Annotated in this window: 86 protein-coding genes and 1 pseudogene (1 of these 87 only partly in view); 53 read left to right on the forward strand and 34 right to left on the reverse strand. The window is 70.6% G+C overall.

The genetic code is table 11. The annotated features are described in order from the left end of the window. Window positions 1-19, reverse strand: partial view of a hypothetical protein gene (locus tag ACIBVN_RS19720; protein WP_397138226.1) — the 5' end (the start) only. Its footprint begins 479 nt before the window's first position; 19 of the gene's 498 nt are visible here — the first part of the coding sequence; the start codon lies at window positions 17-19; the stop codon falls past the left edge of the window. Between the two features lie 179 nt (window positions 20-198). Next, window positions 199-1290 carry a GNAT family N-acetyltransferase gene (locus ACIBVN_RS19725; RefSeq protein WP_397138228.1) on the reverse strand — a complete coding sequence of 364 codons (1092 nt, stop codon included), beginning with the start codon at window positions 1288-1290 and terminating at the stop codon, window positions 199-201. Window positions 1291-1345: 55 nt separating this feature from the next. On the opposite strand from ACIBVN_RS19725, the gene ACIBVN_RS19730 reads away from it, so the two are divergent. The 5 genes from ACIBVN_RS19730 to dop all read left to right on the forward strand — a co-directional run bounded on the left by ACIBVN_RS19730 (window position 1346) and on the right by dop (window position 9594). Next, window positions 1346-2197, forward strand: a complete 852-nt coding sequence (locus ACIBVN_RS19730) for a tRNA (adenine-N1)-methyltransferase (protein WP_397138230.1) — start codon at window positions 1346-1348, stop codon at window positions 2195-2197. A 204-nt stretch (window positions 2198-2401) separates the two neighbouring features. Further along, window positions 2402-4165 (forward strand): proteasome ATPase, encoded by a 1764-nt coding sequence (arc, locus tag ACIBVN_RS19735; protein WP_397138232.1) that lies wholly within the window; start codon window positions 2402-2404, stop codon window positions 4163-4165. A 212-nt stretch (window positions 4166-4377) separates the two neighbouring features. Continuing rightward, entirely contained in the window at window positions 4378-6618 is a 2241-nt protein-coding gene (gene hypF / locus ACIBVN_RS19740) for a carbamoyltransferase HypF (protein ID WP_397138234.1), read from the forward strand. Window positions 6619-6895: 277 nt separating this feature from the next. After that, a complete protein-coding gene (locus tag ACIBVN_RS19745; protein ID WP_397138236.1) occupies window positions 6896-7993 on the forward strand; it encodes an acyltransferase family protein in 1098 nt (365 codons plus the stop codon). Window positions 7994-8079: 86 nt separating this feature from the next. Further along, on the forward strand, window positions 8080-9594 hold the full coding sequence (dop, locus tag ACIBVN_RS19750) for a depupylase/deamidase Dop (RefSeq protein WP_397138238.1): 1515 nt from the start codon (window positions 8080-8082) through the stop codon (window positions 9592-9594). A gap of 66 nt (window positions 9595-9660) precedes the next feature. On the opposite strand, the gene ACIBVN_RS19755 is transcribed toward dop, so the two are convergent. Then, a complete protein-coding gene (locus ACIBVN_RS19755; RefSeq protein WP_349448796.1) occupies window positions 9661-10065 on the reverse strand; it encodes a hypothetical protein in 405 nt (134 codons plus the stop codon). Window positions 10066-10212: 147 nt separating this feature from the next. Here ACIBVN_RS19755 and ACIBVN_RS19760 point away from each other — a divergent pair, with 147 nt between their 5' ends. Continuing rightward, window positions 10213-10422 (forward strand): ubiquitin-like protein Pup, encoded by a 210-nt coding sequence (locus ACIBVN_RS19760; RefSeq protein ID WP_185076845.1) that lies wholly within the window; start codon window positions 10213-10215, stop codon window positions 10420-10422. Window positions 10423-10859: 437 nt separating this feature from the next. Next, window positions 10860-11453, forward strand: a complete 594-nt coding sequence (locus ACIBVN_RS19765) for an endonuclease VII domain-containing protein (protein WP_397138402.1) — start codon at window positions 10860-10862, stop codon at window positions 11451-11453. On the opposite strand, the gene ACIBVN_RS19770 is transcribed toward ACIBVN_RS19765, so the two are convergent. The 3 genes and pseudogenes from ACIBVN_RS19770 to ACIBVN_RS19780 form a co-directional block, all read right to left on the reverse strand. Continuing rightward, the gene (locus ACIBVN_RS19770) at window positions 11426-11554 is read right to left on the reverse strand and encodes a hypothetical protein (RefSeq protein ID WP_397138404.1); all 129 of its coding nucleotides are present in this window, start codon (window positions 11552-11554) and stop codon (window positions 11426-11428) included. The two genes, ACIBVN_RS19765 and ACIBVN_RS19770, sit on opposite strands and share 28 nt — an antisense overlap. Before the next feature lie 34 nt (window positions 11555-11588). Beyond that, window positions 11589-12491, reverse strand: a pseudogene (locus ACIBVN_RS19775) (DNA polymerase IV); the annotation flags it as partial. Between the two features lie 4 nt (window positions 12492-12495). Further along, the gene (locus ACIBVN_RS19780) at window positions 12496-12765 is read right to left on the reverse strand and encodes a hypothetical protein (protein WP_397138241.1); all 270 of its coding nucleotides are present in this window, start codon (window positions 12763-12765) and stop codon (window positions 12496-12498) included. Between the two features lie 348 nt (window positions 12766-13113). Between ACIBVN_RS19780 and prcB the strand changes: the two genes are divergently transcribed. From prcB to ACIBVN_RS19825, 9 genes are all read left to right on the forward strand, one after another. After that, window positions 13114-13962 (forward strand): proteasome subunit beta, encoded by an 849-nt coding sequence (prcB, locus tag ACIBVN_RS19785; protein ID WP_397138243.1) that lies wholly within the window; start codon window positions 13114-13116, stop codon window positions 13960-13962. A 21-nt stretch (window positions 13963-13983) separates the two neighbouring features. Beyond that, on the forward strand, window positions 13984-14772 hold the full coding sequence (prcA, locus tag ACIBVN_RS19790) for a proteasome subunit alpha (RefSeq protein WP_397138245.1): 789 nt from the start codon (window positions 13984-13986) through the stop codon (window positions 14770-14772). A gap of 388 nt (window positions 14773-15160) precedes the next feature. Further along, window positions 15161-15694 carry a hypothetical protein gene (locus ACIBVN_RS19795; RefSeq protein WP_397138247.1) on the forward strand — a complete coding sequence of 178 codons (534 nt, stop codon included), beginning with the start codon at window positions 15161-15163 and terminating at the stop codon, window positions 15692-15694. Window positions 15695-15808: 114 nt separating this feature from the next. Beyond that, window positions 15809-17167 carry a Pup--protein ligase gene (gene pafA / locus ACIBVN_RS19800; RefSeq protein WP_344995632.1) on the forward strand — a complete coding sequence of 453 codons (1359 nt, stop codon included), beginning with the start codon at window positions 15809-15811 and terminating at the stop codon, window positions 17165-17167. A gap of 74 nt (window positions 17168-17241) precedes the next feature. Further along, window positions 17242-18189 (forward strand): FKBP-type peptidyl-prolyl cis-trans isomerase, encoded by a 948-nt coding sequence (locus ACIBVN_RS19805; RefSeq protein WP_397138249.1) that lies wholly within the window; start codon window positions 17242-17244, stop codon window positions 18187-18189. Window positions 18190-18249: 60 nt separating this feature from the next. Beyond that, entirely contained in the window at window positions 18250-19182 is a 933-nt protein-coding gene (locus ACIBVN_RS19810; RefSeq protein ID WP_397138251.1) for an FKBP-type peptidyl-prolyl cis-trans isomerase, read from the forward strand. Window positions 19183-19196: 14 nt separating this feature from the next. Beyond that, window positions 19197-19547 (forward strand): hypothetical protein, encoded by a 351-nt coding sequence (locus ACIBVN_RS19815; RefSeq protein WP_397138253.1) that lies wholly within the window; start codon window positions 19197-19199, stop codon window positions 19545-19547. Between the two features lie 9 nt (window positions 19548-19556). Then, window positions 19557-20213: a helix-turn-helix transcriptional regulator gene (locus ACIBVN_RS19820; RefSeq protein WP_397138255.1), complete on the forward strand. Its 657-nt coding sequence runs from the start codon at window positions 19557-19559 to the stop codon at window positions 20211-20213. Between the two features lie 16 nt (window positions 20214-20229). Then, entirely contained in the window at window positions 20230-20709 is a 480-nt protein-coding gene (locus ACIBVN_RS19825; protein ID WP_397138257.1) for a DUF3291 domain-containing protein, read from the forward strand. On the opposite strand, the gene ACIBVN_RS19830 is transcribed toward ACIBVN_RS19825, so the two are convergent. Then, window positions 20655-21722, reverse strand: coding sequence for a DUF3866 family protein (locus ACIBVN_RS19830; protein ID WP_397138259.1), 1068 nt, complete (start codon window positions 21720-21722; stop codon window positions 20655-20657). The two genes, ACIBVN_RS19825 and ACIBVN_RS19830, sit on opposite strands and share 55 nt — an antisense overlap. Window positions 21723-21760: 38 nt before the next feature. Here ACIBVN_RS19830 and ACIBVN_RS19835 point away from each other — a divergent pair, with 38 nt between their 5' ends. From ACIBVN_RS19835 to ACIBVN_RS19875, 9 genes are all read left to right on the forward strand, one after another. Next, window positions 21761-22723: a helix-turn-helix transcriptional regulator gene (locus ACIBVN_RS19835; RefSeq protein WP_397138261.1), complete on the forward strand. Its 963-nt coding sequence runs from the start codon at window positions 21761-21763 to the stop codon at window positions 22721-22723. 67 nt (window positions 22724-22790) lie between these two features. Continuing rightward, a complete protein-coding gene (locus ACIBVN_RS19840; RefSeq protein ID WP_397138263.1) occupies window positions 22791-23756 on the forward strand; it encodes a helix-turn-helix transcriptional regulator in 966 nt (321 codons plus the stop codon). Beyond that, complete coding sequence (locus tag ACIBVN_RS19845) at window positions 23753-23953, forward strand: hypothetical protein (protein ID WP_397138265.1); 201 nt, start codon at window positions 23753-23755, stop codon at window positions 23951-23953. Before ACIBVN_RS19840 ends, ACIBVN_RS19845 begins: the two co-directional genes overlap by 4 nt. A gap of 30 nt (window positions 23954-23983) precedes the next feature. Further along, entirely contained in the window at window positions 23984-24310 is a 327-nt protein-coding gene (gene tatA, locus ACIBVN_RS19850) for a Sec-independent protein translocase subunit TatA (RefSeq protein ID WP_397138267.1), read from the forward strand. A gap of 83 nt (window positions 24311-24393) precedes the next feature. Then, window positions 24394-25263, forward strand: coding sequence for a twin-arginine translocase subunit TatC (gene tatC / locus ACIBVN_RS19855; RefSeq protein ID WP_397138269.1), 870 nt, complete (start codon window positions 24394-24396; stop codon window positions 25261-25263). Window positions 25264-25279: 16 nt separating this feature from the next. Continuing rightward, window positions 25280-26167, forward strand: coding sequence for a YegS/Rv2252/BmrU family lipid kinase (locus ACIBVN_RS19860; protein WP_397138271.1), 888 nt, complete (start codon window positions 25280-25282; stop codon window positions 26165-26167). Between the two features lie 98 nt (window positions 26168-26265). Next, window positions 26266-29001: a DEAD/DEAH box helicase gene (locus ACIBVN_RS19865; RefSeq protein WP_397138273.1), complete on the forward strand. Its 2736-nt coding sequence runs from the start codon at window positions 26266-26268 to the stop codon at window positions 28999-29001. Window positions 29002-29113: 112 nt separating this feature from the next. After that, window positions 29114-29551 (forward strand): hypothetical protein, encoded by a 438-nt coding sequence (locus ACIBVN_RS19870; RefSeq protein WP_397138275.1) that lies wholly within the window; start codon window positions 29114-29116, stop codon window positions 29549-29551. Window positions 29552-29588: 37 nt separating this feature from the next. Continuing rightward, a complete protein-coding gene (locus tag ACIBVN_RS19875) occupies window positions 29589-29771 on the forward strand; it encodes a hypothetical protein (RefSeq protein ID WP_397138277.1) in 183 nt (60 codons plus the stop codon). Here ACIBVN_RS19875 and ACIBVN_RS19880 read toward each other — a convergent pair. Next, complete coding sequence (locus ACIBVN_RS19880; protein WP_397138279.1) at window positions 29768-29953, reverse strand: hypothetical protein; 186 nt, start codon at window positions 29951-29953, stop codon at window positions 29768-29770. The two genes, ACIBVN_RS19875 and ACIBVN_RS19880, sit on opposite strands and share 4 nt — an antisense overlap. Window positions 29954-30356: 403 nt before the next feature. Between ACIBVN_RS19880 and ACIBVN_RS19885 the strand changes: the two genes are divergently transcribed. After that, entirely contained in the window at window positions 30357-32162 is a 1806-nt protein-coding gene (locus ACIBVN_RS19885) for an ABC transporter ATP-binding protein (protein WP_397138281.1), read from the forward strand. Between the two features lie 72 nt (window positions 32163-32234). Here the strand turns inward: ACIBVN_RS19885 and ACIBVN_RS19890 are convergent, their stop codons facing one another. Beyond that, on the reverse strand, window positions 32235-32645 hold the full coding sequence (locus tag ACIBVN_RS19890) for a hypothetical protein (RefSeq protein WP_397138283.1): 411 nt from the start codon (window positions 32643-32645) through the stop codon (window positions 32235-32237). A gap of 858 nt (window positions 32646-33503) precedes the next feature. On the opposite strand from ACIBVN_RS19890, the gene ACIBVN_RS19895 reads away from it, so the two are divergent. Further along, entirely contained in the window at window positions 33504-33674 is a 171-nt protein-coding gene (locus tag ACIBVN_RS19895; RefSeq protein WP_397138285.1) for a hypothetical protein, read from the forward strand. A gap of 51 nt (window positions 33675-33725) precedes the next feature. Here ACIBVN_RS19895 and ACIBVN_RS19900 read toward each other — a convergent pair whose 3' ends face one another. Together ACIBVN_RS19900 and ACIBVN_RS19905 are read right to left on the reverse strand one after the other, a co-directional pair. Continuing rightward, window positions 33726-35144, reverse strand: a complete 1419-nt coding sequence (locus ACIBVN_RS19900; RefSeq protein WP_397138287.1) for an RNB domain-containing ribonuclease — start codon at window positions 35142-35144, stop codon at window positions 33726-33728. A gap of 27 nt (window positions 35145-35171) precedes the next feature. Further along, complete coding sequence (locus ACIBVN_RS19905) at window positions 35172-35495, reverse strand: STAS domain-containing protein (RefSeq protein ID WP_397138289.1); 324 nt, start codon at window positions 35493-35495, stop codon at window positions 35172-35174. Window positions 35496-35826: 331 nt separating this feature from the next. Between ACIBVN_RS19905 and ACIBVN_RS19910 the strand changes: the two genes are divergently transcribed. From ACIBVN_RS19910 to ACIBVN_RS19920, 3 genes are all read left to right on the forward strand, one after another. Continuing rightward, a complete protein-coding gene (locus ACIBVN_RS19910; protein ID WP_397138291.1) occupies window positions 35827-36525 on the forward strand; it encodes a hypothetical protein in 699 nt (232 codons plus the stop codon). A gap of 122 nt (window positions 36526-36647) precedes the next feature. Next, window positions 36648-38729 (forward strand): alpha-galactosidase, encoded by a 2082-nt coding sequence (locus tag ACIBVN_RS19915; protein WP_397138293.1) that lies wholly within the window; start codon window positions 36648-36650, stop codon window positions 38727-38729. A 98-nt stretch (window positions 38730-38827) separates the two neighbouring features. After that, the gene (locus ACIBVN_RS19920) at window positions 38828-39646 is read left to right on the forward strand and encodes an ACT domain-containing protein (protein WP_397138295.1); all 819 of its coding nucleotides are present in this window, start codon (window positions 38828-38830) and stop codon (window positions 39644-39646) included. A gap of 164 nt (window positions 39647-39810) precedes the next feature. On the opposite strand, the gene ACIBVN_RS19925 is transcribed toward ACIBVN_RS19920, so the two are convergent. The 8 genes from ACIBVN_RS19925 to ACIBVN_RS19960 are packed head-to-tail and all read right to left on the reverse strand — an operon-like array spanning window position 39811 to window position 49514. Then, window positions 39811-41136 carry an aminopeptidase P family protein gene (locus tag ACIBVN_RS19925; protein WP_397138297.1) on the reverse strand — a complete coding sequence of 442 codons (1326 nt, stop codon included), beginning with the start codon at window positions 41134-41136 and terminating at the stop codon, window positions 39811-39813. Next, entirely contained in the window at window positions 41129-42403 is a 1275-nt protein-coding gene (locus ACIBVN_RS19930) for an alpha/beta fold hydrolase (RefSeq protein ID WP_397138299.1), read from the reverse strand. Before ACIBVN_RS19930 ends, ACIBVN_RS19925 begins: the two co-directional genes overlap by 8 nt. Further along, window positions 42400-43212: an ATP-binding cassette domain-containing protein gene (locus tag ACIBVN_RS19935; protein ID WP_397138301.1), complete on the reverse strand. Its 813-nt coding sequence runs from the start codon at window positions 43210-43212 to the stop codon at window positions 42400-42402. The genes ACIBVN_RS19930 and ACIBVN_RS19935 overlap by 4 nt, the downstream gene beginning before the upstream one ends. Next, window positions 43209-44009 (reverse strand): ABC transporter ATP-binding protein, encoded by an 801-nt coding sequence (locus ACIBVN_RS19940; protein ID WP_397138303.1) that lies wholly within the window; start codon window positions 44007-44009, stop codon window positions 43209-43211. The genes ACIBVN_RS19935 and ACIBVN_RS19940 overlap by 4 nt, the downstream gene beginning before the upstream one ends. Next, complete coding sequence (locus tag ACIBVN_RS19945) at window positions 44006-45001, reverse strand: ABC transporter permease (protein WP_397138305.1); 996 nt, start codon at window positions 44999-45001, stop codon at window positions 44006-44008. Before ACIBVN_RS19945 ends, ACIBVN_RS19940 begins: the two co-directional genes overlap by 4 nt. Continuing rightward, entirely contained in the window at window positions 45001-45915 is a 915-nt protein-coding gene (locus tag ACIBVN_RS19950; protein WP_397138307.1) for an ABC transporter permease, read from the reverse strand. Before ACIBVN_RS19950 ends, ACIBVN_RS19945 begins: the two co-directional genes overlap by 1 nt. Next, complete coding sequence (locus ACIBVN_RS19955) at window positions 45916-47604, reverse strand: ABC transporter substrate-binding protein (RefSeq protein ID WP_397138309.1); 1689 nt, start codon at window positions 47602-47604, stop codon at window positions 45916-45918. A gap of 20 nt (window positions 47605-47624) precedes the next feature. Then, on the reverse strand, window positions 47625-49514 hold the full coding sequence (locus tag ACIBVN_RS19960) for a glycoside hydrolase family 127 protein (protein ID WP_397138311.1): 1890 nt from the start codon (window positions 49512-49514) through the stop codon (window positions 47625-47627). 239 nt (window positions 49515-49753) lie between these two features. Here ACIBVN_RS19960 and ACIBVN_RS19965 point away from each other — a divergent pair, with 239 nt between their 5' ends. Beyond that, a complete protein-coding gene (locus ACIBVN_RS19965; RefSeq protein WP_397138313.1) occupies window positions 49754-50611 on the forward strand; it encodes a hypothetical protein in 858 nt (285 codons plus the stop codon). 65 nt (window positions 50612-50676) lie between these two features. After that, window positions 50677-51324, forward strand: a complete 648-nt coding sequence (locus tag ACIBVN_RS19970) for a DedA family protein (protein WP_397138315.1) — start codon at window positions 50677-50679, stop codon at window positions 51322-51324. Here ACIBVN_RS19970 and ACIBVN_RS19975 read toward each other — a convergent pair. Further along, window positions 51268-52008, reverse strand: coding sequence for a GntR family transcriptional regulator (locus tag ACIBVN_RS19975; protein ID WP_397138317.1), 741 nt, complete (start codon window positions 52006-52008; stop codon window positions 51268-51270). The two genes, ACIBVN_RS19970 and ACIBVN_RS19975, sit on opposite strands and share 57 nt — an antisense overlap. A 58-nt stretch (window positions 52009-52066) precedes the next feature. Continuing rightward, on the reverse strand, window positions 52067-53407 hold the full coding sequence (locus tag ACIBVN_RS19980) for an FAD-binding oxidoreductase (RefSeq protein WP_397138319.1): 1341 nt from the start codon (window positions 53405-53407) through the stop codon (window positions 52067-52069). 134 nt (window positions 53408-53541) lie between these two features. Here ACIBVN_RS19980 and ACIBVN_RS19985 point away from each other — a divergent pair, with 134 nt between their 5' ends. Beyond that, on the forward strand, window positions 53542-54471 hold the full coding sequence (locus ACIBVN_RS19985) for an RNA polymerase sigma-70 factor (RefSeq protein ID WP_397138321.1): 930 nt from the start codon (window positions 53542-53544) through the stop codon (window positions 54469-54471). A 130-nt stretch (window positions 54472-54601) separates the two neighbouring features. After that, window positions 54602-55375, forward strand: coding sequence for an inositol monophosphatase family protein (locus ACIBVN_RS19990; protein ID WP_397138323.1), 774 nt, complete (start codon window positions 54602-54604; stop codon window positions 55373-55375). 18 nt (window positions 55376-55393) lie between these two features. Here ACIBVN_RS19990 and ACIBVN_RS19995 read toward each other — a convergent pair whose 3' ends face one another. From ACIBVN_RS19995 to ACIBVN_RS20005, 3 genes are all read right to left on the reverse strand, one after another. Next, complete coding sequence (locus tag ACIBVN_RS19995; protein WP_397138325.1) at window positions 55394-56104, reverse strand: HAD family hydrolase; 711 nt, start codon at window positions 56102-56104, stop codon at window positions 55394-55396. 91 nt (window positions 56105-56195) lie between these two features. Beyond that, window positions 56196-56975, reverse strand: a complete 780-nt coding sequence (locus tag ACIBVN_RS20000; RefSeq protein ID WP_397138327.1) for a hypothetical protein — start codon at window positions 56973-56975, stop codon at window positions 56196-56198. A gap of 66 nt (window positions 56976-57041) precedes the next feature. Further along, window positions 57042-57695 (reverse strand): GntR family transcriptional regulator, encoded by a 654-nt coding sequence (locus ACIBVN_RS20005; protein ID WP_397138329.1) that lies wholly within the window; start codon window positions 57693-57695, stop codon window positions 57042-57044. A 68-nt stretch (window positions 57696-57763) separates the two neighbouring features. On the opposite strand from ACIBVN_RS20005, the gene ACIBVN_RS20010 reads away from it, so the two are divergent. Genes ACIBVN_RS20010 through ACIBVN_RS20020 form a run of 3 tightly spaced genes read left to right on the forward strand, consistent with a single transcriptional unit; the run spans window position 57764 to window position 60084 of the window. Then, window positions 57764-58951, forward strand: coding sequence for a CaiB/BaiF CoA transferase family protein (locus ACIBVN_RS20010; RefSeq protein WP_397138331.1), 1188 nt, complete (start codon window positions 57764-57766; stop codon window positions 58949-58951). Further along, complete coding sequence (locus tag ACIBVN_RS20015; protein WP_397138333.1) at window positions 58948-59901, forward strand: HpcH/HpaI aldolase/citrate lyase family protein; 954 nt, start codon at window positions 58948-58950, stop codon at window positions 59899-59901. Before ACIBVN_RS20010 ends, ACIBVN_RS20015 begins: the two co-directional genes overlap by 4 nt. A 24-nt stretch (window positions 59902-59925) precedes the next feature. After that, window positions 59926-60084 (forward strand): hypothetical protein, encoded by a 159-nt coding sequence (locus tag ACIBVN_RS20020; protein WP_397138335.1) that lies wholly within the window; start codon window positions 59926-59928, stop codon window positions 60082-60084. Here ACIBVN_RS20020 and ACIBVN_RS20025 read toward each other — a convergent pair. Next, the gene (locus ACIBVN_RS20025) at window positions 60081-60716 is read right to left on the reverse strand and encodes a TetR/AcrR family transcriptional regulator (RefSeq protein ID WP_397138337.1); all 636 of its coding nucleotides are present in this window, start codon (window positions 60714-60716) and stop codon (window positions 60081-60083) included. The genes ACIBVN_RS20020 and ACIBVN_RS20025 overlap by 4 nt on opposite strands. A 117-nt stretch (window positions 60717-60833) precedes the next feature. On the opposite strand from ACIBVN_RS20025, the gene ACIBVN_RS20030 reads away from it, so the two are divergent. From ACIBVN_RS20030 to ACIBVN_RS20045, 4 genes are all read left to right on the forward strand, one after another. Beyond that, a complete protein-coding gene (locus tag ACIBVN_RS20030; RefSeq protein ID WP_397138339.1) occupies window positions 60834-61814 on the forward strand; it encodes a sugar ABC transporter substrate-binding protein in 981 nt (326 codons plus the stop codon). Beyond that, entirely contained in the window at window positions 61811-62842 is a 1032-nt protein-coding gene (locus ACIBVN_RS20035; protein ID WP_397138341.1) for an ABC transporter permease, read from the forward strand. Before ACIBVN_RS20030 ends, ACIBVN_RS20035 begins: the two co-directional genes overlap by 4 nt. Next, entirely contained in the window at window positions 62839-63594 is a 756-nt protein-coding gene (locus tag ACIBVN_RS20040) for an ATP-binding cassette domain-containing protein (protein ID WP_397138343.1), read from the forward strand. The genes ACIBVN_RS20035 and ACIBVN_RS20040 overlap by 4 nt, the downstream gene beginning before the upstream one ends. A gap of 252 nt (window positions 63595-63846) precedes the next feature. After that, entirely contained in the window at window positions 63847-63990 is a 144-nt protein-coding gene (locus ACIBVN_RS20045; protein WP_397138346.1) for a hypothetical protein, read from the forward strand. Here the strand turns inward: ACIBVN_RS20045 and ACIBVN_RS20050 are convergent. Further along, window positions 63980-65278: an MFS transporter gene (locus ACIBVN_RS20050; protein ID WP_397138348.1), complete on the reverse strand. Its 1299-nt coding sequence runs from the start codon at window positions 65276-65278 to the stop codon at window positions 63980-63982. The two genes, ACIBVN_RS20045 and ACIBVN_RS20050, sit on opposite strands and share 11 nt — an antisense overlap. Further along, window positions 65278-65862: an ArsR/SmtB family transcription factor gene (locus tag ACIBVN_RS20055; protein ID WP_397138350.1), complete on the reverse strand. Its 585-nt coding sequence runs from the start codon at window positions 65860-65862 to the stop codon at window positions 65278-65280. Before ACIBVN_RS20055 ends, ACIBVN_RS20050 begins: the two co-directional genes overlap by 1 nt. Window positions 65863-66040: 178 nt before the next feature. Here ACIBVN_RS20055 and ACIBVN_RS20060 point away from each other — a divergent pair, with 178 nt between their 5' ends. Continuing rightward, on the forward strand, window positions 66041-67279 hold the full coding sequence (locus ACIBVN_RS20060; protein ID WP_397138352.1) for a hypothetical protein: 1239 nt from the start codon (window positions 66041-66043) through the stop codon (window positions 67277-67279). On the opposite strand, the gene ACIBVN_RS20065 is transcribed toward ACIBVN_RS20060, so the two are convergent. Continuing rightward, the gene (locus tag ACIBVN_RS20065; protein WP_397138354.1) at window positions 67273-68121 is read right to left on the reverse strand and encodes a metallophosphoesterase family protein; all 849 of its coding nucleotides are present in this window, start codon (window positions 68119-68121) and stop codon (window positions 67273-67275) included. The two genes, ACIBVN_RS20060 and ACIBVN_RS20065, sit on opposite strands and share 7 nt — an antisense overlap. Window positions 68122-68229: 108 nt before the next feature. Between ACIBVN_RS20065 and ACIBVN_RS20070 the strand changes: the two genes are divergently transcribed. Beyond that, window positions 68230-68850 carry a YigZ family protein gene (locus tag ACIBVN_RS20070; RefSeq protein ID WP_397138356.1) on the forward strand — a complete coding sequence of 207 codons (621 nt, stop codon included), beginning with the start codon at window positions 68230-68232 and terminating at the stop codon, window positions 68848-68850. On the opposite strand, the gene ACIBVN_RS20075 is transcribed toward ACIBVN_RS20070, so the two are convergent. After that, complete coding sequence (locus ACIBVN_RS20075) at window positions 68851-70080, reverse strand: isochorismate synthase MenF (RefSeq protein WP_397138358.1); 1230 nt, start codon at window positions 70078-70080, stop codon at window positions 68851-68853. It lies immediately after the preceding gene. A 217-nt stretch (window positions 70081-70297) separates the two neighbouring features. Between ACIBVN_RS20075 and ACIBVN_RS20080 the strand changes: the two genes are divergently transcribed. Next, window positions 70298-71134, forward strand: coding sequence for a GDSL-type esterase/lipase family protein (locus tag ACIBVN_RS20080; protein WP_397138360.1), 837 nt, complete (start codon window positions 70298-70300; stop codon window positions 71132-71134). Window positions 71135-71179: 45 nt separating this feature from the next. Here ACIBVN_RS20080 and ACIBVN_RS20085 read toward each other — a convergent pair whose 3' ends face one another. Then, window positions 71180-71893 (reverse strand): HNH endonuclease family protein, encoded by a 714-nt coding sequence (locus tag ACIBVN_RS20085; RefSeq protein ID WP_397138362.1) that lies wholly within the window; start codon window positions 71891-71893, stop codon window positions 71180-71182. A gap of 72 nt (window positions 71894-71965) precedes the next feature. On the opposite strand from ACIBVN_RS20085, the gene ACIBVN_RS20090 reads away from it, so the two are divergent. Beyond that, the gene (locus ACIBVN_RS20090) at window positions 71966-72427 is read left to right on the forward strand and encodes a fluoride efflux transporter FluC (protein WP_397138364.1); all 462 of its coding nucleotides are present in this window, start codon (window positions 71966-71968) and stop codon (window positions 72425-72427) included. Continuing rightward, the gene (gene crcB, locus ACIBVN_RS20095; RefSeq protein WP_397138366.1) at window positions 72424-72780 is read left to right on the forward strand and encodes a fluoride efflux transporter CrcB; all 357 of its coding nucleotides are present in this window, start codon (window positions 72424-72426) and stop codon (window positions 72778-72780) included. Before ACIBVN_RS20090 ends, crcB begins: the two co-directional genes overlap by 4 nt. A gap of 219 nt (window positions 72781-72999) precedes the next feature. On the opposite strand, the gene ACIBVN_RS20100 is transcribed toward crcB, so the two are convergent. Then, window positions 73000-73158 (reverse strand): Arc family DNA-binding protein, encoded by a 159-nt coding sequence (locus tag ACIBVN_RS20100; protein ID WP_397138368.1) that lies wholly within the window; start codon window positions 73156-73158, stop codon window positions 73000-73002. Window positions 73159-73190: 32 nt separating this feature from the next. On the opposite strand from ACIBVN_RS20100, the gene ACIBVN_RS20105 reads away from it, so the two are divergent. From ACIBVN_RS20105 to ACIBVN_RS20125, 5 genes are all read left to right on the forward strand, one after another. Continuing rightward, complete coding sequence (locus ACIBVN_RS20105; RefSeq protein ID WP_397138406.1) at window positions 73191-74414, forward strand: RNA-guided endonuclease InsQ/TnpB family protein; 1224 nt, start codon at window positions 73191-73193, stop codon at window positions 74412-74414. Between the two features lie 18 nt (window positions 74415-74432). Further along, on the forward strand, window positions 74433-74684 hold the full coding sequence (locus ACIBVN_RS20110) for a GTP-binding protein (RefSeq protein WP_397138370.1): 252 nt from the start codon (window positions 74433-74435) through the stop codon (window positions 74682-74684). Window positions 74685-74770: 86 nt separating this feature from the next. After that, window positions 74771-74896 (forward strand): hypothetical protein, encoded by a 126-nt coding sequence (locus tag ACIBVN_RS20115; RefSeq protein ID WP_349448736.1) that lies wholly within the window; start codon window positions 74771-74773, stop codon window positions 74894-74896. Window positions 74897-75019: 123 nt separating this feature from the next. Beyond that, window positions 75020-78124, forward strand: a complete 3105-nt coding sequence (locus ACIBVN_RS20120) for a PDZ domain-containing protein (protein ID WP_397138372.1) — start codon at window positions 75020-75022, stop codon at window positions 78122-78124. Between the two features lie 156 nt (window positions 78125-78280). After that, window positions 78281-79789: a glycosyltransferase gene (locus ACIBVN_RS20125; RefSeq protein WP_397138374.1), complete on the forward strand. Its 1509-nt coding sequence runs from the start codon at window positions 78281-78283 to the stop codon at window positions 79787-79789. 24 nt (window positions 79790-79813) lie between these two features. On the opposite strand, the gene ACIBVN_RS20130 is transcribed toward ACIBVN_RS20125, so the two are convergent. Further along, on the reverse strand, window positions 79814-80734 hold the full coding sequence (locus tag ACIBVN_RS20130) for a S1C family serine protease (RefSeq protein WP_397138408.1): 921 nt from the start codon (window positions 80732-80734) through the stop codon (window positions 79814-79816). A 96-nt stretch (window positions 80735-80830) separates the two neighbouring features. Next, window positions 80831-81697, reverse strand: a complete 867-nt coding sequence (locus tag ACIBVN_RS20135) for an alpha/beta fold hydrolase (RefSeq protein ID WP_397138376.1) — start codon at window positions 81695-81697, stop codon at window positions 80831-80833. Window positions 81698-81782: 85 nt separating this feature from the next. Between ACIBVN_RS20135 and ACIBVN_RS20140 the strand changes: the two genes are divergently transcribed. Next, complete coding sequence (locus ACIBVN_RS20140) at window positions 81783-82349, forward strand: CGNR zinc finger domain-containing protein (RefSeq protein ID WP_397138378.1); 567 nt, start codon at window positions 81783-81785, stop codon at window positions 82347-82349. A gap of 167 nt (window positions 82350-82516) precedes the next feature. Here ACIBVN_RS20140 and ACIBVN_RS20145 read toward each other — a convergent pair whose 3' ends face one another. Then, a complete protein-coding gene (locus ACIBVN_RS20145; protein WP_397138380.1) occupies window positions 82517-83176 on the reverse strand; it encodes a fibronectin type III-like domain-contianing protein in 660 nt (219 codons plus the stop codon). Here ACIBVN_RS20145 and ACIBVN_RS20150 point away from each other — a divergent pair. Then, a partial coding sequence (locus ACIBVN_RS20150; protein ID WP_397138410.1) for a cellulase family glycosylhydrolase occupies window positions 83168-83448 on the forward strand: 281 nt, incomplete at its 3' end. The two genes, ACIBVN_RS20145 and ACIBVN_RS20150, sit on opposite strands and share 9 nt — an antisense overlap.

Genomic DNA, 83448 nt, shown 5'->3' on the forward strand with positions numbered 1-83448 from the left:
TGACATGGTTGTATGGCATCGCGGTGATCCCTCCGGGGAGGGTGGAGGATCGCGCGGCCCGATCGCGCGATCTCAAGGGGCGGGTGACCTGACTATCGCCCCCGACGCGCCCCTTGACTAGCCCTCAACCGGAAATCTGGATTTTTTACCCAGAACCGCCTCAGGTTCCGCCGCGGCCACCGAATCCCCACGCGGCCGTCACGACGGCCGCAGGCGCGACCACGCCACGTCGTCCACCCGCGTCCCGTCCGCCCTGACGAACAGGGCCCGATGCACGCCCTCCCTGCTGAACCCGGCCCGCTCCAGCACCCCGTGCGAGGCCGCGTTCCCCGCCTCGGTGCCGGCCACGATGCGGTGCAGGCCGGTGTTGGCGAACGCCCAGTCCACCAGCATGCTGACCGCCCGCGTCATGAACCCCTTCCCCCGGTACTCGGGCACCAGGGAGTACCCCACCATGGCCTGCCCCAGCGACTGCACGACCTCCATCAGCTGCAGGTGTCCCGCGAACGCCCCGGAGACGGCGTCCCTGATCGCCAGCTCGATCCGCTGCCCCGACACCCACCAGTAGCCGGTGTACCGGCAGCGGCGCTCGTCGTCCTCCAGCGTGCCCGGCGGCCCGAAGTGGTACTGCGCCACGGTCGGATCGGCCAGCATCCGGTGGTAGTCGGCCGCGTCCTCCACGGCCATCGGCACCAGCCGCACCACCCCGTCGCACAGCTCCCCGCCCTCGAAGAACGGCAGGTACGGCTCCGCCGCCGGCGCCGCGTCGCCCTCGAGGCGGGCGAAGGAGACCATGTCGACGTACCGTCCGTCCCGCAGCCGCTTGGCGTCCCGCCGCCGCCCCTCCTCGCGAAAGCCCGTCTTGTACGCCACACGCAGGCTCGCGACGTTCTCCACCGAGGTCTCCAGCTCCACCCGGCGCACGCCGTGGTCGAACACCCAGTCGGTGACCGCCCTGACCGCTGTTGCCGCCACGTTCTTGCCCCGCGCCCACGGCGCCACCATGTAGCCGATCGCGGCCACACCCCAGTGGTCCGGCGGCCGGACGCCGACGGAGCCGACGTACTGGCCGTTGTCCGTGATCGCGAACTCCGCGCCGCCGCCCTCCCACCTCTCCGCAGCCAGATCGAAGTAGCCGCGCGCGTGCTCTGGTCCGAACGGCGACGGCAGCCTCGGCAGGAACCAGGCGGTCATCGGATCATCGCACGTCTTGACGATCGCCTCGGTGTCACCGTCCACGGGAGGCCGCAGAATCAGGGGACCGGTCGAGATCACATCACGCGGAAGCATCCCCCATAGATACCGTGCGTCCGGAGCCGCCCGAAAGCCCTATAACCTTGCGGCCATGGGTTTCCGCAGGCATGGGCCTTTCCGGGCGGGGGATCAGGTGCAGCTCACCGACCCCAAGAACAAACGCCACACGATCACGCTCAAAGAGGACGGCGTCTTCCACACCCACAAGGGCGCCATCCCGCACAGCGACCTGATCGGGCAGCCTGAAGGCTCCGTCGTGCGCTCCTCGGGAGGCACCCAATACCTCGCCTTCCGCCACCTGCTGCAGGACTACACGCTTGCCATGCCGCGCGGCGCGGCCGTCATCTACCCCAAGGACGCCTCGATGATCGTCGGCATGGCCGACATCTTCCCGGGCGCGCGGGTGATCGAGGCAGGGGTCGGCTCCGGCGCGCTGACGTGCTTCCTGCTGCGCGCCGTCGGCCCCGACGGGCACGTCACCTCGTACGAGCGGCGCCAGGAGTTCGCGGACGTGGCGCGCAAGAACGTCGAGAAGTTCTACGCCGACCCCATGGAGGCCAACTGGCGCCTGGTCGTCGGCGACCTGGTCGCCTCCATCGACGAGATCGACGTCGACCGGGTGATCCTCGACATGCTGGCCCCGTGGGAGTGCGTCGACGCCGCCGCCAAGGCGCTCACGCCCGGCGGTGTGATCTGCTGTTACGTCGCCACGACCACGCAGATGTCCAAAACGGTCGAGACGATTCGCGATCACGGGTGTTTCACCGAGCCGCATGCGTGGGAGACCCTGGTTCGCGACTGGCACGTCGAAGGACTCGCGGTGAGACCGGATCATCGGATGATCGGCCACACGGGGTTCCTCGTCACCGCCCGCCGCATGGCGGACGGAGTGACACCCCCGCCGAGACGCCGACGACCGAAGGGGACCACCGAAGAACTATGACAATTTGGCCACGAGGGTGCGTTGGTGCGTGACACGGGAACAGATTGCCCTGTTCATGTGCTGGGAGTATTAAACGCACGATTGAGGATTATTCACCGAATACTGAATGTCACTCTACGAACACTGCCCGGCCAGGTTACGGAGGGGCCCGAGATAGGTAAGGTCCTTAGTAGTCGCCCTCGACTGGGAAGGAGGTGACGGGGCGTGGCAGCTCGCGATGATGCTGAGGCTCGAGCCGCGCAGCGCGAACGGGAGGTCGCTGATCTTTCAACACAGGTCTCCTTCCTCCAGGAGGAGATCACCGCGCTGAGGCGGAAGCTGGCCGAGTCACCCCGTCAGGCCAGGGTCCTCGAAGAGCGTCTCCATGAGGCACAGGCGAATCTCGCGGCCGTGACCGGCCAGAACGAGCGCCTGGTGGCCACACTCAAGGAGGCCAGGGACCAAATCGTAGCTCTCAAGGAGGAGGTCGACCGGCTGGCGCAACCGCCATCCGGCTTCGGCACCTTCCTCGAGGCCAGAGAAGACGGCACCATCGAGGTGTTCACCGGCGGCCGCAAGCTCCGCGTGAACGTCAGCCCTGCCGTCGACGTCGACTCGCTGCGGCGTGGCCAGGAGGTCATGCTCAACGAGGCCCTCAACGTGGTCGAAGCGCTCGGCTACGAAGAGGTCGGCGAGATCGTGATGCTCAAAGAACTGCTCGACGAGGGCAAGCGGGCCCTGGTCATCTCGCACGCCGACGAAGAGCGCGTCGTGCGACTGGCCGAGTCGCTGATCGGCCAGCCCATCAGGGCCGGCGACTCGCTCCTGCTCGAGCCCCGATCCGGCTACGTCTACGAGCGCATACCCAAGTCCGAGGTCGAAGAGCTCGTGCTGGAGGAGGTCCCCGACATCTCCTACGAGGAGATCGGCGGCCTCGGCAGGCAGATCGAGCAGATCAGGGACGCCATCGAGCTGCCCTACCTGCACGCCGACCTGTTCCGCGAGCACAAGCTCCGGCCTCCCAAGGGCGTGCTGCTGTACGGCCCGCCCGGTTGCGGCAAGACGCTCATCGCCAAGGCCGTCGCCAACTCCCTGGCCAAGCAGGTCGCGGAGAAGACCGGCCAGTCAGGCAAGAGCTTCTTCCTCAACATCAAGGGCCCCGAGCTGCTCAACAAGTACGTCGGCGAGACCGAGCGGCACATCCGCCTGGTCTTCCAGCGGGCCCGGGAGAAGGCCTCCGAGGGCACCCCGGTGATCGTGTTCTTCGACGAGATGGACTCGATCTTCCGCACCCGAGGCTCCGGCGTGTCCTCCGACGTGGAGAACACCATCGTCCCTCAGCTGCTGTCGGAGATCGACGGCGTCGAGGGCCTGGAGAACGTCATCGTCATCGGCGCCTCCAACCGCGAAGACATGATCGACCCGGCGATCCTGCGGCCCGGCCGCCTGGACGTCAAGATCAAGATCGAGCGGCCGGACGCCGAGGCGGCCAAGGACATCTTCTCCAAGTACCTCATCGCCGACCTGCCGCTGCACCCGGACGACCTGACGGAGCACTCCGGCTCCCGCGAGGGCACCATCCAGGGCATGATCCAGAGCGTCGTCGAGCGGATGTACACCGAGAGCGAGGAAAACCGCTTCCTCGAGGTGACCTACGCCAACGGCGACAAGGAAGTCCTCTACTTCAAGGACTTCAACTCCGGCGCGATGATCCAGAACATCGTCGACCGGGGCAAGAAGATGGCCATCAAGCAGTTCCTCGAAACCGGCCAGAAGGGCCTGCGGGTGCAGCACCTGCTCACGGCCTGCGTGGACGAGTTCTCCGAGAACGAGGACCTGCCCAACACCACCAACCCCGACGACTGGGCCCGCATCTCCGGCAAGAAGGGTGAGCGGATCGTCTACATCCGCACGCTCGTCTCCGGCAAGCAGGGCACCGAAGCCGGCCGGTCCATCGACACCGTCGCCAACACCGGCCAGTACCTGTAACACCCCGGACGGGAGGGCCCACGGCGGCCCTCCCGTCCGCGTGTCCCGGCACCCCGGGCGGGACGGTTTCCCGGTCCCCGGCCCAGCGGGGAAGCACATCGCCGCGTGGAAGTCGCGGTGGCACGCCGGATACGCATGCACGCCGGCGCGGAAGTCGCGGTGGCACGCCGGATACGCATGCACGTCACCCCGATGAGGCGCACACTGGGCACGTGACCACGCTCAAACGAGTAGACGTGCGCGTGGAAGGCATCGTCCACGGCGTCGGCTTCCGCCCCTTCGTCTGCTCGCTGGCCCGCCGCCTGGGCCTGGCCGGGCGCGTGCGCAACGACGTTGATGGGGTGCACATCGAAGTCGAAGGAGCCCTCGCCGGCGTCGAGGAGTTCCTTACCGCCCTCGAACGCGACGCGCCGGCCCTGTCCGAAATCCAGCACGTCACCGTCGTCAGCGGCGAGCCGGCCGGCCACAGCGGCTTCACCATCGCCGCCGGCCACCCCTCAGGCCCGCTGCGCGCCCTCGTCTCCGCCGACACCGCCACCTGCGACGAGTGCCTGCGCGAGCTGGCCGACCCCGCCGACCGCCGCCACGGCCACCCGTTCATCGGCTGCGCCGGCTGCGGCCCCCGCTTCACGATCGTGCGCGGCATGCCGTACGACCGGAGGCTGACCACCATGGCCGGCTTCGGCATGTGCCAGGACTGCGCCGCCGAATACCACGACCCCGGCAACCGCCGCTTCCACGCCGAGCCCATCTCCTGCCCCGCCTGCGGACCCCGGCTGCGGCTGCACGACGCCCGCGGCGCCGAACTGTGCGGCGACCCCATCGCCGGGGCCGTCACCCTGCTGCGCGCCGGGCGCGTCGTCGCCGTCAAGGGCCCCGGCGGCTTCCACCTCGCCGTGCCCGCCGCCGACGAGCCGGCCACCGCCGCGCTCAGGAGCCGCAAGCACCGCGAGGAGAAACCATTCCCGATCATGGTCGCCGACCTGGCACAGGCGCGGCGGCTGTGCGAGATCGACGACCTCGCCGCCGAGCTGCTCACCAGCCGCGCCCGCCCCGTCGTGCTGCTGCCCCGCCTGCCCGGCGCCCCCGTCGCCGCCTCCGCCGCGCCCGGGCAGCGCAGCCTCGGCCTCATGCTGCCCTGCACGGCACTCCACCACCTCCTGCTCGCCCAGCTCGCCGAACCCCTTGTGCTCGCCAGTGGGAACGTCTCCGACGAGCCCGCCGCCCACAAGGACGCCGACGCGCTCACCCGGCTCAGCGGCATCGCCGACGCCTTCCTCATCCACGATCGCCCGATCCACGTACGCGCCGACGACTCGCTCGTACGGCCCATGGCAGGCGAGGTGACCGTGCTGCGCCGCGCCCGCGGGTACGCGCCAGAGCCGCTCGCCCTCCGCCGGCCCGCGACCCGGCCCGTCCTCGCCTGCGGCGCCGACCTGGACAGCACCTTCTGCCTGGCCCAAGGCCAGCGCGCGTTCGTCTCCCAGCACCTCGGCGACCTGGAGAACCGCGAGACGCTCAGGTCGTTCGCCGAGGGCATCGAACACCTCTGCCAGCTGTTCGGCGTCCGGCCCGAGATCGTGGCGCACGACCCGCACCCCGGCTACCTGTCGACCAGGCACGCCATGGCGATCCCAGGCGTCGAACGCGTCGCCGTCCAGCACCACCACGCCCACATCGCCTCCTGCCTGGCCGACAACGGCGAGCTCGGGCCCGTGCTGGGAGTCGTACTCGACGGGCCCGGCCACGGCCCCGACGGCACCCTCTGGGGCGGCGAGTTCCTCCGCGCCGACCTCGCCTCCTTCGAACGCCTCGGCCACCTCGCCCAGGTGCCCATGCCGGGCGGGAGCGCCGCCGCCCGGCAGCCCTGGCGCATGACCGCCGCCTACCTCGGCGACGAGCACCCCGGACTGGCCGTCGCCCGCCGCAGCCCCTGGGCCGAGGCGCTCCGGCCCGCCCCCGGCTCCCCGCTGACCTCCAGCGCGGGCCGCCTCTTCGACGCCCTCGCCGCGCTGCTCGGGGTCCGGGACAAGATCACGTACGAGGGGCAGTCGGCGGTCGAGCTCGAACAGCACGCCGACCCGGCCGAGCGCGGCACGTACGAGGCCGCCGTCCGCGGCGGCGACCTGCTCGTCGTGGAAGGCGCCGACCTCGTCCGCGCCGCCGCCGCCGACCTGGCGGCAGGGGCGGACACGCGCGTGATCGCCGGCCGCTTCCACAACGGCCTGGCCGGCGCCGTCGCCCGCGCCTGCGACACGCTCAGGCAGGCCACGGGACTGTCGGCCGTGGCGCTGTCGGGCGGGGTCTTCCAGAACGCGCTGCTGCTCGAACGCACGGTGACACTGCTGCGCGCGGCCGGGTTCCGCGTGCTCAGGCACGTCCGGGTGCCACCCGGCGACGGCGGCGTCAGCCTGGGCCAGGCCGCCGTCGCGGCTGCTCGCGACTGCCCCTGAGTCCTCGGCCGCGGGGCGTTCTCCGCGGGACGCCACGCGGTCTCTGAGGGCGCATCACCGCGGGTGCGCACCTGCGGTAGTCGCGACGGCTCATCGCGTGCGACCGACGGCCACAGCCGATTCCAGGCCACACCGTACGAGCCCGCCTGCGTGATCGTGGCGGCGGGCATGTCACTGGTGTGAATAAAGAGACTAAGCGGAACCAAAGTGATCGATGTGACGTCAAAAGGGCGTGCACGCACCCAACCGGCCCAAGCATGCTCGGGGGGACGGCCGGTTGGCCGAGCTCGACCTCCTGCGCTTCCTCGCCGCCCTGGCCGTCGTCGCCTTCCACTACCTGGTCGCGTACGCATCCGTCTGGGGAGACCGGCCCGCCGAGCTGTTCCCGGCGCTGGCGCCCATCGCGGGGCTGGGCATCCTCGGCGTCGAGCTGTTCTTCATCATCAGCGGGTTCGTCATCCTCATGACTGTCTGGGGGCGGGGGCTCGGCGGGTTCGCCCGGTCCCGGCTCGTCCGCCTCTACCCCGCGTACTGGCTCAGCCTCGGCGCCGTCGCGGCCCTGTACGGGCTCACCGGCGCCAAGGCGCTCGACCCAAAACTTTCACCAGGCGAATACCTGCTGAACGCCACCATGTTCCAGCGGTTGTTCAAGGTCACCGACGCCAGCGGTGTCTACTGGTCGCTGTGGGCAGAGCTCCGCTTCTACCTGCTGATGGCCATCCTCGTGATCGTCGGGGTCACGTACGGGCGCGTGCTCGCGTTCACGGGCATCTGGCTGGTCGCCGCGCTCGCCGTCAAGCTGCTGGCGCATGCCCAGCTCTTCGACAACGAGGTCGTCCGCGAGATCGTCATGCCGGACTACGCGCCCTACTTCGCCGCCGGCATGGCCCTGTATCTCATACACAAGCACGGCAGCGCCGTGCTTCCCTGGCTCTACGTCGCCGCCGGGTACGCCATGTCGATCGACTCCGCGCTCGGCCGCGTCCACCGGCGCATCGACGGCGCCGGGTTCAAGAACATGCCCGTCACCGACGTCAGCGTCATCATCACCATCACGTTGATCTTCGTGCTGATGTCGCTCGTCGCGCTCGGACTGCTCAGGCTCAAACCCTCCAAAACGCTCACCGCGCTCGGCGGCACCACATACCCGCTTTACCTCCTCCATAGCGTGCTCGCGGTGGCCCTCATCCCCCTGCTCACCGGCCACCTGCCCCCCTGGGCCACCGCCACGGTGACCGTGCTGGCGGCCGTGCTGGTGTCCTATCTCGTGTACTCCTTTGCCGAACGGCCCATCCAGCGGCTACTCAAGCCCCGCAGACGCACACAAACCCCATCAGCTCCCGCCGTACAGGTGGAAAAGGCGTCGGTGCCATAACTCTGTGACCCTGGGGCACTGTGAAGGGCATAGGCTCGGGCATATAAACGGCGGATAGGCAGATCCGGACGAACAGAGGGTGTTGGATGACGGTGCGTCGGGTGATGGGCATCGAGACCGAGTACGGCATCTCCGTACCCGGCCAGCCAGGCGCCAACGCGATGGTGACCTCCTCCCAGGTAGTGAACGCCTACCTGGCCGCCTCGGCGGCCCGCGCGCGCAGGGCACGGTGGGACTTCGAAGAGGAGAACCCACTGCGCGACGCGCGCGGCTTCGACCTCGCCAGAGAGGTCGCCGACCCCACCCAGCTCACCGACGAGGACCTCGGCCTCGCCAACGTCATCCTCACCAACGGCGCCAGGCTCTACGTCGACCACGCCCACCCCGAATACAGCTCGCCCGAGTGCACCAACCCACGGGCAGCCGTCATCTGGGACAAGGCGGGCGAACGAGTCATGTACGACGCCGCCACGCGCGCCTCCGCCATCCCCTCCAACGCGCCCATCCAGCTCTACAAGAACAACACCGACGCCAAGGGCGCCTCCTACGGCTGCCACGAGAACTACCTCATGCGGCGCGCCACCCCGTTCGCCGACATCGTCAGGCACCTCACCCCCTTCTTCGTCTCCCGGCAGGTCGTCGTCGGCGCCGGCAAGGTCGGCATCGGCCAGGACTCGCGCGGCGAGGGCTTCCAGATCAGCCAGCGCGCCGACTTCTTCGAGGTCGAAGTCGGCCTCGAGACCACGCTGAAGCGGCCCATCATCAACACCCGCGACGAGCCGCACGCCGACCCCGAGAAGTACCGGCGGCTCCACGTGATCATCGGCGACGCCAACATGTCGGAAATCTCGACATACCTGAAGCTGGGCTCCACCGCCCTCGTCCTCGCCATGATCGAAGAGGGCTTCCTCACCCGCGACCTCGCCGTCGACAACCCCGTACAAGCCCTCAGGGCCGTCTCACACGACCCCACCTGCCGCTACGAGATCTCCATGCGCGACGGCCGCAAGCTCACCGCCGTCCAGCTCCAGATGGAATACCTCGAGCAAGCTCGCAAATACGTCGAAGAGCGCGGCACCGCCCAAGAGGAGATGAACAAGGACATCCTCGACCGCTGGGAGTCCGTGCTCACCCGCCTCGCCGAAGACCCCATGCAGCTCTCCCGCGAACTCGACTGGGTCGCCAAACTCGAACTCCTCGAGGGCTACCGCTCCCGCGACGGCCTCAACTGGTCCCACCCCCGCCTCCAGCTCGTCGACCTGCAATACTCCGACATCCGGCCCGACCGCGGCCTCTACAACCGCCTCGTCGCCCGCGGACGCATGCAACGCCTCGTCACCGAGGAAGAAGTCCAGCGCGCCGTCGAAAGCCCGCCCACCGACACCCGCGCCTACTTCCGCGGCCGCTGCCTGAGCCAATACAGCGAATCCGTCGCCGCCGCCTCCTGGGACTCCGTCATCTTCGACATCCCCGGCAGGGAATCCCTGCAACGAGTGCCGACACTCGAACCCCTGCGCGGCACCAAGGCCCACGTCGGCGAACTCTTCGACCGCTGCCGCACCGCCGCCGACCTCGTCGCCGCCCTCACCGGCGGCGACTGACCGCCCTCACCGGCGGCGACTGACCGCCCTCACCGGCGGCGATGACCGCCGTCCCGGGGCGGGCCGTCACAACAGGCCCACACCCAGCGTCAGCGTGCCCACCGCCAGGCACACCCCACCCGCCACCGTCAGCCAGATCAGCCTGCTCGGCTTCGTGTCACTCGGCCGCACCACCGACAGGAAGAAACCCAGCGGCATGAGAATCGGCGCGGCCACGATCAACGCCCGCGTCAGAGCCTTCACGCCCTCCGGCAGGCTCGCCTGGTCCACGTAGAGCATCGCCACCAGGGAGAACAGCACCAGCACGCCCGCATGGGCGTGCCCGGCGCGCCACAGGCCCCGCCGGACGGGGTTGTCCAGGTAGCCCGGGACGTTCCGCATCAGGAACTTCAGCAGTGTGACGCCGCCGAAGGCCACACCCGGGACTGTGATGAGGAGCACACCTGCCGTGCTCAGAGACTGGGGGGACATTCCGAACCTCCTTGTGCGTACGGCATCCAGTATTGGATAGTTCGGCTATCTAGTCAAGACGACAAGATCGCTGGGCGATCGGCGCGAAATGTCGCCCGGTTCGGGGAAGATATGCCTAGAGGCACGTCCCCCAAGTGGAGGTAGGACATGGCAACCAAGGACACCGGCGGCCAGAAGCAGGCCGGGCGGCGCGAGAGCGAAGTCGAGGAGACCGAGGCCTCGGCGACGCCGGACGTTCAGGAGCGGCAGGAGAAGCTCACGGACGATGTCGACGCAATTCTGGACGAAATCGACGAAGTTCTCGAAGAGAACGCAGAGGAGTTCGTGCGCAGCTACGTCCAAAAAGGCGGAGAGTAGGGCAAAACGGACATTTAAAAGGGGTAAATCGGGTGGAAACGCCGGACGAAACCAAGCGGTGCCCGGACTGCGGCGAGACCAAGCCGGTCTCCGAGTTCGGGCTCAATAAACGCATGGCCGATGGGCGTGCGCTGTATTGCAAGCTCTGCTTCCGGCGGCGCTCCACTCAGAGTTATCGCAAGCGCATGGCCGAGCAAGGCAAGACCGTGCGCGAGCGGGTTGAAGCTCCTGACGGGCACAAATATTGTCCGCGCTGCGAGGAAGTGAAGCCTGTCACGGAATTCGGACGCAACCGAGCGGAGAAGTCAGGGTTCACCGCTTACTGCAAGCCATGCCACCACGAAGCGATGCGCGAAAACCGCGTTAAGCACCATGGCAGCACTCGCAATTACCACCTGAAACGCCGCTACGGCATCACCGAGGACGACTTTGAGCGCATGCTCGCCCGTCAGGGCGGGCTCTGCGCCATCTGTCAGGTCGTGCCGGGCACGTTCGTCGACCACAGCCACGAGACCGGCCAGGTCCGGGGCGTTCTCTGTTTCAACTGCAACAACGGGCTCGGCCACTTCGGCGACAACCTCGTGTTGCTGGAGTTGGCGGCCCTTTATCTGGACGGGGAGATTCTCTGGCCGGAGTTCGTGATCCTCCCGGAGCAGCGCGCCGCTGGTGAAGTTGCGCACACGAGGACTTATCACCTCACGCAGCGCTATCAGGTGCGGCATGAGGATGTCGAGCGGATGATCTCGGCCCAGCATGGTTTGTGCGTGGTGTGCTGGGGTCGGCCGCCCGAGCACGTGGATCATTGTCATCGCACGGGTGATGTGCGGTACGCGTTGTGTTTGCCGTGCAATACCGGGATCGGGCAGTTCAGGGACGATCCGGGTGTGGTGTGGCGGGCGCTTTCTTATGTCGAGGCGTCTCTCGGGGAATTCGACGAGGTCGAGGTTTCGGAGGAGGAGTTGCAGGAGTTGATCCGGGCCGAGGAGGAGCTTCGGGCGGATTTCTATTCCAGGGCCTCGAGGGTGGGCTGATCGTCTCTCGGCGGGAGGGTGTAGTCGACGGCGACGCCGAGGAGGCGGACGGGGCGGGTGAGGTCGTAGCGGTCGAGGATGGTGAGGGCCGCTTGTTCGATGGTGGCCGGGTCCGTGGTGGGTGCGGGGAGTTTTGAACTGGCGGGTGCGGGTCAGGAACGGGGTGAAGCGGACCTTGACCGATACCCGGGTGACTTGGCGGCCTGCTTCGTTGGCGTCGTGGGCGACCCGGGTGGCGAGGGCGGCCACGTGGTGGGCGATGTCGGCCTTGTCGGTGAGGTCGTGCTGGAAGGTGGTTTCGCGGCTGTGGCCGCGGGCGATCCAGGGGGTGGTGACGACTTCGGCTTCGCCTTTGCCGAGGGCGAGGTAGCGGTACCAGGGGCCGTTGGTGGGGCCGAAGTGGCGGGCCAGGTGTGCGGGGTCGGCGGCGGCGAGCTGGGCGACGGTGTGGAGGCCGAGGGCGGCGAGTTTTTTGGCGGTTCTGGCGCCGATGCCCCAGAGGGCGTGGGTGGGCCGGTCGTTCATGGTCTCGGCCCAGTTGTCGCTGGTGAGGCGGTGGATTCCGGCGGGTTTGGCGAGGCCGGAGGCTAGTTTGGCCTGGTGTTTGTTGTCGCCGATGCCGACGGAGCAGGTCAGCTGGGTGCGGGCGTGCACGGCTTGCTGGATGGCGGCGGCGAGGGTTTCGGGGTCGTCGGTGGTGGCGCCGAGGAAGGCTTCGTCCCAGCCCCAGATTTCGACGAGGACGGGGAATTCGCGCAGGACGGCCATGACGCGTGCGGAGGCGGCTTCGTAGGCGGGCGGGTCGCTGGGCAGGAAGATCGCGTCGGGGCAGCGTTTGAGGGCGGTGCGGAGCGGCATGCCGGAGTGGATGCCGTATTCGCGGGCTTCGTAGGTGGCGGTGGCGGCGACTGTGCGGGGCTGGGTGGGGTCTCCTGACCCGCCGACGACGACGGGTTTGCCGCGGAGCTCGGGGTGGCGGAGGAGCTCGACGGCGGCGATGAACTGGTCGAGGTCGACGTGGAGGATCCAGTCCCTCATGGTCCTAAGTATGTCGTGATGTGGTGAGCAGCTCGTCGTCGCGGTAGATGAGGGCGCGGAGCGGTACGGCCCAGGCGGGGGTTTGGGGGTCGCCGAGGCCCGCACGGCCTGCGGGGTCCGCGACCACCCCTCCCGTTGCTCGACGGTCGCCGCCCACTTCGGACAGCGGCTTGATGTCGCCGGCCCAGACGCCGTCGACGCCGCTGGGCTGGAACAGCGCCTTGACGCCAGGGTGGGTCTTCTCGAACTCGGGGATCACCACTGCTCGATCCACAGGGCCGACTCGGAGTTCCTGCCGCCGATGATGGAGTTGGCCGCGATCGTCAGGGTGATGCCGCCCCCGCCGGCCTCCGTGCCGGTGCCGCAGGGCGTGAGCGCCAGGAGGATGGTGGCCCCGAACTCACCGCAGGTCAGCTGGCTGATCTTGTGTCGGCCTCCCGTTCAGGAGGTGCAGACATACCGACGGTCGCATGGCGGTGGCGTCCGTAAGGAAACGATCTGGGCACGGAACGTGGTGGCGCGTGATCAGGTGGGTTCGCCGTGAGCTGATCGTGGGAAGTGCAGACAGCAACGCAACATGAGTAGGGTCGCCCTAGGAACATTGACGTTTGGAGGGAGTCGCGTGGCATCGCACAGGGATCTGCCCGTCGGCTTGGTCAACCAGCTTTTCCAGAACACCGGAAGTTCCTCGTTCACGGAGTTTGTCAGCTCGTATGCGCCTGATTTGTTGCCGCAGCGGGATGAGGTGCTGGCCACCCCGATCGGCGACCAGGTTCCGCACGCGACCACGATCGTGGCCGCCACCTTCTCCGGTGGCGTGGTCATGGCGGGTGACCGGCGGGCCACGTCGGGCAACATCATCTCGCAGCGCGACGTGGAGAAGGTGTTCCGCACCGACGACTACTCGTGCATGGGCATCGCGGGCACGGCCAGCACCGGCATCGAGTTCGCCCGGCTGTTCCGCGTGGAGCTGGAGCACTACGAGAAGCTCGAGGGCCGCACGATGTCGGTGGCGGGCAAGGCCAACCGCCTGGCCACCATGATCAGGGGCAACCTCGCCATGGCGATGCAGGGGCTGGTGGTGGTGCCCCTGTTCTCCGCGTACGACCCTGACAAGGATGAAGGGCGCATCTTCAGCTACGACGTGGCGGGCGGCCCCTACGAGCGCGAGAGATTCGACGCCATCGGCTCCGGCTCGATCTTCGCGCGCGGGTCGCTGAAGAAGCTCTACCGCGACGGCGCCTCGGCCGACGACATGGCGATGATCCTCATCCAGGCCCTCTACGACGCGGCCGACGACGACTCGGCGACCGGCGGGCCCGACGTCACGAGGAAGATCTGGCCGATCGTGTCGGTGATCGACGCCGATGGTTTCCGCAGGTTGACCGAGGAGCAGGTCTCCGCCTACGTCGAGCAGATGCTCGAGGCGCGGCTGATCTCGCCCGACGGCCCCATCGCCCCGCTGCGCTAGAAAGGGATCACCACCGTGTCCATGCCTTTCGGATATGCGTCCCCTGAGCAGATCATGCGGGACAAGGCCGACTACGCGCGCAAGGGCATCGCGCGGGGCCGCTCCGTCGTCGTGCTCCAGTACGTCGACGGCATCCTGTTCGTCGCGCCCAACCCGTCGCGGGCGCTGCACAAGATCAGCGAGATCTACGACCGCATCGGGTTCGCGGCCGTGGGCCGCTACAACGAGTTCGAGGAGCTGCGGCTCGGCGGCATCCGCTACGCCGACATCAACGGCTACACCTACGACCGCTCCGACGTGACCGGTCGTGGCCTGGCCAACCTGTACGCCTCCAACCTCGGCCGCATCTTCACCGAGTCGATCAAGTCGCTGGAGGTGGAGGTCGTCGTCGCAGAGGTGGGCGAGACCAAGGACGGCGACGCGATCTACCGGCTCACCTTCGACGGCTCGGTCTTCGACGAGCACGGCTTCGCCGCCATGGGCGGCCAGGCCGAGGCGGTGGCCACGCGGCTCAAGGAGCGCTACCGCGAGTCGATGTCGCTGGCCGACGCGCTGGAGGTGGCGCTGACGGCGCTCACCGAGCCCGGCGGCGAGCGGCCGCCGGTGGCGCAGCTGGAGGTCGCGGTGCTCGACCGCAACCGTGAGCACCGCAAGTTCCTCCGTCTCACGGGCGCCCGCCTGGAGCGTCTCCTGGCCCAGACCTCCACCCCGGCCGCCACCCCACCCCTGGCTGCCCCCTCTTCCTCGGGGGACACGCCGCCCCCGACTGGCCCTGAGGGTGACGTGGACGACGGGTCCTCGCCGCTGTAGGGCCGCGCGCTTCACACCCGTCAGGGGCCGCCACGGCGGCCCCTGACGGCGTTTCCGGAGACCCGCCACGCGATGTGGCGGGTCTCCGGGTTTCCGTGGCCCGCCGTCACAAGGCCGGCCCACGATGCCATGGGCGGCGTGGGGCGGTGTTGCGCTGTGCCGGGGTGCGGGGTGGCGCGGGGCGGTGTTGCGTTGGGGCGGGGTGGGGCGTGAGGCGGTGTTGCGTTGCGACGGGATGCGGGATGCGGCGTGGTGTCGCGTTGCGCCGGGGTGTAGCGCGGGGCCGGTTGGGCGCCGGTGCGGTGAGGTTCGGCGCGACGCGTGCGATGTGACCTGTTTCACTATGGTTCGGGCGAACTTCACAGGTTGATCGAGAATCTCAGAATCCGTGAACACTCCCAAACGTGGTCTCCTGGTGGCCGGTGCCGCCGTGGCCGTGGTGCTGAGCTCAGGTGTGGCGGCCCAGGCGGCGACGGCTGCCGCCGCGGTCCCCGACTACAAGGCGCCCAAGATCTTCGGCACGACCTTCCAGAAGGACCCGAAGCACGACTTCACCAAGGGCATCCACTCCCGCCACAACGGCATCCTGCGCGGCTGGATCACCCACATCCGGGGCGGTGTGGCCGAGTACGAGCCGATCAGGTGGAAGAAGGGCACCGAGACCGAGGGCCTCTTCGTGGGCCCGCCCAAGGGCGACGTCACGGCGTACGCCTCGCCCATCGCCAAGGACGTGGTCTTCCTGTCCGCCTACGGCTGCAAGTCGTCGATGAGCGGCATGACGGTCGACAGGAACACGGGACTCGGCGCCAAGCGGTGCTCCAGGAGCGTGCTGATCAAGCGCCACGGTGACCAGGGCCATCCCTCGCTCATCACCGTCTACAAGGGAAAAATCGTCAAAGTTCAGGAGATCTATACCCCCTGATCGCGAGCGCCAGCGCCCCGCGCCCCGTGGGGGCGGGCGCGGGCACGGCGCGCCGAGCGAAAACACCTGGGAAGATCTCTCCCGCTCGCCGATCCATGGGCATAGTGTGAGGTGATGGATCGTCGCATCTTCGGGCTGGAGAACGAGTACGGCGTGACCTGCACGTTCAGGGGGCAGCGCAGGCTGTCGCCCGACGAGGTCGCGCGCTACTTGTTCCGGCGGGTCGTGTCCTGGGGCCGATCGAGCAACGTCTTCCTCCGCAACGGCGCACGTCTCTATCTCGACGTGGGCAGCCATCCTGAATACGCAACACCCGAGTGTGACAACGTCATCGAGCTCGTCACCCACGACAAGGCGGGTGAGCGCATTCTCGAGGGCCTCCTGGTCGACGCCGAGAAACGGCTTCGCGAGGAGGGCATCGCCGGTGACATCTATCTGTTCAAGAACAACACGGACTCAGCCGGAAACTCCTACGGCTGCCACGAAAACTACCTGGTCGGCAGGCACGGGGAGTTCGGGCGGCTGGCGGACGTGCTGATCCCGTTCCTGGTGACGCGCCAGATCGTGTGCGGGGCCGGCAAGGTCCTGCAGACGCCGCGCGGCGCCGTCTATTGCGTCTCACAGCGGGCCGAGCACATCTGGGAGGGCGTCTCCAGCGCCACCACCCGCTCCAGGCCCATCATCAACACGCGGGACGAGCCGCACGCCGACGCCGAGCGGTTCCGCCGCCTGCACGTCATCGTGGGCGACTCCAACATGAGCGAGACCACCATGCTGCTCAAGGTCGGCGCCACCGACCTGGTGCTGCGCATGATCGAGTCGGGCACCGTGATGCGCGACCTGTCGCTGGAGAACCCGATCAGGGCCATCCGCGAGGTCTCCCACGACATGACGGGCCGGCGCAGGGTGCGCCTGGCCAACGGGCGTGAGGCGTCCAGCCTGGAGATCCAGCAGGAATACCTGTCCAAGGCGAAGGACTTCGTCGACCGCCGCGGCGGCGACGCCATCGCCCACCGGGTGCTGGAGCTGTGGGAGCGCACGCTGAACGCCGTCGACACCGGCAACCTCGACCTGGTCTCCCGGGAGATCGACTGGGTGACGAAATACCAGCTCATCGAGCGCTACCGGAAGAAGTACGACCTGCCGCTGTCCTCGCCGCGGGTGGCCCAGCTCGACCTGGCCTACCATGACGTGCACCGCAAGCGGGGCCTGTACTACCTGCTGCAGAAGCGCGGCTCGGTGGAGCGGGTGGCGTCCGACCTGAAGATCTTCGAGGCCAAGTCGGTGCCGCCGCAGACCACGAGGGCGCGGCTGCGCGGCGAGTTCATCCGCAAGGCGCAGGAGAAGCGGCGCGACTTCACCGTCGACTGGGTGCATCTCAAGCTGAACGACCAGGCGCAGCGCACGGTGCTGTGCAAGGACCCGTTCCGCAGCGTGGACGAACGGGTGGACAAGCTCATAGCCGGGATGTAGCGCGGGGTTTACCTCGGCCCTACCTTCAAGTCGGGTAGGGTGACGCGAATCTGCCGTCTTTCCGAGGGAAACCCATGCGCCGCGCTCTGGCCGTACTGGCCGCCGTGCCTTTGATCTTGTTCGCCGCAGCCTGCGGCTCCGACAACAGCGCGAGCACCGGCGCGTCCAGCGCGCCGGGAGCGGGAGCGGGAGCGTCGGGGTTCAAGGTCACCGGGAACGTGGGCGCCAAGCCCACGGTGGCCTTCCCGTCCGGATCACCCGCCACGACGTCCTCGTACTCGGTGGTCCAGCCGGGCACCGGAGGCGGGGTCAAGGCGGGCGACCGGGTGATCGTCAACCTGACCGTCTACAACTGGGACGGCAAGGGCAACGCCGCCCAGGGCTCCTCCTACGACACCAAGCAGCCCGAGACGATCGCGGTCAACGAGCAGATCCCGCGGGTGCTGCAGGAGGGCTTCACCAAGGTCAAGCACGGCGGCCGGCTGCTGGCCGTGCTGGCCAACGACTCCGCCGCCCAGCAGCAGGCGACCGCGCCTGCCGAGCCGACCAAGGTGTTCGTGTTCGACGTCGTCGGCACCGCGCCGACGCCGCTGAAGGCCGCCACCGGCAAGGACACCGGCCAGAGCCTCAAGGGCGTCAAGGTCGAGAGCCCCGGCGGCGAGAAGGCGCCCACGCTGTCCACGAAGACGAAGGACAAGCCGTCGGACAAGCTGGTCGTCAAGACCCTGATCGAGGGCACCGGCGCGAAGGTGCAGCCCGGCCAGACGCTCACCGTCAACTACACGGGCAAGATCTGGGGCACCGACAAGCAGTTCGACTCCAGCTGGGAGCGGGGCCAGCCGGCCGAGTTCCCGCTCGGGAACGTCATCAAGGGCTGGCAGCAGGGCCTGGCCGGGGTGCCGGTCGGCAGCCGGGTCGTGATGAGCATCCCGCCGGACATGGGCTACGGCGACCAGGAGCAGCAGGGCATTCCCGCCAAGAGCACCCTGGTGTTCGTGGTGGACGTCCTGGCGGCCTACTGACGCGGGTCCGGGCGAGGCGGTAGCATCGCCAGCCCCAGCCCCGGCCGCCTGGAAGGACCGATGCGCCGCCACCGCACCGCCGCGCTGCTGCCGGCACTCGTGCTGCTCGCCGGCTGCGCGGGCGGCCCGGATATGGCAGCGGGCGGCCCTGGCCTGACGGCGGGCGGCTCAGGCATGGCGGCAGGCCTCGATGTGACGGTGGGCGGCCTCGACATGAGGGTGGCCGGCCCGTTCGGCGCCAGGCCGACGATCACCTTCCCCGGCGGCAAGCCCGCCGCCGGGCTCCAGGTGGTCGAGCCGGCCACCGGCGCCGGCCCGCCCCTGGCGGCGGACGACGTGGCGATCGTCCAGTACACCGCGCACGTCTGGGACGGCAAGGACAACCGCGTGGTCGACTCCACCTTCGACCGCGGCGTCCCCGCCGCCTTCCCCGTGAGTGAGGGGCTCGGCGGGGCGCTGCGGGGCCACCGGGTGGGCAGCAGGGTCGTCGCCGCCGTCCCCTCCGAACCGCGCGGCCCGGGGGAGGAGCTCCTCTACGTCGTCGACATCCTCGGCGCCCACTCCAGGGGCGCCTCGGCGGGGCCGGGCGGCGGCACGCTGGCGGGCGTGCGCGTCACCGGCGACAGCAGGCCCGCCCTGAAGGTGCCCGCGACCGCGCCGCCGGCCGCCTTCGCGGTAAAGGTGCTGGCCAGGGGCGAGGGGCGCGCGACGCAGGCGGGGCAGCTCGTGGTCGCCCAGTACGAGGGCGCGAGCTGGAGCCGCCGCCGCGTCTTCGACACCACCTGGACGACCGGCCGGCCGAAGGCGTTCAGGATCGGCGACGGCGGCGTCATCAAGGGCTGGGACCGCGCCCTGGTGGGCGTGCCCGCCGGCAGCCGCGTCCTGATGATCGTGCCGCCCTCCTACGGGTACGGAGCCGCCGGCGATCCCGCCCACGGCGTCATGGGCTCCGACACGCTGGTGTTCGTCGTGGACGTGCTGGCCGCGTACTGAGCACCATGGACCGCATGATCCGTACATTCCTCGTCATATCGTCCGCCTTAGCCGTTCTGCTCGGCGTGGCCCCCGCCGCCTCCGCCAGCGCCGGCCCGCCCTTCTGCAAGGGCGTCAAGCACTGCGTCTTCGGCGGGGACGCCGGCCAGACGTGGGTGCACGTCTCCGCCTCGAAGGCCGACGCGGGCCGCGTGGCCGCCCGGCTGCTGCGCAACGCCAAGGACGTGCACCGGCGCTACCACGCCCCCGAGTGGATCGACATCTGGGTGATCAAGAAGGGCGCGTGCTGGCGGAAGTACAGCGGCGCCGAGATCAAGCCCAGCCGCGGGTGCACCCACAAGCATGTCGAGCGGAAGCTTTCATAGACTCCCGCTGTGAGTAGCGATGACCTGGACGCGCTGGCCCTCCTGCACGACCCCGTCCGCCGCAGCCTGTACGCGGTCGTCGCGGCCCGCGGCGGCGACGTGGGCAGGGGAGAGGCAGCCGAGGCCGCCGGCGTGTCCAGAACCCTCGCGGGCCACCACCTCGACAAGCTCGTCGAGGCCGGGCTGCTGGAGAGCGGTTTCCGTCCGCAGGACAAGAAGGGGCCGGGCAGCGGCCGGCCCGCCAAGGTCTACCGCCGGGCCAGGGGCGAGCGGTCGGTGAGCCTGCCGCCGCGCGACTACGCCACCCTCGCCTCCGTCCTGGCCGGCGTCGTGGACGCCCTGGGGGCCGAGGAGCAGGCCGAGCGGTCCGCGCGCGAGGCGGGCGCGAAGATGGCCGGGAGGCACGCGGGGAAGCCGGTCGAGCAGGTGCTCGAGGCGCGTGGCTACGAGCCGTACGAGGAGGGCGGCGCGCTGCGGCTGCGTAACTGCCCGTTCCACGTGCTCGCCCAGGAGCAGCCGCTGCTGGTGTGCTCCATGAACCTGGCCCTGTGCCAGGGCCTGCTCGAGGGGCTCGGCGACGATCCGGCCAGGGCCGCGCTCGACCCGAGGCCGGGAGAATGCTGCGTCACTCTAAAACAAACGGATATTGACATAGAAGGCGGGTGATGGTGTGCTGAGCGGCATGCATCTCGCCGAGCTGAACATCGCCCACCTGCGCGCCCCCATCGACAGCCCCGAACTCGCCGAGTTCGTCGCACTCCTGGAGCCCATCAACGCCATCGCCGACGAAGCCCCCGGGTTCGTGTGGCGGCTGCAGGAGAGCGAGGACGACCCCACCGCCACCGTCATCCACGAGTACGGCGACCACCTGCTGATCAACTTCTCGGTGTGGGAGTCGCTGGACTCCCTGTGGAACTACGTCTACCGCAGCCCCCACCTGGAGGTGCTGCGCCGGCGCAGGGAGTGGTTCCTGCGCATGGCGGAGCCGTACATCGTGATGTGGTGGATCCCCGAGGGTCACATCCCGTCGCTGGCGGAGGGCATGCGGCGGCTGGAACGCCTCAAGGCCGAGGGCCCGAGCCCCGAGGCGTTCACGTTCAAGGACTCCTACGACAGCAGCGAGGCCGTCAGCCTGCCCGCCGCCGCCGAGGCCAGGAAGTAGGCCAGGTCCTCCTCCAGCCCCCTGCCCATCGTCGACAGGCGCACCGGGGACTCGCGCAGCGCCTCGTGCAGGCCGTCCACCGGCACCGGCACCAGGCGGTGCCGTACGGCCAGCAGCTCGGCCTGGTCCCTGACCCGCTCGCCGAACTCCCCGGGCAGCACGGGCACCGGCACGTCGGCGGGGGAGAGGGCGACCCGGCCGTAGGCGGTCAGCGAGTGGTGCGAGACCCCGTAGTGGCGCTCGCGCTTGTCGCCCTCGCTGACCCGCAGCGCCGCCACCGGACGGCCGAGCAGCACGCCCGCCGCGTTCACCGCCTCGCCCGCCGACACCCCCGAGAAGCCCCACCTGGTGCCCGTGCCCAGATTGCCGGGGCCCTGGGCGACGACCGCCACGTCGGCCTCCAGCACGTGCCTGGCCGCCAGCAGCCCGGTGTGGACGGTGACCGCCTCCACGTCGCCGCCGAACGACTGCCCGACCGTCACCACGCCCGCCAGCCAGCCGATCTCCCGCAGCCGGGCCGCCGCCATCGAGAACCACGCCGGCAGTGCCCCGCCGTCCTGCATCACGTACGCCACCCGCGTGCCGGGCCGCTCCGCGTACAGGCCGCACAGGATGGGCGGCAGCGCCGAGTGCAGGTCGGCCACGACCACGGGCATGCCGTCGACCGAGTCGGCCTCGCGCAACCGCCCGTGATGCGGCGAGTCCTGCTCGTCGGCGCCCAGCACGGTGGCCTGCAGCGGTGTGTACCGCGCCTTCACCAGGTGCCCCGGACCCTCAGGATCTTGCGGCAAACGGTTAGGGACGGCCACCACCATGGCGTAACCTCCCGTACCGAGACCCATCGCGAGCGCGGTCGTGTTGAGCAGCACCTCGTCGCCGGGTTCCGGGCGGCCCACCAACGGCGGATACGCCAGCGCCCGGCACTCCCCCTCGGGGACGGCGACGTCCAGCTCCACCGCTCCCGGCCACTCGCGTCGGATCCGTACAACCTCGCCCTTGCGCCATCTGATCACGGGGGCAGGGTAGCGTCGATGGAAGAGGAGTGAGGCAGATGTCGCGCCGGAAGACAGAACGGTTGCTCAATCTGGTGATCTGCCTGCTCGCCACCCGCAGGCCGCTGTCGGCCGAGCAGATCCGCCAGGCCGTCCCCGGTTACGACCGCGACGGCGACGAGGCGTTCCAGCGCATGTTCGAGCGCGACAAGAACGAGCTGCGCGAGATCGGCATCCCCATCGACGTGGTGCGCGACCCCTGGGAGGACGAGCCGGGCTACCGGATCGAGCGCCAGTCCTACGAGTTGCCCGAGATCACCCTGGAGCCCGACGAGGCCGCCGTGCTGGGCCTGGCCGCGCAGGTCTGGCAGCGGGCCAGCCTGGCCGAGGCCGCCTCCGGGGCGCTGCTGAAGCTGCGTGCCGGCGGCGTGGCCACCGACCAGCCCGTGGGCGGGTCCATCGGCGGGAGTGCGCTGGAGCTGCGGGTCGACACCCGCGACCCGGCCTTCCCCGCGCTGTGGGAGGCCGTGCGCGACCGGCGCGTGGTGCGCTTCGACTACCGCGGCGCCGGCAGCGAGAACGTGCGCTCCCGCACCGTGGAGCCCTGGGGCGTGGTCAGCAGGAACGGCCGCTGGTATCTCGCCGGGTTCGACCATGACAGGGGCGCGCCGCGCGTCTTCCGGCTCAGCCGGATCACCGGGCAGGTCACCGTCGTCGGCAAGGCGGGGGCGTTCGAGGTGCCAGAAGGGGTCGATCTACGGGGTATGGTCGGCTTTCCCGACGACTCGACGGACGAGCGCGTGGCCGTCGTCCGCGTACGCCGGGGGACGTGCGAGGGGCTGCGCCAGCTGGCCACGGCCGTACGCGAGGGCGACGGCGAGTGGGACGAGGCCGAGCTGCCCTTCTCCGACCCGGAACGCCTGGCCGGCTGGATGGCCAGCCTCGGCGCCGACGTGCAGGTCGCCGAGCCGCCGGACGCCCGCGAGGCCGTCATCCGCCGGCTGAAAGGGGCAATGGCGTGAGAGAGCGGAGCGGACGAACCAATAGACACAGCAGCGGTCCGCTCATGCGACCGACGAAGGAGGGCGCATGAGCGGCTCTGCCGACAGGCTGCCGAGGTTGCTGGCGCTGGTGCCGTACCTGATGTCCCACCCGGGGGCGCAGGTCGGCGAGGTGGCCGGCGTGTTCGGGCTGAGCGAGAAGCAGCTCATCGACGACCTGCAGCTCGTGTGGATGTGCGGCCTGCCCGGGCACACCCCGGGCGACCTCATCGACGTGTCCTGGGACGGCGGCGAGATCATCATCGACAACGCCGACACCATCGCCAGGCCGCTGCGGCTCGGCATCGACGAGGCCAGCGCGCTGCTGGTGGCCCTGCGCATGCTGGCCGCCACCCCCGAGCTCGCCGAGGTGCCGGGCGACGCGCTCCCGCGGGTGGTGGCCAAGCTGGAGCGGGCCGCGGGCGAGGGCGCCGCCACCGTCAGCAGCCAGCTCGCGGTCGACGTGGACGCCGCTCCCGACGCCCTGCCGCGCGTGCGCGAGGGCCTCACCAGGGGCCGGCGGCTGTCGCTGCGCTACTACGTGCCAGGGCGCGACGAGGTGACGCCGCGCGAGGTCGACCCCACGCGGATCGTGGTCGTGGACGGCCGCACCTACCTCGAGGGGTGGTGCTACCGGGCCGAGGCGATGCGGCTGTTCAGGCTCGACCGGATGCTCGGCGTGGACGTGCTCGACGTGCCCGCCGACCCGCCGGAGGAGGCCGAGCCCATCGACGTCACCCGGGGCGTCTTCCGGCCCTCGCCGACCGACGAGCTGGTCGAGCTGGAGCTCAGCGCCGCCGGGCGGTGGGTGGCCGAGTACTACCCGTGCGAGCAGGTCACCGAGCTGGGCGAGGGGCGGCTGCGGGTGGCGCTGCGGGCCCGCGACGAGGACTGGATTCTCAAGCTGGCGCTGCGCCTGGGCGACACCGGCAGGGTCGTCTCGCCGCCCGAGATGGCCGAGACCGTACGGCAGGAGGCCGAGCGCGCCCTGGCCCTGTACGCTCACCAGTCATGACGTGGATCTACGTGGCGGTCGGGCTGTGCGTGGGCGGGCTGGCGGTGCTCGGGTTCGCGGGTGCCCGTGTCGTTGTGGCGGCACGTACTCTGAAGGGGGAAATCGCCGAGGCGACGGCGCAGCTGGAGCCGAGGCTGTCCAGATTGTCGCACCAGGGGGATGAGACCACGGCCCTGGCAGCGTACGATCGGGGCTGAAAAAAGGCACTCGCTAGAAAAGGGCGTTTCATGTCGCAACTCGGAGTCGGCGAACTTCTGATCATCGCACTGGTGCTCGTCCTGCTGTTCGGCGCAAAGAAGCTGCCCGAGATGGCCCGCGGCGTCGGCAGGTCGCTGCGCATCTTCAAGTCCGAGACGGCCAAGCTCCGCGAGGACGACGACGACACTCACACCGTCCAGGCGCAGCCCGCCGCCCAGCCGCAGCCTGCGCCCGCGCCCGCGCCGCAGATCCAGGCCGCGCCCGCGCTTTCCGCCGAGGAGCAGGCCAGGCAGCTGGAGGAGCAGGCCGCCAAGCTGCGCGCCAGCGCCGCCTCCCAGGCCGACAAGCGCGCCTGACCCCCATCCCTCCTTCTCACCTGGACTGTTAGATGGCGCTGCTCAAACGGTCGAGTCAGCCCGCGCCTGATCCTGAGGGCCGCATGCCCCTCATGGAGCACCTGCGCGAGCTGCGCAACCGGCTGCTCATCGCGACGATCGCCGTCGTCGTGGGCATCATCATCGGGTGGATCGTCTTCGATCCGGTCTGGGCGTTCATCAAGGAGCCGTTCTGCGAGACGCCGCAGGCCCAGCAGCTGCGTGTCGGCGAGTGCACGCTGACCTACGGCGGCATCTTCCAGTCCTTCTTCCTGACGCTGAAGGTCTCGGCGATGGTCGGCGTCGTCGTGTCCTCACCCGTCTGGCTCTACCAGATCTGGGCCTTCGTCACCCCGGCCCTCTACCGCAACGAGAAGCGCTACTCGATCGCCTTCCTCGGGCTGGCGATCCCGCTGTTCATGGTCGGCGCCGCGCTGGCATACGTGATCATGGACACCAGCCTGGCCATCCTGCTCGGGTTCGCGCCGAGCGACGCCGTGGCCATCATCCAGATCGATGAGTACGTCAACTACGTGCTGATCATGATCATCATCTTCGGCGTCTCGTTCGAGCTGCCGCTGCTGCTGGTGTTCCTCAACATCATCGGCGTGCTCTCCCACGCCACGGTCAAGAAGAACCGCCGCTGGGTGGTCTTCGCCATGTTCGTCTTCGGCGCGGTCATCACGCCCGGCGGCGATCCGCTGACGATGATGGCGCTGGCCGCGCCCATGGTCGTGCTGTACTTCCTGGCCGAGTTCTTCATGTTCATGCGCGAGAAGCGCATGCCCGCCACGGAGGACTTCTCCCACCTGTCCGACGACGAGGCCTCGCCGCTGGTGGAGGACTCCGCCCCGCTCGACGACGAGCGGCCCGGGGATGATTCCGTCCCGCTCGACGACGAGCGACGCGGGGAGGATTCCGGTTCCACGCGATAGGCGATAAGTTCCGGGCGTGGCCCCTCGACTCGCCCTGTTCGTCAACCCCAGCGCCCGCGGCGGCCGTACGCTGCGCATGCTCGAGCCCGTGGCGCGCCGGCTGCGCGCCGGAGGGGCCGAGCTGTCGGTGATCGTCGGCGACGACGCCGCCGACGCGCTGGAACGCGCCCGCACCGCCGTGGCCGGACGCCCCGACGCGCTCGTGGCCTTCGGCGGCGACGGGCTGGTCCACCTGGCCGTGCAGGCCGTGGCCGGCACCGGCGTGCCGCTCGGCATCATCCCGGCCGGCACCGGCAACGACATCGCGGCCGCGCTCGGGCTGCCCTGCAAGGACCCCGTCGCCGCGGCCCGCACGGTGCTGCGCATGAAGTCGCGCGCTGTCGACGCCGCCCGGATCGTGGCGGGGTCCGCCGATGAGCTCTTCGCCGGGGTGGTGTGCTGCGGGTTCGACTCCCGGGTGAACGAGCGGGCCAACCGGCGGACCTGGCCGCCCGGGATGGGGCGGTACGTGGTGGCGATGGTGGAGGAGCTGCGCTCCTTCCGGCCCATCCCGTTCCGGGTGACCCTGGACGAGGAGGAGGTCGTCGAGCGGGACGTCATGCTGGTCGCCGTGGGCAACACGCGCTCCTACGGGGCGGGGATGCGGGTGTGCCCGGACGCGCGGCCCGACGACGGGCTGCTGGACGTGATGATGCTGGACGCCGTGTCCAAGGCCGAGTTCCTGCGGGTCTTCCCGAGCGTCTACCGGGGGACGCACGTGGGGCACCCTGCGGTGTCGGTGCGGCGGGTGCGCAGCGTGCGGCTGGAGGCTTCCGACGTGATCGCCTACGCCGACGGTGAACGCGTCGGGCCGGCGCCGGTGCACTGTGCGGTCCGACCTGGGGCGCTGCGGGTCCTCGTTTGAAATCTACATTGTAAAGGCGCCGGGTCGGCGCGGCTGGAAGGGCCTTGGCGTACTCCGGTGGGACGGACCGGAATGGCGATTTCGGTAGGCTGGCGGGTATGACAACGCCAGCGGAACGCTATGCGGCCTTCCGTCAGAGACACGGGGACGACGGGGGCGCGCTGAGATCGTTCCGAGGTCTCTACGACTTCGAGCTGGACGACTTCCAGCTGGACGCCTGCCGTGCCCTGGAGGCCGGCGACGGGGTGCTGGTGGCGGCGCCCACGGGGTCGGGCAAGACGGTCGTCGGCGAGTTCGCCGTCCACCTGGCCTTGGAGCAGGGCCGCAAATGCTTCTACACCACCCCCATCAAGGCGTTGTCCAACCAGAAGTACAACGACCTGGTCAAACGCTATGGCACCGCCAAGGTCGGCCTGCTGACCGGCGACAACAGCGTGAACGGCGACGCCCCCATCGTGGTCATGACCACCGAGGTGCTGCGCAACATGCTGTACGCCGGGTCCGCGACGCTGGGCGGTCTCGGGTTCGCGGTCATGGACGAGGTCCACTACCTGGCCGACCGGTTCCGCGGCGCGGTCTGGGAAGAGGTGATCATCCACCTGCCGGAGTCGGTGCGCCTGGTGGCGTTGTCGGCGACGGTGAGCAACGCCGAGGAGTTCGGCGAGTGGCTGGGCGAGGTGCGCGGCGACACCACGGTGATCGTCGACGAGCACCGTCCGGTGCCGCTGTGGCAGCACATGATGGTCGGCAACCGCGTCTATGACATGTTCATGAACGACGACCTGACGCTGCGCATCAACCCCACGCTGATGCGGGTGACGCGCGACGCCGAGCGGTTGATGGCGGGTCGCGGCAGGCGCGGCTACGGCAGACCGCAGCGCTCGCGCCCGCCGGACCGGGTGCAGGTGATCGAGAAGCTCGACGCCGAGGGGCTGCTGCCGGCGATCACGTTCATCTTCTCCCGCGCCGGGTGCGACGCCGCCGTCAAGCAGTGCCTGTACGCCGGGATCCGGCTCACCTCCGACCGCGAGCGGCACGAGATCAGGCAGCTCGTGGACGAGCGCACCGCGCATCTGCCCGATGAGGACCTGGCCGTCCTGGGCTACCTGGAGTGGCGTGACTGCCTGGAGCGCGGGCTGGCCGCGCATCACGCGGGGATGCTGCCGGCGTTCAAGGAGGTCGTGGAGGAGCTGTTCACGCGCGGCCTGGTCAAGGCCGTCTTCGCGACCGAGACGCTCGCCCTGGGCATCAACATGCCGGCCCGCAGCGTGGTGATCGAGAAGCTCGACAAGTGGAACGGCGAGACCCACGCCGACCTGACGCCCGGCGAATACACCCAGCTCACCGGGCGGGCCGGGCGGCGGGGGATCGACGTCGAGGGCCACGCGGTGGTGCTGTGGCAGCCGGGCATGGACCCGCTGTCGGTGGCGGGCCTGGCCGGGACGCGCACCTACCCGCTGCGCTCCAGCTTCCAGCCCTCCTACAACATGGCGGTCAACCTCGTCGGCCAGTTCGGCAGGGAGCGGGCCAGGACGCTGCTGGAGGAGTCGTTCGCGCAGTTCCAGGCGGACCGGGCGGTCGTGGGGCTGGCCAAGCAGCTGCGCAAGCACGAGGAGGCACTGGAGGGCTACCAGGAGGCGATGACGTGCCACCTGGGCGACTTCCCCGAATACGCGGAGCTGCGCCGCAGGCTCTCCGACCGGGAGGCGGAGCTGGCCAGGCAGCGCGGCGCGGCCCGCCGGGCGGCCGCCGTGCGGTCGCTGGAGGCGCTGGAGCCGGGCGACGTCATCCGGGTGCCCGGCGGGCGCCGGGCGGGGCTGGCGATCGTGCTCGACCCCGGCCGCAACCCGCGCGGCCGTGCCGCCGGCACCGGGCCGAGCCCGCTCGTGCTGACCATCGGCAAGCAGGTGAAGAAGCTCGACGCGGCCGACTTCCCGGTCCCGGTCGAGCCCATCGAGAAGCTGCGCATCCCGAAGAACTTCAACGGCCGCTCGCCCAAGGAGCGTGCCAACCTCGTCTCCACGCTGCTCGCCAAGATCGGCGACCGCGACCTGGGCAAGCCGGTCAGGGCGCGCGACCACACGGTGGAGGACGAGGAGGTCAACGAGCTGCGCCGGCGCATACGCCAGCACGCGTGCCACGGCTGCGACGAGCGCGAGGACCACGCCCGCTGGGCCGAGCGCTACTACAAGCTGCTGCGTGAGACCGAGGGGCTGCGCCGCCGCGTCGAGAGCCGCTCGTACGTCATCTCGCGTACGTTCGACCGCATCTGCTCGGTGCTGGAGCAGCTGGGTTACCTGGAGGGCGAGACCGTCACCGACGAGGGCCGCCGCCTGGGCCGCATCTACACCGAGCTCGACCTGCTGACCGCCGAGTGCCTGCGCAACGGCCTGTGGGAGGAGCTCGACCCGGCCGAGCTGGCGGCGTGCGTGTCGGCGCTGGTGTTCGAGTCGCGGGCGTCCGACGACGCGCGCCGCCCCAAGGTCCCCGCAGGAAGCACGAAGGACGCGCTGACGGCGATGATCCGGCTGTGGGGCGAGCTGGAGGGCATCGAGTCCGACCACGGGCTGTCCACGATCAGGGAGCCCGATCTGGGGTTCGCCTGGGCGGCGTTCCGCTGGACGAAGGGGCACAGCCTCGACGCCGTGCTCATGGACGGCATCAACGGCAACGAGCTGGCGGCCGGCGACTTCGTGCGGTGGATCAAGCAGCTCATGGACCTGCTCAGCCAGCTCGGCAACGCGGCTCCGGACGGCAGCAAGATCAAGCAGACGGCGGGCAAGGCGATCGACGCGATGCGCCGCGGCGTGGTGGCCTACTCTTCGCTCACCTGAGTAGATCTTACCCAGGCCCAGGCAACAAGCACTATAAGTACTTCGTAGCATTCGATTACCGGCGTACCGTTTATTTCTAGGACGAAAGGGCTTCACTCCGGAAGTAAAGTCAATGCTTGGCAAGCAACGAACTCCATTGCTTGCCTCGACGCTCGTTGTCGGCCTGGCCGGCGGGTCGATGGCGACTGCCGGGACAGCCGCATCCGCCTCGGCCGCGGTCATTTCCGCTGCTCAGGAGCCCATCGCGATGGACCACGCGGCTCCCTGCAAAAAGAGGGTGGAGAAGAAGCCGAAGCGCTGCCTTCGTCAGAAGGGGCCAGGCAAGAGACGTGCCGAGCAGCGGCGTAGAGCTTCCCTTTTCAAATGGACGGAGAAGCCGCCCGAGGTGCTCAGCCCCACCATCAAATGGCCGAACCGGCCACCGGAGGTGGTCGCGCCGAGCACCGGCATCAAGGGGCCGGACCAGCCATCCGATGTGATCGCGCCCAACCCCGGCATCAAGTGGCCGAAGCGACCCGACCTGGTCCCGCCCGAAAGGGAGCCCGACTGAGGCGAGTGCCACGCCCGCAGTCCTCCGTCGATGAGCCTTGGCGCCCTTCGACCTTGCCGTGCAGAGCGTCGTGGCCGCACTGGAGGGCGCCCAGGTGAGCGCCGCCCGGATGGCCGACCGGCACCGGCATCGCCACCCGCGCCGGGGCGGGCGCCACGGGTCCGGCATCCTGTGCTGGTCAGCCCGGCGCCGCCGTCATCAGGCCGGAGCCCGGCACTAGGACTCCTTGCGGACGCCGGAGATCGTCAGTGCCAGGCCCGCGATGCCCACCATGACGCTCACGGTGGTCAGTGCGGTGCCCTGGAGCCAGTGGTGGAGCAGGCCGAAGTTGCGGCCGAAGACGTGCTCGGCGATGAGGCCGCCGAAGCCCTGGATCATGAGAATGACGCCGATGAATGCCATGCGTCAATGATCCCGGCCGGAGCCCTCCGATCCATCGGACCAAAGTATCGAGTGAAATACATCCTTGGAACCAGTTCTTAGTAGCATCCTTGGCATTTCCGTGACTCCGATCAGCGGTTGTGTTCGTTTGCAAGTGATTTAACGGCCGCGCCGAATGGCCGTTGCCTTCTGGTTTTACCGGTCAAGTCTCTTTTGAATTGTCGAACTCTGCTGCTTTATCGCAAATCTGGTGATAACGTGCGATTTGTGCAAGTCACCAAACGGGGGAGGAATCATGGCTGGCACTCAGCTCGCACGCATCGACTACAAGCAGGGTTGGGGCTGTCACCGCCGCCGGCGTTGCTGTCGCCGTAAGTGGTCGGACGGGTGCCGCCGCAGATGGTGGTGGGGGTGCTAGGTGAGGGTGTCGAACACCCGTGAGGGCCGGCGGCACAGCCGCCGGCTCTCATTGACTGTCTCCGGCCGCGAACTCGCACCGGCGATTTCCATTCGCCGGACTTTCCGCGAGTTCTGGCCGGACACCCGCGGTTTGCGGCGGCTGTTCGCGGCCGGTGTCGTGTTCGCCGTCCTGGCCGCGCTCTGCGAGGTCGCCGCCATCCGCCTGTTCGGTCACATCACCGACCGGGTGCTCGCCACCCGGCAACTGGACGAGTTCTGGGTTCCGGCGTTCGCCTGGCTCGGGCTCGCCGCGGTCGCCGGGGTGACGTCCTTCGCGGCGACGTACGCCACCGCCCTGGGCGCGGAGCGGTTCCTGCTGGCCCTGCGCGACCGGGTGTACGCGCACCTGCAGACGCTGGCGCCGGACTTCTCGGAGAACCGGCGCCTCGGCGACCTGATGGCACGGCTGACCGACGACATCGAGGCCATCGAGGAGCTCGTCGGGTCCGGGCTGGTCAAGGCGCTCACCACCGGTGCCAGCGTGGTGTTCTTCGCCGGGGCGGCCTTCTTCATCCGCTGGGACCTCGCCCTCGTCACGATGGCGCTGATCCCGCTGTTCCTGGTGGTCTCCAAGGTGTTCGCGGCCAGGTTCAGGACCGCGGCGGCGCGTGAGCGCCACAGCAACGGGGCCATGAACAGCGTCCTGGAGGAAGGGCTGGCCAACCAGCCACTTGTGCAGGCCTACAACCGGCAGCCGACCGAGTCGCGGCGCCTGCACAGGGAGGGCCGCACGTGGCTGCGCGCCAACATGGCGCAGGCCTGGCTGTCCAGCCTGTACGGCCCCGCCGTCCAGATCATCGAGACCGTCTGCCTGATCGTCATCCTCGGGTTCGGCGCCTGGGAGATCGCCGCCGGCCGGTTGACCCTGGGCGGCCTGCTGGCCTTCGCGGCGTACCTGGCACTGCTGTACCCGGCGGTGCAGGCGCTGGGCGAGCTGGCGCTGACGGTGTCCGAGGCGGCCGCGGGGTCCGACCGGGTCATCGAGATCCTGCGCGCCAGGCCGGCCGTCACCGACGCCCCCGACGCCGTGTCCCTGGGCAGGAGCCGGGGCCTGGTCGAGTTCGACCGGGTCGGGTTCACGTACCCGAGGCGGGGGCGGCAGGTGCTGCGGGACCTGACGTTCACCGCCTCGCCCGGCGAGGTCGTCGTCCTGGCCGGGCCCAGCGGGGCCGGCAAGTCCACACTGGTCAAGCTGCTGCTGCGGTTCTACGACCCGGACGCCGGCCGCATCCTGCTGGACGGGGCCGACATCCGGGGACTGACGCGGGAGTCGCTGCGCGAGAACATCACGATCCTGCACCAGGAGACGCTGCTGTTCTCGGGATCGGTACGCGACAACATCGCCTACGGGCGGCCTGACGCCTCGCTGGACGAGGTCATCAGGGCGGCGCGGGCGGCCGGCGTGCACGAGTTCGTCAAGGCACTGCCCCAGGGGTACGACACCCCGGTGGGACAGCGCGGCCGGCTGCTGTCCGGCGGGCAGCGGCAGCGGATCGCGATCGCCAGGGCCATTCTGCGCGACACGCCGGTGCTCGTGCTCGACGAGCCCATGACCGGGCTGGACGAGGCCACGGCCGCGCAGGTCATGCAGCCGCTGTGGGGGCTCATGGCCGGCCGGACCACGCTCCTGATCACGCACGACCTGCGGCACGTGCCGGAGGGCGCGCGGGTGGTGGAGCTGTCGCCCGTGCCCCGGCCGCCGGACCGCATCCGCCTGAAGCGCGTCGCACGTGCCCGGTCGCACCCGCTGACCCACTCCCGTGCCACGTGACCGACCCGGCGCGCATCGTGAGAGGGCCGCACCGAGACTCGGTGCGGCCCCCTTTATTCTACGGGTGATGGGTCAGTCACCGACGCCCACCGCCACCGCCACCGCCGCCGCCACCGCCGCCGCCGCCGCCGCCTCCGCCGCCTCCGCCGCCGCCTCCGCCGCCGCCGCCACCGCCGCCACCGCCGCCACCGCGCTTCTTCTTCTTCTTCTTGATCTGACCGCCGCCGCCTCCGCCGCCTCCGCCGCCGCCGCCATCGCGGATACCGCCGCCGCCTCCGCCACCGCCGCCGCCACCGTTGCCGCCTCCGCCGCCTCCGCCGCCTCCGCCGTTACGTCCGCCGCCTCCGCCGCCTCCGCCACCGTTGCCGCCTCCGCCGCCTCCGCCGCCTCCGCCGCCGTTATCGTTGTTGCCGCCGCCGCCGCCGCCTCCGCCGCCGCCGTTACGTCCGCCGCCTCCGCCACCGCCGCCTCCATTGCCTCCACCGCCGCCGCCTCCGCCTCCGTTACCGGGATCGATGATGTGCTGGGTCGCGGTGGCAGCTTGAGCCGATGCCGCCGAAGGGACGACAACGGCCTCAGGGGCGACGACAGCCGTGGCCGTCATCGCGCAAGCGGCGAGAAGGGTGCGGGTCTTGCTCATGAGACCACCTCTTGCGATGAACTCCGGGCGGTGCCCGGACTCGGAAGGCCGTATCGGTCGCATGCAGACCATCGATATGGCCCGGGGATCACTTTCAAGCTAATTGCGGGGGTGGTCGGAGTCATCCGGCAGAGGCAAAAGTCTCGGCAGCCAGAGATTGCGCTGAAGCGCGTTTCAAGAATGGCTGGAGGGTATTCAACTACGCTCTGCTATGCCCCTGACATGCACGGTCATATTGCGGAACGGCCCTCCCCGCGGGCGGCGGAGTTTTCTGCCGTCTCCTCTGTCTGGCAACCGGTTCTCCCGGTCAAAAGCCGAATGCGGGTAAAGCGGCCCGGCCGTCCCGCGAACGCCGGAGGAAAAGGCCGCGTCGAATTATCCGCGCCGTTCCGATCCCCAGGCCGGCCCGTCAGGTGATGCGGAGGTAGACCATGCCCCCGCCCTATGGTGGCGGGCGTGACCTGAGGCGACGGCAAACCTTTACCGTCATGACGGCTCGCCCGCGCCAGGTCCACCACGGATGTGAACTGACCGGTCGGTCAAGATCTTGTTGTCATACGCTCACACATCGTCACCTTCGGGACAGTTTTTCGGCCCATGACGATGGAAATCCCCATGTCAGAGACATCCTCGGACGCACCCGCCGAGGCCAGTCCCCTCGGATGTCGCGGCGTCCGGGCCGGCCCTGTTCGGAGGTAGCCATGTTCGCCCTCGTCGCCGCTCTGCTGTTCGTGCTCGCGCTCATCTTCGCGATCGCCGGCCTCGCCGTTGGCAGCGTGATCACGGTCACCACGCTCGGCACCGCCGGGCTGCTCTGCGTCGCGCTGCACCTGATGGGTGTGGGCGCGGGGTGGACCCCGCTGAAGAAGTGACGCCTGGCCAGGAGCCGCGCGCGGGGCGTCCGCGCGCGGCTTCTCCACGGGTCAGGTCGCCAGCGTGAAGCGGACCTCGCGGGTCGCCGGGTCCGCCTGCGTCAGGCGTACCGTGACCTGCTCTCCCAGGGGGAGCGGGCCGTCGCAGCGGGCGATCACCGCCGGGTCGGCCAGTTGCACCTGCCCGCCCCCGCGCCGCTCGTCCACGTCGATCACCACCGCCTCGAACGCCTGCCCGATCCGCTCCCGCAGCAGGAACGCCTCCACCAGGTCCACGCACGCCCGCTCCACCGCCCCGGCCCGCCGCCCGGTCGTGGTCATGATGCCGGGCAGGCCCGGGAGCGCCGCACGGATGTCGGACGGCACCGGCTCGCCGGCCGCGACGGCCAGGCACACCTCCGTCGCGTACCGGTCGGCCAGTCGCCGCAGCGGCGCCGTGACGTGCGTGTACGGCGCCGCCACCGCCGCGTGCTCGGCCAGCTTGGGCGGCGCGCCGTCGAAGGCCACATAGCCCGCGCCGCGCAGCAGCAACTTCGACTCATGCAGGAACGCCGCCTGCTGTGCGTTCTTCGGGTCCAGGTCGTGCACCAGGGCGCCGTAGGAGGCCCCGTCGGGCCACGGCACGTCCAGCGCACGGGCCACCCTGCGGACCTTCGCCAGGTCGTCGACGTGCGGCCGGGGCAGCACGCGCAGGATGCCGATCTCGGCGTCGAGCATCATCGCGGCCGCGGCCATGCCGGTCAGCAGCGAGATCTGCGCGTTCCACGCCTCGGCGGGCAGCGGCAGCCGGAACTCCAGCCGGTAGGCGCCGTCGGAGTCGGGGACCACCTCCTGCTCGGGGGTGGGCAGTGTGACGCCGCCGCGTTCGCGCTCGAGGGCCAGCCGGAGGCGGCCGATCTCGGCCAGCAGCCCCAGCACGCCGTCGGCGGTGCCCGTGTCGACGGCCGCCTGCACGTAGGCGTAGTCGAGGCGCTCGCGGCTGCGGACGAGCGCGCGCTGCACGTCGGCGCCGATCGTGCGGCCGTCGGCGTCGAGGTCGATCCGCCACACCGCGGCCGGGCGCAGCGCGCCGGGCAGCAGGCTGGCCGCGTCCTCCGACAGGACCCTCGGGTGCAGCGGCACCTTGCCCGCGGGCAGGTAGACGGTCTCGCCCCTGGCGCGGGCCTCGGCGTCGATGACGCCGCCGGGCCGCACGAACGCGCCGACGTCGGCGATCGCGTACCAGACGCGATAGCCGCCGCGCAGCCGTTCCAGGTGGACGGCCTGGTCGAGGTCCATCGAGCCGGGCGGGTCGATGGTGACGAACGGAACGTCGGACAGGTCCTTGGCGTCGAGCCGGGGCACTCGCGCCACCCATGCGGCCTCGTCGAGCACGGCGCGTGGGAAGTCGCCCGGCAGGCCGAGCTCCCGCCTGACGCGCTCGAACCCGTCTTCCAGCTTCAGGGGTATCTGATCAGGAACCTGAATCACGCCTGACAACCTACAGGTGAAGGGCGGTCAGGTGAGATGGCCCTCAAGGCCGGTGATCCGCAGCAGCCGCCGCATCGTCGGCGGGACGCCCGCGAGGCGCATCGGCATGCGCTGGCGCACGGCGTGGTTGCGGACCGAGACCAGGGCGCCGATCCCGGCGGCGTCGATGAAGGTGAGCCCGCTCACCTCGACGACGAGCGTGGCTTGCCTGCGCCGGGCGCTCGCCGCCTCCCGCAGCAGTCCGAGCAGGTAGCCGCGCAGTTGCTCGGTGGTGGCGATGTCGAGCTCTCCGGACACGCTGACGGTCAGGGTCCCGTTGCGGTGGCTGGTGGTCAGGTGAAGTGGCTCCATTGAGGCTCCGCGCTCTGTCAGGGCCGGGAACCTCCTGCCGGTTGCGCGGGCCAGCCCTTGCCTTGGGCACCAGATGCCATGACTCGTCACTTAGTGCGACGGTGGTTGACTCCCAGTGTACATGTCCGGTCAGGCGTGAACGGTGATGCAGGAGGACAAGAGGAATCCTCGGGAACACAATTCTGGTCACCCAGATGTAGAAACATCACACTGGCGTGACGCCGGGCGCCCGTGCGACGTCGCGGATCTTATGCGGATAAATGCCCCTTAATCGTGGCCGGTGACACTACGCTGCTACCGCTGTCAGGTACGAGGGGAAAGCAACGACATCGTGTGGATCGCAGTCGCGGTGCTGGCCGCCGTCGTGGTGGGCGTGGTGGTCTGGTGGCTCCGCCGTGACCCGGTCGGCGGGGGCGCCGACGAGACGTTCGAGATGGACGTGGACCTCGGCATCCCAGCCGAGGCCGAGCCCGCGTTCATGGAGGGCCTGCGGGCCTACCCGCTGCGGGCAGGGGTGTGGCGCGGGGTGCTCATGACGTACGAGCCGCCCCGGCTGATCTCCCTGCACCGGCTCGCCGACGCCTTCGCGGCCAGAGGGGACGCGGCCCTGCACGATCCGCAGGGCGCGGTCGCCACCCTGGTCGCCCAGCTCGCGGCGGTGGAGCGGCCCGGCGTGCTGCACCTGCGCCAGGACTGGCTGGACGGCGAGGTGGACGGCATGGACCGGGCCCGCTTCGCCGAGGCGGTGCGCGAGGTCGTCTGCCCCGAGGGCGCCTGGTCCGCCGCCGAGGCGGTTGGAGCGTTGCAGGTCGCCACCGGCGAGGCCAACACCATGATGCTGGACCTGGCCAGGCTGCTCGGCCTCTACCGGGAGGCCCGTGAGAAGCAGCCGGACGCCACGGCGGAGGCGTTGCTGCGCGACGTCGCGCCGCGCCTGATCGCCGCCGGCGGTCCCGGGCTCACGTGGACGAAACCGCCCACCCAGGACGACCTGCGCGCCGTCCTGGGCGGCGCGCACGACCTCGGTTGACCTCCGGCTACGGCAAGCCGCCAGACGCCCCTCCAGAGGGGTGGCCCCGCGATCAGGGCAAGTGCCTCATTCCTGTAGGTTCGCGTCGTATCGATCAGCGGTTGCTGAGTGAGGAGCCCGACTTGACACCCCTCATCCTTTCCGCCGCAGGCAGTGCCCTCGTCCTCGACGGGTCCGGGCTGCCGCGGGTGCGCCACTTCGGCGCCGACCTCGGGCCCGCCACCGGGTCCGACCTCTCGCCCGCGCTCGCGTCCCTGACCCCGGCGCTGCCGCTGCTGCCCGCCCAGGGAGACAGCTGGTACGGCCGGCCAGGCCTGTCGGGAGGCCGGGCGGGCGAGCACTGGCCGGTGCGGTGGACGCTGGACCGGCTCGACGTGGACGCCACGCCCGGCCGGGGAGGCACGGTGACCGTCGTGGCCTCCGACGCCAGGGCGGGCCTTGAGCTGGTGAGCGAGCTGGCCATGGACGCCGGCGGGCTGGTGACGTTGCGGCACACGGTCACGAACACCGCCGCGACGCCGTACCGGCTGGAGGGGCTGACCTGCGCCCTGCCGGTGCCGGCGCGCGCCGGCGAGCTGCTGGACTTCACCGGGCGGTGGGCGCTGGAGAAGGTGCCCCAGCGCACGGCGTTCGCCCAGGGCGTGTGGTCCAGGGAGAACCGGCGCGGCCGGACCGGGCACGACGGCACGGGGCTGCTGGTGGCCGGGACCGCCGGGTTCGGGTTCGGCGGCGGTGAGGTATGGGCGGTGCACGCGGGCTGGAGCGGCAACCACATCCACTACGCCGAGCGGGTGCCCGAGGGCCCGGCGCTGCTGGCGGCGGGCGAGCTGCTCGAGCCCGGCGAGATCGTGCTGGGCGAGGGGGAGAGCTACCGCACGCCGCTGGTGTACTTCACCTGGTCGGGCCGCGGCCTGGACGAGGCGAGCGCCCGGCTCCACGACCACCTGCGCGCCGCCCTGCCGTTGCCGGTCCGGCCCGTCACGCTGAACAACTGGGAGGCCACCTACTTCGACCACGGTCTCGACCGGCTGCTGGAGCTGGCCGACAAGGCCGCGGCGGCGGGCATCGAGCGGTTCGTGCTCGACGACGGCTGGTTCCGCCACCGCCGCGACGACCGGGCCGGGCTCGGCGACTGGTACGTCGACGAGGGCGTGTGGCCGAACGGCCTGCACCCGCTGGCCGAGCATGTGCGCAAGCTCGGCATGCAGTTCGGGCTGTGGTTCGAGCCTGAGATGGTCAACCCGGACTCCGACCTGCTGCGCGCGCACCCCGACTGGGTACTCGGCCAGGCTGGGCGCATGCCGCCGCCGCAGCGCAACCAGCAGGTGCTCGACCTGGCCAGGCCCGAGGCGTACGACTATCTGCTCGAGCGCCTGGACAGCCTGGTCGGCGAGTACGAGCTCGACTACATCAAGTGGGACCACAACCGCGACATCGCCGAGCCCGTCCACGACGGGGTGCCAGGGGTGCACGCGCAGACGCAGGCCGCGTACCGGCTGCTGGACGAGCTGCGCGCCCGCCACCCCAAGCTGGAGATCGAGTCCTGCTCCTCGGGCGGCGCGCGCATCGACTACGGGGTGCTCGCCCGCACCGACCGGGTGTGGACGTCCGACAGCAACGACGCGCTCGACCGGCAGGCGATCCAGCGCTGGACCGGGCTGCTCGTGCCGCCGGAGCGGATGGGCAGCCACGTCGGCGCCCCGCAGGACCACATCACGGGGCGCTCGCTGCCGCTGGCCTTCCGCGCCGCGACCGCGCTGTTCGGGCACATGGGCGTGGAATGGGACCTGACCTCGGCGAGCGAGGCGGAGCTGGAGGAGCTGGCCGAGTGGATCGCGCTGCACAAGCGGCTGCGGCCGGTGCTGCACGCGGGCCGGGTGGTGCGGGCAGACCATCCCGACCCGACGGCGCTGTTGCACGGGGTGGTGCTGCCCGAGCGCGGCGTGTTCGCCTACGCCCAGCTCACCTCGAGGGTGACCATCGGCCCCGCGCCGCTGCGCCTGCCGGGGCTCGACCCGGCCGGCACGTACGAGGTGCGCGTCGCCGTGCCCAAGACCCCCGCGTCGAACATGCCGCAGTGGACGACACCGCAGTGGATGGCCGGCCCAGTGCGGCTGTCCGGCGCGGTCCTGGGCGAGCTGGGACTGCCCGCCCCGGCTCTGCGGCCCGCCACGGCGCTCGTCATCGAGGTCGAGAAGGTCTGAAGCCGGGTCACGTACGGGTCATGCGGTGAAGGCGGTTTAATGCCGCCGCAACCGCGCCGTTCGTGATCGGGTAACAAGCCGCGGACACACTGGGCGGCATGAGCGATGCACCCAAGGAGTTGGACGGAAACCGGCGCTCCTGGCGGCGGGAGGTCGCCGAGCTGGCCGCGCTGTTCCTCGCGGTCGGCCTGGCGCACCTGCTCGCGACCCTGCTCGGCCACCACGAACCGGGACCGGTCGTGCTGGTCGGGCTGGGGGCGGCGTTGATCGCCGGAGCCGCGCTGCACAGGCGGCTGGGCCGCAGGACGGTACGGAAGCCGGCCCCGCTGCCCGTGGAGGGCGGCGCGGGCTCGCCCATGGTGTTGTGGCGCATCCGCATGCGGGTGGTGGAGCGGCCGGGCCGGCTCGCCACCGTGGCGGGGGCGTTCGGGCGGCTGGGCTGCAACATCCTGGCGCTGCACATCGCCCCGACCGGCAGCAGCGCCATCACGCCCGCCGGGTGTGACGCGCTGGACGAGTTCGTCATCGAGGCGCCGCCGGGGCTGGCGCTCGACGCGCTGGCAGGGGCGCTGACCGAGGCGGGCGGGCACGACGTGGTGATCGTGCCCGCCCAGGTCAAGGACCTCACCGACCCCGGCGTGCAGGCCCTCGTCCTGGCGCAGCGGGTGAGCGCGGATCCGGACCGGTTGCCTGAGGCGATGGCGGAGCTGCTGCGGGTGTCGCAGGTCGAGTGGCGGCGGCCCGGCGACACGGTGGACGAGGGGGCCGAGCTCAACACCACCATGGTGATCTCCGTCAACCCGGACCGCGCCCTGCTGATCCGGCGGCCGGAACTGCCGTTCACACCGACCGAGGCCGCCCGCGCCGCCGCTCTCACGGCAGCCGCCCGCCAGGCCCGCTACAGCGCCTCTGAGTGAGCGCGTGCCGCCTCCTCGCTCCCCGGACGCGCGGGTTGCGCCGAGCTCGGCCGCATCACACCCCGCCGGAGCGGCGCCCGCACCGCTCGCCCCGTCATCGGCGGGTGCGGTGCTGGAGGCGCCGTCCGGTCATCGGTGGGTGGGCCTCTGGAAGGGCCGAAAGGTCACGTGGTTGCCTCCTTGGCCCAGCGTTCCAGGCCGCTCGCGTCGATGGGCAGGGCGTCGGAAAGGATCTCCGTGCCGGACGCGGTGACCAGCAGGTCGTCCTCGATCCGCACGCCGAGCCCGCGCAGCTCCGGCGGGACCGTGCGGTCGTGGGCGTGGAAGTACAGCCCGGGCTCCACGGTGAGCACCATCCCGGGCTCCATGACGGCCCCCTGGTACGCCTCCGGGCGGGACTGGGCGCAGTCGTGCACGTCCAGGCCCAGGTGGTGGCCGATGCCGCAGATCAGGTAGCGGCGGTGGTGCTGGCCGTGGTCCGACAGGGCCTCGTCCACCGAGACCGGCAGCAGCCCCCAGTCGTCCAGCCCGCGCGCGATGACCTCCATGGCCGCGTGGTGGAAGTCGGTGAAGCGGCGGCCGGGGCCGACCTGCGCCATGCCCGCCCGGTGCGCCTTCTCCACCAGGTCGTGCACCTGCCGCTGGGCGGGGGAGAAGGCGCCCGAGACGGGGAAGGTCCGGGTGACGTCGGCGGTGTAGTGGCTGCGTACCTCCACGCCCATGTCGAGCAGCAGCAGGTCGCCGGGCAGCACGGGGCCGTCGCAGCGCACCCAGTGCAGGGTGGGGGCGTGCGGGCCGCTGCCGACGATGGTGGGGTAGCCGGGGCCGTTGCCGTACGCCCTGGCGTAACGGTCGAACGTGCCCTGCAGCCACCGCTCGCCCGCCCCCTCGACGGCCGCAGGGACCTCGGCCAGCACCGCCGCGAAGCCCTCGACCGTCCGGTCCACGGCCTCGCGGAGCCGGCCGATCTCCCACTCGTCCTTGATCATGCGGAGCTCGGCCAGCACGCGTGGAAGGTCGTCCTGCGGCTCGGAGGAGTCCGTGAAGTCGCTCAGCGGCCGCACGTCGACGCCGAGCGCCGCCGACCACTCGGCGAGTGACGGGGACGGGCCCACCCACAGCTCCCCGTACGCCGCGTCGGCGAAGAAGCCGGTCTCTCCGGGGCGGGCGGGCGGCGGCAGGTAGAGGGTGGCGGCGCCGTCGGCGATCACGGCCACGGCGTTCTCCACGGCGCAGCCGGTGAGCCAGTAGAAGTCGCTGTCCACGCGGAAGTCGTAGGCGGTGTCGTTGCTGCGTACGGGCGCCCGGCCGGCCTTCACCACCACGGTCCTGCCGGGCAGCGCGGCGGCCAGCCGCTCCCGGTGGGCGGCGGCGGCCTCGGCGGCGCCGGGCACCAGCGCCGGGGTGCGGGCGGGGGCGTCCCAGCCCTGGGAGATGTAGTCGACGAACGCGGGGATCTCGGTCAGTTTGGGGGGCTTGCCGTCACTCACCGGTGATTCCTCCTCCTATGTCGCGCACGAGGCCGGTCAGCCGGGCGAAGACCCGTTCCTCGCCGATGCCGTCGTGCTCGTACTCGTTGGTGACCCAGGCCTGCGTGTTGCCGACCCGGGAGGCGGTGTCCAGCTGCAGGCCGGAGTCGACGTACATGTCGTCGAAGTAGACGGCCGCCGCCACCGGCACCTCGTTGGCCGCCAGGCGGTCCAGGTCGTACAGCACGGGCCAGTCGGCGCGCGCGGCGAGGAGCTCGACGGCGGGGCGGAAGGGGCGCAGCGCGCGGATCTCCTCGAACATCCAGGGATAGATCATCTCGCCGGTGAACAGCAGCGGCCTGGCGTCCTCGGCGAAGGCGGGGTGCCGGGGGCGCTCTACCTGCGCCGCCCAGGCCGTCGCGCCGGGCCCGGACCCGTAGATGCTCTCCTGCAGCGCGGCGAACAGCGGGTTGTCGGCGTAGGAGGAGCGGGCCAGCACCTGGTGGAGGAACGTCTCGGGCAGCTCGGCGGATTCGTCGAGCAGCCAGTGCATGCGCTCGTAGCCCGGCTTCATGCCGAAGTCGATCCCCAGCGACTGCAGCCGCCGCACGGTCAGCACGTCGCCGTCGGGCAGCAGCACGTCGCCGTAGGCCAGCCGGTCGGCCAGGCGGGCCACCGTCTCCACGTGATGCGGGTAGCGGCGGTAGAACTCGGCGTTCTTGGCCGCGACCCGCGGATAGGTGCGCCGGTAGACCTCCGCGGCGTCGGGGTCCAGGGAGGGCAGCCCGCCCGCCACGTAGCAGGCGCTCAGGCCCTCGGGCGCCTTCGACAGGTACGTCAGCGTCAGGAAGCCGCCGTAGCTCTGCCCGAGCGTCGACCAGCGCCGGCCGCCGAAGACGGTCTTGCGCAGGTGCTCGGCGTCGGCCACGATCGAGTCCGCGCGGAAGCGGGCCAGGTAGTCGGCGCCCTCCTGCGGGTCGAGCGCGCTCATCACCCGCCCGTCGATCCGCGAGCTGCGGCCCGTGCCCCGCTGGTCGAGCAGGATCACCCGGTACGTCTCCAGCGCCTTGCCGAGCCAGCCCGACGTGCCGACCGGCCGCGGCCCCTTGCCGCCGGGGCCGCCCTGCAGGTAGAGCAGGCACGGCAGGTCGTCGGCGTCCCGCGTGGGATCCACCAGCTCCCTGGCGAACACCCTGATCGTGGCCTCCGGGTCGGACCAGTCGAGCGGCACCTCCACGACGTGGTCGCGTACCCGCATCCCGGGAATCGTGTAGGTCGCGGTGATCACAGCCTCTCCCTCCTGCGGCGGTCCCACTCCGGGTTGATGCGGGGGATGGCCGCCAGCAGCGTCCGCGTGTACTCGTGCTGGGGATCGCCGAACACCTGCTCGGTGTCCCCCAGCTCGACGATCTTCCCCTTGCTCATCACCGCGACCCGCTGGGCGATCTGCCGGACGACGGCCAGGTCGTGGGCGATGAACACGTAGCTGAAGCCGCTCTCGCGCTGCAGCCGCCGCAGCAGCTCCAGCACCTGCGCCTGCACCGACACGTCCAGCGCCGAGACGGCCTCGTCGCAGATCACCAGCTTGGGGTTGACGGCCAGCGCGCGGGCGATGCCGATGCGCTGCGCCTGCCCGCCGGAGAACTGCCCGGGGTAGCGCAGGGAGTGGTCGGGGTTCAGCCCGACGCGCTCCATCAGCTCCTTGGCGTGCGCCCGGCGGCTGCCGTTGGGCGCGATGCCCTGGTAGACCAGCGGCGCCATCAGGATCCGCTCCACCGTGTGGCGGGGGTTGAGCGAGGAGAACGGGTCCTGGAAGACGACCTGGACGTCGGCGCGGAAGCGGGCCAGGTCGGCCCCCTTGGCGTGGGTGACGTCCGCGCCGTCGAACTCCAGCGTGCCCTCGCTCGGGTCCATCAGTTTGGCGATCATGCGGGCGGTCGTCGACTTGCCGCTGCCGGACTCGCCGACCACCGCCAGCGTCTCGCCGAGGCGTACGTCGAAGCTGACCTGGTCTACCGCCGTGAACTCGGCCTTGGCGCCCAGCGGCCCACGCGAGACGAACCGCTTGGTCAGGTCCTTGGCCCGCAGCAGCGTCATGCGATCACCTCATCGTCGATGCGCGGAATGCTCTCCAGCAGCATCCGGGTGTAGTCGTGGGCGGGCTCGGCGAACACCTGCTCGGCCGTGCCGTACTCGACCTGCTCGCCCTGGCGCATCACCAGCACGCGGGTGGCGATCGAGCTGATCACGGCCAGGTCGTGCGTGATGAACACCATGCCCATGCCGCTCTCCTGCCGAAGGCCCGCCAGCAGCTTCAGGATCTGCGCCTGCACGGTCACGTCCAGCGCCGTGGTCGGCTCGTCGGCGATCAGCAGCGCGGGGGAGCAGACCAGAGCCATGGCGATCATGATGCGCTGCCGCTGCCCGCCGGAGAACTGGTGCGGGTAGTAGTCCACCCGCCGCTCCGCGTCCGGCAGGCCCACCTGTTCGAGCGCCTCGATCGCGATCTTCCTGGCCGCCTTCCTGGAGCCGCCGCGGTGGGCGCGGTACATCTCCTCGATCTGCAGGCCGACCGTGTAGTACGGGTTCAGGGACGACAGCGGGTCCTGGAAGATCATCGACATCCGTTCGCCGCGCAGCCGCCGCAGGTCCCGATCGGGGCGGCCGAGCAGCTCCTCGCCGTCCAGCCGGATGCTCCCGCTGGTGCGGGCGCCCTTGGGCAGCAGCCCCATGACCGCCAGGCTGGTCATGGACTTGCCGGAGCCCGACTCGCCGACGATGCCGACCGTCTCGTCCCCTCCGACCGTGAAGGACACGCCCTTGACCACGTCCACCGGGCCGCGCGTGGTCGGGAAGGTGACGGTGAGGTCCTCCACGACAAGCAGTTCGCTCATTTCGCCGTGATCCTCACTCTCGGGTCCAGCCTCGTGTAGACGAGGTCCACCACCAGGTTCCCGACCACCACGAAGAACGCCGCCAGCAGCGTCACCGCCATGATCACCGGCTGGTCGTTCTTGGCGATGGAGTCGGCGGCCATCTTGCCGACCCCGTTCAGCCCGAAGACCGTCTCGGTGATCAGCGCGCCGCCCAGCAGCCCGGCGAAGTCCATGCCGAAGATCGTGGCGATCGGCGTCAGCGCCGGGCGCAGGGCGTGCCTGCGCATGGTCAGCGCCGGGCTCAGCCCCTTGGACCTGGCCGTGCGCATGAAGTTCTCGGCCAGCGTGTCGATCACGTTCGCCCTGGTGAGCCGTGCGTACAGGCAGGCGTAGACGGTGGCCAGCACGACCCATGGCATCAGGTACGACTGGAACCACACCACCGGATCGTCGCCGAACGCCACCGCCTGGGGGAACGGCAGCACCTGCAACTGCACCACCAGAACGTACTGCAGCGCCAGGGCCAGCACGTAGTTGGGGATGCTGGAGCCGCCCAGCGCCAGCCCCATGGCCGTGCGGTCCCACCAGGTGCCCTCCTTGACCGCGCTGAGCAGGCCCGCGGCTATCCCGATGAGCAGCCACAGCACCGCGGCACCGATCGCGACCGTGGCGCTCACGGGCAGCCGCTCCACCACCATGTCCCACACGGACTGGTTGGTCTGGAAGCTGTAGCCCAGGCACGGGGCGGCGCAGTGCACCAGGTTCGCGCCCTGGCCGTAGTCGCGCCCGGCGAAGATCCCGACGAGGAAGGTGAAGAACTGCGTCAGGAACGGCTTGTCCAGCCCCAGCACGGCGCGGATCTGGTCGATCCGCTCGGGCGTGCACGTCTTCCCGCAGATCATCACCGCCGGGTCGGGCGAGAGCGTGAAGAAGATGATGAACGTGAACAGGCACACCAGGAAGAGGATCAGCGCCACCCCGGCGAGCCGTCCGGCCAGGTAACGCGCCATCAGGAGGCCTCCCCGGCGTCGAGGGCGGCCCGCAGCCGGTCGCCGAGCACCGTCAGCGACAGCACCGTGAGGAACAGGAACGCGCCGGGGATCGCGAAGTACATCGGATCGACGGCGTACCAGCCGACCGAGCTGGCGATCATCTGACCCCACGACGGCGTCGGCGGCGTCACGCCGACGCCGAGGAACGACAGCCCCGCCTCGGTGCCGACGTAGCCGGGCACGGCCAGGGTGGTCATCACGATCAGCGAGCTGCGCAGGTTCGGCAGGATCTCCTTGAACACCAGCGCGCCCGTGGAGGCGCCCGACGCGCGGGCGGCCTCCACGAACTCCCTGTTCACCAGCGTCATCGTCTGCCCGCGCACCACCCGCGCCAGGTACGGCCAGCCGAACACGCTGATCACCACGACCAGCAGCACCGACCGGTTGCCCTGCGGCAGGGACGACAGGATCGCGATCATGAAGATGAGCGCAGGGAAGGCCATGAGGAAGTCCATGACCCGGCAGATCGCCTGGTCCACCCAGCCCTGGTAGAACCCGGCCAGCATGCCGAGCACCACGCCCAGCAGGGTCGTCAGCGCCGTGGCGGAGGCCGCGATCAGCAGCGAGACGCGCGCGCCGTAGGCGATGCGGGCCAGGATGTCGCGGCCGTTCTGCGGCTCGACGCCCAGCAGGTGGTCGGCGCTGATGCCGCCGAGAGACCCGTGCGGCACCCCGCCCAGGTCGGTGTTGACGGCGGCGGTGTCGAAGTCGTTCGGCCCGTGACCGGTGATCGCGCTGATCAGCGGCGCGCAGATCGCCATCAGCACGATCAGCGTGAGGAACGCGGTGCTCAGCACCGCGCCCCGATCACGCAGCAGCGCGCCCGCGACCCGCCGGCCCGACGTGGCAGGGGAAAGAGCTGCGACGGTCATCTACTTCGACGGCTTCGCCAGTCCGACGGAGATCAGGTCGATGCCGCCGGAGAACGAGTTGGACTGGTAGGCGCCCGCGATGTTCGAGCCGACGAGGAGGATGAGCTTCTCGTACGCCAGCGGCACCACCGGCGCCAGCTTCATGATCTCCTTGTCCAGCTCGCCGTAGGCCGCGTTGGCCTGGTTGACGTCCGTCATCGCGGCGATCTCGTCGATCCGCTGGTTGATCCCCTTGTCGTTGATCTGCGCGAGGTTCGAGTTGCCCTTGGCGGTGATGTTGCGGCCGTCGAACAGCGGCGGCAGGAACGTCGCGCCGGAGGCCCAGTCGGGGCACCAGCCGGTGACGGCGGCGTCGTGCTGCTGCGCCGGCGTGCCGATGACCTCGTAGAACGTCGAGGTGTCGATGTTGTTGATCTTGACGTCGATCTTCACCTGCTTGAGCGCGTCCTGGATCGCCACCGCCACCGCCGCCATCTTCGGATCCGGGCGGGTGTCGAGCGTCAGGGAGAACCCGTCCGCCAGGCCGGCCTCGGCCAGCAGCTTCTTGGCCTGCTCGGGGTTGTGCGGGTACAGGTCGTAGTCGACCCGGCCCGCGATCGTGGGCGGCTGGATCGAGGTGCCCTTGGCCGCCAGGGCGCCGCCGCCCATCCCGGCGACCACGGTGTCCTTGTTGATCGCGTAGTTGATCGCCTGGCGCACCCGCACGTCGTTCAGGGGCTTCTTGGTGGTGTTCAGGCCCATGTACGTGGTGCAGCCGTTGAGGCCGGACAGCGTGCGCTGCTTGATCTGCGGCTGCTGCACCCGCGCCACGGTCGCCGCCTGGATCGACGGGCCGAGGGCGTCGGTGTCGGTGCCCTGCCCGGCCAGCATGCGCTCGTCGATCGTGGCCGGGTCCAGGCCGAACGTCCACTCGAACGCGTCCGGCTTGGCCGCCCGCACGCTGTCGGTCTCACGCTTCCACTGCGGGTTGCGCACCAGCTTCAGCGAGGCGCCGCGCTGGTAGCTCGCCACCTTGTACGGCCCGCTCGCGATCGGCTTGGTGTCGAACGCCGCGCCCGCCCCCGTGCCCTTGGGGAAAGGCGTGAAGTTGACCATCGCCAGCGCGCTCGGGAAGTCGGCGAAGGGCTTCTTCAGGTGGAAGACGACCGTCTTGTCATCGGGCGTCTCGATGGTCTTCAGGTCGCCGTCCAGGTACGGGCCCTTGTAGTCCTTCGGCGCGTCGAGCAGCAGTTTCCCGTACGGGGAGCCGATCCCGGCCTCCGGGTCGAACGTGCGGGAGAAGCCGAACTTCACGGCCTCGCTGTTGATCGGCGTGCCGTCCTCGAAGAACAGGTTGTCCTTCAGTTTGAACGTCCAGGTCTTGCCGCCGTCGGACGGGGTGCCCGTGTCGGTGGCCAGGTCGGGCACGACCTTCGTGCCCTCGGCGCCCGGACCCGCGCCGAACATCGTCAGCCCTCGGTAGATGAGCCGGTAGAAGTTGTTGACGCCGCCGTCCCAGCCGCGCACCGGGTCCAGGTGGGAGAAGTCCGCCTTGGCCAGGATGCGCACGGTGCCGCCGGTCGCCGCGGGCGCGCCCGGCCCGCTCGAGGTGCTCGTGCCCGCGCCCGCCGTGCCGCCGCCCCCGCCACATGCGGTGAGCGCCAGCACGGCGGTCATGGTGACGCTCGCGAGCGCCGCAGATCTCCTCATGTTGCCTTCTTTCCGTTGGTTCAGGGGGTCCTGACCCAGACCCGCATGGCTTGGGGTCCGCGGTTGCCCCACAGGAAGTAGGGGACGAAGGTCGCCGCGACCCTCGTCTCCGGGTACGTCTCGTCCAGGGGGAGCTCGGGGTAGAGCTCGGTGGCGGGCGGGGGCGCCGCGCTCGCGTCCACGCGCAGCACGACGGCCTCCTCCCGCCGCTCGATGTCCGCGCCGACGGCGTCGTGGGCCCCGACCACCAGGTCGTCGACCGCGGCCTGCGGGCTGTCGTGCTGCTCGACGCAGTACACGAGCGGCCCCCGGGCCAGGCTGACCGCGCCTCTGGTGGCGTCGAGGTAGGGGTGCGAGCCGTGCGCCCTGACCGGCATGGGCAGGGTGAGGCGCACCTCGTCGCCCGCCGACCAGGCGCGGTGCAGGGTGGCCCAGCCGCCGGACTCCGGCGCCTCGCAGGGCTCGCCGTTGACGGTGATTGTCACGTTCCTGGCCCAGCTGGGGATCCGCAGCACCAGCCCGTAGGGCCCGTCGGGGGCCCGCTCGACGGCGATGCGCACGTCGCCGTCCCACGGGTACGCGCTCTGCATCGCCAGCTCCAGCTCGGCCGTCTGGATCCTGGCCTGCGTGTAGGCGGCGACCAGCACGGCGCCGTCCCGCTCGGCCGCCACATAGTCGGCGAGCTGGGCCATCCAGCGCACGATGTTCGGCGGGCAGCACGGGCAGCCGAACCAGGCGCGGCGCAGCGGCTCGCCGTCCGGCTCCGAGCCGCTGCGCTGCTCGTGGTCGGGGCGGCGCTGGAGCGGGTTGTCGTAGAAGAACGCCCTGCCGTCCGCTGACAGGCCCACGGCGTAGGCGTTGTAGAGCACGCGCTCGAACACGTCGAGGTATTTCGCGCCGCCGGTGGCCAGGAACATGCGCCAGGCCCACTGCATGACGGCGATGGCCGCGCACGTCTCGCTGTAGGCGCGCTCGGACGGCAGCTCGTACCTGTCGCCGATGGCCTCGTCGGAGTGCCGGCTGCCCAGGCCGCCCGTGACGTACAGCTTGGTCGCCACCATGTCGTCCCAGAGCCGCTCCAGCGCCTCGAACAGCGACCGGTCACCGGTCTCCAGGAAGACGTCGGCCGCGCCCGCCGCCAGGTACGCCATGCGCACGGCGTGCCCGGTCACCGACGGCAGCTCGCGCAAGGGCACGTGGTCCTGGAAGTAGTCGCCGGCGAAGATCTTGTGCTCGAGCTGCCCCGTGCCCCTGCGGTCGACGAACGCCGCCGCCATGTCCAGGTAGCCGCGCTCGCCCGTCTCCCTGAACAGCTCGACCAGCGCCATCTCGACCTCGGGATGGCCGCAGATGCCCCTGTCCCGGAACCTGCCCAGCACCAGATCGGCGAAGCGCACCGCCACGCGCAGCAGCCGGTCGTCGCCCATCCTCCGGTTGGCGGCGACGGCGGCCTGGATCAGGTGGCCCAGGTTGTACAGCTCGTGCCCCCAGGTCAGGTCCTCCCACGGCTTCTTGGCCGCCGCCGGGTCCTGGAAGAAGGAGTTGAGGTAGCCGTCCTCGGCCTGGACCCGCTCCAGCAGGCCGACGACCTCGTCGAAGAACTCCCCGGTGGCCGTGTCGCCGTCGCCCAGCTCGTACGCCAGGCCCTCGAGGGTCTTGTACAGGTCGGTGTCCAGGAACGGGTAGCGGCCCTGATACGGGGCAGGGTCCTTCTCCAGCAGGCGGCTCAGGTTGGCCACGTTGCCCGCGGCGCGGAGCTGCTCGATGGTGTGCGGGATCGTGTCCGTGCTGTTGCGGCGCTGCCAGTGGTGGAGCAGACCGCCGGTGATGCGCACCCCGGACACCGGCCGCACGGCCCCGGACGCGGTGCGCACGGCGCCGGCCAGGGGCTTGACCTGCTTAGACGTCATGAACCATCCCAGTAATGTGTGGCATTGCACTGCACCTTAGGTCTCCGGGAGCCGTGTTGCCAAGGGTTACGGATGGGGCGTCTACGAACGTAACAGGACCGAAACCATCGGATGCCCGTGGACCCGGACGTGGGGGAGTGACCTACATATAGATGGAAAATCGCATTTTCGAGCCCGTTGAGTTGGCTGCGTTCTATGGTGTGCGACGTCCCCATTACCGGCCTTCACCGGAGCCGATCATGCCGTTCGACCCGCGCGCTGCCGCCGCGCTGCTGCTGATCATTTCCACGACACATCTGGGCACCACCGGAAACGCACAGGCCGCCCCGCCGAATACGGGCACACGGCCGGTCAATTGCGCGCTGAAACCCAGCCAGTGCGGCTATCCCGACGCCACGAACACCGGGGTTCCGGCCGGGACGAAATTAAAGGTGGTGAACGGCGATCTCACCGTCACCAAGGCGGGCGCGGTGATCGAGGGCAAGGACATCCGGGGCTGCGTCCTCGTCAAAGCGCCGAACGTGACCATCCGCCGCTCCAAGGTCACCTGCACCGGCCACTACGCCATCGGCAGCTTCATCGAGACGTACAAGGGCGGCGGTCTGCTGCTGGAGGACGTCGAGGTGGACTGCCGCAACCACAACACCACCGGCGTCGGCTCGTACGGGACGACCGCCAGGCGGCTCAACGTCCACGGCTGCGAGAACGGCTTCGACATCGACGACACCACCAGCGTGCTCGACTCCTACATCCACGACCTTTATGAGGGCGCCACGGGGCACGCCGACGGCATCCAGCTCGCCGGCGGCTCCAACATCCGGATCATGCGCAACACGATTTACGCGCCCGGCGGCACCTCCGCGATCATCAGCCATCCCACGAACAACGCCAATGTGCTCGTCGAGAACAACCTGCTCGCCGGCGGCGCGTACACGCTCTATTGCCCGCGCGACCGCAGCCGCGCCTACCGCGTGATCGGAAATCGTTTCGGCCGTAATTTCTCCGGGAAAAGCGGCGCGTACGGGGCATGGACCGACTGCCGCAAAGCCGCCGTCGTGCGCGACAACTTCTGGGACAACACCCTGAGGCCGCTGTGACGCCGTCCGGGGCCACCTCTCAACGGCGGTCCTTGTGGTGATGCGGCGGCGCTAGGGTGGCGCGCGTGCATATCGACGTGTGGTTGGAGGCCATCCCGGCCGGATGGCTCTACGCCATGGTCGCGCTCGTGATCGGGTTCGAGAGCCTCGGCATCCCGCTGCCGGGCGAGATCGTGCTGGTCAGCTCCGCGATCCTGGCCGCCAAGGGCGTGGTGGACCCGGTCTGGGTGGGCGTGTGCGCGAGCGCCGGAGCCATCGTGGGGGACTCCGCCGGTTACGCGATCGGTCGCAAGGGCGGCGCGCCCCTGTTCGAGCGGCTCGGGCGGCGCTTCCCCAAGCACTTCGGCCCGCGGCACGTGGCCAGGGCCGAGCAGTACTTCCAGCGGTTCGGCGTGTGGGCGGTCTTCGTCGGCCGCTTCATCGCGCTGCTGCGCATCCTCGCCGGGCCGCTGGCGGGGGCGTTGCGCATGCCGTACTGGAAGTTCGCCGTCGCCAACGTGCTCGGCGGGATCGTGTGGGCGGGCGGCACCACCACGGTGATCTACTATCTCGGGCTCGTCGCCGAGAAATGGCTGAAGGGCTTCTCCTGGGTGGGGCTCGGGGTGGCCGTGGTGTTCGGGATCTGCACCACGCTCTACCTCAAGCGGCGGGCCGCCTCAGCGCTCGATGAGGGTGACCTCGAGGGAGTAGTGCGAGGCCCGGTAGATGTGTGAGCCGTGCTCGACGGCCCGGCCCTGGTCGTCGTACGTGGTGCGGAGCATGGTGAGCAGCGGCGCGCCGCGGCGCTCCTCCAGGAGCCTGGCCTCCGCCTGGGTCGCGGCCCGCGCGCCGATGCGCTGGTTGGCCACCCGCATCCGCACGCCCGCGGCGCGCAGCAGCTCGTACAGGCCGCGGCTCTCCAGATCGGCGGCGGTGAGCTGGGCCAGGCCGAGCGGCAGCCAGTTGTGCAGGACCGCCAGCGGCTCCCCGGCCGCGAACCGCAGGCGCTCGAGATAGAGGACCTCGGTGCCCGGCTCCACGCCCAGGATGGGGGCGACCTCCTCCGCGACCTGGCGCGGCTCGAGGGCCAGCACCTGCGTGGCCGGCTCCTGGCCGGCCCTGCGCAGGTCGTCGTAGAGGCTCGTCAGCTCGACCGAGCGCTTGACCTGCCCGTGCACGACCTGTGTGCCCACGCCGCGCTTGCGCACCAGCAGGCCCTTGTCCACGAGATACTGGATGGCCTGGCGGATCGTCGGCCGCGACAGGCCCAGCTTGTCGGCCAGCAGGATCTCGTTGTCGAGCCGGGAGCCGGGCGCCAGGTCCCCTCGCCGGATCGCCTCGGCGATCTGCTCGGCGACCTGGAAATAGAGCGGCACGGGGCTGGATCGATCCAGGTCGATGGCCAGGTTCGCGGTCATGCTGATCAGCTTAGCCCAGGTCAGAATGTCCTGACAAATGATCCGAGCGCCGCAAGGACTACCGAGGCCGGACGTTGTGGTTGCGGGCGAACAGATTGCCGGGGTCGTACTGACGCTTGATCGCCGCGAGCCGCTCATAGGTCTCCGCCGGATAGATCGCGGCGACGTCCTCCGCGGTGGCGGAAGCGAGGAAGTTCGCGTAGGCGCCGTCGACGTGCGGCGCCAGTCTTCGCCAGATCGCTTCCAGAGCTGGACGAGCGGCCTCGACGACCGGCGGCGGACCCGCGGTGGTCGTCACGAACATCAGCTCCGCCCGGCGATGCGCGTAGGCGGTGGCGTCGCCGGGGACTCGGGACACCGCACCGCCGACGCTGCGAACCGATATGAACGGCGACCCCTCCGACGCCCCGGCCTCGGCAAGGATCCGAAGGACCGCCGGCACCGACTCCTTGTGGACGAACGCGCTGCGGGTGACCAGCCGGATGCCGGGCGGCGGGACCGCGCCGTCCACGAGCGTGTCCGCATAGGGCTTCAGCGCGACGTCGTCGGCGATCACCGTGCCGAGGCGGCGGATCGGGTCGATCGCCTCGGCAGCGAGCTCCGGGTCGTCGCCGTCGAAGGCGACCTGGATCTCGACCGGCGCCTCAGGTCCGCCGGCGAACGGATTGGCGAAGTACGCGATGGAGGTGAGCTCCTCGGGAGCGGTGCGGAGATGGTCCGCCCATCCCTGGAGCACGGCGGCCGCCTCCGAGGCCGGGAAGGCGATCTTGCCGTAGAAGACGTCTGTCGTCGGGTGTGCCGCGAACTCGAAGGCGGTCACGATCCCGAAATTGCCGCCGCCACCGCGGATGGCCCAGAACAGCTCCGGGTTCTCCTCCGCGTCCGCACGGACGACCTCTCCGCCGGCCGTGACCACCTCCGCGGCGACCACGTTGTCCAGGGCCAGGCCGTACTTCCTGACCTTCCAGCCGATGCCGCCGGTCAACGTCAGCCCGCCGACGCCGACGCTCTTGGTGTCGCCCGAGGAGATCGCCAGGCCGTGCGGGGCCAGGGCGGCCGCGACCTGCCCCCAGGTGGCGCCGCCACCGATCCGCACGAGGTGACGTTCCTTGTCGATGATCTCGACGTTCGCGAGCAGGCTGAGGTCGATCACGACGCCGCCGTCGTTGGTGCCGAAGCCCGCGAAGGCATGGCCGCCGCCTCGCACGGACAGCACAAGCCCTGCGCGGGCCGCGAATCTGACACCCGCCTGCACGTCCCCGGCGCTTTTGGGCCGCAGAACACAGACCGGACTGCCCGAGGCGAATACCGAGCGGCCGGCCGATGCGTACTCCGCCGCTTCCGGTTCGATGATGTCGCCGCCGAAGTCGCGGCGAAGGGTTTCAAGCGCTGAACTCATGACCACTAGATGCCGACGACCCGATCCCTGTGACAGGGCGGTGATGTGACGTGCGCCACCGATCGTGGGTGTCACAAAACGGCGCGGTCCGGCGTCTGGTGGGTGACACAGTCGAGAGTGAAGTGGAGTCGCCCATGGCCGGTACGTCGCAGACCACGCCCGGAGATCGCGGCGGGGGCATGGGCCGGGACGACCGCGTGGACTCCGCCACCGAGGCTTTCGTCGCCCACCGCAACCTGCTGTTCACCGTCGCCTACGAGATGCTCGGCTCGGCCGCCGACGCCGAGGACGTCCTGCAGGAGGCCTGGCTGCGGTGGGCGGGCGTCGATCTCGGCACCGTGCGGGATCAGCGTGCGTACCTGGTCCGGATCGTCACCCGGGAGGCGCTGGGCCGGCTGCGCACGCTCGGCCGGCGCAAGGAGTCCTACGTCGGCCCCTGGTTGCCCGAGCCGCTGCTGACCGCGCCCGACGTGGCCGAGGACGTCGAGCTGGCCGACAGCGTCTCGATGGCCATGCTGCTGGTGCTGGAGACTCTCGCGCCGACCGAGCGCGCGGTGTTCGTCCTGCGCGAGGTGTTCGACCTGGACTACGACGAGATCGCTGAAGCCGTCGACAAGAGCCCGGCTGCGGTCCGCCAGATCGCCCACCGGGCACGGGCGCACGTCGCCGCCCGCCGGCCACGCGAAGTCGTCTCCCCGGCCGAGTCCCGGGACGTGCTCACGGCGTTCCAGCGGGCGATCGAAACGGGCGATCTGCAACGCCTGCTCGACGTCCTCGCACCGGATGTCGTCCTGCTGACCGACGGTGGCGGGATCAAGCGGGCCGCGCTGGCGCCCGTCCTGGGAGCCGACCGGGTGGCCGAGGTGCTGGGCAGGATCGCCGACGTGGCGTCGCTGCTGCCGGCACAGGTCAACGGCCACCCGGCGCTGATCGTCCGGCTCGACGGCGAGCTCGACTCCGTCGTGGCGATGCGCGTCGACGACGGCCTCATCACCGGGCTCTACGCCGTACGCAACCCCGAGAAGCTGTCGCGCATGGAGCGGGAGACCGCCCTGCGCCGCTGAGCCCGGGACGGTGCTTCGGGGGCGGACGGCGACGGGGCGGGGGGAGGGCGGCGGCTGGTGCGCGGGCGTGAAGTGGGCATAGAGGGTCCTGATGACTTTACGACCTGCCGGACCCCGCGCTGGAGAAGACATGGACGTGACACACCTGCTCGGCATCGCCGTCGAGGCGGCCAGAGCCGCCGGGCCGCGGCTGCGCAAGGCGTTCAGATCCCGGCCCGACGTGGCCACCAAACACGACTTCCACGACCCCGTGACCGAGCACGACCACGCCGCCGAGGAGATCATCCGCGCGGTCATCACCTCCCACCTGCCCGAGAGCGCGATCGTCGGCGAGGAGGGCGGCTCCACCGGCTCCGGCGACCTCGTCTGGTACGTCGACCCCATCGACGGCACCGCGAACTTCGCCACCGGGCTGCCGTTCTTCTGCGTGTCCGTCGCCGCCGCCGTGCGCGGGGAGCTGGTGGCGGGCGTGGTGTACGACCCGGTGCGCGAGGACGAGTTCAGCGCCTCGACCGAGGGCGCCTGGTGCAACGGCGCGCCCCTGCGGAGCGTGGGAGCCTCGAACGACCGGGAGGCGATGCTGCTGACGAGCTATCCGACGGCCCTCGACATGGAGGTGGACATGGAGGCGGCGTTGCGGCGTTACGGGCGGTTCCTGAAGTCGTTCTCCGCCGTGCGCCGGCCCGGCAGCGCCGCGCTCAAGCTCGCGCACGTGGCCGCAGGCTGGTCGGACGCCGCGTACGGCACCAAAGCCAATCCCTGGGACGTGGCGGCGGGGGCGCTGCTGGTGCGCCAGGCCGGCGGCGTGTACCTCGGCGACCCGCTGGCCAAGGGCGACTATCTGGCGCATGTGGGCGGGTTCGACCTGGACCACTCGGCGCTGGCCGAGGTGGCGCCCAGGTAGCCGGGCGGTTCTGCGTGGTCAGCGGATGAGCGGCGCCAGCTCGGCCAGAGAGGTGATGCGCGGGAACCCGGCGGGTGGCGACTCGACGCCGAGCCGGTCGAGCCAGACCGACCGCATCCCGGTCGCCGCCGGTCCCGTCACGTCGTTGCCCACGTCGTCGCCCACCAGCAGCACCTCTTCCGGCGCCAGCCCGAGCGCCGCCGCGGCGCCCGTGTAGGCGGCGGGCGACGGCTTGAAGTGGCCGCCCAGCACCTCGCCCGTCAGCACCGGCCCGACCTGGCCGGCCAGCCCGATCGCGCGGACCTTCGCCTCCTGCATCCGCTGCGCCCCGTTGGTCAGCACCCCGAGCGCGAGCCCGTCCAGCTCCGCCACCGCCCGCGCCGCGTCGTGGAAGGCCGTCCACTGCTGCCGGTAGCGTTCGGCGAAATCGGCGTAGGCCGCGTCCAGATCGCCGGGCTCCGGCACGGACAGCTCCTGGCACAGCGCGCGCAGCCGCCGCCGGCGCTGCTCCTCCAACGAGCACTCGCCCGCCTGCCACATCGCCAGGTACGGTCCTTCGAACGCGGCCCACAGCAGGGCGACCTCGGCCAGCCGCGGATGGCCGGGCGAGTGCGCCGACACCCAGGCGACGATCGCGGCGTCGGCGGCGCCCCGATGGTCGAACAGCGTGCCGTCCAGGTCGAACAGCACACCCTTGATGCCCGGCAGGGCCGTTCCGGTCGCGGTCACAGCGGGCCTCCGGGGTGGAAGGGATATTCCCCTCATCCTAGGACGAAGCGGTCCACGCCTCTTTCCGTCACGGACGTCAGCGGGGATGCGGTCAGGGCACGCCCGCGGCGGCGATGCGGGCGGCGGTCTCGCGGGGCGGGTAGCCGAGGGTGAGGCCCCGGATCGACAGCGGGGCCTGGGCGAAGCAGGCCTCGCCGTGCTCCACCAGGATGTAGCGCAGGGCGGGGGAGTGGCCGCGGTGCGCCTCCAGCGCCGCCACCTCCCGCTCGGCCAGCTCCGGCGGCAGCGCGTCACGGTAGTCGGCGATCAGCGCGTCCAGGTCGAACAGCTGCGCGTACCGCTCCGCCGTGCCCGCCACCACCCTGATCAGCCGGCCCGCCGGCTCCGCGTGGTACACTAGCCCGGTCCCGCCGCTCTTGGCGAACCAGCGCAGCGCCTCGTCCGCCGGCAGCGTGAACGTCCCGTACGGCTTGCGCCCGTACAGCAGGGCGTCGGCGATCCACCGGTCGCACCACAGCTCGTCCCGGTACGGCGCGGGGGAGCCGGGGGTGACGGCCAGTCCCTGGGCCAGCACCGGGTTCCAGGCCGACACCAGCGGGCTGCTGAAGCGCGGCATGCGGGGACCGCGCCAGTGGCTGAGCGCGTGGCCGTACCAGACGGTGACGACCTCGACCTGGCGTCCGGGCAGCGTCCGCTCGTAGGTGCCGTTCATGATCTGGCCGTCGGGGTGCCGCCAGGGACCCGCGTCGATGCCTGCGCCTGTGGGGACCGGAGGAGTCCGATAGTCGGGATGCAATATCCACGCGTCCGCCACAGTCGTTGCCTCCCAGGTGCCAGACCGCTTGAGCCGCCATCGTGCAACAGTCGCCATCGCGTGGCAATAGAGCGGCGGCGAACGCTGATGTTTGTCACGGGAGGCCGTGACGTACGTATGCGGTCAGTGCTCTTTGCGGTGCTCCCCGGCGCGGCGCACGTGGTCGATCATGACGCGTTCCGCGGTGGCGGCGTCGCCGGACTCCAGGGCGGCCAGGATGCCCTCGTGCGCCTCTAGCTGGGCCTTGACCTGCGTCTCGTCCAGCCACAGGGACGCCTCGGCGGGCACGGGGAAGCTGTTGCGCACCGCCCTGGCGTGCGCGCCCAGGAACGCGGGGCCGCCGATGTCCACGATGCGCAGGTGGAAGCGCGCGCTCTGCTCCCCGAGCCGGTCGTACCTGCCGTGCGCGGCGTCGCCGGCCATCGAGGCGTGCAGGTCGCGCAGCCCGGCCAGCTCCTCGGGGGTGATCTTCTCCGCGGCCAGGCGCGCTCCCAGCCCCTCGACCACCGCGCGCAGGCCGTAGTACTCGGCCAGGGCCTCGTCGCCCAGGTCCACCACGGTCGCGCCGTGATGCGCCTCGTAGCTGATCAGCCGGTCCTTCTCCAGCCTGCGCAGCGCCTCGCGCACGGGCGTCACCGAGACGCCCAGCCGGCGGGCCACCTCCCCGGCGCGCACCGCCGTGCCGCCCCGGATCCGCGCGGTACGGATCTCCTCGAGCAGCACGCTGTAGACGTAGTCGGCCTTGCTCATGGGCGGCCGCGGCTCCGTGGGCGACATGTCCCCAAGTGTCTCGCAAATCGGTCATCTGGTTGACCTATGACATATTTCTTATAAGTTACATACCCATGACGAGCCTCGCCGACCTGCGGGTCATCGACGCGGCGACCCTGTTCGCCGGTCCCTCCGCCGCGATGATGCTGGGCGACTTCGGCGCCGACGTGATCAAAATCGAGCACCCCCGGCGCGGCGACCCCTCGCGCGGGCACGGCGCTTCCGTGGACGGGGTGGGCCTGTGGTGGAAGACGCTCTCGCGCAACAAGCGCACCGCGGCAGTGGACCTGTCGCACGCCGAGGGCCAGGAGATCCTGCGCCACCTGGCCGGACGCTCCGATGTGCTGATCGAGAACTTCCGTCCGGGCACCCTGGAGCGGTGGAACCTGGCCCCCGAAGACCTGCTCAAGCTCAACCCGCGGCTGATCGTGGCGAGGATGACCGGGTTCGGGCAGTTCGGGCCGATGGCCAAGCGGCCAGGGTTCGGGACGCTGGCCGAGGCCATGAGCGGGTTCGCGGCCATGACCGGGCAGCCCGACGGGCCGCCCACGCTGCCGCCGCTGGCCCTGGCCGACGGCATCGCGGGGCTCGCCATGTCGTACGCGATCATGGTGGCTCTGCGCGCGCGTGAGCAGACCGGGCGCGGGCAGGTCATCGACCTGGCGATCATCGAGCCCATCCTGGGCCTGCTCGGGCCGCAGATGAGCGCGTACCAGGCGCTCGGGGTCGTGCCCCGGCGGACCGGCAACCGGTCCAGCAGCAACGCGCCGCGCAACACGTACCGGACCCGCGACGGGCGGTGGCTGGCCATCTCCACCAGCGCCCAGCCCATCGCCGAGCGCGTGGTCACCCTGGTGGGACGGCCTGACCTGGTCGAGCAGCCGTGGTTCGCCAGCGGGCACGGGCGCGTGCAGCACGTGGACGAGCTGGACGAGGCCGTCGCCACCTGGATCGCCGAGCGGGACGCCGAGGAGGTCATCGCGCGCTTCGAGGAGGTGCAGGCCGCCGTCGCGCCCATCTACGACGTCAGCGACATCGCCGAGGACCCGCAGTACGCGGCGCTCGGGACGTTCGTGGAGGTGCCCGACGAGGAGCTCGGCTCGCTCACCATGCAGAACGTGCTCTTCCGCCTGTCGGACACGCCCGGCGAGATCCGCTGGCCGGGGCGGTCGCTCGGGCATGACACCGACGAGGTGCTCGGCGAGCTCGACTACTCCGGCGAGCGGATCGCCGCCCTGCGCGAGGCCGGGGTGATCGCGTGAACGTACCCCTCGCCTGGCCCCTCACCTGGCCCGTCACCTGGCTGTACGTGCCCGGCGACCGGCCCGAGCGCTTCGACAAGGCCGTCGCCTCCGGGGCGGACGTGGTCATCATCGACCTGGAGGACGCGGTCGCGCCCGCCCGCAAGGACGAGTCCCGCGCCAACGCCGCCGCCTACCTGCGCGCCCGCTGGACCGCCGCCGGCCGCCCCGGTGCGCGTCCTCAGAGCGCCGGTGACGCTCCTCCTGGGCCGGGCGCGGAGCGTTCTGGCGATGCGTGGGCCGGTGGTGCGGTGGTGCAGGTGCACGTGCGGGTCAACGACCTGGCGACCGAGCGCGGGCAGGCCGACCTCGAAGCCGTCGGGGACCTCGCCGACGCCGTGCGGCTGCCCAAGGTGGAGTCGGCCGCCGTGCTCGACGCGATCACCGGCGCTCCCGCGTACGCGCTGCTGGAGTCGGCGGCCGGGATCGTCGCGGCCAGGGAGATCGCGGCACACCCGAAGGTGGCCGGCGTCGCGCTCGGCGAGCAGGACCTCGCCGCCGAGCTGGCCCTCGCCGACGAGCGGGCCATGGACCACCTCAGGCTCCAGGTGATCCTCGCCGCCGCCGCGGCGGGCCGGCCGCCGGTGCCCATGTCCGTCTACCCGAACGTCAAGGACGAGGCCGGGCTCCTCGCCTCCTGCCTCGCGGGCCGCGCGCTCGGCCTGTTCGGCAGGACCGCGATCCACCCGCGCCAGATCCCCGTGATCAGGCGCGCGTTCCGCCCCTCCGAGGAGGAGGCGGCCAGAGCGGCCGAGATCGTCGAGGCGGCCGAGCAGGCCGAGCGGTCGGGCGCCGGCGCGGTCGCCCTGCCCGACGGCCGTTTCGTGGACGCCCCCATCGTCGCCAGAGCCCGCCGCACGCTGGCCCTCGCCCACCACCTCGCCGACCCGCCTCCGGAGGACCGGCCTTAGAGCCATCGGGAGCGTGTCGTCGTCGTGCCGGCCCAGGCCATCGGCCTCCTCATCGGGAACCCCGGCCTGGTCTCCGGCGCCGTGTCCGCACTCGGCATGGCGATGACCGTGTCGGCCGGGGTGACCGGGCTGCTCGGCTTCGTGATGTCGTACCTGTTCCGCTGGAAGGCCGGTGAGGACTAGGACGGGCGCCAGCGCACCGACAGCTCCTCGTCCACCGGAGGGGGACCAGGCAGCTCCCGATGGGCCGGCGGCACCCGCAGCGAGTCCATCACGAGCGCCAGGTAACGGTGACGCAGCTGCGCGGTGCGCTCCTCGTCGCCCAGCTTGATCGAGGCCATCTGCTCGAACAGCAGGGCGATGTCCACGACCGTCACGTCGGGCCGGAGCACGCCCGCCTCCACCGCCCGGCGGTGGATCTCGGTGGCCAGGGCCGAGGCCCGGGCGGCGTCGCGGCCGAGCTCCTCCGTCGGCGTGAACGTGCCCGCCAGGTTGATCGTCAGCGAGTGCGTGTCGCCGTCCACGATGCCGCGCAGGTATCCGGCGAACGCCTCCCACGCATCGCCCTCCTCGGCCAGCGCCCGCTCGGTGATCTCGATGTAGAGCTTGAGTCCGTCGCCGCAGAGCTTCTGCAGCAGCGCCTCCTTGCTGGGGTAGCGGCGGTAGAGTGCGCTGATCCCGACGCCCGCCTTCTCGGCCACGGCGGCGATGGGCGCGCCGGGATCGGCGGTGAAGACCGCCCGCGCCGCCTGCAGGATCAACTCGTCGTTGCGGGCCGCCTGTGCCTTGCGGCCACTCATGGGTGCGCTCGTCATACCTCACAGTATAGGGAACGTATGATTCCGTTCTACTCGCTATAAGTCAGCATGTCTATACATAGAGATGATATTGGGATACAACCAGGGCGAGCCTGTTGGTCTTGGAGGTGTCCTATGAGACGTACCCCGATCGTGCTGGCCCTGCTGGGCGCGCTCACCGTCGCCGGCTGCTCCTCCTCGGGAGGCCAGAGCGCGCAGAGCGCACCCGCGAGTTCCGCCGCCGGCGCGGCCACGGCGGGCGCGAGCTACGCCGTCATCACCCACGGAGCCCCCGGCGACTCCTTCTGGGACGTGGTCAAGAACGGCGCCGAGGCCGCGGGCAAGCAGTACGGCGTGAAGGTCACCTACCAGGGCGACGGCGACCCCGCCAAGCAGTCGCAGCTCATCGACCAGGCCGTCTCGGAGAAGGCGGACGGCATCGTGGTCTCCATGGCCAACCCCGACGCGCTGAGGGAGGCCATCGGCAAGGCCGTCGCGGCGAAGATCCCGGTCATCACCATCAACTCGGGCGCCGACTCCTCCAAGGCGTTCGGCGCCGTCACGCACGTCGGCCAGTCGGAGGACGTGGCCGGGCGCGGCGCGGGCGAGCAGCTCAAGGCGGCCGGGATCACCAAGCTGCTGTGCGTCATCCACGAGGCCGGCAACGTCGGCCTCGACCAGCGCTGCAAGGGCGCCGAGCAGACGCTGGGCGGCACGGTCGAGCGGCTGCAGGTGGACGTGAGCAACCTGGCCGACGTCACCTCCAAGGTCACCGCCAAGCTCCAGTCGGACAAGCAGGTCAACGGCGTGCTCGCGCTCAACCCCGCCGTCGCGATCGCCGCCAGGGACGCCGTCAAGGACTCGGGGTCGCAGGCGAAGCTCGCCACGTTCGACCTGTCGGGCGACGTGGTGTCCGCGATCAAGGACGGGGAGGTGCTGTTCGCCGTGGACCAGCAGCAGTACCTGCAGGGCTACCTGCCGATCACGTTCCTCCACCTGTACAAGAACAACCTCAACACTGTCGGCGGCGGGCTGCCCGTCAACACCGGGCCGGGCTTCGTGACCAAGGACAACGCCGACCAGGTGGCCAAGCTGGCCGCGGCGGGCACGCGATGACGATCACGGCCGACGAGCGGGTCGCCGACGTCGGCCTGGCCCGCCGTCTGCTGATCAGGCCCGAGCTGGGCGCGGTGGTCGGCCTGGTCGTGGTGTTCGTGTTCTTCGCCGTCCAGTCGCCGGTGTTCCGGTCGCCGGCCGGCATCGCGAACTGGCTCGACCCGGCCGCCACGCTCGGCATCATGGCGGTCGCGGTCGCGCTGCTGATGATCGGCGGCGAGTTCGACCTGTCGGCGGGCGTGCTGACGGGCACGAGCGGGCTGATCCTCGTCACGCTGGCCACCCGCTTCGGGTTCGGCGTGTGGCCGGCCATGCTCGTCGGGCTGGTCGTGGCGCTGGGTGTCGGGTTCGCCAACGGGCTGATCGTCACCAGGACCAAGCTGCCCAGCTTCATCGTCACGCTGGGCACGTTCCTCATGCTCCAGGGCGTCAACCTCGGCGTCACCAAGGCCATCACCGGCACCGTGCAGGTCAGCGGCCTGCGCCGGGCCCCGGGCTTCGACAGCGCGAACGCGATCTTCGCGGGGACCGTGGAGATCGGCGGGACCTCCTTCCGGGTGGCGATCCTGTGGTGGATCCTGGTCACCGCCGGGGCCACCTGGGTGCTCATGCGCTCCACGGCCGGAAACTGGATCTTCGCGGTGGGCGGCAACGAGCAGGCCGCCCGCGCGGTCGGCGTGCCCGCCGCCCGCACGAAGATCGCGCTGTTCATGACCACGGCGTTCGCCGCCTGGCTGGTCGGCTCGATCCTCGCGCTGCGGTACACGTCCGTGCAGGCCAACATCGGCATCGGGCAGGAGTTCATCTACATCATCGCCGCCGTCATCGGCGGCTGCCTGCTCACCGGCGGGTACGGCTCCGCCATCGGGGCGGCCATCGGCGCGGTCATATTCGGCATGGCCGACAAGGGCATCGTGTTCCTGGGCTGGGACGCCGACTGGTTCAAGTTCTTCCTGGGCGCGATGCTGCTGCTGGCGACGCTGGCCAACCGCCTGGTCCGGCGGTACGCCGAGGAGGTGCGGCATTGATCCTCGAGACCAGGGGCATCGGCAAGACGTTCGGCTCGGTGCTGGCGCTGCGCGACGTGTCGATGGGCGTGCGGGCCGGCGAGGTCACCTGCGTGCTCGGCGACAACGGCGCGGGCAAGTCCACGCTCATCAAGATCCTCGCCGGGGTGCACCAGCACGACGCGGGCACGCTCCTGGTGGACGGGCAGGAGGTGCGCTTCGCCGGCCCCCGCGACGCGCTCGAGCGCGGCATCGCCACCGTCTACCAGGACCTGGCGATGATCCCCCTCATGTCGGTCTGGCGCAACTTCTTCCTCGGCTCCGAGCCGAGGAAGGGCCTGGCCTTCGACGTGGCCAAGGCGCGCCGCGTGGCGCGGGAGGAACTGCGGGCCATGGGCATCGACATCCGCGACGTGGACCAGCCGGTCGGCACGCTGTCCGGCGGCGAGCGGCAGTCGGTGGCCATCGCCAGGGCCGTCCACTTCGGCGCCCGCGTCCTCATCCTCGACGAGCCCACCTCGGCGCTCGGCGTCAAGCAGGCCGGAGTCGTGCTGCGCTACATCGCCAGGGCCCGCGACCGCGGGCTCGGCGTCGTCTTCATCACCCACAACCCCCACCACGCCTACCCGGTGGGCGACCGGTTCCTGCTGCTCAACCGGGGTACCAGCCTGGGCGAGTACGGCAAGGCGGACATCACCCCGCAGGAGCTGACCGCGCTCATGGCCGGCGGGGCGGAGCTGGAGGAGCTGGCGCACGAACTGGAGCGGGAGTGAACCGCTTGGCGGGAATTTGACCAGTTCGGGCGGTGGCCTGGAGGAACAAAAAGGCACAAACCCCTCGGCGTGACTTTCATCCGGGGGGTTCACGTGACCACGATGATCAGCAGGCGGGCGCCGCGGCGGTGGATGGAGCCTTGATCTACACGCTCGCGGCAGTGCCCCCGGGGCCCTTATTACGCCTGGGCCGCAGGGCGGGCCGCACAGACGGTGCGGCCCGTCCAGTGCGGCGTGCACAGGCTGCGCGAGATGCTCAAGGCGAACGCGCTGCCGGTCACGGCGGGGGACGTGCTGCGCTGCGAGTCGGGCGGTGGCGGCGGCTACGGCCCCGCCGAGCGCCGCTCCCACAGGGCCACGGCCGCCGACCTGACGCAGGGCATGATCACCGGCTGAGCCGGTCACCCACCGTACCGGTGCTCTCCTCCGGCGCCGGTACGGCTGGAGGCCCCTGCCCTCGCAGCCGGTCCATCTCCCGCCATTCGCGACGCAGCCCGGTCAGGCTCGTGGTGAGCCCGTAGGCGACCCCGGACACCAGCAGCACGGGCAACAGGCCCACCGCCGTCACGGCGGCCCCGCCCAGCAGCCCGCCCAGCGGGATGCCGGCCCAGGCCAGCGAGCTCTGCAGGGCGTTCACCCGGCCCAGGAGATGGCGGGGCACCCGCTCGTACGAGATCGCGCCCAGGATCGGGTTCAGGAAACCGCTGGCGAACCCGCACACCGCGAACACGGACACCAGCGCCCACACCGGTACATCCGTGGCCAGGATGAGGAAGTGCGGTGGCCCGGCGAACAGGAACGCCACGAAGAACACCGGCCTGCGCCGCATCCGGTGCGCGATCACGGCGGCCACCAGGCTGCCCCCGATCGCGGTCAGCCCCATCACGCTGCTGTTCAGCCCGAGGACTGCGGGGCCGTGGCCGGACTCCTTCGCCCACACGGGCGCGAGCACCTGGTTGAAGGCCGCGTCCAGCAGGTTCGTGACGCCGACCATCACGATGATCGCGAGCAGCAGCGGCTCGCCGCGCAGGAACGCGAAGCCCTGGCCGAACCGCCGCCAGTACCCCTCCTGCTGCTCTCCCGTTCCGGGTGCGCGGTGCCCCATGCCGCGCGGCAGCGCCGCGGCCACGACCACCGAACCGAGCGCGAAACAGACCGCGCTGATGGCCAGGCTGGCCAGCGGGCCGAGCAGCGCCACCATCGCGCCGCCCAGCCCAGGACCCACCGTCGAGGCCAGCCGCTCCGTCACGCCCATCAGCCCGGTGGCCCGCTCCAGCGGCACCCGCCCGCGCTCGGCCGCCTCCGGGACCATGATCTCCTTGGCCAGGTCTCCGGGCCCGCGGGCCGCGCCGATCAACGCGACCAGTGCGATGAGCGCGCCCAGCGGCAGCAGATGAGTCGCGTGCAGCAGGACCACCGCGGCGGCGGCCGAGGCGCTCACGACGTCGCAGACCCATGAGATCCGGCGCGGCCCCGCCCGGTCGACGAGTGGCCCGGTCAGCGCCTTGACCAGCACGTACGGGGCCATCTCCGCGAACGCCACCACCCCCGTCAACGCGGCGCTCCCGGTGCTCGTCAGCACGAACCAGGGCAGCGCGATGGCCGACACGCGGGTCGCGGTCATCGACACGGTCATCGCCGCGAGCACCCCGGCCATCGGCCGCAAGGACCGGCGCGGCTCCATCACGGCTCCTCCGGATCGTCCAGTTCGGGCAGCACGTGCGGCATCAGGTAGACCCGGACCGCGTCCGGCGGCGCCTCCTCGCCGTCACGCCGGTAGCGTTCGACGAGCTCGACCAGGTCCTCCCGCAGCTGTTCCGCCTCCTCCAGGGTGAGGCGGAACGCGTGGGAGCTGAGGTCGAGCACGCGCCGCCACGGCTTCGGCATGGTCTGCAGCTCGTTGAGCGCCTTCTGGACGCGCAGGTTGTAGAGGGCGGCGACGGACTGCATGTAGGCCAGCACCGCCTCGGGCTCGCGCTCGGTCAGCCCGTCCTCGTCCGTGAGACGCGTCGACCGGTGGACCGAGCGCCACCACCGCTCCCGCGCGTTGCCCCGCTCGGTGTCCTCCTCGACGAACCCGGCCGCCGCCAGCCTGCGCAGGTGGTAGCTGGCCGTTCCCGAGTTCGCCCCCAGGCGCTCGGCCAGCCGGGTGGCGGTGGACGGGCCGTGCTTGCGCAGCAGGTCCACGAGCTGCACCCGTACGGGGTGGGCGAGGGCCCGCAGGCCCTTGGCGTCGAGGACGACCACGCCCTCAGGGGATCGAGTCATGCTTAGAAGGTAAACCGCAAACACTTCTTCGCAAAGAGTTCTTCGCGAAGAAGTGTTTGCGGTTTTTCGCGCCCGAAAAGAGATCACGAACCGCGCCCGGCCCGGTGAGAATGATCGACACGGAGGCGCTCGGGGGTGCCGCGTCTCCGGGGACATCGTTCTGACGGAAGGACCGACAGTGCGTCATTCACCGACCCGCCTGCTCGCCGGCGGCGCCGCTCTCGCCATGGCCGTGACGGGGGCCGCCATCCTCATGCCGGTGCCGCCCGCCGCGGCCTCAAGGGTGGAGGCGGCCTGCGCCAACACCACCGGCGACGCCAAGACGCTGCAGGCCGCGATCGACTCCTCCAAGGAGGGCGACGAGATCGTCATCAAGGGCACGTGCCTGATCGACGCCACGATCAGCCTGGAGGACCGGCGCACGTACCGGGGCGACGCCAAGGCCGGGGCGGTGCTCAGGCAGGCCGACGGCGCCAACCTGCCCGCGGTGCTCGCCTCCGAGGGGTGGGTGAAGAACACCGATTACAGCGGCAGCACGATCCGCGTCGAGAAGCTCACGATCGACGGCAACCGGGACAACAACACCGGCACCGTGGGGCTGCTGCTGCGCTCGTGGAACACCCGCGTGTACGACGTGGACATCTACGGCACGCCGTCCGACGGCATCCGCATCAGCAACCCGTCACAGAACGGCACGCTGCTGAAGAACACCATGGTCAACAGCGTCATCAGCGACGTCTACATCGAGGGCGCCGCCGAGGCCGGGCTGCGGGTCGTCGACCCCGGCAACTCCGTCACCGACTGGACGCTGCAGCGCTCCTGGATCGGCTTCAGCGGCACGCACGCCATCCAGAGCGACAACGCGGCCGGCTGGACGTTCAGCGACCTGCACCTGTACGCGACGCCGAAGAACGCCATCGACGCCCACCGCTGCTTCGGCACCTCGATCCAGAACAACTACATCGAGGACTTCGGCGCCGAGAGCACGGCGAACCAGACGTACTACGGCATCCGCTGCGACCTGCAGGGCGAGGCGAACACGACGATCAACGCCAACCGGATCCACAAGTTCCTGCCGCCGCCGGACGGGCTGGCGGCACTGCGCAAGGCGCTGGGCAAGGCCAGGCAGGAGGGCGCGGCGCCGCCGGAGCGCACGTTCACCGACTCCGGGTCGCTGCCCCCCGACGTGAACTTCGTCTACCTCGCCCTGGACGCGGTCAACTACGGCACCGGCCACGCGGCGCTCACCGGCAACACGATCCTGGGCCACGGCACCAAGCGTGAGACGGGCATCCTGCTGGCCAAGGGCGACGGGGAAGGCAAGTCGATGTCCGTCGCCTCCAGCGGCAACCTGATCGACGGCATCGGGGTGCCGCGCAAGATCGGGCCAGGAGTGAAGGTCACCAGAGGCTACTGACGGCCTTCCTCGACGATCACGTCGCGCAGCAGCATGGGGCCATCCGGCCGCCGGCGCCACTCCCTCGGGTAGCCGAGCGACACCTCCTCGAAACGCACGCCGTCGTACCAGGTGACGCGGGGGATGTGGAGGTGGCCGTAGATCATGGCGGCGGTCGGGTGGCGCGTGTGCCACTCCCGGGTGGCCGTCGTGCCGCACCACTGGGCGAACTGGGGGTAACGCAGGATGTCGGTCGGCTCGCGCACCAGGGGATAGTGGTTCACGAAGACCAGCGGCACGTCGTCGAGCCCGGCCAGCCGCCGCTCGGTCAGCTCCACCCGGGCCTCGCACCACGCCTCACGGCTCGGGTAGGGGTCCGGGTGCAGGAGGTATTCGTCGGTGCAGACCACCCCGGTGCTGTGGGCGTACGCGAGCGCGCTCTCCTTGGTGTGGTGGCCGGCCGGCCGGAACGTGTAGTCGTAGAGCAGGAAGAGAGGCACGATCCTGACCGGTCCGCCCGCCCCCTCCCAAACGGGGTACGCGTCTTCGGGGGTCAGGACGCCGAGGTCCCTGCACATGCCGACCAGATGCTCGTAGCGGGCCGTTCCGCGCAGGTCCGGCGACTCGTCCGGCGGGCTCCACAGCTCGTGATTGCCCGGCACCCAGACGACCCGCTCGAACCGGCCCGCCAGCAGCTCCAGCGCCCAGGCGATGTCCGCCAGCCGCTCGCCGACGTCGCCCGCGACCAGCAGCCAGTCACCGGGGGTGGCCGGTTTCAGCTCCTGCACGATGGCCCGGTTCTCCGCGTAACCGACGTGCAGGTCGCTGATGGCCAGCAACTTGCTCTCGCCTTGTCTGGGCAACGGGCGTACCTCCTTCGCGCGTGACTACGAGCATGCCACGCGGCAGGCGGGCCTCACAGGGCGCGGGCGGTGCCCGCGCCGCCGCAGCAGCCGAATACGCTGTCGAATGTGCCCGCCCCGTACCTCACCCTCGCCACCGTCGTCGAGCACGAGACGGAGGCCAAGCGTTCGCGCTTCATCTGCGCCCTGGCTCCCGCGCGCAGCGTCGAGGAGGCGGTCGCGTTCATCGGCGAGCGGCGCCGGCAGCATCCCGGCGCGACCCACAACTGCACCGCCTACGTCATCGGCGAGCGCATCCAGAAGGGCGACGACGACGGCGAGCCGGGCGGCACCGCGGGCACGCCGATGGTGCAGGCCCTGGTGGGCAGGGGGTTCAGCGACGTGGTCGCGGTGGTGACCCGCTACTTCGGCGGCACCCTGCTGGGGGCGGGCGGCCTGGTGCGCGCGTACGGCTCCGCCGTGACCGAGACCCTCGACCGGGCCGAGCCGGTGCGGATGGTGCCGGCCAGGCTCGTGCGCGTCGCGGTGGCGCACGACCAGGCCGGGCGGGTGGAGAACGACCTGCGGGCCTCCCGCCACCCGGTGCGTGACGTGACGTACGCGGGCGAGGTCACCTTCGCCGTCGCCGTGGGCGAGGACGAGGTGGCGCCGTTCGTCGACTGGATGGCCACGCTGACCGCCGGGCGGGCGCGCGTGGACGTGGGCGACGACCTCCACGTCCCCGCCTGATCACCCCTCCAGGGCGTACTGCATGACGCGGAACTTGGCCTGGGCCTCCGCCAGCTCGGCGGCCGGGTCGGAGTCGCCCATGATGCCGCCGCCCGCGAACAGGCGGGCGCGGCGGCCCTGAACGAGCCCCGAGCGCAGCGCGATGCCCCACTCGCCGTCGCCGTGGGCGTCGATCCACCCGACGGGCCCGGCGTAGCCGGCCCTGTCCATGCCCTCCAGCTCCCGGATGACCTCGATCGCGGTGCGGGTCGGGGTGCCGCCGACGGCGGCCGTGGGGTGCATGGCCGCGACCACGTCCAGCACCGACGCCCCGTCGGCCAGCCGCCCGCTGACGTGGCTGGCCAGGTGCTGCACGTTGGGCAGCACCAGCAGCTCGGGCTCGTCGGGCGTCGCCAGGAAGGAGCAGAGCGGGGCGAGGGCCTGGCGGACCGAGGCGATCGCGCACTCGTGCTCGTGGCGGTCCTTCGGCGAGGCGAACAGCGCGGCCCCGCGCGCGAAGTCGTCGGCCGGGCCGGTGCCGCGGGCGGTGGTGCCGGCCAGCACGAGCGACTCGATCTCCTGGCCCGTACGCCGGATCAGCAGCTCGGGCGTCGCCCCGACCAGCCCCGCGACGGAGAACGTGTAGCACTCCGGATAGCGCCGGGCCAGCCGGGTGAGCAGCAGCCGCACGTCGATGGGCCGCTCGGCGGTGGCGACCAGGTCGCGCGCCAGCACGACCTTCTCCAGCTCCCCGTCACGGATGCGCTTGGCGGCCCTGGCCACGACCTCCTCCCACTGCGGAGCGGTCAGGCTGCCGTCGCCGTAGCGGATGCGGCCGGGGTCGCGGACGGGGGAGAACCTCTCCAGCGGCGCGTCGCCGATCGTGGTGAGCCAGGCGTGGCCGTCGCGGCGGGCCAGCACGGCGCGCGGGACGACGAGGACGGAGCCGTGGGCGTCCTCGTCGAAGGTGAAGCTGCCGAAGGCGACCGGACCGGAGCCGGGCGTGCGCACGGCGTCGTCGACATGGGCGTCGCCGAACACGGTGGCCAGCCACTGGCGGGCCCAGGCGAACCGGCCAGGGCCAGGGGGCACGGCCACCCGTGCGGCCTCACCCCAGCCGACGAGCCCTTCGCCGTTCCTGACCCAGGCGTAGGGCGCCGTCCTGGGCAGGGATGCCAGCAGATCGCCCGGGTCACCGACGGGGGTGGTGCGAACCGGCAGCGGGCGGGTTGTTCCGAGCGCGACACTCACCCAAGACACTCTATGCGGGAACTGAACACGTTCGACTCGGACCCCCGTCAATGCAAGGTTACGGACAATGAACCCGGAAAAACCCGGACGGTGAGCCGTATTCGCCCCGACCTGATCGCGTCCGGCCTGTCAAGCGGCGATATGAAGTCGGTCCTGAAATCACAGACCTTGCCGGAACGCCATAGCCGGTCGATGATCCACTTCCTACCTTGGGTCCATGATCGGTCGCCTGGGCCCCGTGCTCGCTCCAGTGATTCTCGCCTCATTCGCCGCGCCGGCCCAGGCCGCCCCCGAGGCCCAGCCGGTGCCCGCGGTCATGGCCGCGCTCGGCGACTCGATCTCCAGCGGCTTCAACGCCTGCGGCTGGTACGTCCGCTGCGGCGCGCGCTCGTGGTCGGTCGGCGACAACCCGCAGGTGTCCAGCCATTACCTGCGCCTGTCGCAGATGTCTGGAACGCTCCACAAGCACAACCTCAACTTCGCCGCCCCCGGAGCGACCAGCGCCGACCTGCTCGGCCAGGTGCGCAAGGCGGTCGAGGCCAAGGCCGACTACGTGACGATCCTGGTGGGCGCCCAGGACGCGTGCACCCGTTCCGAGCAGTCCATGACGCCCGTCGAGACGTACCGGCAGCGGCTGGACGCGGCCCTGGCCGAGCTGCGCGCCGGCATGCCCACGGCCAGGGTGCTCATCGCCAGCATCCCCGACCTGCGGCGGCTGTGGCAGGTCGGCAAGGCCAGCGCGCTCGCGCGCACGTTCTGGACAGTGGGGCGGATCTGCCAGACCATGCTCGCCAAGCCCGACTCCACCGCGCGGGCCGACACCGAGCGCCGCGACCGGGTGCGGGCGCGGGTCGCGGCCTACAACAAGGCGGCGGCCGAGGCGTGCGCCGCCTTCGGCCCGGCCTGCCACACCGACGGGGGCGCGGTGTTCTCCTACCGCTTCACGCTCGACCACCTCAGCCGGTGGGACTACTTCCACCCGAACACGGCCGGGCAGCGGATCCTGGCGCAGCTGACGTTCGAGCACGGCTTCACCTGGCTCGACCCCCGCTGACGACCTCAGCCCAGACCCCTACCCCAAGAGACGCCGGCCGAATGGTCAGCGGCACTGGGTGAGCATCATCTTCTTGTCGGCCGCACGCACGGGCACGTCGTACTTGAGCGCGACCTGCGCGAAGCGGGTGACGTACGCGCACCGGATGCGCCGCTGCGGCGGCAGCCAGCTCGCCGGCCCCGAGGCGTCCTTCTGCTCGTTGGCGTCGCCGTCCACGGGCAGCAGGTTGAGCGGGTCGTTGGCGAAGTCCAGCCGCTTGGACATCGCCCAGCGCGGCGCGCCCATGCGCCAGGCGTAGTTCAGCGGCACCACATGATCGACCTGCACCTCGTCGGCATTGTCCTTGTGCCAGTGGATGGTCCTGCCGGTGTAGGGGTCGGTCAGCTCCATCGAGACGACCTCGCAGCTGGAGCCCGCCCGGTACGTCACGTTCTGGCCGTCGCGCGCCAGCAGGTCGTCGCGGGTGCGGCAGCCGTTGCGCGCGTACGGCACGCCGATCGCGTTGTCGGCCCAGTTCTCGCCGTACCGGGTGCGCTCGTAACCGGTGTTGGGGCCCAGGCCCTGGACGCGCAGGCGCTTGATGAGGCCGCGTGCTCTGGCCTTGTCGGCGTCGGAGATGATGGGTGCCAGGCCGGGCAGCGTGCCGCTCGCGTTGCCGAGCGGGCTCGCCGCGGTGGCCGGATGGGTCTTGGTGCTGCCGACGAAGGAAGCGACGATGATGGCTCCCGCCAGAAGGGCGATGGCGTCCTTCGCGCTCAAGCAGGCCTCCGAACATCCAAGGTTGTCTAGAGAAATTCCCGTCATCGGGTGTTTTGACACGGGGAGGGTTATGTGACTGACCGCCCGATCGACCCGGACGTCGACCTCCACGTCCCGGCGCAGCGCACAGAGCTGCACTGGCCCGTGCTCGCGGCCATCGCCGCCGGCGGCGCGCTGGGCGCTCTGGGGCGTTACGGCCTGCAGTCGGCGCTGCCCGGCGGGCCGGCGGACTTCCCGTGGGCGACCTTCCTGGTCAACGTGTCGGGCTGCCTGCTGATCGGGGTGCTCATGGTGCTGATCACGGAGGTGCGGCAGGCGCACCGGCTCGTGCGGCCGTTCCTGGGGGTGGGGGTGCTGGGCGGGTTCACGACCTTCTCGACGTATGTGGTGGACGTGCGGCGGGCGGTCGAGGCGGGAGCGCCGCTGACGGGGCTGGTCTACCTGGCGGGCACGATGGCGGCGGCGCTCGCGGCCGTGGCCGCGGGCATGTGGCTGACCAGGCGGATCGCCGGGAGGACGGCGGGCGTGCGATGACGGTGGTGCTGATCATACTGGGGGCGGCGGTCGGAGCGCCGCTGCGCTATCTGGCGGACCGGGCGGTGCAGGCGCGGCACGACACGGTGTTCCCGTGGGGGACGCTGACGGTGAACGTGGCCGGGTCGGCGCTGCTGGGCTTCCTGGCCGCGCTGCCCGCGGGAGGCGGGGTCATGGCGCTGGCGGGCACCGGGTTCTGCGGGGCGCTGACGACGTACTCCACGTTCGGGTACGAGACGGTGCGCCTGATGGAGGAGGGTGCGCGCTTCCACGCGGTGGCCAACGCCGCCGCCAGCGTGGTGGCCGGGCTCGGCGCGGCCTACTGCGGCGCGGCCCTGGCCCAGGCCCTGTGAAAATCGCTGGCCTCCGCCCGGTGAGCGGTGGCACCATGGGCGCGCATTCGCCCGCCGACGATCAGGAGCATGAGATGCGGTGCCTCGGAATCTCCCAGCGCCCCATCGACACGAGAGTTCCCGAGGGCTCCATCACCGGACTTCTCCGAGGATGCCCCGGCCTTGAGGCTGGGGAGGATTCGGATTCTGTGGAGTAGGGCAGGAAGAGACGGATCGCCGTCAGGGCGGTTCGTCGTCTGCCGTGGGAGTTGCGAGGCCGGTCTCGATCAGGTGCAGGATCTCGGAGTTGAGGGAGCGCCGGTCGGTGTGGGCTTTGGCGGTCAGGTGCTGGTGCAGGTCGGCGGGAAGCCGGAGGGTGATGCAGACTTCTTGATCCATATTACCGGGTGTAGTGGTACGGTTGCGCCGTGATGGCGCTGGAGGAGGGTGGGGAGGGGGCCGGGAACGCCCGGTACACCTACCGGCTTCGCGTGTCGTCCACCGCCCGCACGGCGCTGTTAGCTGAGTGGGACCGCTGCCGGTGGATCTGGAACGAGTGCGTCGCCAAGTCCCAGCAGACCTACCTGCACAACAAGACCGACCCCGGCAACAAGCGGACCTGCGGCCCGGCCCAGCTCGACAAGATGCTGACCGAGGCCCGCCGGATCACGCCGTGGCTGCGCGCGGGCTCCTGCGTCCCGCAGCAGCAGATCATCCGGGACTTCGGCAAGTCCCGCGCCAAGGCGTTGAAGGACATCATCGAACGCCTGCCGATACGGCAACGGGCCGGGATGCCCCGCTTCAAGAAGAAAGACCAGGCCGACCCGACCCTCAACTACACCAAGCGTGGCTTCCGCCTCAAGGACGGCCGCCTGCACCTGGCCGGCGGGATCGTGGTGACCGTGGTGTGGTCGCGGGGCCTGCCCGCCGAGCCGTCGTCGGTGCGTGTGTACCGCGACAGCCTCGGCCACTGGTACGCCTCCTTCGTCGTTCCCGCCCGATCCGAGCCGTTGCCTGGCACGGGCCGGGTGATCGGTATCGACTGGGGCGTGAAGGAGACCGCGACCACCACCAGCAGCACGCACGATCTTCCCCACGCCGAGCATGGCAGGAAAGCCGCTGTGAGGCTGGCTCGCTACCAGCGGATGATGGCCCGCCGAAAGCCTCAGCGCGGGCAGGCCGCTTCCAATGGCTACCGCCAAGCGAAGCGGCAGGCCGCCAAGCTGCACAAGAAGGTGGCCCGGCAGCGTCAGGACACCGGCCGCAAGTGGGCCAAAGCGGTGGTCCGCGACCATGACGCGCTCGCGGTGGAGGACTTCCAGCCGAAGTTCCTGGCCAAGTCCACCATGGCACGCAAAGCCGCCGACGCCGCCATCGGCGCCACCAAGAAGGCCCTGCTCGAGATGGGCCGCAAGCACGGGCGAGACGTCCGCCTGGTACACCCCGCGCACACCACGATGGACTGCGCCATGTGCGGAGCGAGAGCCAAGCACGCACTGCCGCTGGGTGAGCGCACCTACACCTGCACCGCGTGCGGAGCCGAATCCCCCAGGGACAAGAACTCCGCCCGCGTGATGCTCGTCCGGGCTGGTCTGACCCCGGCTGGTGCCGATCGCGTAAGACCCGACTGTCCGCCGGACAGCCAGGCAGCGTGAGCCAGAAATCCCCCTGCCTTGACAGGGGGAGCAGTCAATGAGCGGCTGCTGTTCGAGACCGGCGTCATCGACCGGCTTGGCAGCATCGACGAGGGCAGCACGCAGACCGACACCGCTGAGATAGAGCGCCGTCGCGTCATCACCATCCGCGCGGCCGTCGCCTCCTTCACCCTGTGCGACCTGCGGGTCAACCTGGTCGACACGCCCGTCCATAGCGACTTCGTGGCCGAGGTGGAGCGCGCGTCCGCCGGAGACCGCCCCACTCGATAGGCGGTATGTCGGGTTTCGCCGTGAGATGGGTATTAAGGGGCACAGTGCACCATTCCGGGGCACACGTCCGTACAGGGGGGATTCCCATGGCAGACACGAAGAAGAAACCCGCCGCCAAGTCCGGCAAGTCGAAGAAGCAGTCGATCAAGACCAGCAGGCAGGCCAAGGAGACCAAGAGGGAGACGCGGAAGTCGTCCACGGACGAGGAGTGACCCCTCCCGGTTGCCCGGCCGGACGGCTGGGCAGCAGCGGCAACTCGTCTGACCCGAGAGACGTGATCTGACAGCCGGGGGCCTCGCGCTCCCGGCTGTCGGTTCGATCGTGGAGCTACCCTCATGTCGGCCTACCTGCGCTTTCCGGCTGTCTTCCAGGACGTGGTCGTCTTCGCCGCCGAGGACGACCTGTGGATGGTGTCCGCCCAGGGCGGGCGGGCCTTCCGGCTGACCACCGGGCTCGCCGAGGCGGGCTACCCGCGCATCTCGCCGCGCGGCGACCAGCTCGCGTTCGTCGGGCGCGAGGAAGGGCCGGAAGAGGTGTACGTCATGCCGTCCAACGGCGGCGCGGCCCGCCGGGTCACCTTCCACGGCGCCCGCTGCACGGTCACCGGCTGGGACCCCGAAGGGCGCATCCTCTATGCCAGCGACGCGGCCCAGCCGTTCGAGGGCCGCAAATGGCTGCACCGCGTCGCGCCCGGCGGGGTCCCGGAGCGGCTCCCGTACGGACCGGCCAACTCGATCGCGTACGGGCCGGAAGGCATGATCGTGCTCGGCCGCAACACCGCCGACCCCGCGCGGTGGAAGCGCTACCGCGGCGGCACGGTCGGCGACCTGTGGATCGACCCGCGCGGCGACGGCGAGTTCCGGCGGCTGATCAGGCTGCCGGGAAACCTGGCCTCGCCCTGCTGGAGCGGCGGCCGGGTGTGCTTCATCTCCGACCACGAGGGCGTCGGCAACGTCTACTCGTGCACCCCCGGCGGCCAGGACCTGCGCAAGCACACCCACCACGACGACTACTACGCGCGCAACCTGTCCGGCGACGGGCACCGGCTGGTCTACCACGCGGGCGCCGACCTCTACCTGCTCGAGCCCGGCGAGCCGGCCCGCAAGCTGGACGTGCTGCTGGCCAGCTCCAGGACGCAGCGCAACCGCAGGTTCGTCGATCCCGCCGACTACCTCGACAGCGCCACGCTCAGCCCCGACGGCAGCGCGCTGGCCGTCACGGCGCGCGGCAAGGCGTACGCGATGGCCGACTGGGAGGGGCCCGTGCAGCAGTACGGCTCGCCCGACGGCATCCGCTACCGGTTCCTGACCTGGCTCAACGACGGTGCCCGGCTGATCGCGGCGGCCAGCGACGACGGCGACGAGGAGCGCCTGGTCATCCTGGAGGGTCATGAGGGCGGCGGCGGCACGGAGGTGGCCAGGCTGGGGCGGATCAACGCCCTCGTCCCCGACCCGGCGCACGACCGGGTGGCCGTCGTCAACCACCGCCACGAGCTGCACCTGCTCGATCTCGGCACGGGCCAGGCGGACCTGGTCGAGGCCAACCCGCACGGCGCGCCGGAGGACCCGGCGTGGTCGCACGACGGGCGGTGGCTGGCGTACACGAGCCCGCTCAACTCCCGCTCCAGCGCGATCAAGCTGCACCACCCCGAGACGGGGCGGACGGTGCAGGCCACGGAGCCGGTGCTGGAGGACTCGATGCCGGCGTTCGACCCGCAGGGCCGCTACCTCTACTTCATCGGCCAGCGGATCTTCTCGCCCGTCTACGACCAGCTCCAGTTCGACCTGGGCTTCCCGCTCGGCACCCGCCCGTACGCGGTGGCGCTGCGCGCCGACGTGCCCGACCCGTTCGTGCCCGTGCAGCGGCCACTGGGGGAGAAGGACGAGGACGACTCCGAGCCGGAGCCGTTGCGCGTGGACCTGGAGGGGCTGGCCCGGCGTGTCACCGCGTTCCCGCTGCCCGAGGGCCGCTACGAGCGGGTGGCCGGGCTCAAGGACAAGGTGCTGATCCTCACCAGCCCGCTCGAGGGCGAGAACTCCCTGCATCTGTACGACTTCGCCAAGGGCAAGAACGAGCCGTTCGCGGACGGCGTCACCGACTTCGAGCTGGGCCGCGACCACAAGACGCTGCTCTACCGCGCGGGCTCCAGGCTGCGGGTGGTCAAGGCGGGGGAGGCGCCAGGCGAGGAGGAGACGCCGGGGCGCGAGAGCGGCTGGATCGACCTGTCGCGGATCAAGGTGTCGGTCGGCCCTGAGGCGGAGTGGCGGCAGATGTTCCGCGAGGCGTGGCGGTTGCAGCTGGAGAACTTCTGGACCGAGGACATGGCGGGCGTCGACTGGCCGGCCGTCTACGACCGCTACCGGCCGCTGGTGGAGCGGGTCACGACCCGCGGGGAGTTCTCCGACCTGCTGTGGGAGCTGCACGGCGAGCTGGCCACGAGCCACGCCTACGAGAGCGGCGGCGAATACCGCCCCGGCCCCGAGTACACCCAGGGCAAGCTGGGCGTCGACTGGGACTACCGCGACGGCGTCTACCACATCCGCTCCATCGTGACCGGTGACCCGTGGGATCCCCAGGCGACCTCGCCGCTGAACCGGCTGGGTCTCGACGTACGTGCGGGCGACGCGGTCCTGGCCATCAACGGCGCACCCATCGGCACGGCGGCGACCCCGAACGAGCGCCTGGTCAACCAGGCTGGCGAGGAGGTCGAGCTGACGCTGCGCCGGGAGGAACGGGTCTTCACGGTCACCGTGCGCGCCCTCGCCGACGAGCAGCCGGCCCGCTACCGCGACTGGGTGAACCTCAACCGCGCCGAGTGCCACCAGCGCTCCGGCGGGCGCGTGGGTTACCTGCACATTCCCGACATGGGGGCAGAGGGGTTCGGGGAGTTCCACCGGGGCTACCTGGCCGAGTACGGCCGCCAGGCGCTCATCGTGGACGTGCGCTTCAACGGCGGCGGCCACGTCTCGGCGCTGCTGCTGGAGAAGCTGGCCCGGCGGCGGCTCGGCTACGACTATCCGCGGTGGGGCGACCCGGAGCCGTACCCGCCGGAGTCGCCGCGGGGGCCGCTGGTGGCGATCACCAACGAGTGGGCGGGCTCCGACGGCGACATCTTCAGCCACACCTTCAAGCTGCTGAAGCTGGGCCCGCTGGTCGGCAAGCGCACCTGGGGCGGCGTCATCGGCATCTGGCCGCGCCACCAGCTCGCCGACGGCACGGTGACGACGCAGCCGGAGTTCTCCTTCGCCTTCGACGACGTCGGCTGGCAGGTCGAGAACTACGGCACCGATCCCGACATCGAGGTCGACATCACCCCGCAGGATTACGCCAGAGGCATGGACACGCAGCTCGAGCGGGCCATCGACGTCGCGCTCGACCTGCTGGCCGAGCGACCGCCGCACACTCCCGATCTCCGGCATAGGCCGCGCATGCAACCTTAGGTGCGTAACGGGCGTCTAAAGATCATAGGTGGGGTTAGCTCATAGGGGATGAACACCTGCACTCCGCCGAAGCGGGACAATAGGCCGGTGGTGAGGCTCCTTGCCATCGGCCATGTGTGTTGGGACTTCTTCCAGCGATAAAAGGGGATTTGTCAGGTGCGCGCACTGGCACGCAAGGGAAAGTCGGCTGCGGTCCGGCTGTATCGGGGGTACAACCGGCGCAAGGCACGGAACGCGCCCCCGCCGTCGACCGGGCAGGTCCGCATTCTGCTCCTGCACGCCTACGGGATGGGCGGGACGATCAGGACCGTGTTCAACCTGGCGAGCTATCTGGCCAAGGAGCACGACGTCGAGATCGTGAGCATCCTGAAGGAGGCCGAGGAGCCGTTCTTCCCCATCGACCCGCGGGTGAAGTTCCGCTTCCTGGACGACCGGCTCCATCCCAGCCCCGACCCGGTGCGCGCGATGCTGTCGAAGATGCCGAGCCGGCTCATCCCCAAGGACGAGTCGGCGTACCACCGCTTCAACCTGTGGACCGACCTCAAGCTGGCCCGCTACATCCGCTCGCTCGACACCGGCGTGCTGATGGCCACCCGCCCGGGGCTCAACCTGGCGGTGGCCCAGCTGGCGCAGCCCGGCGTCATCACGATCGGGCAGGAGCACGTGGCGCTGCGCACCCAGGCCGAGTCGATGCAGGAGCTCATCAAGTGGCGCTACCGCCGCCTCGACGCCCTGGTCACGCTCACCAAGGCCGACCTGCGCGACTACCGTGAGACGCTGCCGAAGAAGCCGCGCAAGCTGGCCCGCATCCCCAACGCGGTCCCGCCGATGTCCGGCGGCGTGTCCAAGCTGGACGCCAAGGTCGCCGTCGCGGTCGGCAGGCTGACCCGCATCAAGGGCTTCCACCGGCTCATCACCGCCTGGGAGACGGTCGCCGCCGCCCACCCCGACTGGAAGCTGCGCATCTACGGCGCCGGGCCGCAGGAGGAGAACCTCGCGCAGCAGATCAGGGAGGCGGGGCTGGAGGACAAGGTCGAGCTGCCCGGGCCCACCTCCGACGTGGGGGCCGAGCTGGAGAAGGCGTCGATCTTCGTGCTGAGCTCCCGGCACGAGGGCTTCCCGATGACGATCCTGGAGGCCATGGCCAAGGGGCTGGGGATCGTCAGCTTCAACAGCCCGCACGGGCCCAAGGAGATGATCACGCACGGGGTCGACGGGCTGCTGGTCAAGCCGCGTACCAATGCCAATCTGGCGGAATCGATCATCCGGGTGATCGAGGACGAGCCGCTGCGGCGCAGCCTGGCGGCGGGGGCGCTGGAGACGGCGCGCACGTACGACGTGGACGCGATCGGGGAGAAGTGGGACGCGCTGCTGGCGGAGCTGCTGGCCCGCCGCAACGGCACCTACGTCCGGCCCCAGCGCCCGCCCACCGAGACGCCACCCCCGTCGCCGGACGCCGCCGCCCCACAGCCGGAAGCGTCACCCGCGCTGTCGGAGGCCGCCGCCTCACAGTTAGAGGCGTCGCCCACGCGGTCGGACGCCGCTGCCCCACAGTCAGATGCGTCGCCCACGCGGTCGGACGCCGCCGCCCCACAGCCAGAAGCGCCGTCCAGCGGCACGCCTCACGTCAGCAAGGTCGGCGGGGTCAGCGGCGAGCGGCTATGATCTTCGCCGGAAGTGATCGCGCGCTCAGACGCCGGACCCGGTGAGCTCCACCGGCTCGGCGATGACATCGACGAGCGCGCCGTTCCGGTAGACGGTGATCGGCAGCGGCCGTCCGATCGCTTCGGCGAACATCAGCCGCTGCAGGCTCTGCGCGTCGCCCACCGGGCTGCGGCCCGCGCTCAGCACCAGGTCGCCGGCGCGCAGCCCGGCCCGGTGAGCGGGCGAGCCCGGCACGACCTCCACTACGCGCAGCGCCCCCGCCTGCCCGGTACGCCGCCGTAACGGCTCGGGCAGCGGCGCCGGCGAGGTGACCAACCCGAGGAACGCCCGCCTGACCCGCCCGTCCCGGATCAAGGCGGCGATGATGGAGCGGGTCGTGCCGTTCATCGGCACGGCGAGCCCCACACCCACTCCGGCCACTGCCGTGTTGATCCCGACCACCCGCGCCTGCGAGTCGGCCAGCGCGCCGCCGGAGTTGCCCGGGTTGAGCGCGGCGTCGGTCTGGATCACGTCCTCGATGAGCCGTACGGCCGAGCCGCTGCGCGCGGGCAACGACCGCCCCAGCCCAGAGACCACGCCGGCCGTCACCGACCCGGCCAGCCCGAGCGGGTTGCCCACGGCCACCACGAGCTGGCCCACGACCAGCTCGTCACTGTCGCCGAGCGTGGCGGGCTCGGGCGTGGCCGCCTGCGCCCTGATCACCGCCAGATCCGACAGCGGATCCCGCCCGACCACCGTGAAGTCACCCGAACTCCCGTCGGCGAACGCGATGGTGCCGTCCCGCGAGGACCCGACCACGTGCGCGTTGGTCAGCAGGAACCCGTCGGCAGTGAACACCACCGCGGACCCGCTGCCCCGGCCCGCCCGCACGCTGGCCACTTTCGGCAGCAACTCGGCCGCCACGGAAGAGACGACGCGCGAGTAGGCGTCGAGGGGATCCGCCATCACGTGCCCTCCTTTGCTTACAGGATTACACGTTAACTCCCGAGCTGCGGACCTGAGAGAACGCCGGCCGCTTCTCCTCCGAACGCAGATCGTCGGCTAGGTCCGGACGCGGTCGAGGAAGCCGGCGACGAGCGGGGCGATCTGCGGGAGGTGGGTCTCCAGGGCGAAGTGGCCGGTGTCGAAGAGGTGGAGTTCGGCGTCGGGCACGTCGCGCAGGTACGCGCGGGCTCCCTGCTCAAGGAAGAACGGGTCGCCGGTGCCCCAGGCGATGAGGGTGGGTGGGGTGTGCCGGCGCAGCCACGCCTGCCAGCGGTCGTAGCGCTGGACGTTGGTGTGGTAGTCGAACGCGAGCGCCACCTGGGCCTCCTTGCGGCCGGGCAGGTCGAGGAAGTGCTGGTCGAGGGTCCACCCGTCGGGGGCGAGCAGACCGGGGTCGGCGACGCCGGTCTCGTACTGGGCGCGGGTGCCGGACAAGGTGAGCAGGTCGCGGACGGCCTTGTCGGAGCCGGGGGTCTCGGGGCGCAGCGCGATGAAGTCACGGGCGCCCTGCGACAGGCCCTCCGAGTAGGCGTTGCCGTTCTGGACGACCAGGCCCGCGATCCACTCGGGGTGCCGCTCGGCGAGGCGGAACCCGATCGGGGCGCCGAAGTCGAAGACGTACATGACGAACCTGGCCAGTCCGAGCCGCTGGACGAAGCCCTCCATGACGTCGGCGAGACGGTCGAAGGAGTAGGTGAAATCGCCGGGCGCCTGGGTGTGGCCGAAGCCGGGGTAGTCGGGGGCGATCAGCCGGTAGCGGTCGCCGAGGGCGTCGATGAGGCGGCGGAACTGGTGTGACGCCGAGGGGAAGCCGTGCAGGAGCAGCAGCACGGGCGCGTCGTCCCGGTCGGGGAGTGACTCGCGGTAGAAGACGCGGACGCCGTCGACGTCGAGGTGGCGGTGGGCGGTACGGGAGATGGCCACTGCTAATGCCTTTCAACGAGAGAGATGCATTAGGTATAGCCACCAGTGGCCTAATGCGTCAATTCGGTCAGATACCATTAGGCGCATGAGTGATCTCGTCCCGCTGACGGGGGAGCCGCTGGCGCTGGATCTGGTCAACACCCGTCCGGCACTCGGCGACCTCCTGGCCACGCCCGACGACCTGCGGGCATGGCTGGTCCTGCAGGCCGACCGGTTCCCGGAGGCGCGCGAGCTCGCCGCCGCCACGTTCACGGACGCCGACCTGGTCGCCGTGCGCGCCGTCCGCGAGCACGTGACGCGCGTCGTCGAGCACGCCCGCCATGCCACCCCGCCGCCGGCGAGCGACCTGGAAGCCCTCAACCAGGCCCAGCGCGACGCGCCCGCCGTCAGCGAGCTGGCCTGGAACGGCGCCGCCGTCACGGCGACCCGCCGCCGCACCGGCTCCCCCGCGGCGCGGTTGGGGGCGTGGCTGGCCGAGGCCGCGGCCGGCCTCCTGGCCGACCCGGCGGTCGTCAAGGTCCGCCGGTGCGAGGCCGACGACTGCGTGCTGCTGTTCCTGCCCGCCCACCCGCGCCGCCGCTGGTGCTCGGCCACGCGCTGTGGCAACCGCACCCGCGTCGCCCGGCACTACCAGCGCCACAAGACCCCCTGACCGCCACCGCACCCGCTACGGCTCGCCGGCCTCATCGGCGGACTCCACCAGACCACCCGTCCCGGCAGCCGTCGCGGTAGGTGTAGGTGGAGGGCGCGGTGTTCGTGCCGGGACGTGAAGAGGCCCCGGTCCCCGTGCCAGGCATGGGACCGGGGCCGATCGCTCGTTCAGGCGGTGGTCGCAGGAGTCGAACTGAAGCGGAACGCAGCGAGCCGGATGTCGCCGTGCAGGTTCACCTGCAGGTCGTGGCGGCCTTCTGGCGATGTCGTCAGGTCGCCGGCGACGGTCGTCCATGCGTAGCGGCTTCCGGTGACCGGCACCGGGATCTCCGCCAGCAGCCGGTCACCTGCCAGGAACTCCAGCCGTCCCGGACCCACACCGGCGACCTCGGCATGGACGCGGATCGCGCCGGACAGGTCGACGGAGCGGAACAGCAGAGTCGCGGGCTGGTCCTGGTGCGCCGGAGCAACCGCGTCGCCGGTGGTGCGGGTGGCGTCGACCAAGGTGATGACCGTGTGGTCGTCGAAGTCCACGGCCGAGGTGCGCCTGTCGACGACGACGCGTGGCGCGGGGGCGGGGCCGGTCACCGTGACCGGGGCCGTCAGGGCGATGTCACCGGCGGAGCGGCCCACCAGCACCTCGTAGCCGCCGGGGTCGACGGTGAAGGCCCCGCCGGCCACGTCCCAGTGGGCGAGGTGCTCGGCTGACAGCCGGAAGGTGAGCTCCAGGCGGTCGCCCGGAGACAGCGCGGCCTTGCGGAAGTCGGCGAGCCGCAGCCGAGGGGCCTCGTAGCGGGCGTTCAACGCCCGGACGTAGAGCTGCACCACACGCGGAAGTACGCCGGAGGAGGTGACACATCGGCCAACCGCGACGAGGTGGTGGCCCGCTTCAACGCCTCGTGGACCCAGATCGCCGGAGCGTTCCGTGACGCGCCGAGCAAGGTGCTCTTCGAGAGCGTCAACGAGCCGCAGTTCGACAACGCCACCGACGAGGAGAAGATGAGACTCCTCGCCGAGCTCAACCGCTCCTTCCACGGCATCGTCCGCGGCTCGGGCGGCCGCAACGCCGATCGGATCCTGGTCCTGCCCACCGTTCACAC

Source organism: Nonomuraea sp. NPDC049400, assembly GCF_044466425.1.
Classification (GTDB): Bacteria; Actinomycetota; Actinomycetes; order Streptosporangiales; family Streptosporangiaceae; genus Nonomuraea.

Bases quoted from the DNA above. Each gene is read 5' to 3' on its own strand.
- ACIBVN_RS19725 (WP_397138228.1), bottom strand. From the start codon at position 1,290: ATGCTTCCGCGTGATGTGATCTCGACCGGTCCCCTGATTCTGCGGCCT.
- ACIBVN_RS19730 (WP_397138230.1), top strand. From the start codon at position 1,346: ATGGGTTTCCGCAGGCATGGGCCTTTCCGGGCGGGGGATCAGGTGCAG.
- dop (WP_397138238.1), top strand. From the start codon at position 8,080: ATGACGGTGCGTCGGGTGATGGGCATCGAGACCGAGTACGGCATCTCC.
- ACIBVN_RS19755 (WP_349448796.1), bottom strand. From the start codon at position 10,065: ATGTCCCCCCAGTCTCTGAGCACGGCAGGTGTGCTCCTCATCACAGTC.
- ACIBVN_RS19760 (WP_185076845.1), top strand. From the start codon at position 10,213: ATGGCAACCAAGGACACCGGCGGCCAGAAGCAGGCCGGGCGGCGCGAG.
- ACIBVN_RS19765 (WP_397138402.1), top strand. From the start codon at position 10,860: ATGCTCGCCCGTCAGGGCGGGCTCTGCGCCATCTGTCAGGTCGTGCCG.
- prcA (WP_397138245.1), top strand. From the start codon at position 13,984: ATGCCTTTCGGATATGCGTCCCCTGAGCAGATCATGCGGGACAAGGCC.
- pafA (WP_344995632.1), top strand. From the start codon at position 15,809: ATGGATCGTCGCATCTTCGGGCTGGAGAACGAGTACGGCGTGACCTGC.
- ACIBVN_RS19805 (WP_397138249.1), top strand. From the start codon at position 17,242: ATGCGCCGCGCTCTGGCCGTACTGGCCGCCGTGCCTTTGATCTTGTTC.
- ACIBVN_RS19810 (WP_397138251.1), top strand. From the start codon at position 18,250: ATGCGCCGCCACCGCACCGCCGCGCTGCTGCCGGCACTCGTGCTGCTC.
- ACIBVN_RS19815 (WP_397138253.1), top strand. From the start codon at position 19,197: ATGATCCGTACATTCCTCGTCATATCGTCCGCCTTAGCCGTTCTGCTC.
- ACIBVN_RS19825 (WP_397138257.1), top strand. From the start codon at position 20,230: ATGCATCTCGCCGAGCTGAACATCGCCCACCTGCGCGCCCCCATCGAC.
- ACIBVN_RS19835 (WP_397138261.1), top strand. From the start codon at position 21,761: ATGTCGCGCCGGAAGACAGAACGGTTGCTCAATCTGGTGATCTGCCTG.
- ACIBVN_RS19840 (WP_397138263.1), top strand. From the start codon at position 22,791: ATGAGCGGCTCTGCCGACAGGCTGCCGAGGTTGCTGGCGCTGGTGCCG.
- ACIBVN_RS19845 (WP_397138265.1), top strand. From the start codon at position 23,753: ATGACGTGGATCTACGTGGCGGTCGGGCTGTGCGTGGGCGGGCTGGCG.
- tatA (WP_397138267.1), top strand. From the start codon at position 23,984: ATGTCGCAACTCGGAGTCGGCGAACTTCTGATCATCGCACTGGTGCTC.
- tatC (WP_397138269.1), top strand. From the start codon at position 24,394: ATGCCCCTCATGGAGCACCTGCGCGAGCTGCGCAACCGGCTGCTCATC.
- ACIBVN_RS19865 (WP_397138273.1), top strand. From the start codon at position 26,266: ATGACAACGCCAGCGGAACGCTATGCGGCCTTCCGTCAGAGACACGGG.
- ACIBVN_RS19870 (WP_397138275.1), top strand. From the start codon at position 29,114: ATGCTTGGCAAGCAACGAACTCCATTGCTTGCCTCGACGCTCGTTGTC.
- ACIBVN_RS19880 (WP_397138279.1), bottom strand. From the start codon at position 29,953: ATGGCATTCATCGGCGTCATTCTCATGATCCAGGGCTTCGGCGGCCTC.
- ACIBVN_RS19895 (WP_397138285.1), top strand. From the start codon at position 33,504: ATGTTCGCCCTCGTCGCCGCTCTGCTGTTCGTGCTCGCGCTCATCTTC.
- ACIBVN_RS19905 (WP_397138289.1), bottom strand. From the start codon at position 35,495: ATGGAGCCACTTCACCTGACCACCAGCCACCGCAACGGGACCCTGACC.
- ACIBVN_RS19920 (WP_397138295.1), top strand. From the start codon at position 38,828: ATGAGCGATGCACCCAAGGAGTTGGACGGAAACCGGCGCTCCTGGCGG.
- ACIBVN_RS19935 (WP_397138301.1), bottom strand. From the start codon at position 43,212: ATGACGCTGCTGCGGGCCAAGGACCTGACCAAGCGGTTCGTCTCGCGT.
- ACIBVN_RS19940 (WP_397138303.1), bottom strand. From the start codon at position 44,009: ATGAGCGAACTGCTTGTCGTGGAGGACCTCACCGTCACCTTCCCGACC.
- ACIBVN_RS19945 (WP_397138305.1), bottom strand. From the start codon at position 45,001: ATGGCGCGTTACCTGGCCGGACGGCTCGCCGGGGTGGCGCTGATCCTC.
- ACIBVN_RS19950 (WP_397138307.1), bottom strand. From the start codon at position 45,915: ATGACCGTCGCAGCTCTTTCCCCTGCCACGTCGGGCCGGCGGGTCGCG.
- ACIBVN_RS19955 (WP_397138309.1), bottom strand. From the start codon at position 47,604: ATGAGGAGATCTGCGGCGCTCGCGAGCGTCACCATGACCGCCGTGCTG.
- ACIBVN_RS19960 (WP_397138311.1), bottom strand. From the start codon at position 49,514: ATGACGTCTAAGCAGGTCAAGCCCCTGGCCGGCGCCGTGCGCACCGCG.
- ACIBVN_RS19965 (WP_397138313.1), top strand. From the start codon at position 49,754: ATGCCGTTCGACCCGCGCGCTGCCGCCGCGCTGCTGCTGATCATTTCC.
- ACIBVN_RS19975 (WP_397138317.1), bottom strand. From the start codon at position 52,008: ATGACCGCGAACCTGGCCATCGACCTGGATCGATCCAGCCCCGTGCCG.
- ACIBVN_RS19980 (WP_397138319.1), bottom strand. From the start codon at position 53,407: ATGAGTTCAGCGCTTGAAACCCTTCGCCGCGACTTCGGCGGCGACATC.
- ACIBVN_RS19985 (WP_397138321.1), top strand. From the start codon at position 53,542: ATGGCCGGTACGTCGCAGACCACGCCCGGAGATCGCGGCGGGGGCATG.
- ACIBVN_RS19990 (WP_397138323.1), top strand. From the start codon at position 54,602: ATGGACGTGACACACCTGCTCGGCATCGCCGTCGAGGCGGCCAGAGCC.
- ACIBVN_RS20000 (WP_397138327.1), bottom strand. From the start codon at position 56,975: ATGGCGACTGTTGCACGATGGCGGCTCAAGCGGTCTGGCACCTGGGAG.
- ACIBVN_RS20005 (WP_397138329.1), bottom strand. From the start codon at position 57,695: ATGTCGCCCACGGAGCCGCGGCCGCCCATGAGCAAGGCCGACTACGTC.
- ACIBVN_RS20010 (WP_397138331.1), top strand. From the start codon at position 57,764: ATGACGAGCCTCGCCGACCTGCGGGTCATCGACGCGGCGACCCTGTTC.
- ACIBVN_RS20025 (WP_397138337.1), bottom strand. From the start codon at position 60,716: ATGACGAGCGCACCCATGAGTGGCCGCAAGGCACAGGCGGCCCGCAAC.
- ACIBVN_RS20030 (WP_397138339.1), top strand. From the start codon at position 60,834: ATGAGACGTACCCCGATCGTGCTGGCCCTGCTGGGCGCGCTCACCGTC.
- ACIBVN_RS20035 (WP_397138341.1), top strand. From the start codon at position 61,811: ATGACGATCACGGCCGACGAGCGGGTCGCCGACGTCGGCCTGGCCCGC.
- ACIBVN_RS20045 (WP_397138346.1), top strand. From the start codon at position 63,847: ATGCTCAAGGCGAACGCGCTGCCGGTCACGGCGGGGGACGTGCTGCGC.
- ACIBVN_RS20050 (WP_397138348.1), bottom strand. From the start codon at position 65,278: ATGGAGCCGCGCCGGTCCTTGCGGCCGATGGCCGGGGTGCTCGCGGCG.
- ACIBVN_RS20055 (WP_397138350.1), bottom strand. From the start codon at position 65,862: ATGACTCGATCCCCTGAGGGCGTGGTCGTCCTCGACGCCAAGGGCCTG.
- ACIBVN_RS20080 (WP_397138360.1), top strand. From the start codon at position 70,298: ATGATCGGTCGCCTGGGCCCCGTGCTCGCTCCAGTGATTCTCGCCTCA.
- crcB (WP_397138366.1), top strand. From the start codon at position 72,424: ATGACGGTGGTGCTGATCATACTGGGGGCGGCGGTCGGAGCGCCGCTG.
- ACIBVN_RS20100 (WP_397138368.1), bottom strand. From the start codon at position 73,158: ATGGATCAAGAAGTCTGCATCACCCTCCGGCTTCCCGCCGACCTGCAC.
- ACIBVN_RS20105 (WP_397138406.1), top strand. From the start codon at position 73,191: ATGGCGCTGGAGGAGGGTGGGGAGGGGGCCGGGAACGCCCGGTACACC.
- ACIBVN_RS20115 (WP_349448736.1), top strand. From the start codon at position 74,771: ATGGCAGACACGAAGAAGAAACCCGCCGCCAAGTCCGGCAAGTCGAAG.
- ACIBVN_RS20120 (WP_397138372.1), top strand. From the start codon at position 75,020: ATGTCGGCCTACCTGCGCTTTCCGGCTGTCTTCCAGGACGTGGTCGTC.
- ACIBVN_RS20130 (WP_397138408.1), bottom strand. From the start codon at position 80,734: ATGGCGGATCCCCTCGACGCCTACTCGCGCGTCGTCTCTTCCGTGGCG.
- ACIBVN_RS20140 (WP_397138378.1), top strand. From the start codon at position 81,783: ATGAGTGATCTCGTCCCGCTGACGGGGGAGCCGCTGGCGCTGGATCTG.